Below are 111,290 nucleotides of genomic sequence, written 5' to 3'. Positions count from 1 at the left end.
TCCCCGTGCTGCTCCGTGCCGGCGGGATCCTGCCGCTCGCCGCACCCGACGAGGTCGACGCGACCGTCAACCCGGCGGCCCTCGAGGTGCTCGTCGCGCCCGGGGCCTCCGGGTCGTTCACGCTCGTGGAGGACCGCGAGGGGCCCGAGGACCCGGACGGCGGCGTCTGCCGGACGACGCTGACCTGGGACCGGAGCACGGCCTCCTTCCGGATCGACCCGGCGGACGGCGACGTCGACAGCGTGCCCGTCCAGCGACGGTGGCGGATCACGTTCCTCGGCTCGCCCGCGAACGGGCAAGAGGTGCAGGTCCTCGCGGCCGACCGCTTCTCCGTGGACCTGGACGTCGTGACGGACGAGGGTGCGACGCTCACCCTCGCCGGCGCGCCGACCGTCGGAGTCGACGCCCGGGACGCCGCCCGGCAGCTGCTGGAGAGCGCCCAGGCGGGGAACGCCGAGAAGCTCACCGCGTGGGAGGTCGTGGACCGGGACGTCCCGCGATCCGACCGACTCGTGGAGCTGGAGACCGTCGGGCTGCCCGGCTCGCTCCGGAGCGCGCTCGTGGAGCTGCTCGGGAGCGTGCACCCGGAGGGGCGCTGACGGTCCGACCGCAACGCGCGACCTCGGCGGCATCTCGCAGCGGTACTCCGTTGCGGGACGCCGCCGACGTTGCGTTCCGCGGTGGGTTCAGCCGCACCGCCTAGCCTGGGCCGATGACGGACGAGCAGGCGGGCACCCCGGTCCTCGCGTTCTTCGACGTGGACAACACCCTGATCCACGGCGCGAGCGCGTTCCACCTGGTGCGCGGGCTCCGTGCCGCCGGACTCATCACGATGCGGGACATCGTCAGCGCCGGGTGGAAGCACGCGCGCTTCAAGGTCCGCGGCGAGAACGACCGGCACCTGGCCTCCGCCCAGACCCGCGGGCTCGAGGTGATCACGGGCATCACCGTCGCCGACATGGCGAAGCTGTCCGACGACGTCTACGTCCGCCACACCGCTGCGACGGTGTGGCCGGAGACCGCCGCACTCGCGCAGGAGCACCTGGCGAAGGGCCACGAGGTGTGGCTCGTGACCGCGACACCGACGTTCCTGGCAGAGGTGATCGCCCGCAGCCTCGGGCTCACCGGTGCGCTCGGCAGCGTCTTCGAGACCAGTGACGGCGCCTACACCGGCCGCCTCGAGGGTGCGTTCCTGCACGGCGAGCACAAGGCCGTCGCTGCCCGTCGGCTGCTCACCGACACCGGGGCCGACCCCGCCGCGTGCTGGGCGTACTCCGACTCCCGCCACGACATCCCGCTGCTGTCGCTCGTCGGGCACCCGGTCGTGGTGAACCCGGACCAGGGGCTCGCCGCGCATGCTCGTGCCTCCGGCTGGCCGTCCATGCGACTGCAGCGGGCGAGCATCCGGGAGGCCCGTCGCCGGGTCCGACGGGACGCCGCGACCGCAGGCGGTACGCCCGGCACCTGAGCCCGTCGAGCGGGTCCGATCGCCGACCGGTAGCGGTCAGTCGACCGACCCGTCGGGGTACGGTGCGCTCTCCCCCACCAGGATCCGGTGCCCGACGGTCACGGCGCGCCCCTCCCCGGGACGCCCGGCGATCCGCTCCTGCAGGCGGTCCAGGGCGGCCTCGGCGAGCGCCACGGTGTCCGGCGCGACCGACGTCAGGCTCGGGACCAGACTGGCGGCGAGGCCGATCGCGTCCCACCCGACGACGGCGATGTCCCGCGGTGCTTCGAGTCCGCGCAGGCGCATCGCCCGGAGCGCACCGACGGCAGCGAGGTCGTCACGGCACAGCAGCCCGTCGATGGACAGGCCGGCGTCGAGCGCCTGCCCGAACGCGTGCTCGGCCCCGCGGGCGTCGCCGACCTCGCGCGCGACGCAGAGCGACGCGTCGAACGGCAGGCCGGCCGCGGTCAGGCCGTCGCGGTACCCCTCCAGGCGGAAGGCGGAGGTGCGGGACTGCTCGCCGACCTCGTGTCCGAGGAACCCGATGCGCCGACGTCCGAGGGCGGCGAGGTGGGCGACGGCCTCGGACGCCGCGAGCACGTTGTCGATCGCCACGAGGTCGCTTCCCGGTGGCCGGACGTCCTCGCCGAGGAACACGACGGCGGTGTCCCCGCGGGCGCTGTCGATCTCGGTCGGCGTGAGGACCTGGGGGTGGATGACGACCCCGTCGACGACGCCGGCTTCGCGTCCGCGGACGGCGGAGAGCTCGCCGCCGGGTGCACCCGCCGTCTCCTCGAGCAGGAGCTGGTAGCCGCGGTCGGCGCAGACGCGCGAGAAGACGTGCGCGAGTTCGGCGAAGTACGGTCGCCGGAGGTCGGGGAACGCGAAGGCGAGCATGTTCGTGCGACCGGTCGCCAGGCTGCGGCCGGAGACGTTCGGCCGGTAGCCGAGGGCGTCGATCGACTGCTGCACCCGGGTCCGCATGGCGTCGCTGACGTGCCGGTAGCCGCGCACCACGTTGGACACGGTCTTCATCGAGACGCCGGCGTGCTCCGCGACGTCCTGCAACGTGACCTGGCCCACGCGCTCACCGTACCGCGGCCGTGCGACGTGCACCCGCCGCGACCCGGGTCGTTGACGGCTGGTTTACAGCGCTGTAAATTGCTCGACCATGAGCACCGTCGCTTCTCCGGCCCCCGTCGTCATCCCCGACGTCCCCCTCGCGAGCCGACAGGACGGCCGCTACCCCCGGCCACAGATGCTGCGGCACCACTGGACCGACCTCAGCGGCACCTGGTCCTTCCGACACGACGATGCCGACACCGGAGCGGACTCGGGATGGACCACGGGCCTCCCGGACCCACTCGAGATCACGGTGCCGTTCCCGCCGGAGTCGACTGCTTCCGGCATCGGCGATCCGGGGTTCCACCCCGTCGTCTGGTACGCCCGGACCATCCGCCGGGCAGAACTGGACGCCGCGGGTCACGGGCCCGAGCGGCCGCGCCTGCTGCTGCACTTCGGCGCCGTCGACCACCGGGCGCAGGTCTGGATCGACGGCCGGTTCGTCGGCGAGCACGAGGGCGGCCACACCCCGTTCTCGTTCGACGTCACCGCCCTGCTGGCCGACCCCGGCGAGGACGCCACTCCGGCCGAGCACCTCCTCGTCGTCCGCGCCGAGGACGACCCCCTCGACGTGACGCAGCCGCGCGGCAAGCAGGACTGGCACGAGGACGCGCACGCCATCTGGTACCGACGCACGACCGGCATCTGGCAGCCGGTCTGGCTGGAGGCCGTGCCCACCACCGCGATCAGCACCCTCCGGTGGACCCCGGCCGGACCCACGGCCGTTGACCTGACCGTCCGGTTCCGTGGGCGCGTCCCCGCCGGCGCCCGCCTCCGCGTCGCCCTGCGGTTCGACGAGCGCGACGAGGACCTCGGCACCACCGACTTCGACGCCACCGCCAGCCGCCCCACCCTCGACGTCACCGTGCCCGTCGCCCGGCAGCGGAACGGCCAGGCCGAGGACGAGCTCACCTGGTCCCCGGAGCACCCGCGCCTCGTCGACGCCGTGCTCACCCTGGTCGACGACGCCGGTCAGGTGCTCGACAGGGTCTCGAGCTACCTCGGGATGCGCAGCGTCGGTGTCGGCGGCGGGCGGTTCCTGCTCAACCGCCAGCCGTACCCGGTGCGGAGCGTCCTCGACCAGGCGTTCTGGCCGGAGTCACACCTGGCCGCCCCGCACCCGCTCGCACACCGGCAGGAGGTCGAGCTCATCAAGGCCCTGGGCTTCAACGCGGCCCGGATGCACCAGAAGATCGAGGACCCCCGGTTCCTGCACTGGGCCGACCGGCTGGGCATCCTGGTCTGGGGTGAGGCACCGGCCGCGTACGAGTTCTCCCCCACCGCCGTGCGGCTGCTGACCGCCGAGTGGACGGCCGCCGTCGAACGGGACGCCTCGCACCCGTCGATCGTCACCTGGGTGCCGTTCAACGAGTCGTGGGGCATCCAGCACGTCGTCTCCGACCCGGCGCAGCAGGCGTACGCCCGGGCACTCGTCGACCTGACCCGGGCCCTCGACCCGTCGCGACCGGTGATCGGCAACGACGGGTGGGAGCAGCAGGACACCGACGTCGTGACGATCCACGACTACGAGGGCGACGGCGACGTCCTGGCCCGCACCTACGCCGACGACGCGGCCCGGACGCGTGCACTGGACGGGCTCGCGCCGTCCGGCCACCCGCAGTTCGTCGGCGGCGCGCTCGACCGCGGACAGCCGGTGATGCTCACCGAGTTCGGCGGGGTCCGGCACCAGTCCGGTGGTCGACGCGAGGAGGGCTGGGGCTACACGACCGCCGTCGACGGGGACGACTGGGTCGGCCGTATCACCGCGCTGCACGACGCCGTCCGGGCCAGCACCTTCCTGGCGGGGTCCTGCTGGACGCAGCTGACCGACACCATGCAGGAGACGAACGGGCTGCTCAACGCGGACCGGTCACCGAAGGTCCCGATCGAGCAGATCCGCCGGGCGGTCACCGGGGAGTGACGGGAGGGCCGCCACGTCACGGCACATCCGCATGTGTCGACTCCCAGGAGCACGAGCGACGATCTCCTGTGCCGTGCACGGCCACGAGGGACCCTCCCTCCGTCGCAGCAGGTCGCGGACCACCCCTGCGCAACGGATCGGACACCCATGGCTCTCTCGAACCTCCCGTACGACGACCGAGCGATCGTGGACGGCATCAAGGGCGTCGCCGTCCACGCCGAGCAGATCAGTCAGGTCGCGGTGAACTTCATCGCGGACGACCTCAGTGACGGCACGACCGCGACGGTCACCGCCACGATGACCTGGGTCATCAGCTCAGCAGACGCCGTCCGACTGCTGGACGCAGCACGGCCGACGGGTCCGCTCCCCCAGACACACGACACGCGCACTCCGGATGGTTTCGCCGTCGGTGATCCCGAGCACGACATGGGTCCGCTGTGGTCGGACGCCGACTAGCGAGCCGGGCCGCACCACCGACCGGACCGAGCACCACCACCTGAGAGAAGAGCCCCATGGGTTACTTGACCTACGACGGTCAGACTGCCGAGATCCAGATGGACGACCGGACCCTCGCGCACCTCCAGATCGTCATCATCAGCAAGTTGCGACGCCAGGAGAGTTTCGCGTTCTCCTGGAAGGAGCCCGTCGCGAAAGGAGACGGTCGCAGCACCATCTGGATCTTCCCGACCGTCAGCCTGCGGTTCAAGTTCGAGGGCAGCAGGCCTCCGGCGGTGAACGAGGCGTGGATCGACGTCCTGAAACGGTCGATCAACAGCAACGGTGGGCTCCAGATCGTACCCGAACCGATCGGTTCAGCCGCTGCTCCCGGAAGTGCCACGGCGACCCGACCGTGACCGCGACGGTCACCTCCGGAGTGTGGTCCGCGGGTACTCCCCGTGGGCGATCCGGTAGGCGGCGGAGAACCGACCGAGGTGCGCGAAGCCCCACCGACGTGCAACGTCCTGCACCGTCGTCGTCGAGGACTCCAGTTGCAGCAGCTCCCGCCGGACCTGGTCGAGCCGCACGTGCTGCAGGTACCGCATCGGTGTCTGGCCGAGGCCGCGTTGGAACGCCTCCTGGATCGCACGCACGCTGAGACCCGCGGCGTCCGCGATGTCGGCGACGGTCATCGGGTCGGCGACGTGCTCGTGGATGTACTCGACGGCTGCGCGGAGGCGGGCTCGCCGGGGCAGGAGCACCTCGGGAGGCAGAGCGAGCACCGTCGGCGGGTACATCCGGAGGAACGCTGCCGCGGTGCCGCGGGTGAGGGTGTGCCAGAGCAGCGTGTCGACGCCGCCGACCTTCAGCTCACGGGAGAGCAGCGCGAGACTGTTGCGCCACCGGGCCACGGCACCCGGGTCGAGCGTGCGGAGATGATCGAGGCCCAGATCGGCGACCTGCCCGGTGTGGAACAGTTCATCGGCGACGGCGTGCACCAGCCGCTTCGACATGTGCGCGACGCGCTGGTCGTACTCCTCGTACTCGAAGACGAACTCCCGTGCAGTCGGGAACAGCATCGGCACGTCCCCGGACATCGGTACCCGGTCCTGGAGCACGTCCGGGACGCCGCGCCCGGCGGTCAGCCACTGGACGATGTACTCGTCGGAAGCCGGGATGGTGCCGCGGATGCGCCCGCTGATCTGAGAGCGACGAAGGGTCACATCGGCGTCACCGATGGCGGAGTACCGGTAGCTGAAGGGCCGTTCCGTCGCCCGCGCAGCCCATCCCCGACCGGAGTACAGGCCACTGAGGTCGAGGACCGCCGCGTCGGGCGCGTCCCCGGCGGCCTCGATGCGGACGGCAACGGGCGTCTCGGTCCTGGTCGAGGAGCGAGTGGAACGATCATCGATGGAGGTCATCCCGGGTCCTCTCGGTCACGTGCCGCTCGGACGCCGAACGCACATCATGGACGATAGGCGAGCAGATGCCCCTCGAACAGGGCTTGACGGTGGCGGCTCGTACGGGTAAGCGAGACCGTCGACCGCGCCGATGGTCAGATGATGCGCTTCATCGAGAAGTCGTACTCGGGAGCGAGCCCTCGGCTGACCCACTCCACGTCGGCCCGGGCGAGCGCGCCCTCGCCCCAGCGGAGGCGTGCAGACGCATCAGCGTACGAGTGCATCCCCCGGTGCCCTTCGGGACGCTGACACCGCCGCGTCGCCGCGCGTGATGAACACTGTTGCCTGACGATGAAGACGTGGCCGTTGCCCCACACATCTCCATCATCGTCACGCCCGATCACCGTCGGAAGCGGTCCGCGCAACCCGGATCAGCCAGCGGAGCACCGGCTGGTGGGACGCCGCGACGGTCGCTACTGTCGTCTCGTGCACCCGATCCACCTGCACCACGACGAACCCGACACGCTGAGCCCTGCCACGGCGGCAGCGTTCGATGCGGACGTCCCCGGCGTGGCCGTCGCGCCGAGCGGCGAGTTCCTGCCCGGTGCCGCGCTGCCGTCGACCGTGGTGCACGAGACGGAACGCGAACGCGACGAGCGCAGCCCGGTCTCGTAGCGCGCACCACGTGCGGGACCCAGCGGAGGGGCGGTCCGCCTGGTTCCACTGACGACCGGGAGCCCCCTCCTCCGCAGGTCAGCCCAGTCCGCTGACCGACAGCACCGCGACCCGCTCGCGCCCACGCGCTCCGGCACTGGCGAACGGTGCGCCGCGGACCAACTGGGTCTGGACGACGTCGACGGTGTTGCACATCAGGTCGCGGAACGGCGGTATCCACTGCTGCTCGCGGTGGTTCCTGGACGTCGCCGGCGCGAGACCGGGATGTGTCTCGTGCCGGGTCATGACGCCTCCCCGGTCTGCGGTGCTCGGTGCGCGCCCATGACGCCTCCCTGGTCTCCGCACCACACCCTGTCGCGGTGCTGCTCGTGACCGAACGGTACGTCGGGATCCGCACGGCGAGCACGCCGGTCCGGCCATCCGCGGATCGCGCACACAGTGGCCGCGCACGGCGGATGGCACCGGCACTGGCACTGGCACGGATCGGACGAGACCCGCTCAGCTGGCCGTCGTCGATCCGTTCCCGGTCGCTTCGTAGTGCCGAGCGCCACCGGTGACCCCCGCGAAGCGGAACGGCGCCGCCGTCACCCGGGGACGCTCGACGTCCTCGCTCGTCGCGGCACCGGCAGCGTGCAACTCGCGGTAGGCCTCGACCGACAGCGGCACCCGGGCCGCCAACAACTCGGTGACCCGTCGGTCCCGGCGGTGGTCGCGGTAGCCGTCGCGCACGACGCCCGTCATGAGCTCGCCGACGCTGCCGGAACCGTAGCTGAACATGCCGATGCGGGCACCGGCCAGGTCGTCGTCCAGGTCGAGCAGGGCACCGAGGGCGATCCAGAGCGACGCCGTGTACGTGTTGCCGGTCTGGCGGTTGTAGGTGAAACCGACGGCGAGCTCGGTCTCCTCGAACGGGACGTCGACGTGCTGGGCGAGCTTCCGGTGCGCCTTGATCGCCATCTTCGTGAACGGCTGGTGGTGGACGAAGCGGTCGATCGCCTCGATGCCGGGGCCACCTCGCGAGGCCAGGTCGTCCCAGGCTCCGATGAAGGCGTCGACGTACGCGGTGACCGACAGCCGGCCGTCGACCAGCGCGGTGGAGCGGTCGTTCGGCCGCCAGAAGTCGTCGACGTCCGCCGTGAACAGGCCGGACTGCGGCTCGAGTTCGATCAGGTCCGGGTCGGCGGCGATGAGCATGGCGACCGCACCGGCACCCTGCGTCGGCTCGGCGGCGGTCTCCACGTCGTAGCGGGCGACGTCGGCGGCGATGACGAGCACGCGCTCGCGCGGGTCGCGTGCGATGATGCCGAGGGCCATCTGCACCGCGGCGGTCCCGCCGTAGCAGGCCTGCTTCAGCTCGACGACGCGGACGTTGCGCGGCAGACCGAGCAGTCCGTGCACGTACACGCCGGCGGCCTTCGACTGGTCGACCCCGGACTCGGTGGCGAACAGCACGGTCCGGATGCCGTCGACCCCGTGGCGGTCCAGCACCTCCTTCGCGGCGGCGGCACCCATCGTGACGATGTCCTCGTCCGGGGCGGGCACGCTGAACGCGTCCTGCCCGATGCCGACGTGGTACTTCGCCGGATCGACACCGTTCACGGCGGCGAGGTCGTCGAGGTCGAGCACGTGGTGCCCCGTCGCGATGGCGAGGTCGTGGATGCCCAGTGCGAGTGGGTGCCGGGCGGTCATGCCGAGGCTCCTTCGGGTCGGTGTCCGCGGCGTTCCATGGCGACGTGGGCCGCCATCAGCTCGCCCGGGTTCGTCTGGGCGGCGAGCAGCGAGAGTTCCCCGCACAGCACGGTGGCGGCGCAGAGTGCGGCCAGACGGCGGGCGTTGGCACCGGGCTCGCGGTCCTCCCGGCAGCCGAGGCGCACCAGGGCGTCCTCCACCACCGGCAGGTCGTTGCCCTTGCCGTTGCCGACGGTGCCGACGATCAGGTGCGGCAGCGAGCACGAGAAGTACAGGTCGTCGCCGCGGGCCTGGGCGAGCGTGATGCCCTGGGAGCCCTCGACGATGTTCGCGGCGTCCTGTCCGGTGGCCAGGTAGAAGCCGAGCAGCATGTTGGCGTAGTGCGCGTTCGCCGAGCGCAGCGCCCCGGCGATGGTGGAGCCGACCAGGTTCTTCGCGGTGTTCAGCTCGACGATCCGCTCCGTGGACGAGCGCAGGCGCTTCTCCACGATCTCGCCCGGGATCACGATCTCGGCGATGGTGTTCCGGCCACGACCGCGGATGCCGTTCACCGCGGTCGCCTTCTTGTCGGAGCAGAAGTTGCCGGAGATCGACACGTACCGCAGCTCCGGCTCCCACGCCAGGATCGCGGGCAGCAGCGTGTCCGCGGCCTGCGTCACCATGTTGTGCCCGGACGCGTCGCCGGTGGTGAACGCGAAGCGCAGGAACAGCAGGTCCCCGACGATCTCCGGGTGCACCTCGATGAGCTTCGCGAACCGGCTCTGCCCGACGACGATGGCCTCGAGTTCGGCCTGGCGCGCCAGGATCCGGCCGGCGGAGATGTGCGCGGCGGCGGCGCTGGCGGCACGGACGACGACCGACCGGGTCATCCGCTCGTCGACGACCGTCGAGACGATGCCGCCCTCGATCATGCGGGAGATCCGGGCGCCACGGCCGACGGACGGCCAGAGCGGCGATTCGTACGTGGCGAGGGGCACCTCGTGCTCACCCTCGACGGCGTTGCCGCTGACGCGGATCGGTCCGACCCACTTCGTGGGGATCGGGGTCTGCAGGTCGGTCATCGCGTGGTCCCTTCCTCGGGTTGCACCGCGACGCTGAGGTGCCTGATGTCGTGCGCCTCCCAGGCGCGGAAGATGTCGGCCGTGTCACTGTCCGCGGGGACGAGTGCGATGCCGCAGTCGCCGCCGCCGGCGCCGGAGGGCTTCGCCGCACCACCGGCGGCCTCGACGACGTCGCAGAGGGTCGCCAGCCGCGGGGTCTCGATCTGCGACCCGACGGACGTCCCGAGGTCCTGCAGCAGCCCGCGCGCGCGTCGGAGCGCGCCGAGCGCGCGATCCGCGTCGCCGGTCCGGAGGCCCGTGGTCAGGTCGTCCACGCAGGCCTGGCTGGCATCGAGGAACGCCGCGTAGTCGCCGTCACGGTGTCGGCGGACGACGCCGACGAGCTTCGTGGTGGACGCCGGCGAACCGGTCCAGCCGACCAATAGGCGCAGGTCGGTCGGGGCGGGCAGGTGCTCGACGTCGAAGCCGGCCCAGGCCTCGTCGTCGTCGAGGATCGACGAGACCGAGCGCTCGTCGAGCAGGCCGGCCAGGACCTCGCGGTCCGGCGCGCTGTAGCGGAGCCAGCCGCCGAACGTGCTCGCGGCGAGGTCGCCGCCGGAGGCACGCGGTGCGACACGGATCGTCGCGAGCAGCGCCACCATGAAGCGTCGGCGCTGCGAGAGTCCGAGGCCGTAGAAGCGGTCGAGGGCCCCGACGGTCGCCACGGTCACCGCGGCGGAGGACCCGAGACCGAACTTCCGGCCGCTGGCGTCGTCGAGCTGGCTCTCGATGCGCAGGTCGTGGAACCGCGGCGCGATCCCGAGCTCCGCACGGAGCTTCTCGACCAGGTCGATCGTCGCCATCACGTAGTCGTAGGGGTGGTGCTCGCGGTCGAGCGCCAGGCCGTCCTCGGCCCGGGTCCAGGTCAGCGGGAGGTTGCCGTACTCCTCGGAGTGCACGCTGCCGGCGCCGTGGCCCTCGCTCACGCGTGCGGTGATCGCCCGGTCGAGGGCGATGAGCACCGACGGCTGTCCGGGCTCGACGACGGCGTACTCGCCCGCCACGAACAGCTTGCCGTGGGCTCGGAACTCGATCACGCGGTGCTCTCCTCTGCCTCGGGGTTCTCCCCCGTGCCTTCGGAGCGGACCAGCCCTGCGGCTGGTCCGGTGCCGGACTCGATGACGGCTCCGAACCCGTCCAGGGCCGCCGCCACGCGGGCACGGTCCTCCGGACGGCAGAGCACGACGACGTTCGGGCCGGCATCCGCGGTGGCGTACGCCTCGAGCCCCTCGCCACGCATCGCGGCGACGGCGTCGAACACCGCGACGCTCCGGCTGTTCAGGTAGCGGATCGGGGGGAACGCGCCCTCGATCGTGGCGTGCATGCGGAGCGCGTTGCTCTCGGTGAGCTGGCCGATCCGGGTGAAGTTCCCGGCGGCACACGCGGCGAGCATGTCGTCCACGGTGACGGTCGTCGAGCTCACCCAGGCCGGGTAGAACGGCGAGGTCGCGATCGTGCGGCGCATGGCCTCCCGTGAGCCGATCTCCTTCGGGCCGTCGTCGATCGTGACGACCACCATGGCCATCGGCGGCGCGGGGACGGTCTCGGCGAACGAGGCCTGGTCGTCGCCGGCGTGCCACACCGACACCCCGCCGGGGATCGACCGGGTGGCCGAACCGGAGCCGCGTCGGGCGAGCCGAGAGAGGTCGCGCGGCGACAGGTCGAGGCCGTACGCGTCGGCGGCGGCGACCGCGAGGGCGGCGAAGCCCGACGCGCTCGAGGCCAGTCCGGCGCCGGTGGGCACGGTGTTCTCCGAGACGACGACGGCGCGGGCGTCGGATCCGGCCAGCTCGCGGACCCGGTCCAGGAAGCGCTCGACCCGCACCAGTGCGCCGTCGTCGACGACGCGGCCGTTCAACGTGAAGGCGTCGTGCTCCCGCTGGTCGGCCAGGGTCACCGAGGTCGTGGTGGGGAAGACGTCGAGGCCCATCGAGACGCTGCCGGTGGCCGGCAGCGCGAGGTCGGCGTCCGCCTTGCCCCAGTACTTCACGAGCGCGATGTTGGGGTGCGCGACGGCGGTGGAGGTCATCAGGCACGGGCTCCGATCGAGGTGGTCCAGGTGGCGGTCGCGCCGGCGCTGCGCAGTGCGGTCGCGATGCGGACGGCGTGCTCGTCGTCGGCGGCGAGCGTCAGGACGCATCCGCCGCGGCCACCGCCGGTGAGCTTCGCGCCCAGGGCGTCCGCCTTCCGTGCGGCGCCGACGAGCCGGTCGAGGTCCGCACTCGACACGTCGAGGGTGGTGAGCAGTTCGTGCGCGGCGTCCATGGTGGCACCCAGGGCCTGGGCGTCGCCGTCGCCGAGTGTCCCCCGCGCGGTCGTGGCGAGCGAGCCGATCCGGTCCAGGACGGCGTCGACCGCGGCGGGGGCGCGGTCGTGGCGACCGCGGACGGCGGCGACGGCTTCGCGGGTGTGGCCCGGCACGCCAGTGTCGGCGACGACGAAGACGAACCGACCGGTGACCTGCACGGGCTCGATGACGCCGTCCGCGAACCAGACCGGCTCCGTGGCCACGACCCCGCGCGCGTCGAGTCCCGACGGGCGGCCGTGGGCGACGCGCTCGCACTCCTGGATGAGCTCGTGGTGGCTGTCCGTGTCGAGCGCGACGCCGAACACGTCCGCGACGGCAGCGGTCACGGCGGCGGCGACGGCCGCGCTCGAGCCCATCCCTCGCGCGGTGGGGACCTGGCTGTCGACGAGCACGTGGAGCGGGGTGCCCTCGGCGTCGGCGTGGCCGTGCCGGGCCAGGTGTCGGAGCGTCGCGGTGACCGCGGTGACGGTCGGGAGCACGGCGGCGGGCGCGAGTCCGAGCGGCCCGGTGTGCACCGTCGACTCGAGCGTGTGCTCATCAGCGGCCGGCAGCGGGCTCGCGGTGGCGGTCACCCGGACGTCGGTCACCGGCAGGACGAGGGCGGGTGCGCCGTAGACCACGGCGTGTTCGCCGATCAGGATCGTCTTGCCGTGGGACGCCGAGGAGCCGACTCGCGGGATCGCTGGGGTCGTCGTCGGTGCGGAGGCTGGGTCGTTGCTGGTCATCGTCGGTCCGGCCAGCCTAACCGGCCCCGGCGACGCCCGCCCTGCCTGGACATCCACCCCACTCGGTTGTGCGCAACCCGATGGCGTGCAACAGTGGTGGACATGTCGGTGACCGACGAGATGGTGTGCTTCTCCCTCTACGCAGCGACCCGGGCGACGACCCAGGCGTACCGCACGCTGCTCGAGCCGTGGGGCCTCACCTACCCGCAGTACCTGGTCCTCGTGACCCTGTGGGTCGAGGGTGACCAGACGGTCTCGAGCCTGGGCGACCACCTGCAGCTCGACTCCGGCACGCTCTCCCCGCTCCTCAAGCGGATGGAGCAGGCCGACCTGGTCCATCGTGAACGCCGCAGCACCGACGAGCGAGTCGTGACCGTCACGCCCGGGGAGCGCGGGCTCGCCCTGCGCACCGAACTCGCCCACGTGCCGGCGCGCATCGCCGCCGGCACCGGCCTCGCCGACGAGCAGTCGGCCACCGAACTCATCGCGACCCTGCACCGCCTCACCGAGACGATGCACCGAGCGGCGGCAGCGCCCGCCCCGGTCGCGGACTGACCAGACAGACCCACGAAGGAAGGAACCCCACATGGACGTCCTCTACACCGCAGAAGCCCTCTCCACCGGAGAAGGCCGCAACGGCAAGGTCCAGATCAGCAACAGCACGCTCGAGCTGGACATGGCCGTCCCCGAGGAGATGGGCGGCTCCGGCGCCGGCGCCAACCCCGAGCAGCTCTTCGCCGCCGGGTACGCCGCGTGCTTCCACTCCGCGCTGCAGGGCGTGGCCCGTGCGCAGAAGGTCAAGGTCACGGACTCCTCCGTCGGCGGTCGCGTCCAGATCGGCCCGAACGGCCAGGGCGGCTTCCAGCTCGCCGTCATGCTCGAGGTCGTCATCCCGGGCATGGACCACGACCAGGCCCAGGCCCTTGCGGACGCCGCACACCAGGTGTGCCCGTACTCGAACGCGACGCGCGGCAACATCGACGTCACGATCACCGTCTCGGAGGACTGAACCGATGGCAGACCAGAACACGATGCGCGCCGTCGTCCACCCGGAGTTCGGCGAGCCCGCCGACGTCCTGACCGTCGAGCAGCGTCCCGTCCCCACCCCGGGCGTCGGCCAGGTCCTGGTCCGGACCGTGCTCTCCCCGATCCACAACCACGACCTGTGGACGATCCGCGGCACCTACGGCTTCAAGCCCGACCTGCCCGCCCAGTCCGGCACCGAGGCGCTCGGCGTCGTCGAGTCCCTGGGCGAGGGCGTCACGAACCTGACCGTCGGCCAGCGGGTCGCCGGTGGCACGTTCGGTGTCTGGGCGGAGTACTACGTCGCCGACGCGGCCGGGCTCATCCCGGTGCCGGACGCGATGCCCGACGAGTCCGCCGCCCAGCTCGTCTCGATGCCGTTCAGCGCGATCAGCCTGCTGCACTCGCTCGACCTGCACGAGGGTGACTGGCTCATCCAGAACGCGGCGAACGGTGCCGTCGGCCGCATGGTCGCGCAGCTCGGTGCCGCGCGCGGCATCAACGTCATCGGCCTGGTGCGTCGCGCCGCCGGTGTCGACGAGCTCCGCGAGCAGGGCATCGAGCGCATCGTCGCCACCGACGCGGACGACTGGCGCGACCAGGTGACCGCCATCACCGGCGGTGCCCCGGTCCTCGCCGGCGTCGAGTCGGTCGGCGGGACGGCCGCGGGCGACATCGCCTCGGTCCTCGGCGACGAGGCCACCCTCGTCGTCTTCGGCGCGATGGCCTCCCCCACGCTCGAGATCCCGTCCGGCAAGGTCATCTTCGGCCAGCTCACCGTGAAGGGCTTCTGGGGCAGCGTCGTCAGCCGCACGATGCCGTCCGACACGAAGCAGCAGCTGTTCGGCGAACTCATCACGCGCGTGCTCGACGGGTCGCTGACGCTGCCCGTGTCCGAGACCTTCGCGTTCGAGGACGCTCGCGACGCCGCCCGCGCGAGCGACACCGCGGGCCGGGTCGGCAAGGTGCTCCTGCGCCCGTAGGACGCGACCCCACGACGGACGGGAGGCCCGGTACCAGCTGGTACCGGGCCTCCCGTCCGTCGTGGGGTCGCGACGTCAGTGCGTGCGGCGACCGACCTTGTCGACGGTGAAGATGTTGCCGGTCGTGACGCCTTCTTCGACCTCTTCGAGGGTGCGACCGCGGCTCTCCGGCACGAACTTCCAGATGAACAGCAGCGCCAGCAGACCGACGATGCCGAAGCCGAAGAACGTGCCGGTGATACCGGTCGCGGCGACGATCGACGGGAAGTACAGCCCGAGGAAGGCGTTCGCGATCCACAGGCAGAACACCGAGATGCCCATGCCGAGCGCGCGGATCTGCGTCGGGAAGATCTCGGACAGCACGACCCAGACGGCGATGTTGAGGAACGTCTGCATCGATCCGACGAACGCGACGACGAGGAACAGGATCACCCAGGGGCGGGCGGGGTTGCCGTCGGGCAGGGCGACGGAGGCGATGCCGATGAGGAAGTGGCAGAGCGTCGTCAACGAGAACCCGATGATCAGCGTCGTGCGGCGGTTGATCCGCTCCATGTTCATGATCGCGATGACGCCACCGATCACGGCGATGACCCCGGGTGCGATGTTGGCGATGAGGGCCGCGGAGGCCTGGAAGCCCGACTCGATGAGGACGGTCTGGCCGTAGTACATGATCGAGTTGATGCCGGTGAGCTGCTGCGCGACGCCGAGGCCGGCACCGATGAGCACGATCCGGATCAGCCACTTGTTGCCGAGCAGGGTGTGCCAGCCGCTCTGGCGCTGGACCTGCGCCTCGATCTCGTTGCTCCGCTTGATGTCCTGGATCTCGGCCTCGGCCCGCTCGTCGGAGCGGATCTGCCGCAGGACGTCGAGCGCCTCGTCGTTGCGGCCCTTCGACGCCAGCCAGCGCGGCGACTCCGGGACCCGGAGCATGCCGACGAACAGGGCGATGGCGGGCAGGGCGCACACGGCGAGCATGATCCGCCAGACACCGTTGCCTTCTCCCCAGAGGCTGCCGATGAGCGCGTTCACCAGGAAGGCGGCGAGCTGCCCGATCACGATCATGAGTTCGTTCCGCCCGGACAGCGACCCACGGATCTCGTACGGGGCCAGTTCGGCGAGGAACACCGGGACGACCGTCGACGCCCCGCCGACCGCCAGGCCGAGGAGCACGCGGCCGACCACGATCACGCCGAACGTCGGGGCGAAGACGCACGCGAGCGTCCCGACGAAGAACGTCACCGCGAGCACCAGGATCGTCTTCCGGCGACCCCAGCCGTCGGCGATGCGTCCGCCGAGCATGGCACCGATGGCCGCACCGAACAGCAGGGAGCTGGTCACGACGCCCTCGGTGAAGTTCGTCAGACCGAGCTCCTGCTTCATCGGGAGCAGAGCGCCGTTGATCACGCCGGTGTCGTAGCCGAAGAGCAGCCCGCCGAAGGTGGCGACCAGCGCCAGCAGCCCGAGGCGGCGGCGGTGCGGGCCGGTGCCGACCGGGGGCAAGGTCACAGTCGGTGCTGCCGGTTTGATGTCGACCATGTCGGTGACTCCTTCGTCCGTGATCGCGCGTCGTCGCGTGGAAGTGATCGTGACCCAGAAACTTTGTCCTGTCAACCGGACAACCGGTTGTTTCACGACTTGGACCGGTCCATGAAAGCCCTGGTCAGTGTCGGAGCGGTCCATCACGCGTTCGGAGAGCGTCTCCGCTCGCGAGGTGGACCATGTCTGATCTTCCCACCCCGCTGGTGACGTCGCCGCCGGTAGGCTCTCCGGGTCAGAAGACGACGATCCATCACGCACGACACGGATCACAGGGGACGAGCGCAGGGGGACCATGCACCACGGGAACGGACTCCAGGGGAACAGCCGCAGACTGACGGCAGCACTCGTGCTCGCCGTCGTGGTCACGACCGCCGCGGCCAGCTGCTCGCTGCTCCGCGGGTCGGACGAGTTCCCCGCGCCGCAGCGGAGTTCCGCCAGCGCCGCTCCGCGCACACCCCAGGCCGACCCGAGCGCGAGCGCCGAGGCCCGCCGCATCTCCGAGTCCGCCTCTCCGCGAACACCGACGGCCGTCCCGACCGAGGCCGCAGCGCCGGACCCCACCGTCTCGCCGATCCCGGTCGGCAGCGTCCTCAGCGAGGCCGACGTCGTCTCACCGAAGGGGAGCGTCCGGTTCCACTACCGCGTCGTCGTCGGCGCGGACGGCACCCCCACCGCGCAGTGGACCGGTTTCGCCTCGACCCTGCCGGTCCCCGTCGCGACCACGTTCCTCGAGACGCCGCCGTCGGTCGGCGACGGGATCACCTGGCACGGCGTCGGCGACACCACCCTCGGCGGCGGCCCCGGCGCAGCGGCAGCACCCGCCTCGACGGCGCTCGACCCCGGCCGCGCAGACCCGTCCTGGCTCGGCACGATCGTCGTCTACTCGGCGGCGGCCTCGGCCAGCCCGGACCTCCCCGTCGAGATCGGGCCCGGCAAGGTGCTCGCCGTGCAGCCCGTCCGGTGGTCGGTACCGGCGCGCACCACGAACGTGCACCCGGTCGACGGCGGAGCCCGGCCGAACGCCACCGGCAAGTCGAGCAGCGAGGGCTCGCCCGACGGCGCCCCGACCGCCTACCGGATCGCGTCGGAGGACCTCATCGGCGCCGTGGCGAGCCGTTTCGGACTCTCGGTGAAGGACCTGGTCTGGCTGAACCCGGACGTCACGGTCTACGGCGACCAGCAGTACCTCTACGAGGACACCGTGCTCAACCTGGACCCGTTCCGACGCTGAGGCCGAGCGGACGTCAGCGTCCGGTCGTGTCGTCTCGCCCGGCCGACCCGTCGTGCCCCGCCGACCCGTCGTGCCCGACCGACCCGTCGTGCCCCGCCGACCCGTCGTGCCCCGCCGACCCGTCGTGCCCGACCGGTCCGTCGTGCCCGACCGGTCCGTGGTGCCCGACCGGTCCGGCGTCGAGGACGTCGCCGAGGGCCGACATGCCGGCGCCGTGGTCCGTGTAGCGGCGGACCGTCCGTCGCGCCGCAGCGCGTGCCGCACCGGTCAGCCGCTCGTTGCGTCGCGCGGCGTCGGCGACCCGGCCGGCGTGCCCCGCGGTGGAGAGCAGCACGTTCGCGAAGGCCCGGGCGTCCCCCTGCTCCGGGATGCCGGTCACCGTCCACGCACTCCGGACCTGTGCGTCCGGCGTGACCCCGCGACGGGTGCCCATCCGACGCCAGTCCGAGAGTGCGCCCTCGGTGCGGTCGGCGGCGCGGCCGGACTCCGCGGCGCGCTCGGCGTCCGCGGACCGACGACGCTCGGGTGCCGGCGCAGCCGAGGCCGCCTCGGCGCGGTCACGCGCGGCGGTGTCGTCCCCGCCCACGGCGGCGATGCGGGCGGCGTGGGCCGCTGCTGCGGCCGCGAGGATCTCGGAACGGTCCATGCGACGACGGTACCCCGGACGACCGACGTGGTGCGGGCCTCCCGGCCGTGGGACACCCGGACAGGAGACGCCGCCACGAGACGCCGCCACGACGTCGAGACGCCGCCGTTCCCAGCGGCGTCTCGACGACACGGCGGCGTCTCGACAGCCCGGCGGCGTCTCGGCGACCCCGGACCTCGCGGTCAGACCCCGAGGTGCGCCGCCAGCACGTCCCGCACCGACGTGTAGTCGTGGGGGCCGTAGCGGTCGTTGCGCACGTGCCGCAGCTCGGCTTCGCCGCTGAACATGCTCACGAAGTACTGCATCCCCTGCCATGCAGGGAACGTCTCGTCCTCGGTCGAGGACAGTCGCCGTCCGGTGCGGGCCATCGCGGACAGGAGGCCCGTGGTCCCGGCCCACTGCAGCCGGAACGTCCGTCCGGTGAGCCGGGACAGCGTGTCCGCCAGTTCCCTGGAGGTCACCCGGTCCCCCGCCACCTCGACGACCCGCGGGGCGTCATCGTCGAGCGCCGCCCGCGCGGTGACCCACGCGACGTCGTCCTTCGTCGTGAAGTCGAGCACCTGGTCCGGCGAGGACCAGAACAGCACGCGCTGCCGGTCGAACAGCACCAGCGGCGCCTGCCCCGTGAGCATGTCGGCGAAGGCACCGTTGAGCACCGACGTCGCACGGATCGACGCGGCGTCGACGTCAGCGGCGAACTCACGGCGGAGCTCGAAGTTGCGGTTGGTCCCCGGGGTGACCGAGCGGTAGTCGGCCGCGTAGTCGGACGGCACGAACCGCTGCACACCGGCGTCGACCGCGGCTGCGAGCAGGGCGCGCTGGGCGTCGACGATGACCGAGCGGGTGCCGCTGACGGCCGAGACCACGACCTCGACGCCCTCGAGCGCCCGGAGCAGTGCGGCCCGGTCGGTGTAGTCGGCGACGACGACCTCGACCCGGTCCTGGTCGGCGAACTGCTCGGCCGCGCGGTTCGATCCCCCGCGCGTCAGGACCCGCACGTGCGTGTCGAGGAGCAGGAGTTCGCGGACGATGCGCGAACCGAGGTCACCGGTCGCGCCGGCGACGAGCACAGAGGTGGTCATGCCGTCAACGCTACGGGTGACGATCGCCGACCGCTCAGGTCCTGCCCACCCGGACGCTCGGCGGGCAGCGCGGTCACCACCCGGTGTCGAGCGTGTGCTGCACCAGGAGTGCGGCCAGCACCTGGACCGCCAGACCCACTCGACGCCAGCGGGCAGGCAGCAGCGCGGTACCGACGAGGACCCAGGGTGCGAAGGGCAACCAGATGCGCTCGACCTCGGCCTTGCTCATCCCGGACGCGTCGGCGAGGAACACCATCGCGATCCCGGCGAGCGACAGCAGGACGGGCACGACGACCGGTCTCGGCAGGCGGGACCATGCCCTGATCCCGCCCGCGGCTCCGCGCACCGTCCGGGCGGTCACCGCGACGGTCTGCGCCACGGCCGCACCGGCCAGGGGCCCGGCGCTGAATCCGAACGCGCCCAGGTTGCCCCAGGCCCAGTACGTGATCGGCCGGTTGTGCGCCACGCCGGCGTAGTAGCGCACACGGAGGACCGGGTACGCCTGCCACCACGCGAAGCCCCAGAGGGCGAAGCCCCCGACGACGGCGACCGCACCCCCGACCGCCCAGACGAACGGTCGCCAGTTGCGGGCGGCGAGCAGCACCGCGACGGCGAGGACCCCGAGCAACGGCAGGCCGTAGGACATCATCACGGCGTACCCGAACAGCAGTCCGGCGCCGATCCCCCACCCCGCGGTCGCGGTCCGGGTCCTGCTCGACGCCGCCACGGCCAGCAGGCACGCGGCCCATGCCCCGACGGCGGCGAACACCGCGTCCGCGGACACCGCCGACCACACCGCCGCGGGCCCGAGCACCAGGAAGGGCGCTGCCCGGCGAGCCGCGGATCCGGCACCGAGCAGGCGGAGGGTGAGCAGCACGGCGACCGGCGTCGTCGCCGCGACGAGCAGCGTGACCCACCCGGCAGCGAGACCCGTGGTGACGCCGATCCGGACGAGGACCACGTAGAACAGGAGTGCGCCCGGCGGGTGTCCGGCGATGTGCACCGGCCACTTGCCCGGGCCGCCGACGATCCGCGGGATGTAACCGTCGAGCGTCTCGGCGAACGGCCGACCGGCGACGTCGCGAGCGGTGTCCATGTACTCGTAGCCGGTGTCCAGGATGCGCCCGACGCCGTCGGTGCCGTCCACCAGCGCCAGGGCGGCGAACCACGCCACGGTGACGGCGTACCCGAGGAGCAGCAGCCGCGGCCAGCGCAGCCGTGCTGTCAGTCGGGGCGCGGCGACGACCGCGAGCAGCGCCAGCAGTACGGCCGGGACCGTCCCGGGACCGATGCGCGGCTCCCACGAGGCGTGCAGTGGCGGGAAGTACCGGACGTGCACGTCCCACCCGGTCAGACCGGGGACGAGCACCGCGGCGGTCATCACGACGAGCGCGACGGCCAGGCCGATGGTCGCGGGCAGGCTCCGGAGGTCGCGCACCCCGGGAACGGTACCCGTGTCACGCCACCGGCGCGCGTGTGCACCGTCCCGGACGGGCCGGCACCACGGCGCGCCGCGCCCCGCCGCGGTCAGTGTGCGGCGGCGGCCAGCGCGCGCAGTCCCTCGTCGATCGACACCGACGGCGACCACCGGAGGTCCGCCCGGGTGCGGCGCTGGTCGAACCAGTGCGCCGTCGAGAGCTGTTCGGCGAGGAACCGCGTCATCGGCGGCTCGTCGGTGCCGGGGCGGACGCGCCACACGGCCTCCACGGTGGACCCGGCGAACCGGGCGAGCGCGGCGGGCACGTGTCGGCGGGGTGCGGAGACGCCGGAGGCCGTGCAGATGCCGGCGAGGAGCTCGCCGACCGGGCGGGGTTCCCCGTTCGTCACGACGTACGCCTGGCCGTGCACGTCCTCAGCGCGGTGCAGCGCGGCGACCATCGCGGTCGCGGCGTTGTCGACGTAGCAGGTGTCGATCAGGGCGGCGCCGGAGTCCAGGACCGGCAGGCGTCCGCTGCGGGCCCGGTCGACGATCCGGCCGACGAGCTGCTCGTCACCCGGCCCCCACACCAGGTGCGGGCGGACGGCGACGACCGCGAAGCCGGGGGCGTCGGCACCCAGTGCCAGGCGCTCGGCGGCGGCCTTCGTCCGGGCGTAGTCGCCACGGGCGGTCTCGGGGACGGCGGGGGTGGCGTCGTCACCGGCGATGGACGTCCCGGTGTGCGCGACGGAGGGCGACGAGACGAACACGAAGCGTGTGGCTCCGGCCTCGCGTGCTGCGGCGAGCAGGACGCGCGTCCCGTCGACGTTGATCCGCTCGAAGTCGGCGGGGTCCCCGGCGAGCGACACCTTGGCGGCGAGGTGCACGACCGCCTCGACACCCACGACCGCGGAACGGACCGCGGCCGCATCGGTCATCGTGCCGAGCGAGTCGGTGACACCCTCGACACGGGAGGGCCGGCGCTGGAACGTCCGGACCTCGTGCCCGGCGTCCCGCACGGCAGTGGCGACCGCACGACCCAGGAAGCCGCTCGCGCCGGTGACCAGGACCCTCACGGGCGGGTCATCCGTCCCCCGGAGAGCACCGACGACGCCCAGCGGGACAGTCGGGCCCGGTCGACCTTGGAGTTGTGTCGGATGTCCGTCGGCAGCACCGGGACGACGAGGACCGCCGCGACCGGCACCCCGGCCGCGGCGCGGACGCGCTCGGCGAGTGCGGGCTCCGCGAGGCCGGGACGACGAGCGGCGGGGACGGTCTCGACGACGGCGACGACCTGCTGCGTGCCGGCCGGGCCGATGCCGGCGATGCCGACACGGCCGATGCCGTCCACCCGCTCGATGCGCTGTTCGGGGCCGACCGGCGTGACGACGCCGTCCGCGGTGGTGACGACGTGCTGCATGCGACCCTCGACCCAGAGCTGGCCGGACGCGTCGAGGTGCCCGACGTCGCCCGTCCGGTGGCCGCGCGGGTCGTCGACGCCGAGACGCGAAGCCCGGTCGGCTCGCCAGAGCCGGTCGTAGTGGTCGCGCACGTGCGGGGCGACGACGACGATCTCGCCGGTGACGTCCGGCGTCTCAGTGAGTGCTCCGGTCGCGCGGCCGTCGGCGTCGAGCGAGGCGATCCGCACTCGCACCGACGCAGCCGGTCGGCCGACGCAGATGCCGACTGCCGACGTCGCGCCGTCACCGGACGCGGCCGCGCGGACACCGTCCAGGTCGACGTCCGTCATCAGCAGCCCCTCGGTCATGCCGTAGGGGGTGTGCGCACTGGCGTTCGGCATCAGCTCGGTCGCCGCGGTGAGCAGCGCTGCCGACACCGGGGCACCCGCCGACAGGAACAGCCGCACGCGACCGAGTGCCCGCCGGTCGTCGTCGGTGAGGGCCGACGCCGTCGCGACGACGTTCGCCAGGGCCGCCGGGGAGAGGAACACCACGGTGGCGTCCGCTGCGACCACCGCGTCGGCGACCGCTCGTGCGGTCAGCGTCCTGGGCGCGGTGACGTCCATGTCGGGTGCGACCGAACGGGCGCCGAGGGCCGGGCCGAGGAGTGCGAACGGTGCGAAGCCCGCCACCAGGCCGGTGCCGACGCCGACGCCGTACTGACCGGCGAGGGCGTCCCGCACCGCGCCGAGCTGGCCGTGCGTGTAGACGACGCCCTTCGCCGGTCCGGTCGACCCGGAGGTGAAGAGGACCGCTGCCGGAGCGTCGGAGACGGGCGCGGACGGCAGTGCGGCTCCGGCAGCCAGCCGTGCGGCCCCGCGGCGGGCCACGGCGGCCAGGGTGTGCTCGACCCGCAGGGCCCGGCGTGCCGGTGCGGGGAGCGCCAGGGTCGCGATCCGACGCCCGGGCCAGCCGAGAGCGCGCGCGGCTGCGAGTCCGGGCAGGGCGCCGATGATCCAGTCCGGACGGGCGCCGCGGACGGCGCGGGTCAGCCCGCCGAGGCCGAGTCCGGCGTCCGCGACGACGACGACCGCGCCGATCCGGACGCAGGCGTACAGGGCGGCGGTCAGGTCCGCGCCGGGAGTGACCAGGAGCGACACCCGGTCGCCGGGTCGGACGCCGAGGTCGACGAGCCCGGCGGCGACCTCGTCGATGCGCCGGGCGAGCAGCCGCCAGCTGATCGTCCGGGTGCCGCCGGGTGCGGCCATCTCCACCAGGGCGGGCTCGTCGCTGTCGTGGAGTCCGGTCAGGTGCGTCCAGAGCGGGTGGTGCGCGTGCTCCGCCCGGTCGGCGCTGGCGTCAGCCGTGCTGGCGACGTCGTCGGCCGGGCGGCCCGGTGCGGCCGAGGTGGGCACGACACCGTCCGGCAGGTGGTCACCGAGCCAGTCGAACACCGTCCCGGCGACGTCGGCGTCGTCCGGCAGCAGGTGTCCCGCGCCTTCGAACCGGTGCACGTCGGCCTGCGGCAGCCGTGCGGCGAGGTCGTCGAGGTAGCGCTCGAGGAACACCGGGTCGCGCGGGCCCCAGAGGAGCAGGGCGGGGACGTCCAGCGCCGCGACGCCCGCCGCGATCCGGTCGAGCTCGCGAGCGCTCGGGTGGGTGGCGTCGACGGGGATGTCCGCGACGAAGCCGCCGACGGCGCCCCGCCGTGCGGCACCGCGGTACGGCGCACGGTAGGCGTCGGCGGTCGCTCGGTCGAGCCGCGGGTGCGCGATCGCCAGGGTGGTCTCGATGAACGCTGGCGTGACGACGGTGGCCCGGCCGAGCAGCTCGGGACGGAGCGCCAGGCGGAGCGGCGCCGGGATCGGCGCGTCCTCCGGCTGGTGCACGGCGGTGTTGCAGGTCGTCACCGCGACGACGAGGTCCGGGTGGTCCACGGCCCAGCCGAGGGAGACGACGCCGCCCCAGTCGTGGCCGAGCGTGACGACGGGACCCGCGAGCCCGAGTTCGTCGGTCAGGGCGCCGAGTTCGGCGACCCGGTCCGCCAGGCGGTGGTCGACACCCGTGCGCTCCGAGAAGCCCATGCCGAGCTGGTCGACGGCGACGACGCGCCAGACCGGACCGCCGGCAGCGGCGACCTCGAGGGACCGCGCGACGACCGAGCGCCACAGGTAGGACCAGGTCGGGTTGCCGTGCACGCAGAGCAGCGTGCCGACGGGCTCGACGCCGAGCTCCGCCAGGGACGCGGCCGTGTCGAGGAGGTGCCAGGTCCGCGCCGGGCGGGCCGGGCCTCCCGAGCGGTCAGGAGTCGCGGGGACCGTGACGAGGCGGGACCAGGCCGGGTCGAGTCCGGGCAGGGGCGGCGGGAGCGTCGCCGGAGCCGTGGTCGCGGCGGCGCGCGGCAACCGCGGTGTCACCAGCGCAGTTCCATCATCGCCGTGTTGATGCCGGAGCCGACACCGCCGAGGAACACGCGGTCTCCGGGGCGGATGGAGCCACGGGTGACCTCGTCCGCGAGGGTGATCGGGATCGACGCCGGGCCGACGTTGCCGAAGCGCTCGTAGGTGGTCGGGACCTTGTCACGCTCGACACCGATGGCCTGGACGAAGGCGTTCGTGTGCACGTCCGAGACCTGGTGCAGGACGTAGCGGTCCATGTCGGCCCAGTCGAAGTGGGCACGGGCCTCGTTCCAGGCGGCGACGACGAGCTCCATGCCGCCCTTGAGCAGCATCTTCGCGTCCGTGAACATGCCGTCGACGCTGCCGACGCACAGGTCGTACCACTGGGTCGCCGCGCGGGTGACGCCGCCGACGATCCGGTGGCCGGCCGGGTGCAGGTCCGCCGGGCCGAGCACGGCAGCGGCAGCGCCGGAGCCGAGCGTCAGGCTGGCGAACTCGCTCATGAAGTCCTTGCGGTTCCGGCCGCCCTGGTTCAGGCGGTCGATCGTGTTCAGCTGTACCTGGTCGGCGTCCTCGCCGTCCACGATCAGCGCGTACTTGATCTGACCGGAGTCGATCATGCCGGCGGCGACGCTCATCGCGTTGACGAAGCCGAGGCAGGCGTTCGCGATGTCGAAGTTGATCGCCGACGTCGGCAGGCCGAGGCCGTGGTGCAGCCGCACGGCCACCGAGGGCTCGAGGTGCGGACGGGTCACCGACGTGTTGATGAGCAGGCCGACGTCCTCCGGCTGGATGCCCGCGGCCGCCATCGCCCGACGTCCGGCGTCGATCGCGGCGGTCTGGAAGGACTGGTCCTCGCCCCAGTTGCGGCGCTCCCGCACCCCGGCGACGCGTTCGAGCAGCCCCATCGGCAGGCGGAGCCGGCGGAGCACACCGCGGAGCTTCTCCTCGATGTCCGCGGACGTGGTCACGCGCTCGGCGACGGTGGTCTCCACGGCGAGGATCGCGGCGTTCTGGAAACGGACGGTCGCGTTGCCGGGTCGCTCCGTCTCGGCGCTCGGAGTGTCCTGCTGAGGCCGCTCGGTCATGATCGTCACTTGCACATACTTCCGTATCGATGCTGGGTCTCCGTTGCGACTGCGCCGGACGGACCCCGGGAACGTCGTCGCCGTTGCCGATCCGGCAATCGTACTGGCCGTCCCCGAGCACCGGTGCGAAGCTGCCGGGATGACCGCACGACCCGCTCCCGGCGCGGATGCCGAGGCCTTCTGGACCGCCCGTTACGGTGACGCCCCGATCTGGTCCGGGGCGCCGAACGCCTCGCTCGTCGACACGGTGGCCCCGCTCTCCCCCACTCGCTCGGATCATCCGCTCCGCGCGCTCGACCTCGGCAGCGGTGAGGGTGGCGACGCACTGTGGCTGGCGGCGCAGGGGTGGCACGTCACCGCCGTCGACATCGCCACCAACGCCCTCGCCCGCGGCCGGACCGAGGCCGAGCGCGTCGGACTGGGCGACCGGGTGACCTGGGTGCAGGCCGATCTGGCCGCCTGGGACACCGACGACCGGTTCGACCTCGTCGCGGCGTCGTTCCTGCACTCGTCGGTGTCGTTCCCGCGGAGCGCGGTGCTGCGACGGGCGACGCGGCTCGTGGCGCCGGGCGGCCATCTGGTCGTCGTCGGGCACGCGGGCTCGCCGTCGTGGGCGTCGCACGGGGAGCACGCGCACGCCGAGCCCCTGGTCGGGCCGGCGGAACAGGTCGAGCAGCTCGCGCTGGACGACCGGTGGACAATCGAGGTCGCCGAGCTCCGCACGCGGCACGTCGCCGCGCCGGACGGCAGTCCGGCGACGCTCGAGGACTCGGTGGTGCTGGTGCGGCGGCACTGACACCCCGGCTCCACACCGCGCGAGAGGCCCCGTCGCCGGAGCGACGGGGCCTCTCGTGTCAGGTGCGTCGGATCAGCCGCGCAGCTCGAGGTACTTGGCGATGAGCGCCTTCGTCGAGGAGTCCTGCGCGTCCAGGGCGTCCTGGTCACCGTCGACCGCCGGGGCGACCTGCAGCGCCAGCTGCTTGCCGAGCTCGACACCCCACTGGTCGAACGAGTCGATGCCCCAGATGGTGCCCTCTGTGAACACGATGTGCTCGTAGAGGGCGATCAGCTGGCCGAGGACGCTCGGGGTGAGCTCCGGCGCCAGGATGGACGTCGACGGCTTGTTGCCGGTGAAGGTGCGGGCCGCGACGATCATCTCGTCGGTGGTGCCCTCGGCGCGGACTTCGTCAGCGGTCTTGCCGAACGCCAGCGCCTTGGACTGCGCGAAGAAGTTCGCCAGGAACAAGGAGTGGACGTCCTGGCCGGGCTGTACGGCCTTGCCGTCGCCGGACAGGTCCTGCAGGGCGTGCGCGGGCTTGGCGACCGTGATGAAGTCGGCCGGGATCAGCCGGGTGCCCTGGTGGATGAGCTGGTAGAACGCGTGCTGGCCGTTCGTGCCGGGCTCGCCCCAGAAGACCTCTCCGGTGTCGGTGACGACGTCCGAGCCGTCCCAGCGGACGCGCTTGCCGTTCGACTCCATCGTGAGCTGCTGCAGGTAGGCCGGGAAGCGGTGCAGGTACTGCGTGTACGGCAGCACCGCGTGGCTCTGGGCGCCGAGGAAGTTCGTGTACCAGACGTTGAGCAGGCCCATCAGGACCGGGACGTTCTGCGCGAGCGGGGTGGTGCGCATGTGCTCGTCGATGGCGTGGAAACCGGCGAGGAACTGCTCCCAGTTCTCCTTGCCGATCGCGATGACGACGCTGGTGCCGATGGCGGAGTCGACCGAGTAGCGGCCGCCGACCCAGTCCCAGAAGCCGAAGGCGTTCTCCGGGTCGATGCCGAACGCGGCGACCTTGTCGAGCGCGGTGGACACGGCGACGAAGTGCTTCGCGACGGCGTCCTTCTTCTCGTCGTCGCCGGCGTCGGACAGGCCGAGTTCCGACCAGAGCCACTGGCGCGCGAGACGGGCGTTCGTCAGGGTCTCGAGGGTGCCGAAGGTCTTCGACGCGACGATGAAGAGCGTGGTCTCGGGGTCGAGGCCAGCGGTCTTCTCGTGGATGTCGGCGGGGTCGATGTTCGAGACGAAGCGCACCTCGAGCCCCTGCTGCACGTACGGCTTGAGGGCTTCGTAGACCATGACGGGGCCGAGGTCGGACCCACCGATGCCGATGTTGACGACGGTCTCGATGCGCTTGCCGGTGACGCCCGTCCAGGCGCCGGAACGGACCTGCTCGGCGAAGCCGTAGACCTTGTCGAGCGTGGCGTGCACGTCGGCGTCGACGTCCTGTCCGTCGACCGTGAGGGGTGCGGCGGGGACCAGGCCCTCGGTCGCCTTCGGCCGGCGGAGCGCGGTGTGCAGGACGGCGCGGTCCTCGGTGACGTTGATGCGCTCACCGGAGATCATCGCCTGGTAGCGCTCGGCGACGCCGGTGTCCTCGGCGACCTGCAGCAGTGCCTGCAGGACCTCTTCGGTCACCAGGCCCTTCGACAGGTCGACCGTCAGGTCCGCGGCCTGGAAGGTGTACTTCTCGGCACGACCGGGGTCGGCGTCGAACCACCCCCGGAGGTCCGGGGAGAAGCCGGCGGCGATGCCGTCGAGCTGCTTCCATCCTGCGGTCGATGTGGGGTCGACGGGTGCGGAATCGGTCACTTCGGTCCTCCTGGACGCCAGAGCTGGACGGCCCGCAGACCTGGCGCAGCATCGCGTCGCGGGCCGCGTCCGAGCGTAGTGCCGTTCCGCCGACCCCGCGCACAGGACCGCGTCGTCCGTGGGCACAGGACCGCGTCGGCCGTGGGCGCAGGAGCGCGCCAACCGTGGGCGCTGGACCGCGTCACCGCTGGAGGACGCGGATCCGCTGGACACGACTTCGTCAGGATCGCCGCTCCCTCGACATTGCTGTAGTGAAGGAGGCACCGTGGACACCGAGACCGACACCGACGCAGACGTCGCCCTCACCCGACGACTGGCGGGTGGGGACCGCGCCGCGCTGGCGGACGCGTTCGACCGGTTCGCACCGACGCTCACCCGGTACGCGTGGGCGCTGGCCGGCAGCAGGCAGGACGTCGAGGAGCTCGTCCAGGACACGTTCCTGACGCTCTGGCAGAAGGCCGACACCCTGCAGCTGTCGACCCGTGCGCTCCTCCCCTGGCTGCTGGTGGTGTGCCGGAACCACGCGCGGAACCAGGCGCGGGCGATCGCCGGACGAGCGGCCGACGAGCTGCCGGCCGAGCTCGCCGTGCCGGAGGCCGACCAGGAGGCCCGTGAGCGCCTCCGGTGGGTCCGTGACGAGATCGACGCGCTCACGCCGCTCGACCGGCGGATCTGCGAGCTGTGCCTGATCGAGGGCCACTCGTACACCGAGGCGGCCGCGATGCTCGAGCTGAGCGTCGGTGCCGTGACCCAGCGGGTGTCCCGCTCCCGAGCACGACTGAAGAAGGCGGTGACGCACGATGAACACTGAGCCCCCCACCGGAGACGACCTGCAGCGGATGCTCGTCTCGATGAAGCAGACCGTCCTCGAGCACGCCGAGGAGCGGCACCCGGAGCCGCGGCGGCATCGCAGCCGCATCGTCATCGCCACCGTCGCCCTCCTCGCCCTCGGCACGGCCGGTGGCGCCGTCGCCCTCGCCGTCGTCCCGCAGGTCCAGCAGGCCGCCCCGGCGCCGAGCCCGACCGCCGAGCCCTCGGTGCCCGCGAGCACTCCGGCGTCGGCGCCGGTCGTCGACACCCCTGCTCCGAGGCCGTCCGCATCGAGCGCCGCGGCACCGTCTCGGTACCCGGACGACTGCCGGGCGCTCTACTCGGACGCGGACCGGCAGCGGTTCTTCGGCGCGACGCCACTCGCCCAGACACCCGCGCACCCGGACGGGACGACCGTTCCGGAACCCGCGTCGACCACGTACTCCGGCGGCACCTGGACGGCCGCCACGTGGCTCGACTGTCACTGGGCGCAGCCACGCACGGACGTCGGCAGCGTCCACGTCACCATCGGCAGTGCCTCCGCCACCGCTCTCGCTGAGCGCGAAGACGGGCTCCGCGCCGCGGGCGCAGACTGCGCGCCGGGTGACGGTGGCACGGTCTGCCGGCTGCCGGATGCGGCGGACCCGGACTTCGTCGGTGCCGAGACCTCGTGGTGGGACAGCGACGGTCGGTGGATCACGATCGACCAGGTCAACTTCCCGACCTCGGGCCTGCTGCCGGCCACCATCGCCGGGCTCTCGTCCGACCGGGTCGGGCCGGGCTCCTGGGTCGTGAGCGGCGCGGGGGTCGGGCCGATCACCATCGGCAGCTCGTACCAGGACGTGGTGGACGAGGTCGAACCCGTCCTGCCGCAGACGAACGGCGACTGCCCGAACCCGAACGTGGGGTTCTTCGACTCCGGTGACCTGCACGTCATCGTCGTGCAGGCGGGCGGGAAGGTCGTCGGTGTCGACGCGAGCGGCCTGACCACCGCGGCCGGGATGGGCCGGGGGAACAGCATCGACCAGCTCCGGGCCGCGTACCCGGACCTCACCCGGACCCCGGGGTACGGCGACGACTCGTCCCCCGCGTTCGCCTACTGGAGCGTCCGTGACGGCGACCGGTCGGTGACATTCGAGATGGACGAAGGCGGGGAACTCGTGACCGGGGTGTGGGTCGGCGACGACCCGCGGCCGCCGTACGAGTACTGCGGTTGAGGCCCCGCGGCGACCTTCCCGGGCAATCGGTACGACGACAGTCGTACTGTGGACAGGCCCACGAACCGAACAACCGGGAAGGACCCGCGTGACCCACGCACTCTTCGACCCCATCACCCTCCGCGGACTCGAGATCCGGAACCGCGTCTGGATCCCGCCGATGTGCCAGTACATGGTCGAGGCGCAGGACGGCGTCCCCACCCCCTGGCACCTCGTGCACCTCGGCGGCCTGGCCCGCGGCGGTGCCGGCGCGGTGGTCGTCGAGGCCACCGGCGTCGTCCCCGAGGGCCGGATCAGCCCGCAGGACCTGGGCCTCTGGAACGACGAGCAGCGCGACGCGTTCCGCCCGATCACCGACTTCATCCACAGCCAGGGCGCCGTCGCCGGCATCCAGCTCGCGCACGCCGGCCGCAAGGCCTCCACCAGCCGCGAGTGGGGTCCCACCGCGGGTGGCGGCAACGTCGCGCCGGAGCAGGGCGGCTGGCAGCCGGTCGGCCCGTCGCCGATCGCGTTCCCGGGGCTGCACGTCCCCACCGAGCTGACCGTCGAGGGCATCGCGGAGGTGGTCCGGGCCTTCGCGGCCGCCGCCCGTCGCGCGGTCGACGCCGGCTTCGACCTGCTCGAGCTGCACGGCGCCCACGGGTACCTGCTGCACGAGTTCCTGTCGCCCCTGTCGAACGAGCGCACCGACCAGTACGGCGGCTCGCTCGAGAACCGCGCCCGTGCGCTGCTCGAGACCGTCGACGCCGTCCGGGCCGAGGTCGGCGAGGACGTCCCCCTCGTCGTCCGCCTGTCCGCGACCGACTGGGTCGAGGGCGGCTGGGACCTCGCCGAGTCCGAGCAGCTGTCCGCCTGGCTCGGCGAGCACGGCGTGGACCTGGTCTCGGTGTCGACCGGCGGCAACGTCCAGAACGCCCCGATCCCGGTCGGTCCCGGCTACCAGCTGCCGTTCGCGACCGCGATCCGGCAGGCCACGGGCGTGCCGGTCGCGGCCGTCGGGATGATCGACGACCCGTTCCAGGCCGAGCAGATCGTCGCCCTCGGGCAGGCTGACGTGGTCCTCGTCGGTCGTGGTGCCCTGCGCGACCCGAACTTCCCGATCCGTGCCGCGCAGGCGCTCCGGGTGGACCTGCCGTACAAGCCCGCACCGTACGAGCGCGCCTACCGCTGATCCCACTGCGCGGGTGACGGACGGGAGGCCCGCACCACCGCCTCCCGTCCGTCACCCTCCACAGACGGCCGTTCCCGGACCGCCGTCCACAGGTCGGGATCGCTTCGGCGGCCCGGCCGACGTGAGCCGCTACCGTGGTCTTCATGACGGGCACGGGGGTGACCGCCGGGCACGGCCCGGCGCGGGGCGAGGAGTGGTCGCGACTGCCGGTGGGGCGGCGCGAACACCGACAGGACGTGGTCCTGGCGCTCGTGCTCGCCGCCGCCCTGACCGTGTCGATGACCCTCTACGGCGCGATCGGCCTCTACGACGACCCGGCTCCCTGGTGGGTGTCGGCGCTCATGGTCGTCGCGAACGCCGGACCACTCGCGGTCCGGCGGCGCTTCCCGATGTCGGTCGCCGTGGTCGCCGCGCTGGCGTTCGCCGCGACCCAGCTCCTGCGGGTGCCCGAAGGGCTGTTCGTCAACTTCACGCTCTTCATCGCCCTGTACACGGTCGGCGCCTGGTGCTCGGACCGGGTCCGCGCCGAGGCGGTGCGGTGGGTCCTCATCCTCGGCATGTTCGCGTGGGTGTTCCTGGCGATCGTGTTCCGGTGGTCGGTGCCGAGCGCGCTGCCGGGCGACGGCGACTCGGTGATCCCGCCGTTCGTGGCGAACTCGCTGCTGTCGATCATCATCAACCTGGTGTACTTCGGCGCCGCCTGGTACTCCGGCAACCGGGCGTGGACGGCCGCGGTCGCCAAGCACGACCTCGACGAGCGCACGGTCGAACTGGCCGCCGAGCGGGAGCGGTCCGCGGCGCAGGCGGTCGCCCTCGAACGGGTCCGCATCGCCCGCGAGCTCCATGACGTCGTCGCCCACCACGTGTCCCTGATGGGCGTGCAGGCCGGCGCCGCCCGACGGGTGATCGACCGCGACCCGGTGCAGGCCGCGGCGTCCCTCGGGGTCGTCGAGGACAGCGCCCGGACCGCGGTGGAGGAACTGCGGCGGATGCTCGGCACCCTCCGGCAGACCGATGCGGACGGTCACACGCTGCCCGCCGACGCGCCGAGCACCGAGGGACTCGCGCGGCTGCCGGAACTGGCCGCGGCCGCGACGACCGCCGGACACGACACCGGCTTCAGCGTCGTCGGTGACGTCCGACCCGTTCCGCCGACCGTCGCGGCGGTCGCCTACCGGATCGCGCAGGAGGCCGTGACGAACGTCCTCAAGCACGCGGGGCACGACGCCCGCGCCGACCTGCGGCTGCGGTACCTGCCGGACGGCCTCGAGCTCGAAGTGACGGACACCGGGGCCGGGGCTCGGGCCTCCCGGTCGACCGCGGGCAGCGGACTCGGCCACGTCGGCATGCGCGAGCGCGTCGCCGCGGTCGGCGGACGGATCGAGATCGGGCCCCGTGCCCGCGGCGGCTACCTGGTGCGGGCATGGCTGCCGACGGCGTGATCCGGGTGGTCCTGGCCGACGACCAGGACCTGGTGCGGGCCGGTTTCCGGGTGATCCTGGAATCGGAACCGGGTGTGCAGGTCGTGGCCGAAGCCGCCGACGGCGCCGCAGCCGTGGCCGCCGTCGCCGCCCACCGGCCGGACGTCGTCTGCCTCGACGTGCAGATGCCCGGCGTCGACGGGCTCGAGGCCGCTCGGCGCATCACCGCCACCGACGACCCGCCGGCGGTGCTCGTGCTGACGACGTTCGACACCGACGAGTACCTGTTCGACGCCCTCGCCGCCGGGGCCAGCGGGTTCCTGCTGAAGAACGCCTCCCCCGAGAAGCTCATCGAGGCGGTGCGCACGGTCGCCGCCGGGGACGCCCTGCTCTCCCCGGACGTGACCCGACGGGTGATCAGCCGTGCGACGAGCGCGAGCGCGCCGGTGGTGGCGCCGGTGACCGCGCCCGCGACCGACGGCGTGCACGCGGGACCCGGTGCTGATCCGGTGGCCGGCCTGACCGAGCGCGAGACCGAGGTGCTCCGGCTGCTCGGGCGCGGACTGAGCAACGCCGAGATCGCCCGACTGCTCTTCGTCGGGGACGCGACCGTGAAGACCCACGTGTCGAACGTGCTGCAGAAGCTCGGCGTGCGGGACCGGATCCAGGCCGTGGTGTGGGCGTACGAGAACGGCGTGGTCCGCTCCGGCGACTGAGCCCTCCCCCGCAAGACGCAACGTCGGCGGCACGGCGCAAGGGTGTTCCGTTGCGCGGAACCGCCCACGTTGCGTCTCGCGGAAGGGACCGTCTCCCCCGCATGGCGGAGGAGCCCGGGCGACGATCCCCGTCTCGTGCCGGAGGCGCCGACCCCACCCGCCCTCGTACCGTCGGAGGCGCAGCGACGGTCGCTGCGGAAGGGACCCGCCATGCTCAGCATCGAGGGAGTGACCAAGCACTTCGGCGAGCGCCGCGTGCTCGACGACGTCGGCTTCACGGTCGGTCGGGGCCGGTTGACCGGGTTCGTCGGAGGCAACGGCGCCGGCAAGACCACCACCATGCGCATCATGCTCGGCGTGCTGGACGCCGACAGCGGCACGGTCGCCATCGACGGCGTCCCGATCGGCCCGGCCGACCGGCGTCGGTTCGGGTACATGCCCGAGGAACGCGGCCTGTACCCGAAGATGCCGGTGGCCGAGCAGGTCACGTACCTGGCGCGGCTGCACGGTGTCGACCGCCGGACCGCGACGGCGCGGACCACGGAGCTGCTCGAGCGGCTCGAACTCGGCGTACACGCCGGCGACCCGGTGGAGAAGCTCTCGCTCGGCAACCAGCAGCGCGTGCAGGTCGCTGCCGCCTTGGCCCACCGGCCCGAGGTCCTGGTGCTCGACGAGCCGTTCTCGGGCCTCGACCCGATGGCCGTCGACACGGTCCTCGGCGTCCTCCGTGAGACCGCGGCGGACGGCGTGCCGGTGCTGTTCTCCAGCCACCAGCTCGACGTGGTCGAGCGGCTCTGCGACGACGTCGTCGTGATCGCGGGCGGTCGCATCCGGGCGGCCGGGCCGCAGGACGAACTCCGACGGAAGGCGGGACCGGCGGCGTGGGAGCTCCTGGTGGCGGACGACGTCGCCTGGCTCCGCGACGAACCGGGCGTCACCATCCGGGAGTTCGACGGCGGCTACGCCCTGTTCGAAGCGGACGAGTCCGTCGCCCAGGCCGTCCTGCAGCGCGCGGTCGGCCGGGGCGCGGTGGCGTCGTTCGGTCCGCGGGTCCCCCGTCTCAGCGAGGTCTTCACGGAGGTCGTCCGATGAGCGTCGTCCAGCGCAGCACCGTCGACGCGGTCCGGCTCGTCACCGTGCGGGAGATCCAGGCCCGGCTCCGCAGCAAGGCGTTCGTCGTCTCCGCGGCGATCCTGCTCGTGATGGTCGTGGCCGGCATCGTCATCGCGGGCATCGTCGGCAAGTCAGCGGCGAACGCGACGACCCCGGTCGCCGTGGTCAGCGGTGTGAGCCTGCCGAGCTCCGACGGGCTCGACGTCACGCGGACCACTGACCGCGCATCCGCCGAGCAGCTCGTGCGCGGCGGCGAGGTGGACGCCGCGATCGTCCCCGACGGCGGACAGCTCGGCTTCCGGGTCGTCGGACTCGACAGCGCGCCGACCGACGTCGTGCAGGCGCTCAGCGTCTCCCCCGAGGTCGACCTGCTCGACCCCGGTGCGCTGCCGCCCGGGCTGGTGTCCCTGGTGGGGATCGCGTTCGGCGTGGTCTTCTTCGCCTCGGCCGTGACGTTCGGACAGTCGATCGCGCAGAGCGTGGTGGAGGAGAAGTCCACCCGGGTCGTCGAGATCCTGATGGCGGCGATCCCCGCACGGGCACTGCTCGCGGGGAAGGTGATCGGCAACAGCGCGATGGCCCTCGGACAGATCGTGGCGATCGCGATCGCCGCCGCCGTCGCACTCGCGGTGACCGGCCAGGACAACCTCTTCACGCTGCTCGGCCCGAGCGCGCTGTGGTTCGTCGGGTTCTTCGCGGTCGGGTTCGTCCTCATCGCGGCGCTGTTCGCGGCGTCGGCGGCCCTGGTGTCCCGTCAGGAGGACGTCGGCAGCGTGACCACCCCGGTGATGATGCTGCTGATGATCCCGTACTTCCTCATCGTGTTCGCCGCGGACGACCCGACGATCCTCGGCATCATGTCGTACGTGCCGTTCAGCGCCCCGATCGGCATGCCGGTCCGGATCTTCCTGGGGACGGCCGAGTGGTGGGAGCCCGTGCTCTCGCTGGTCGTCGTCGCAGCGTCCGCCCTCGTCGTGGTGCTCCTCGGTGCCCGGGTCTACGAGAACGCGCTGCTCCGCACCGGTGGCCGGGTGAAGCTGGCCGAGGCCATCCGCGGCTGACCCTGGTCACCGATGCTCCGGAGGACGCGCTCGGTCGGTCCCCCGTGGCGGTTCCCGGACACCGGACTGCCATGGGGGACGGCTGTCGTGGGATGCTTCGCGTGATGCCGATCGACGACGCGAAGCCGGTGCGTCTCGACGTGACGGGGACGGACCTCGGGGAGGCCGCGACCTTCATCGCGGACCTCTACGGCGCGGAACTCCGCGTCGAGCCCGTCGCGACCCCGTTCTCGTTCCGGTACGCGGCACTCGGCGACAGCACGATGTCGCTGCACATCGCCCAGTTCGCCGGACACGTCGACGGGGAACTGCCGCCGTCGGACGCCGTCATCGTCCAGTGGCTGCAGTCCGGGTCCTCCCGGCTCGACACCGGGGGCAGCGTCCTCGACATGGAACCGGGCGTCCCGGTGCCGCTGCTGCCCGAGCGCACGTTCTCGTTCAGCATGGAGGACTACGAGCAGCGGCTCGTGCACCTGTCCCGTGAGGTCGTCGAACGCGTCGCGGCCGAGCAGGGTGCGGACCTGACCGCCGGCCTGCGCTTCGACCACACGACACCACCGTCCGACCAGTCCGTCCGGACCTGGCACAACACGGTGTCGCTCATCTCGCACACCCTGCGTGACGGCACGCCAGGCCGTCTGCTGCACGCCGAGATGGCACGGCTGGCCGCGGCGTCCCTGCTCGAGATGTACCCGCAGCAGCGCCCGGCACGCCGGAGCCCCGAAGGCACGGCACTGTCGGTGCACGTCCGCGCAGCCGTCGAGTACGTCAACGACCACGCCCGGATGCCGATCACGACGAGCTCGCTGGCACGACACCTTGACGTGAGCCTGCGTGCACTGCAGGAGGCGTTCCAGCGGGACCTGCAAACCACGCCGAACGCCTACATCCGGCAGGTGCGCCTGGACCGGGTGCGACAGGAGCTGCTCGCCTCCGAGCCGACCGCCGTCACCGTCCGCGAAGTGGCCGCGGGGTGGGGCTTCGCGCACCTCGGTCGCTTCGCGCAGCAGTACGTGGCCGAGGTGGGCGAGACCCCGATGGCCACCCTCGAGCGCTCGGCGCGGGGTCCGGTAGCGGACTGACCCGGCCAACTCGTGGCGGCACCGGTCGACGGGAGGAGGCCGTGCCTCCCGACCGTCGGTCCGGCAGGGCTCAGATGAAGTCGGTGTGCGCGTTCGGCGCGTAGGCCGTCATCAACGTCGCCGCGGCGAGCCGGGCGGAGCGCGCCGGACGGGTCGTGCGGTGGATCGCAGCCTCGACCTTGGCGCCCTCGACGAGCAGCGACAACGCGTCGGCGACGTGCAGGGGCAGTCCTGCCCGACCGGCGAGCGCGTGCAGGTGGGCCTCGATGCCGCGCAGGTGCTCGTGAGCCAGGGCGGCGACGCGCGACTCGGAGCGCCCGAGCTCGCCGTAGCCGTTGATGAAGGCACATCCGGTCCATGACTCGTCCTCGAAGCAGGACTCGAGGTGTGCGAAGACCGTCAGGATCTCGTCCCGGGCGTCGGCAGCCCCGACGGCGGCGGCGGCGAGACCGTCGTTCCACCGCTCGTGGCGGTGCTCGAGCACGGCGACGACGACGTCGATCCGTTCCGGGAAGAGCGCACGGACCGTGGCTTGGTCTGCCCCGGCGAGCGTCGCGATGGCGGCGTGGTCGAGACCGACGGCCCCCTCGGCGGTGAAGACCCGGTCAGCGGCGTCGACGACGCGAGCACGGTCCCAGCGGTGCGGTGCCTGCTCGACGTCGACGCCCACGTCAGATGGTCGTCGTCGAGGTGCGGAGGGCGGTGCCGTGAGCAGATCGCTCGGCGCACAGCGCCTCGAGCCGGCCCAGTCGTGCCCAGACGACCCGGTGGTCGGCCGTCAGCCCGGTGGCGTCGGCCGTCACACGGGCGTTCCCCTGCTGGAGGGCGTTCACGCGACGGCCTGGAAGAACTCGGCGTACGTGGGGTCGGTGCTGACGCCGATGCCGAGTCGGCTGATCACGATCCGGTCGATCTCGACGGGCGAGGACATGCCTCGTCGGTGCCACTCCAGGGGGTCGGAGCGGAGTTCCTGCATCATGGTGGAGTCACGCACGGGGGGCCTCCTGTTCGCGCAGCAGCGCGGTCATGTCGATGGGTTCGGTCAGCGCGACGGTGTCGTACGGCGCTGTTGCGGCGGTGATCACGAGGCGACCACCAGGGCGATCACGGCGAGCGTGAACGCGGTGACGGCGGCGAGGCCGGCGACGAGCGCGCTGGCGGTCAGGATCCGGCGGCGGGTCGCCTCGCGGACCTCGGAGAAGGTCTCGGTGCGCCTCGGGCGGCGAACGGCCGGGCCTCCGGCGAGAGGTGTCGGGATGGCGGTGATGGTGGCGGGCATGAGCTTCGCCTCCTCTGCAGGGACCTCGGACGGTCCCGTGTCGACCAGGGCGACCGCTGCGTACAGGCCACCGCAGATCGCGGGGGATGTCGGGGCACTCGGGATGATGTTCGTCCTGGTGTCTGCGACGCTACGACAGCCGTCCGGCGGGACACGAACGCGTTCGTGGATCCGCGACTCGCGACGGGGCGCACCGCGCTTCCCGAGCGGGGGTCACGCGCGTTCCGCGCATCGCGTTGCGGGCCGGGCTCGGCCGAGTCGGACCGGGCGGCGGGCCGGATCGGTCAGCGAGCCGGGCCGGTCAGCGCAGTGCCCGCCGGTAGCGCCAGCGGACGACGACCTGCGCGACCCGGAGCAGCGGGAACACGAGCGCCCAGTGGCGAGTCGTGGACGGCCGGGTCAGGGAGCGCAGCGTCAACCACACGGCGTCGCCCTCACGGGTGACGACGAAGGCCTCCTCGCCGTCGACCGGGTGGCCGGGCAGCGTCCGGTAGGCGAACCCGACACGGTCGGCGGTGCGCACGACCTCGACGACCTCGACGGGCTCCCGCACGACGACCAGCCCGATCGGGAAGCGCACGTCCAGCCGCTGACCCGGTCGCGCCTCCGTGTCGTCGGGCACCGAGAAGCCGCTGCGCGTCTTCACGCCCCAGCGGAGCACCGACCGGGAGGCCCGCTCCCACACCGCCTCGCCCGTGCCGACCGCAGACCGCCGCTCGTACCGCCGGTACGTCGGGGCCGTGGGGCCCCAGACGGCGGACGCGACCGCCGTCCGTGCCGCGCCCGCCGCGCTGCCCCGTCCGACCGCGGCCGTCCCCTCGTCGCTGCCCATGCCGGCCATCCTGCCCGAAGGACGTGCGCGGGAGCGGTGGACGACCCTCCCGGCCCATCGCCGACCACCCCGTCGTCAGGCCCCGCGCGTACCGTCCAGACCATGAGCAACGTCATCATCCTCGGCGGCCACGGTCGCGTCGCCCTCCTCACCGCGCAGCTCCTGACGGCCCGCGGCGACACCGTCTCGTCGGTCATCCGCAAGGCCGAGCAGCAGGACGACGTCCGCGGCACCGGTGCGGAGCCCGTCGTCGCGGACATCGAGCAGCTCGACATCGCCGGGCTCACCGACCTGGTCCGCGGACACGACGCGATCGTCTGGGCAGCAGGGGCGGGTGGGGGTTCCGCCGAGCGCACCTGGGCCGTCGACCGGGACGCCGCGATCCGCTCCATGCACGCCGCGCTCCAGGCGGACGTCCAGCGATTCGTCCTGGTCTCCTGGTCGGACGCGGGCCTCGGCCACGGCGTCCCCGAGGACGACGACTTCTTCGCCTACGCCGAGGCGAAGACCATCGCCGACGCGGTCCTCCGCGACTCGGCCCTCGACTGGACGATCGTCGCCCCGAGCACCCTGACCGACGACGAGCCGACCGGGTCCGTCGAGACCGCCGACCCGTCCTCCAGCATCGCCCGCGGGGACGTCGCCGCACTGGTCGCCGCAGCCCTGCACGACGACGCGTCGGTCGGCAAGACCTTCCGCGTCAACACCGGTGACGTCGCGATCGAGCAGTTCGTCCGCGACTGAGCGGTCGCCGCTCGCTGCGCCGTCGTCCCGCGCTGCGAGACGCCCGCATGTCCACGAGACGCCGCCGGATCCGGTGGCGTCTCGTGCTGTCGGCAGCGTCTCGTGCTGTCGGCAGCGCTCAGGGGAGCAGCGCGGCGGCCACCGCGCGGGCCGTCGCGGTGTCGCCGGCGCCGCCCCGGAGGCGCATCGCCAGTGCCCCGGACACCACGAGGAGCAGTCGGTCGGCGAGGACGTCGGCCTCCTCCGGCCCGACCAACGGCACCGCAGCCTGCCGGAGGCGCGACCGCAGCGTGGCGGTCTCGTGGTGCAGGACGACCGTGATCTCGTCGGGCGGATCCGCGTACTCCGACGCCGTGCCGAGGAAGGCGCACCACCGCGACCCGGTCGGCGTCGACCGGAAGTCGTCGAGCGCGTCGAAGACCGCCAGCAGCCGGCCCCGGTCGTCGGGCGCATCTGCGACGGCGTCGTCCCACACCCGCAGCCACTCGTCGTGCCGCCGTTCGAGCGCTGCGGCGACCAGGGCTTCCTTGCTGGCGTACCCGCGGTAGAGCGTGGCGGCGGAGACCCCGGCGCGTTCGAGGACGGCGTCGATCGGGGTCGCGGCGATGCCCCGCGTGAAGAACAGCTCCTCCGCGGCGTCGAGGAGCTTCCGCTCCGTTCCTGGACGCATCGTCATGCCAGCACCCTAGGCTCTCAAAAGTGAAACGTACGTTTTCGTTCTTGGGTTCGCCCGGCGCGCTCGTCGGCAGCGGTACCGCGCTCATCGCGGCCACCTACGGGTTGGTCCGCCTGGCGTACGGACTGTTCCTGCCCGACGTCCAGCACGCGATCGGGCTCGGCGACGGCCCGGCGGGCTGGATCGCGTCGGGCTCCTCGGTCGTGTACTGCGTCGGCGCGCTCGCCGGGTTCCTGGTCGCACCGACGCACCCCCGGACCGCCGTCGTCCTGGCGGTGCTCACGGCCGGCCTCGGTGTCGCCGGGATGGCCGCGAGCACCGGCCCACTGGGGTTCGGCGTCGCCGCGGTCGTCAGCTCGGCGGGGGCAGGGCTGGCCTCCCCCGCACTCGTCCGACTCGTGCAGCGGAACCTGACGGCTGACCGGGCGAACGGGGCGCAGGCCGTGGTCAACTCCGGCACGGGGCCGGGTCTCGTCATCGCGGGCCTCCTGGCCCTCGTGCTGCTGCCGGACTGGCGGACGGCCTGGGCCGTGGCGGCCCTCGTCACGGTGCTCGCCGGTGCGGCCGTCCTGCTCGCCGACCGAGCGGGCGCAGCAGCACCGGCACCAGCACCAGCACCAGCACCGGATCCCCCGACCGACACCGGAGCCACCACCGTTCCACCCCGCCCCTGGTTCGCCGCACACCGCCGCCCCGTGCTGGTGGCACTGCTGCTCGGCACCGGATCGGCCGCGGTGTGGACGTACGGTCGGACCCTGCTCGTCGACGCCGGCGCACCGACGGCCCTGTCAGTGGTGGCGTGGATCGCCCTCGGGGCCGGAGGTGCGGCGGTGGCCCTGACGTCCCGGTGGCTCGGGCGACTGCCGGCGCGGACCGCGTGGACACGCACCGCGGCCGTGGTGGCGATCGCGACCCTCGGCCTCGGCGTGGTCGCGCAGCTGCACGGCGCCGCCCTGACCGCGGTGGCGCTGGGCTGCTGCGCACTGTTCGGGTGGGGCTACACCGCCGCGACCGGCGCTCTCATCTCGTGGACGGCCGAACTCGACCGCGACCGCGCGGCCGCCGGCACCTCCGTGCTCTTCGTGGTCCTGGTCTTCGGGCAGGCACTGGGGGCGGCCGCAGCGGGCAGCGCGGTCACCGCGGCGGGGACGGGCCCGGTGCTCGTCGCCGCCGCGGTGGTCGTCGCGCTCGGGGTGGTGCCGGCGCTCAGAAGTCCTCGCCGATGTCCGGCACGTCGGTCATCTCCTCGTTCCACGCAGGCCGCGCGGGCTGCAGGCGCAGAGTCTCCGACTCGAGGTACTCGATGACCTCCGGGTCGAACGGCTCGTCGGCGCTGTCCGGCACCGGCGTCGAGAAGATCTCGCTGGCCGGCCCGATGAGCAGGTGCGCGTAGACCGTCCCGCCGCCCTCGGTGATGATCGGGATCTGGACGACGTCGGACTTGTTCGCCACGGCCAGGGCACGGCAGTACCGGAGGAGGGCCTTGCAGGTGCGGTCCCCGGTCAGGAAGGAGCTGTTCACGTAGTGGATGCGGCGCATGTCGGCCAGGGTGTCGGACGGTCCCTGAGCCCACGCCTAGGCTTTGCCGGAGCCGGACAGTCGGCGCGGAAGGACACCACCATGGGCAAGCTCGTCTACGACTCGACGTTCACCGCGGAGTTCGACGACCGCCTGCTGACGCACCTGCAGATCGTGATCGGGATGAAGCTCCGCCGCGGCGAGTCCTTCATGTTCTCGTGGAAGGACGACGTGGAGCTCGGTGACGGCCGCACCGCGATCTGGCTCGACCGCTCGATGCCCCTCGTCTTCCGCTACTCGGGCAGTCGCATCCCCGCCGTGAACCGCGCCTGGGTCGAAGCGCTCGGCCTGACCGCCGGGTCGTCCGCGGGCCTCCGCATCGTCCCGGAACCGACTGATTCCGGGGACACCCTGTGAAGCGCACGGTCCTGACCTACGGCGGGACGCAGTACACGATCGCCAACGAGGACACGGAGACGGTGCAGGCGCGCATCGACGCGGGTCTGCGGGACCAGCCGTTCATGTGGCTGCAGGTCAACTACGGGGACGGCCGGGTGACGCCCGCCGTGCTCCTCATCTCCCCGGCGACCCCGGTGGCGATCATCACCGAGCGGGACGTCGACGAGCAGGACGAGGACGGCTCCGTCGCCCGCTACCTGCTGCCCGAGCAGACCCGGCCGGCGTCGATCGAGATCGGGCCCACCGAGCACTAGCGACGTCGGGAGCGGTCGACCGCTCTGCCGTCCGACGCCACTTCAGCCCCGACCGCCGCCGAGCAGTGCGCGCAGGGCGTCCTCCAACGGCACGGCGACCGATTCGACCTCGGCGGACGCCAGGGGTTCCACGCGGGTCGAGGTCCGCATCATGGTCATGCCGAGCACGACGGACAGGGCGATCTCGGCGCGGACGAGCAGGTCGTCGTCGATCTCGTCCGGGCTCCCGGCTCGCACGGCGCCGGCGAGGCGTTCCGCGTAGCCGCGCAGGGTCTCACGACGGATGCGGTCCACGACCTCGTCTCCGGAGCTCCGGAGCAGGAGCAGCAGCTGCATCGAGTCCTCGTCCGTGGGCGACCGGATGATGTGCCGGATGAGGCCGCCGAGCGCCCGCTCCAGGTCCGAGCCCGAAGGCGCAGCGTCCCGGTCCGGCGCTGCTCGATCGAGACAGGCGCGGAACAACCCCTCCTTCGATCCGAAGTACCGGTTGATGAGCGCGACGTTCACCCCGGCGTCGGCGGCGATGTCCCGCACGGTCGTGGCCCGGTAGCCGTCGAAGGCGAACCGGCGCCGGGCAGCCTGCACGAGGGCCAGGCGAGTGGCGGCGGCGTCCTTGCTCATGGCCCGAGCGTAGCGCCCGCGTCGGTGCGACCGATCGTGATGTAAGCGCATGTTGACATCGGTGTGAGAACGCGTACCCTCGTCAAGTCAGCAGTTGTTGACATCGACAGCGTCGTCGGCCCCCTGCCCAGAACACCCCGATCCGACGGAGCACGATGTCCACCGCCACCGCGAGCCCCCGCACGGGCTCGACCCCGACCACCGAACACGGCCGGCGCCCGAACAGCACCGCGATCATCGTCTACCTGTCCCTGGGTGGCCTGTCGTTCGCGGTCCTGCAGTCCCTCGTCGCACCCGCGCTCTCGACGATCGGCACGGACCTCGGCGCCTCGACCAGCGCCGCCAGCTGGGTCCTCACCGCCTACCTGCTCTCCGCGTCGGTGCTCACCCCGATCCTCGGTCGCCTGGGCGACATGGTCGGCAAGCGCAAGGTGCTCATCGTGGTCCTCACGATCCTCCTGGTCGGTGCCGTCCTCGCCGCGCTCGCCCCGAACCTCGGCGTGCTCATCGTCGCCCGAGCCCTGCAGGGCGCGGCGGGCGCGGTGATGCCGCTGTCCATCGGCATCGTCCGCGACGAGCTGCCGAAGGAGAAGGTCAGCGTCACCATCGGCCTGCTCTCCGCGATCTTCGGCATCGGTGCCGGCGTCGGCATCGTGGCCGCCGGGCCGATCGTCGAGCACCTGTCGTGGCACTGGCTGTTCTGGCTGCCCGCCGTCCTCGTCGTGATCGCCCTGCTCGGTGCCGTGTTCGGCATGCCCGAGTCCCCGGTGCGGAAGCCCGGCCGTCTCGACGTCGCCGGCACCGCCGTCCTCGCCGTCTCGCTCGTCGCGATCCTGCTCGCCGTCAGCGAGGGCCAGACGTGGGGCTGGGGCGACGTCAAGACCGTCGGCCTGCTGATCGTCGGTGCCGTCGCCCTCGTCGCGTTCGTGTTCGTCGAGCTGCGCGTCGCCGAACCCCTCATCGACGTGCGGCTCTTCGCCGTCCGCGGGGTCTGGACCGCCCACGTCGTCGCGCTCGTCTTCGGCTTCGCGATGTTCGGCACGTTCGTCCTCGTCCCGACGCTGCTGCAGCTCCCCAGCGCCCTCGGCTACGGCTTCGGCAAGGACGTCACGCAGGCGGGTCTCTTCCTGCTCCCGACCGTCGTGATGATGGTCATCGCCGGGCCGATCGCCGGGATCCTCGTCCGCAGGGTCGGGCCCAAGCCGCCGATGCTCATCGGCGGGATCGCCATCGTCGCCGCGTTCGTGATCCCCGCGATCTCGCACGCCGCCCTCGCCGAGGTGGTCATCTCGGGCGTCTTCACCGGCATCGGCATCGGCCTGGCACTGGCCGCCTGCTCGAACGCGATCATCGAGAGCGTGCCGGCGAACCAGACCGGCGAGGCGATCAGCGCGAACACCGTCGTCCGGACGATCGGTTCCAGCGTCGGCACGGCCGTGATCGCGGCACTCATCACCTCACACAGCACCCCGCAGGGTCTGCCCACCGACGACGCGTTCACGATCGGGTTCTGGGCGTGCACGGGGGTGGCCGTCCTCGCGGTGGTCGCGGCCCTCGCTGCCCCGTCGATGCGCGCCCGCCGGGCCGCAGCGGTCGCCGCGGGCGTCGACGACTTCGACGAGGTCACGCACTGACCCGCTGAACGGGCCCGGTCGGCGAGACGCCGCCGGTCGTGCGAGACGCCGCCGGAATCGGCGGCGTCTCAGCGACTCGGCGGCGTCTCGGGCTGACGACCGAAGAGCGACGCGAGCGTCGCGACGATCGCCATCCGGAGCCGGACGCCGGCGGGCGGGGCCGGCGGCAGGGTCCGGATCGGTGCGGTGAAGGCGAGGTCGTGCAGGTTGTTGCGCTTCGACCCGTCCCAGTTCGCGAAGAGGTACGGCGTGCCGAGCGCCATCAGGCTGCGGACCGGTGCCGGGCGCACGCCGGAGGCGGCGACCGCGTAGCCGGAGTGGCCGGCGGTGATCGCCTGGATGACGGTGTCCGCGTCGGTGACCCCGTTGGCGGTCACCACGGTGGTGATGCCCGTGCGGTCGCGGGCGACGAATTCGATGATGTGTTCAGTCACGAGGAGCTCAGGGTGGCGAGTGTCTGTCTCGGCGCGGGTGAGACGCGCGAGGCTTGGCCGGAACCGACGTTGCTTCCGTCCTCGAGGATACGTCGCACCCGTCGGGACGGTGCACGGACGATCCCGATTGCGTACGGTTGCCCGTGTCCCGGGCCCGCACCCGCGCCCGCGCCCGCGACCACCGGCGCCGTGCACCGGTCAGGCGACCCAGACGACGATGCCGTTGTAGCCGTTCAGCAGCGCTGCGACCCCCGCGCGCAGGGCGCGGCCGGCACGCTCGTCGGTGAACGTGGACGGGTCGTGGTGACTCGAGGTGCCGAGCCCTTCACCGCGGAAACCGGCGCCGGTCCAGTCCGCCGCCGTCACGTTCGCCGTGGGTTCGGCGATCTCGGCACCGAGCACGAGGAACTGCTGGTGCAGCGCGGACGGTGAGATCGCGGCGATCGGGTCGACCAGCTCGTCGCCGACGCTGATCACCAGGTCGGTGCGCTTGCCGATCGCCGCGGCGACGGACGGCAGCCGGTCCTCGGCGGTGTCCGCGACGACCGGGACGACCGTGACGTCCTCGGACCGGGCCCACGAGCGGACGGCGTCGACGAGGGTCTCGGTCTGTGCATCCGGCTTCCCCGGGGACAGCAGGACCACCCGGTACCCGGTCGGTGGCGCCACGTCGTCCCACGAGTGCGGTGCGGGGCTGACGGTGGCCTCCGGCGCGGGCGGCGAGTCCGGGTCGACGAACCCCGGGCCGAGCGCGCCCGTCCCGCGGACCGGGGTGGGGGCGTCGGTCGGCACCGCCGTGGTGGCGGCTCCGGTCCGGAGGCCCGTGGCCTGCTCGGCGTCGGCGGTGCGGCCCGTCTGCTCCGCCCCGGTCGAGCAGCCGGTGACGAGGACCGAGCCGGCCGCCACCAGGGCAGCGGCGGCGAGGACGGTGGTGGCGCGACGAGTCAGACGGATCACGAGACGCCATGCAAGCACAACCGGAGGCCGCGACGGACCGGTGGGAGCCGCTGTCCAGAGCCCGTCCAGCCGTTCGTAACCCGTTGTTCGCCTGCGCGTCGATCTCGGCCGCGATGGTCAGGCCGGTGATGCACCGAACCACCCGTCCCGCTCGCAGCGGGCTCCACCTCCTCCCCGCGGTCTTCCGCCCCCGGCCCGTCCTCCCCCGGATCGTCGCGCGGCTGGTCGCCGTCCTCGTGCTCCTCGGCGCCGTCGTCGTGAGCCTGTTGACGGGAGTGTCCGCGGCGAGCGCCCACGGCTTCAGCTCCGTCGTCTACGCGGACGTCAGCGGGAAGGGGGCCGACACCGTGCGGGCCCGACTGGGGCTGGAGTACGACCTCATGCTCGTGTCCGTGGCGACGAGCGAGCACGACGACGAGCTGTACCGACAGGGCCAGGCCGCGTGGGACGACGGCGACGACCCCGGCATGGTCAGGGCGGCGGAGGCGCACCACGACGCGATCAGCGAGTACCTGTTCGACCGGTTCTCGATGACCTCCGGTGGGGAGGCGTGCACCGGCACGCTCCAGGACACCATGGAGGTCGACGTGCAGGACGAGGTCCCCTACGCCGAGGTCGTCGCGGACTTCGCCTGCCCGACACCGGGACGCACCGACCCGGGGCACGTGGTGGAGTCGACGCTCTTCCCGGACAGCGAGACGTTCGTGCGGGACACGAAGACGATCGTCACGTACGACGTCGACGGCAAGCAGGGCACAGCCACCCTCGACGCGTCCCAACCGAGGTTCTCGACCGAGCAGTCGGCGGGGCAGCGGTTCTGGGAGTTCTTCACCCTCGGGGCGGAGCACCTGCTGACCGGGATCGACCACATCCTGTTCCTCATCGCGCTGATCGCCGGCTCCCGACGGCTGCGCGAGGTCGTCTACACGGCGTCGGCGTTCACGATCGCGCACTCGATCACGTTCATCCTGGCGGCGCTCGGCGTCGTCAGTCCGCCGTCGATCGTGGTCGAGCCGCTCATCGCCCTCTCGATCGCCGCAGTGGCCGGCTGGTACCTCTGGCGGTTGGCGACCCGACGGTCGCAGGCTGACGCGCTCGTCCTGTCCGACCAGGGACGGTTCGCGCTGGACCGCTCCGGGTGGTCCCGACTGGCCGTGGTGTTCGCGTTCGGGCTCATCCACGGGCTCGGGTTCGCCGGAGCGCTGGGCATCCACGAGGCGTTCTCGTGGCAGCTGCTCGTGTCGCTGCTCGTCTTCAACGTCGGCATCGAGGCGGTCCAACTGGCGATCATCGTGATCGTGTTCCCGCCGCTGTCCCTGCTCCGCCGGAAGTCCCACCGGGTCTCACTCTGGGTCACCGGCGCCGTGACGGCCGGGGTGTTCGTGATGGGGATGATCTGGTTCGTCCAACGGCTGGTCGAGGGCTGACGACGCCTGGGCTCTCCTACCACCTGCGGGCCGGAACCCGTATGGACACACAGCGTTCACCCACGATCTACGAAGGCGATGCAGAGTCTGTCTGCTGCACCATCCCTGTCACTGAGAACGGAAACACATGAGTCTCCTGTCCGGCGCCCCCTCCCGGCGCAGAACCACCACCCTCCGCTTCGGCGGGGCCGTCATCGGCGCCGCCCTCATCGCGGGCGCCTGCCTCGTCGGCACCGGCTCCGCGAGCGCGGCCACCGCCACCCCGACGACGAACATCTCGTCCGGTGGCCCGATCCACATCCTGCTCGGCGTCGGCGCGACCGAGAGCCAGCGCATCGCCTCGTGGTACTTCCCCGCGAACGTGAACCAGTCGGTCGAGATCCAGAAGACCGACACGATGACCGGCGGTGTCTTCACCGACGCGAAGAAGACGATCGCCGCGCAGAAGTCCGCGAACACCGCGGCCGACACCAGCACCACCGACAGCAGCACGAAGGCGATCCCGGGCATCACCAACGAGGCCGGCTACGTCAACGCGCACGCGGTCATCGACGGCCTCGAGCCGAACACGACGTACACCTACCACGTGGGTGCCGCGGACGGTTCGGCCTGGTCGACGTCCTACACCTTCACGACGAAGAGCTTCAGCGGCGACTTCGACTTCCTGTTCTTCGGTGACCCGCAGATCGGGTCGTCGGGCTTCGTCGACGACGACGGTGCCGGCTGGGCCGACACCCTGAAGTACGCCACCACGAAGGAGAAGGACGCCGAGCTCCTGGTCTCCGGTGGCGACCAGGTCGAGAACGCCAACAACGAGTACCAGTGGGGTGCGTTCGCCGACAGCAGCGACGTCCTCAAGCGCTACCCGTGGGCCTCGACCATCGGCAACCACGACGTCGGTGGCAAGTCGTACGAGCAGCACAACCAGCTGCCGAACTCGCTCAAGGTCCCGGACTTCTACCCGGGTGGCAACACCACCACGAACTCGGGTGGCGACTACTGGTACATGTACAAGGGCGTCCTGTTCATCGACATCAACTCGAACGCCTACGCGGGCGGCTCGGACGCAGCGCACGTCAACTACGTGCGCGACGTGATCACCCGTCACGGCGACGACGCGAAGTGGACCGCGCTGGTCTACCACCACTCGATCTACTCGCCGGCCGACCACGCGAACGACAAGGACAACCAGCAGCGCCGGTTCGACTTCACGCGCGCGTTCTCGGACATGGGTGTCGACCTCGTCCTGCAGGGTCACGACCACTCGTACTCGCGCAGCTACGCGATCAAGAACGGCAAGAAGGCCAACCCCGCCGAGCAGCCGGGCGCTGACGAGGTCTTCGCCGGCCCCGGTGGCGTCATCTACCTGACCGCCAACTCCGCGTCGGGCTCGAAGTACTACGACCTGACCACCCCGGACCCGACGCAGGGCGGCTACGGAGCCGACCCGCTCGACCCGACCGGTCAGCGCCACTTCGCCAACTCGGTGGAGAACCAGGAGCACGTCCGCACCTACGTCAAGGTCGGCGTCACGGACGACAACCTCGCCGTCACGACCGTCCGTGCCAGCGACTGCACCACGCTGAACTCGGCCGTCCAGCACGGCAAGGTCGACAGCTGCGGCGTCACCCTCAAGCCGACGGCCTCGGCCGACCCGGCAGCGATCGGCTCGACCGTGGACCAGTTCACGCTCGACGCCGCCCTGCCGGCGACGACCACCACGCTGAAGGCCTCGGCCACGAAGCAGTCCTACGGCACGGCCAAGCCGGTCACCCTCACCGCCACGATCGGCGGCGGCCTCGGTGACAAGAGCGGCACGGTCACCTTCACGGAGGCGGGCAAGACGCTCGGCACCGCACCGGTGACGAAGAACACGGCGACGTTCACGCTGCCGAAGACCACCTCGGTCGGCAAGCACAGCATCACCGCGTCCTTCACGAGCACCTCTGCCTACTCGGGCGAGGACACGGCGGCCACCACGGCGGTCGTGGTCACGGTCGCGAAGGCCACCTCGGCGTCGTCCATGACCTACGCCAAGGGCAAGGCCGTCGTCCGGGTCACCTCGCCCGGCAACACGGTGAACGGCGAAGCGAAGATTTACGACGGCAAGAAGCACATCAAGACCGTCAAGGTCTCCGGCGACACAGCCGCGACCCGCTTCGCCCTGAAGCGCGGCACGCACAAGCTGACGGTCGTCTTCAGCGGCACCGGCACGATCGCCGGCAGCACCAGCCCGGTCCTCTCGGTCCGGGTGCGCTGACCTCCGGTCAGGCAGAGTGAGGGCCCCGCGGCTTCGGCTGCGGGGCCCTCACCCGTTGCCGGGCCGTCGGCACAGCGACCGCGTCGGCTCCCCGCCCGCATCCGCTCGGCGTCAGGCGTTCTGCCAGACCCGCAACCAGTCGACGGTCATCTGCTGCGGGAACCGGGTCGACGAGTCCGGGGCACCCGGCCATCCCCCGCCGACCGCGACGTTGAGCACCACGAAGAACGGCTTGTCGAACACCCACCGGTCGCCACCCAGGTCCGCCGGCGTGACGGTGCGGTACGTCGCGCCGTCGACCGTCCAGCTGATCGACCCCGGTCGCCAGTCCACCCCGTAGACGTGGAAGTCGTCGGCGAAGGCGCCGGCCGGCAGCGTCGCCGTGCCGCTGATGCCCTCCGCGCCCGAGTACCCCGGGCCGTGCACGGTGCCGTGGACCGCTCCGGGCTCACGACCGATGTTCTCCATCACGTCGATCTCGCCGCACGCCGGCCAACCGACCTGCGGCAGATCAGCGCCGAGCATCCAGAACGCCGGCCAGATCCCCTGCCCGCGCGGGATCCTGATGCGCGCCTCGATCCGACCGTACTGGGCGGTGTACGTGCCCTGCGAGGTGAGCCGCGCCGACGTGTACGACCCGTCGGCCTCGCGCCGCGCGGTGATCACGAGGTTCCCACTGCCGTCGAGAGCCGAGTTCCGCCGCGAGTCCGTGTAGACCTCGAGCTCGCCGTTGCCCCAGCCGCCGCCACCCAGGTCGTACCGCCAGATCCCGGGGTTCGGGGCGCTGCCGGCGGTTCCGTCGAACTCGTCCGCGGCCAGGAGGGTCGGGCTGGTCGCTGCGCTCGCCGCATCCGGACGCAGACCGAACGCTCCGGCCGTTCCGACCGCCGCGGCAGCCCCGAGACCGAGCGTCAGCAGGCGACGACGATCGATCCCGCCGGACCCGTCGTCCGGGTGGTCGGTCTGCTGCTGGTCGTCTCGCTGCACGGTTCCTCCATCGCGTGCGGCGGCTCCGCACGGAGGGACAGGTTCACCCGTCGCCGTCCGCGGCGCCAGCCCCCCGTCCGGGCGCACCGCGTCGAGCGGCCAGGACCGCACCCCGGACGGACGGGAGGCCCGTGGCGGATCCGCCACGGGCCTCCCGTCCGTCAAGCGGTCACCACCGTGACCAGCGACCGTCGGTGCGGATCACGGTCAGGCGTGCCCTGCCGACGCCTCGACGGTCTCCTCGAGCACCTCGGCGGGCGCGTGCGTCGAGCGGGTGCGGACGAAGACGGCGGCGAGGACCGCCACCACGACCGCGACCACCCCGGCCACGACGAAGGCGGTGTGCATGCCACCGAGGAAGGCGTCCCGGGCGACGGCCGACGCCGCGGCGCTCAGCCCGTCCGGCACGATCCCCTGTGCCAGGCCCTGACGAGCGGCGGTACCGATTCCGAGGCCCGTCGTGCCGGAGAGCACCCCGGCGCTGACGACCGCGGACAGGACGGACGTGCCGAGTGCGCCGCCGAGCTGCAGTGCGGTCGCCTGGAACCCGCCCGCGACACCGGCGAGTTGGACCGGGGCCCCACCGACCACCGCCTCCGCGCCGGCGGTCATCGTGAAGCCCGCACCCAGGGCGAAGACCACGAACGGGATCGCCATGCCGATGTACGGCGAGTCCCGGGTGGTGCCGGTGAGCAGGAACAGGGCGACGCCGACCATGAGCAGGCCGATGGTCAGGGTGCGGCGGATGCCGAGCTTGGCGACCAGGGCGGCCCCGATCGGCGACGCGATGATCGAGACGCCGCTCAGCGGGAGCTGCATGAGCCCCGCCTGCAGACCGGTCACCCCGCGCAGGTTGAGCATGTAGAGGGAGAGGAAGAACGTCACGCCGAGCATCGCGAAGAAGTTCGCCCCGACGGCCAGACCACCGATCGACAGGGACGACGACCGGAAGAGCGACATCGGCAGCAGCGGGTCGGTGACGCGCAGTTCGACGACGACGAACACCACCAGGAGCGCGACGCCGGCGAGCAGCACGCCGAGGGTGAGCGGGCTCGTCCAGCCCCACGACTCGGACTGGACGACGGCGAGCACGATGCCGAAGAGGCCCAGGGCGAGCAGCACCACGCCGGGCACGTCGAAGCGTCCGCGGTGCGGGGCGGTGGACTCGCGCAGGACGAGGCCGCCGAAGACCAGGCCGACGACGGCGATCGGGGCGTTCACGAAGAACACCGACTCCCAGCCGAGCGAGGCCACGAGGACCCCGGCGACGATCGGCCCGGCGGCGATGGCGACCGAGGACGCGCCACCCCAGACCCCGACGGCGACGCCGAACCTCTCCTTCGGGAAGGTCGCACGGAGCAGCGCCAGGGTCTGCGGCATGAGCAGTGCGGCGCTGAGGCCCTGGACGGCGCGGAACACGATGACGCCGGTGGCGGTGCCGACGAGGCCGATCGCGACCGAGGACAGCGCGAACGCGACGACCCCGATGAGGTACATCCGACGACGGCCGAAGCGGTCCCCGAGCTTGCCACCGAGGATCAGGAACACGGCCAGTGCCAGCAGGTAGGCGTTGGTGATCCACTGCAGCTGGGTGAAAGTGGTGCCGAGGTCGGCGGCGATCGCGGGGTTCGCGATCGAGACGACGGTGGCGTCGAGGCCGACCATGAACAGGCCGAAGCACACGGCGACGAGGGTGGCGATCGGGTTGCCGCGCAGGCTGCGGCGGGTTCCGGGCATGGCTGTGCCCATGGGAGCTCCTTCGGACGACACGGATCGTGCTCCGACGGCTGGGCCGTGCGGCGAGGGGCACGAGGGGTGCGAACCGAAGGACGCGGGGGTGGCACCGACTGCGAGCGGTACACGAGCCGTCCGTCGACCTCACGCGACGGGCAGCCCCCTTGGTTCTGAAACCATAACGATACCAGAGGTGTGGTCGAGGTGAGCATCCGCTCCGGGCGTGCCGGCGTTGACCTCGGCCCACACCGCATCGAGGGACAGGCCGAGCACCCCGGCGAGCGCCGCCACCGTGGAGAACGCGGGGGTGGCGATGCGGCCGGTCTCGATCTTCCGCAGCGTCTCGGGCGACAGCCCGGCGGCGAGCGCGACGTCGAGCATCGACCGGTCGCCCCGTGCCGAGCGCAGCGTCCGGCCGAGGCGGAGGCCGCGTTCGAGGTCGAGCGGTGTGAGCGGGAGACGAACCATGGTCTGATAATAATACCGGTACAACTATCCCGACGGAAGAAGCGCCCGCATGATCGAGATCCTCACCCCGGCCGAGCTGCCCCGGGCGCGCGCCGCCGGCACGCTCGTCGCCGACATCCTGCACACGCTCCGCGGCCGGGCGACGGTCGGCACCAACCTGCTCGACCTCGACCGGTGGGCGGCGGAGATGATCCGCGCGGCCGGGGCGACCTCCTGCTACGTCGACTACGCGCCCTCGTTCGGGCGCGGTCCGTTCGGCCACCACATCTGCACGGCCGTCAACGACGCCGTCCTGCACGGCCTGCCGCACGACCGGGTCCTGGCCGACGGGGACCTGCTCACCCTCGACCTGGCCGTCGTGCATCACGGCTACGCGGCGGACTCCGCGATCAGCTTCATCGTCGGCCAGAGTCGGCCGGCCGAGAGCGTCGCGCTCATCGAGACGACGGAACGCGCCCTGGCCGCCGGCATCGCGGCGGCCAGGCCAGGAGCGCGACTCGGTGACCTGTCGCACGCGATCGGGTCCGTGCTGACCGAGGCCGGGTACCCGGTCAACCTGGAGTTCGGCGGCCACGGCATCGGCTCCACGATGCACCAGGACCCGCACGTGGCGAACGACGGACGACCGGGCCGTGGGTACGCGCTCCGCCCGGGGCTGCTCCTGGCACTCGAGCCCTGGATCATGGTCGACACCGACGAGCTCGTCACCGACCCGGACGGCTGGACGCTCCGCAGTGCGACGGGCAGCCGGACCGCCCACAGTGAACACACCATCGCGATCACCGACGACGGGGCCGAGGTGCTGACGCTGCCGTCGCGCCCGTAGCCCCGACGCGTCGAGGACGGTGACACGGTCGGCGGTGCGCGCTAGGTTGTTGAACAATCCCGACAGGAGGTCCGCATGCCCACGATCGACCTGAACAGCGACCTCGGCGAGGGCTTCGGAGCCTGGGCCGCGGGCGACGACCGCGCGGTGCTCGACCTCGTCTCCAGCGCGAACATCGCGTGCGGTGCCCACGCCGGCGACCCGACGATCATGCTCGACACCTGCCGGGCAGCAGCGGAGCGCGGTGTCGCGATCGGGGCGCACGTGGCCTACCGGGACCTCGCCGGCTTCGGCCGTCGGCCCGTGCACGTGACCCCGGACGAGCTGTACGCCGACGTCGTCCACCAGATCGGCGCCCTGGCCGCGGCAGCCCACGTCGCCGGCACCCGCGTCACCTACGTCAAGCCGCACGGCGCCCTCTACAACACGGCCTGCGCCGACGCGGTGCAGGCCGAGGCCGTCGTCCGCGCGGTCGCTGACGTCGACCCCTCGCTGGCGGTCCTCGCACTGCCCGGGTCGGAACTGCTCCTCGCCGCGGAACGGCACGGCCTCCGACCGGTGAGCGAGTCGTTCGCGGACCGCGCCTACGAACCGGACGGCTCCCTCGTCGCGCGCAGCCGACCGGGCTCGGTGCTGCACGACCCCGACCAGGTCGCGGCCCGCGTGCTCCGGATGGTGACCGACGGCGTCGCCACCGCGGTCGACGGCACCGACATCAGCGTCGGGGCCGACTCGGTCTGCGTGCACGGCGACTCGCCGGACGCGGTCGCGATGGCCCGGGCGATCCGCACGCTGCTGGCCGAGCAGGGCGTCGACGTCACGGCGTTCGCGGTGCCCTCGGCATGACCCCCGACGTCCGGGCGGCCGGTGCCGCGGCGGTACTGGCGACGTTCGACTCCCTGGCCGAGGTCGTGGCGTTCCGCGCCGGACTGGCGAACACGGCGCTGGCAGACACGGCACCGGCGGACACGGCACTGGCCGACCCGGGACTGGCCGACACGGGGCCCGCCGGCGCCGGGCTCCCCGGCGTCACCGAGGTCGTCTCCGGCGCCCGGACGCTGCTGTTCCGGTTCGACCCCGCCGTGACCGACGCCGGACGGGTCGGCTCCCTGCTGTCCGGAGTCCGGCCCTCCCGTCCCTCCGACGACCGCGAGGAACGCGCGCCCGTCGTCGTCCCGGTCACCTACGACGGCGTGGACCTCGAAGCCGTCAGCACCCTGACCGGCATGACCCGCGACGACCTCGTCGCCTGGCACACCGGGCAGGTGTGGACGAGCGCGTTCTGCGGCTTCGCCCCCGGTTTCAGCTACCTGACGGGTACCGCGCCGTCGCTCGACGTGCCCCGCCGGGACGCCTCGCGCACCGCCGTCCCGAGCGGCGCCGTCGCCCTCGCCGGCGAGTTCAGCGCCGTGTACCCGCGGACCTCGCCCGGCGGCTGGCAGTTGATCGGGCGGACCGAGGTGCCGATGTGGTCGCTGGACCGCACCCCGCCCGCGCTCGCCCCGGCCGGCGTCCGTCTGCGCTTCGTCGACGCCCAGGCACGCTCGTGAGCACCCTGACCGTCGTGCTGGTCGGGTACGGCGTGACGACGCAGGACCTCGGCCGTCCCGGGCTCAGCGACATGGGGCTCGGTGCCGCCGGAGCGGCGGACCGCGGATCGGCCGCACTGGCGAACCGGATGGTCGGCAACCGTCCGGACGCGGCCGTCCTGGAGGCCCTCCTCGGCTCCGTCACGCTCCGCGCCGACTCGTACACGGTCGCCGCCGTCACCGGTGCCCCGTGCCCGGTGTGGGTCGAACGGGCGGACGGCCGGGTGCGCGGCGCGGCCGCGTACGAGGTGCTGCTGCTCGAGCCGGGCGACACCCTGCGGGTCGGGCTGGCCGAGGACCGGCTGCGTGCCTACGTCGCGGTCCGCGGAGGCATCGCCGTCGAGCAGGTGCTCGGGAGTCGGTCGTGGGACTCGCTCGCGCAGCTCGGACCCGCTCCGCTGTCGGTCGGGGACGTCCTGCCGGTCGGGCCCGCGTCGGACGGTGTCGGTGCCGGTGCCGGTGCCGGTGCCCCCATCAGTGTCGGTGCCTGGCCGGTCGTCGACGCGGTGCCGCCGCCGCTCCTGCCGTGGCCCGGGAACCCGGTGGTCCTCGACGTGGTGCCCGGACCCCGCGACGACTGGTTCACCCCGGAGTGGCGGACGACCCTGACCGGCCAGGAGTTCCACGTCAGCCCGGACAGCGACCGGGTCGGGGTCCGCACCACCGCGTCCATTCCGCTGGTCCGAGCGGTCACCCGCGAGCTCCCCAGCGAGGGCGTCGAGACCGGGTCGTTGCAGGTCCCGCCGGCCGGGTTCCCGGTGCTGTTCCTGGCGGACCACCCGGTCACCGGTGGCTACCCGGTCGTGGCCGTCCTGACGCCGGAGTCGGTCGACCGTGCCGCACAGTTGCGCCCGGGCGACACGCTGCGCTTCCGGCTCGCCCGCTGAGCGCACCGGTTGCGCTGCGCCGGAACAACGCCCGGCCCGCCGTGGTTGGTGCCACCGGACACCGTCAGCGGACGGGGTCCGACGACGAAAGGTGCGCACCATGACGATGACCGTCTTCCTCGAGGTCCAGATCCGTGACGACGTCGCCGCAGACACGGTCGAGGCCGCGATCCGCGAGACCCTGGCCCAGACCGCAGAGCGTCAGGGCAACGAGTCGCTCGAGGTCCTGGTCGACGACGAGGACCCCACGCGCATGGTCGTGCTCGAGCGGTGGGCCACCGCCGAGGACCACGACGCTTACGTCGCCTGGCGCGCCACCCCCGAGGGCGCCGCGGAAGCGCTCGGCGCCGTCCTCGCCGCCCCGCCCGTCACGAAGACCTTCGGCCGCACGATCCCCCTGGTCTAGCCTCCCCCGCGAAACGCAACGTCGGCGGCACTGCGCAGCGGAACACCGCTGCGAGGAACCGCCGACGTTGCGTTCCGCGGAAGGTCAGCGGGCCGCGTGCTCGCGCGCCTCCATGGCGTCCCAGGCGAAGCTCGCCAGCCAGTGGGTGGAGTAGTACTCCTCGCCGACGCTCGCGGCGAGACCCGAAGCGAGCAGCCGGTCGGCCGCGCCGTCCAGCAGGTCCGCGAGCGCGGTGTCCTCGGCCCTGGCGGAGCGCAGGGCGTCCGCGATGCGGCGCGCTGAACCGGCCCGGGACAGGTCGAGCCCGAACAGGTGCACCTGCTGCGGGTCGTTCTCGTCGCGGACGGTCGTCGACGTGAGGATCGTGTCCCCGGCGGAGACCTGGGCGAAGAACCTCCGGGCCCAGGGACCGAACTCGGCCGTCGGCAGCACCGCCCGCATCAGGTCCGCCTCGGCCAGCCCGGCGGACAGGAAGTCGTGCCCGCTCCGCTCCCACGCGAAGGGCCATCCCGCGTCGTCGCCGAACCACTCACGGGCGGCGCGCTCGACGGTCGAGGCGAGGTCGTGCCGCCCGAGCGACCGGGCGCCGTCGAGCACGAGCAGCAGCCCGAACGCGGAGTTCGAGTGCACCCCGTGCCGGACCGGGTGCGCGGCGCCGTCGACCCACCGGGTGACGAGGTCCTCGAGCACCTCGACGACCGGAGCGAAGCCGGTGGTGAGCGCGCGGATCGCGGGCACCTCGGAGGCGGACACCTCGGCAGCCAGGCGCATCAACCACGCCCAGCCGTACGGGCGCTCGTAGTGCGGGGTCTCGCGGAGGTACGCGGCCTCGGTGGCGAGGTGCTCCGTCGACAGGTGGGCCTGCAGGACCGAGGTGATCCGGGCCTCCAGGTCGGCCGGCACCCCGTACGCGACCAGGCGGGTCGCGAGCCAGTGCATGTGCACCGACGAGTGCCAGTCGTACGACGTCGCGAAGGCGGGGTGCAGTTCGACCGGCAGTGCGCGGTCGTCCGGACCCGACGTCGTGTGGTGCGCGGCGTACGGGTACTCGCGCGTGACGTTGTCGAGGGCGACGGCGGCGAAGCCCGCAGCCCAGGCCGAACGCCCGAGGTCCGTCGGTTCGGGGTCAGAATGCGACAAGGTACATCACTCCCATGTTGACGACGAGCAGGATCCCGGCGGTCGGGATCTGCGCCTTGATCGGGCCGTACTTGTCCCGCATCTCGAGCAGGGCAGCGGGCACGAGGTTGAAGTTCGCGGCCATCGGGGTCACCAGCGTGCCGCAGAAGCCGGCGAGCATGCCGATCGCGAAGATCGGAGCCGGGTTGCCGTCGAAGCCCTGCACGAGCACCGGCCAGCCGATCGCCGCGGTCATGATCGGGAAGGCGGCGAACGCGTTGCCCATGATGACCGTGAACAGGGCCATGCCGAGGCAGTAGACGATGACCGCGGCGAACAGTGACCCGTCCGGCAGGACCGCCTTGATGATCGTCCCGACGGCCGAACCGACGCCGGCCTGGGTGAAGACGATGCCGAGCGTGGAGAGCATCTGCGGCAGGAGCGCCGCCCAGCCGATCGCCTGCAGCAGCCGGGCACCTTCGCGGACGGGGGTGTCGAGCCGTGGCGGGCGGAGCACGAGCACCGCGACGACGACGGCGAGCACCGATCCGATGCCGAGCCCGGTCAGGGTCGCACTCCCCTCGGCGAGGAGCGGCTCCCCACCGATCCGGACGAGCGGGCCGAGGGTCGCGACGAGCACCGCGACGACGGGGATCACCAGCGCGGGGATGAAGAGCCGGTTGCCGAACCGTTGCGCGAAGCCCGCGCGCTCGTCCGGGCTCGTCGTGGCGAGGACGCTCGTGCTGGAGCTCGGCCGGGTGGTGACCGCGGTCGGTTCGGCCGGCCCGGTCGCCGAGCCGACTCCGGCACCGGGGACGCTCGCGACACGGGTGCGGCTCGTGGTCCCGGTGAACCCGAGTCCGGCGAGCGCCACCATCACCAGGACGGCGATCCCGAGCGCCCATGCGGGGATCGCACCGGACACCACGAAGGTGCCGGCGAAGAAGGAGAGCCCGAGGATGCCCCAGAACGCCGCGTTGCCGAGACGCTTGGCGTGCGTGCGGTCGGTGACGATGAACACGGACACGGCGATGAAGAACGCGCCGATGAGCCAGTAGAGCCATTCGCTGGTGATCATGCTGGGACCCCCTGGGCCTGGTGGAGGTCGGCCGCCATCTTGTCGAGCCTGCGGTCGAGCAGCAGCAGCCGGGTGCCGTGCACGAGCAGTGCGGCGATGCCGGTGGGGATCGCCCACAGCGCCAGGTCGATCGGCTCGAGGGCGAGCCCGTAGGTGGTGTCGACGAAGGTCGTGATGAGCAGGATCGACCCGACCGCGACGAAGACGTCCTCGCCGAAGAACACCCCGACGGTGTCCGACGAGGCCGAGAAGCCCTTGATCTTCTCGCGCATCCGCTCGTCGATCCGGCCGTACTTCTTGGTCGCGGCTCCCTCGGCCATCGGGTGCACGAGCGGGCGGACGGTCTGCGCCGGGCCACCGATGCTCGTCAGGCCGACGGCGGCGGTGATCTGTCGCACCGCCAGGTACCCGGCGAGGATGCGCCCGGTCGTGAGCTTGTCGAGCTTCGCGATGAGGCGCTTCGCCTGGTCCTGCAGGCCGTAGCGCTCGATGAGGCCGATGACCGGCAGCACGAGCGCGAAGGTCGTCACGCTGCGGCTGGACGCGAAGCCGCTGCCGAACGCGGTGAGGATGCCGACGGGGTCGATCCCGCCGATGGCTGCGGTGACGATGCCCGCCACGGTGACGACGAGCAGCGCGTTGACGCGCAACGCGAAGCCGATGATCACGACGGCGACGCCGATGAGGACGAACATGCGGGACAGTCTGGCCCGCATTGTTCAACAATCTCAAGACCCTGCCGTGATCTGTAACACGGCGGTCACACGGGCCGCGCTGTCGGGCTCTGCGAGGATCGGCGCATGACCCGAACCGTCAGCGGCGCAGAGTCCACCGCGGCACGCCTGCGGTCCTCGATCGCGGACGGCGCCTTCATGCCGGGCACCCGGCTGTCCGAGGAGCGCTTGAGCGACCAGCTGGGCGTCTCGCGGAACACCCTGCGCGAGGCCTTCCGGCTGCTCGCCCGGGACCGACTCGTCGAGCACGTCTTCAACCGCGGTGTCTTCGTGCGGCGGCTCTCGGCGGCGGACGTCACCGACCTCTACGCCGCTCGTCGGGTGCTCGAAGAAGCCGGCCTCCGCGCCTGCACGCCAGTTTCACCCGCCCTCGCCGCTGCTGCAGCCGCCGTCGCGGAGGCCCGGACGGCCGCAGCAGCGCACGACTGGCGAGCGGTGGGCAGCGCGGACATCCGCTTCCACGCCGAACTCGTCCGAGCCGTCCCGAGCACGCGGCTGCACGGCCTGATGGACTCCCTGCTCGCCGAGATGCGACTCGCGTTCCTCACGACGGACGACCCGGGGGCGTTCCACGGCGGGTTCGTCGAGCGCAACGACGCCATCGTCGCAGCGCTCCGCTCCGGGGACCGGGACGGCGCCTCGGCACTGCTCGCCGACTACCTCGACGACGCGGAGCGGGTCCTGCGGGCGGCGGCCACCGCGTCCTGACGGACGACGGCCGGGAGGCGCGGCGAGGGCCCGCCCCGTCCCTCCCGCACTCCTGCGTCGAGCAGCGCAGGCTCACTCCGCCGTCGGCGGCTCCGTCTGGTCGTCGCCCTCGGTGAGGTCCGCCCGGGTGTCCGCGTGGATGACGGTGTCGTGCCCGAACGTCCGGGCGGCGGCGCGGAGCCGGGCGACGAACTCGTCGTTCTCGAGCTCGAGTTCGTCCTCTTCGGCGTCCTCCACCACGACTTCGCTCGTCGGGCCGATGAGGATCTTCGTGGTCGTCATCGTGCCGTCGTCGGCGACTGCGGGCACTGCCACGGTGTCGGCCCGGTCCCCGCCGGAGAGCGCTGCCGCGTACTCGATGACGGCGTCCGCGACGTCGTCGCTCGTGAGGATCGCGGTGTTGTCGTATCGGATGGTCTTCATCGGTGCTGTTCCCCTTCCACCCTTCATCCTGGCCCTCGCCTCCGACGAAGGGCTCAGTTGCTCCGAGAACCGCGAATCGTTCCGGTGCCGGCCGTCGCACCGCCGGACGGGAGGCACGTGTGGACTCGTCCCCCGCCTCCCGTCCGCCTGCTGAGGACCCCCACAGGCCCGGAGGGGCGGTCCTGCCCGAGGCCGGGCGCGGCCCTATCCTTCGACCGTGCCCACTGATGCGCGTCACTGGTTCCTCACCCGCGACGAACGCGGCAACACCGCGACCGAGGTGCACGCCGGCACCGATGACGGCCCCGCGTGGTCCGACGGCAACCTCGTCCGCCCCCTGGTGCACGGGGCACCGTACTTCGCGCGGATCGAGGCGGAGCTGTCGGCGCTGCAGCCCGGCGACCGTGTCTGGTTCACCGACTGGCGCGGCGACGCCGACGAGCGCCTGCTGCCGGACGGCCCGACCATCGGCGACCTGCTCGCCGACCGCGCCCGCGCCGGCGTGGAGGTCCGCGGGCTCATCTGGCGCTCCCACGGCGAGCGGATCTCGGCGTCGCTCAGCGCGAAGGCGAACGAGCTGCTCGGGCGGAAGATCAACGACGCGGGCGGTGAGGTCCTCCTCGACCAGCGCGTCCGGTTCTTCGGCTCGCACCACCAGAAGTCCTTCGTCATCCAGCACCGCGACGACCCGTCGCGCGACGTCGCCTACGTCGGCGGCATCGACCTGTGCCACAGCCGCCGGGACGACGCCGGGCACGAGGGCGACCCGCAGGCGATCTCGATGGACTCCCGGTACGGCGACCGCCCCGCGTGGCACGACGCGTCGATGGAGCTCCGCGGCCCGGTCGTCGCCGACGTGCTCGCCGTGTTCGCTGAGCGCTGGGACGACCCGCACCCGCTGGACCGCAGCCTGCCGTACCGGATGCTGCTGCAGCGCCTGGTCCGGATGCCGCGCCGCCCGGAGCCGCTGCCGGAGCGGACTCCACCGCCACCGACCGCCGGGCAGCACGCCGTGCAGCTCCTCCGGACCTACGGGGTGAAGCGGCCGCCGTTCCCCTTCGCGCCGGAGGGCGAACGGAGCATCGCCCGTGCGTACGGCAAGGCGTTCCGCACCGCGAGGTCCCTGATCTGCATCGAGGACCAGTACCTGTGGTCCCGCGAGGTGGCGACCGGCATCGCCGAGGCCCTCGAACGGAACCCGGAGCTCCGGGTCATCATCCTGGTGCCTCGGTACCCGAACTCGGACGGGGTGTTCAGCGGCCCGCCGAGCCGTCTCGGGCAGATCGACGCGATGACGACCCTCCGGCGGACGGCCCCGGACCGCGTCGGGGTGTTCGACCTGGAGCACGAGTCCGGCCGGCCGATCTACATCCACGCGAAGGTGTGCATCGTCGACGACCAGTGGTTCACCATCGGGTCGGACAACTTCAACCGTCGCTCCTGGACGTCGGACAGCGAGCTGACCTGCGCGGTCGTCGACACTGCCGACGGCTCACTCGCCCGCGACCTGCGACACGAGCTGTGGGCCGAGCACCTCGCGACGACGCCGGACGACCCGCGGCTCGACGGCACGGGTGCCGAGCTCCTGGCCCTCTGGCGCTCGCATGCCCAGGCGCTCGACCACTGGCACGAGGACGGCCAGCCCGGCGCCCGTCCGCCGGGGCGGGTCCGCCAGCACGAGCCGGAACCGGTGTCGGCACTGCAGCGGCTGTGGGCGGCGCCGGCGGCGAAGCTCGTGGTCGACCCCGACGGGCGGCCGCGCGCGTCGCGGGGCACGACACGGTTCTGACGGACGACGCGGCAGACGGACAGGGCGACCGTCAGACCGACGCCTCGGTTCCCCGCACCTTGCCGACGACGACGTCGACGATGCCGGCGAGCAGCAACCCGGCCGCGTGTCGGAACCGACAGACTCAGCCGCTGTCCCGCGTTCTGGGGGGCGGTGAAGTGGATGGTGCCCGTGTCCGCACTTCGGGGGACCAGTAGATTCAGGGCATCCCGCGGCTCCCCGGACCGAACGGAACCCCGTGCGCTCGATCGTCACCGGCACCATCGCCGCCGCCACCGGCATCACGCTGCTGCTCGGCGGCGGCGGCAGCTTCGCCCTCTGGAACGCCGACGCGAGCACCCGCTCGTCGACCGTGCACGCGGGGGACCTCGCCCTGACGGCGAACCCGGACGGCGTCTGGACGGACATCACGAACGGTCACTCGGACCCGGTCGACATCTCCGCGGTGCGGATGGTTCCGGGGAACGCGTACCAGTTCCACCAGACGTTCGACGTCACGGCCACCGGTGACGACCTGTCGGCCGACCTGAGCTGGACGCCGCTGGACATCACCGGGGACGCCGAACTCCGGCAGGCCGTCACCAGTTCACTCGCCGTCACCTCCGACAGCGCGGCGCTCACCCCGGCCGGGCGGACCTCGTGGCTCGTGCGGCCCTCGGCGGGCGTCTCGGTCCTCGACGTCACCGCCACGATCGGGTTGTCGTCGGACGTCACCACGGGCGAGGACCAGACGATCGACCTCAGCGGCCTGACGTTCACCCTGACGCAGAAGCCGATCGAGGACTGACCCCGCCCCCTCCCCTGCCTCGGGCTGGCCGGTCGGTGTCGTGGAAGTGCGCTGCACCGACCGCGACGGTCACCACGAGCTCGGTGCGTAGTCCTTCAGGAAGACACCGAACAGGTCCTCGCCCGCCTCGCCGCGCACGATCGGGTCGTACACGCGGGCGGCTCCGTCGACCAGGTCGAGCGGGGCGTGGAAGCCCTCCTCCGCGAGCCGGACCTTCGTCGGGTGCGGGCGTTCGTCGGTGATCCAACCGGTGTCGACGCTCGTCATCAGGATGCCGTCGGTCTCGAACACCTCCTGCGCGCTCGTCCGCGTGAGCATGTTGACGGCGGCCTTCGCCATGTTCGTGTGCGGATGCCCCGGCCCCTTGTAGGCACGACCGAACACCCCCTCCATGGCACTCACGTTGACGATGTACGTGCGCCGCGCAGCGCTCGCCGCCATCGCGGGACGCAGCTTCGAGATGAGGATGAACGGCGCCGTCGTGTTGGCGAGCTGGACCTCGAGCATCTCGAGCGGGTCGACCTCGTCGACGCGCTGCGTCCAGGAGTTCTCGTCGTGCAGGTCCGGCACGAGCCCACCGGCGTCGATCGCGGTGCCCGCAGCGTGTCGCTCGAGCGAACTCGAGCCCGGCGCCATCGCCTGCTCAGTGAGCTCGTCCGCACGGGCTGCGGCGGCGGCGAGGATCGGGTGCGCCGTGACCGAGCGTGCGAGGGCCTGGGGGTGCCGGTCGTTCGTGTGCCCGAAGGTGACCAGCTCCGGCAGTGGGCCGTCCGGGAGCGGTGCGAGTTCGGCGTCGACGAGGGGCTGGTACGCCCCGGTCGACCGGCGCACCGTCTGCGTGGCGTTGTTGATCAGGATGTCGAGCGGGCCGGCCGCGGCGACGTCCTCGGCGAGCCCGATGACCTGAGCGGGATCACGCAGGTCGATGCCGACGACCTTCAGGCGCGACATCCACTCGGCGGAGTCGGGCAGGCTCGCGAACCGGCGCACCGCGTCGCGGGGGAACCGCGTGGTGATGGTGGTGTGCGCCCCGTCGCGCAGCAGCCGGAGCGCGATGTACATGCCGATCTTCGCGCGTCCGCCGGTGAGCAGCGCCCGCTTGCCGGTCAGGTCGGTCCGGGCATCGCGCTTGGCGTGGCTCATCGCAGCGCAGCGGGGGCACAGCTGGTGGTAGAACGCGTCGACCAGCGTGTAGTGCTGCTTGCAGATGTAGCAGGGGCGGGACTTCAGCAGGGTGCCGGCGGTGGACGACCCGGACGAGGTGCTGATCGGGATGCCGCGGGTCTCGTCGTCGATGCGGTCGGACGCCCCGGTCGCGGTGGCGGCGATGACGCGACGATCCGCGTCGGCGACGACAGCCCGCTTCTCGAGACGGTGGGCGCGCTTCACGGCCTTGAACATCTTCGCCGTCGCCTGACGCACGCGGACGAAGTCAGCGTGCGTCTCGTCGATGTCGGTCAGCTGCTCGAGGACCCGGAGCGTGACGCTCAGGTCTGCCGGGTCGATGCCGCTGGGTTCGAGACGCTCGGAGATCACACGGGATTCTACGGCGGACCGGGCACCGCTCCCGTCGTCACACCGGGCTGAGCGGCTGGAGGTCGCCCTCGGGCAGCTCGACCCGCACCCCATCGCCCGGCCGGACGACTCCCCCGGTCACGACGACGCCCATCACTCCGCCCTTGCGCGAGACGGACCCGTCCTCGGTGCGGCCGAGCACCTGGCGGAGCAGCCCCGGCTCGAAGCCGTTGATCTGCTGGCACGGGTTCCGGAGGCCCGTGACCCGCACGCACGCGTCGTCGCCCAGGTGGAGCAGCGCTCCGGTTGGCAGCCCGAGCAGGTCGACCCCGCGGGTGGTGACGTTCTCGCCGAGTTGGCCGGGCTCGACGACGTACCCCGACGCGTCGAGCTCGTCGAACAGCTCGGCGTGGATCAGGTGCACCTGGCGCAGGTTCGGTTGCGAGGGGTCCCGAGCGACGCGGGACCGGTGCTGCACCGTCGTCCCGGCGTGTGCATCGCCCTCGATGCCCCACCCCTCGACGAGCGTCACCTCGTCGACGACGGGCTTGCTGAACCGGTGGTCGTGGTCCCGGCTGACGGCCACGACCTCTGATCGGCCTGTTCCCTCGTTCCCCATGCCCCGAGTCTCGCGCACCGCGCCCGCCGTGGGCAACGGGCACCCCTCCCGACTCATGCCTAGGCTGACGGAGTGGTCATGCCCAGTACGTCGTCCGCCCGCTTCCACCGGCTCGCATCGTGACCGCGCGGGCTCAGCTCGCGGCGGCCGTCACCCCCGGCGCCGCACCACTGGTCAGCAGCATGCCGGCAGCACCGGACCCACGGCAGGCTGCGGTGCTCATGCTGTTCGGCCCGCTCGACCGCGTCCCGAGCGAGCGACCGGCACGAGCGGCCGAGGTCTCACGGGACCTGGACGTCCTCCTCCTCTCCCGTGCCAGCACCCTGCGCTCCCACGCCGGCGAGGTGGCCTTCCCCGGCGGACGCGTCGACCCCGGTGACGCCGATGTGGTGGCTGCCGCACTCCGGGAGGCGCGTGAGGAGACCGGCCTGGACGTCACGGGCGTCGACGTGCTCGGGTCTGCTGCGCCCGTGCCGCTGGCGCACTCCCGGCACCTGGTCACGCCGGTGCTCGGCTGGTGGCGCACGCCGTCCCCGATCCGCGTCGTGGACGAGGCCGAATCCGCCGCTGTCTTCCGCACCCCGGTGGCCGACCTGCTCGACCCGGAGAACCGCGGCACCACCGTGTTCCGCCGGGCGGGTCGCACCTGGCGCGGGCCGGCGTTCACCGTCCTCGCCGACTCCGGGTCGTACGTCGTGTGGGGCTTCACCGCGACACTGCTGGACGGCCTGTTCGACCGGGTCGGGTGGACCGAGCCCTGGGACCACGAGCGGATCGTGGCGATCCCCGGGCAGTGAGCGGTCCTCCTGCTGGCGGTGCACCACGGCCGTCGACGTGACGGACGGGAGGCGCCGTGCCAGCCGGCACCGCGCCTCCCGTCCGGTGGTGGAGCCGGTCTGGTCAGCGACGCCACTTGTCGAGGATGCCGGCCTTCGAACGCTGCTGCTCGCCCTGCTGCGCGCCCATCACCAGCAGCACACCGGTCAGGACCGGCGTCGCCCACTGCAGGATCTTCTGCTGCCCCTGCGCCGCCTTGAGCGCGTCCGACGCGTTCGCGTTCGGCTCGGTCGTGCCCGCGGCGCCCTCCCGGGCGTGCTCCGCCATCTTCTTGCCGACCGCAGCCGACCAGAACGTCGTGACCAGGGCGGCCCCGGTCAGCACCAGCTTCAGACCCGTGTTCGTCCGGGCGCCCTGCTGGACACCGAGACGGTCGCGGTTCGCGATGATCAGGCCGATCCCACCCACGCCGTGGACCGCGAGCGCCGCGAGCTGCACCGGCGCCCACTTCGCCCACCCGACGGACGACAGGGTGAGGCGCTCGACAGGGTCCTTCGCCCCGGCGGAGGCACCGTTGAGGCCGATCGCGCCCATGAGCTGACCTCCGAACCAGGCCGCGAGGCCGAGGTCGTGCATGCTGCGGATGACGGTGTTGTTCTCGGACATGAGGTGACTCCCTGGGTCGGTGACGTGGTGCGCGGGACGCTACGCGGACGCAGGATCGGGACGGCCCAGTAGCCGCGCGATCTGTGCACGGACGGGCGGGAAGCACCCCCCAATGGCTGCTTCCCGCCCGCCGTCGTGCTCAGAGGTCGCAGACGGATGTCGGCGGGTTCCGGTCGGCGCTCACCCACACCGAGTCCACATGGATCCCGTCGTTGCCGAGTTGGAACGAGACCAGGCCGTCCGGCAGCTGGACATCCCACCGAGACCACGCACCAGTCGGTGTCGACACGTGCTCCTGGAGCGACGGGTACGCCGTGCGGAGGGCATCGACACTCGACCCCACGCCGACACCAGCCGCGGTCGTCGGTCCGGAGGTCTCGGTCCGTGCCGGGTCCCCCTCGGCACCGATCAGGACTCCGCTGACGCCGTCGGCCTCGTCGGTGATCCGCAACGTCGGACTGCCGTCGCGTGCCCAGGTCCCCGGCGCAGTGCAGGTGCTCGGTGTCGCCGGCACCAACCCGTACGCACGCTCGAGGTCGTCGCTCTCCGCTTCTGTGTCGCCACCGAGGGCGACCGGTCCGACCTCGCTGCCCGAGATCGTCCACGTCGACGGATCGTCGAGCGCGAACGGACCCTTCGTCGGCGTGGGGGTCGGTGTCGGCACGGGGTCCGGCGTCTCCTGGACCGGTGCCGAGGCCGGGGTGCTGGGCATCGCCGGTTCGGAAGGGCTCGGGGCAGGAGCCGGTGCCGATGCGGTGAAGGGCTGCGGGATCATCCCGAGGGCCACACCGCCGCTCGTGGCACCGAGGCCGAGCAGGGCGATGACGCCGATGGCGATGCCGGCACGGCGGCCTCGTCGGCGCGGTGCGGGGCGACGGTCCTCGGCACGGTCGAGGACGGTCTGCTTCATCGAGACGAGCATCCGCTGCAGGTCGTCTCCGGTGGGGGGCTCAGTGTTCATCGTGCATCACCGCCTTCTTCAGTCGTGCGCGCGAGCGGGAGACCCGCTGGGTGACGGCCCCGACGCTGAGGCCGAGGATCTGCGCAGCCTCCGCGTACGAGTGCCCCTCGAGCAGGCAGAGTTCGCAGATGCGCTGGTCCGTCGGGGCCAGGGTCGCGATCTCGTCGCGGACCCAGCGCAGGCGTTCGCGGGCCTCGTCGGCGTCGGGCGGCGTCGGCAGGTCCTCGGGGAGCTCGTCAGCGGCCCCCTTCGCGAGGCGCCGGGACTGGTTGCGTGCGTGGTTCCGGCACACGACCAACAACCACGGCAGCAGTGCGCTCGTGGCGAGGTCGAGTTCGCCGCCCTTCTGCCAGAGCGTCAGGAACGTGTCCTGCACGAGCTCCTCGACGTCCTGCCTGCTGCCGGCCAGTGCCCACGCGTACCGGGTCAGTGTCGGCGCGAACCGGTCGAACGCGTCGGCCAACGCCGTCCGTTCCCCGCTCGCGAGCCGACGAGTCAGTGCTGCGTCGGCTTCGGTGTCCTCTTCCACGGATGCCCCCTCTCACTACAGAAGTGTCGGGCGCGGGGCGATCCTGACGAGGACTCCACGAATCGGTGTGTCGAGGTCGCCGGCTCCCCCGGCGCCGGCGGTGGCTTCGGGCAGGACGGCGTCCTCAGCGGAGCAGTCATGCGCTCGGTCACCTCGCTGTCGGATGAGGCGGTGCGTCTCGACACCGGGCGGTCGGTGTGACGGACGGGAGGCACGGTGCCAGCTGGCACCGTGCCTCCCGCCCGTCGCTTGTCGCTCGTCGCTCGTCGCGGACCGTTCCTGGACTGCGGCCGGGGTCCGCCGGGCAGGATCGGCACCGGCGCGGCAGCAGCTGCGCAACGTTCACCACCCGACAGGAGCCGCATCATGACCGACGGAACGCCCGCCTCAGGGACACCAACCGACAGCAGCGACGTGGTCCTCGTCGTCGGAGCCGGTGGTGTCGTCGGGCGCAGCGTCGTCGAGCACTTCGCCCGCCGTGGTGTCCGCACCCGCGGGGCCAGTCGTCGCGCTCCGCAGGGGCCCGTGTCCGGGTGGGACCACCTGCCGGTCGACCTGTCCGACACCGAGGCGGCGGTCGACGGACTGCGCCCGGCTGCCGACACGACGCGTCTCGCGTTCGCCGCGTACGTGGAGCACGCGGACCTCGCCGAGCAGATCGCCCCGAACGTCGCCCTCCTCGAGAACACGCTCGACGCCCTCGACCGTCTCGGCGCTCCGCTCCGGCACGTCACCCTCTACCAGGGGATGAAGTACTACGGGGCACACCTCGGGCGCTTCAGGACGCCGGCGAAGGAGGACGACCCGCGCCTGATGGTGCCGAACTTCTACTACGACCAGGAGGACCTGCTCCGCGAGCGCGCCGCCTCCCGAGGCTTCGCGATGACCGTGCTCCGGCCCGAGGCCGTGATCGGGTACGCGCAGGGCACGCCCATGAACCTGCTCATGGCGATCGGGACGTACGTGAGCATGACGAAGGAGCTCGGGCTGCCGCTGCGGTTCCCCGGCGCCCGCACCACGTACGACGGGATCTTCTACCAGATGACGGACGCCGAGCTCCTCGCCCGTGCCACCGACTGGGCCGGCACTGCGCCGGCTGCAGCCGGGCAGGCGTTCAACGTCACGAACGGCGACGTCGTCCGCTGGAGCCACCTGTTCGAGCGCCTCGCCGACCACCACGGCCTGGACCTCGCCGAACCCCAGTCGATGGAACTCGCGCAGGTGATGCCCTCCCGGGAGGACCTGTGGCAGCGGATGGTCGAACGGCACGGGCTGGTCGCCACCCCGTACGCGGACCTCGTCGACTGGCGGTTCGCGGACATGATCCTGAACTCGACGTGGGACAACGTCTCGTCCCTGATCAAGATCCGGCAGGCGGGGTTCGCGGAGTGCCACGACTCGGCGGACCGGCTCGTGGAACTCCTCGACGACCTCGGTCGGCGGCGGATCCTGCCCGTTCCCGCGAGGTAGTGCCCCGCCTACCCGATCAGCGTCGGCCACCGTCGCCTCCCGGAAACGGCAGCCTTCCGGGCGCCGCGGATCGGCCACGCGACCGTGGTGGTCCTCGGCAACGTGTGGGACGAACCCGCAGCGGCGGTGACCCCCATGCCGACGGACCAGGTCGTCTTCGGCTTCCCCGGCGCCGGCGGCGGCTTCGGGCAGGACGGCGTCCTCCGCGGAGCAGTCATGCGCTCGGTCACCCTCGCCGCGTCGACGTCGCCGTCCGATCGCCGCGGACTGGAGGCCCGTGCCGCGTTCCGCCAGGCCGGTTTCGCCGTCCGCGACGAACGGGACATGCGCGGAAGGCTCCTCCTGCAATCCCGGCTGCGTCGCGGAACATCGCCGTGGTCGTCGAGGCGCTCGGAGCCGTGGCAGCGGGGAGCAGATCCACTGCCGACCTGCCCGGGGACGCTTCTCCGCTCAGGGCCTTCGTCGCCGTATGGGCGGAACGGTCCGGGCTCGCCGACGTCGATGTCGAGGTGCTCGCCCTCGCGCTGCTGACGTGGACACGGTTGCACGGCATCATCAGCCCGGAGATCGGCGGGCACCTTCTGCTCCTGCGCCCGTCGCTACTCCAAACTGTCGCGGCTGATCCGGTCGAAGTCACCGGCTACGCAGGCCGATTCGCCCTGGATGCTGTGACCACGTGGATCGGCCAAGAAATCGATGGATGCCAGCGGTCCGCCGGCACCTCGAACTCCGAGGACCGGTTCGGCGCCGCCGCTCTGGTAACGCTCAGTGGCGACGCCCTCCTGCTTCAAGAACCGCTCGACCGCTTCGACGTCGGCAGCGGGATCAGGCCCCGCGTCGCGCGCGGTGACGACGAGGTAGGCGACACCGCCGCGACCGAGGCTGCGGGTGCACCTACCGAGTCCTGGTCCGCTGTCGATCGCCCAACCGTCGCCGACCGTCTCGGCGGAGTGGTTGACGAATTTCGAGGAGTCAGAGTCCGCCTTCTGACCCTCGGAAGTCACTTCGCCGGTGTTCGGCTGGCCCGCGTCACCGCCACGACGCGTGGTCCGGCAGGAACCCGGTGACGGCCAGGACGACGAAAAGCGTCCCGAGGACCACCAGGAAGATCCCGATGAACCGGACGAAGCCTGGTGTCAGCGGCCGTCCGTTTGCGAGCCGGCCACCACGCAGCTTCTGCGCCCACTGGTTGAAGATCGCGATGGTGAGACCCCACAGCACGGCGACAGCCCCGCCGATCCCGAAGATGAGTTGTGGGTTCATCAGCCTCTCCATGATGCAAGTTGGTCGCAGGCGTCCCGGACGGACACCGCCCCCGATCATGCCGCAGGCGCGCGGCCGCGGCGTTACGACGCGACGGACTGGAGGCGTGACCCGCGTGACGGACGCGGGTCGCGCCTCCAGGCTGGTCACCGCACGAGCGGTCACCGCACCTGTCGCCGTCTGCCGGCCGTCTACCCGAGCGGCTCGACGCCGTAGCCGATGACCACCGCTCGCAGCTCGTCGAGGTACGCCTGCGCCTGCACGGTGAGGGGCACCGAGGCGTGCGCGATCCACCCGATCTCGATGCGTTCGTCGACGTCGAGCGGGATGGCGACGATCTCCGGATCGAGGTCGTCGCTGATGAGGCCCGTCGAGATCGTGTACCCGCCCAGGCCGATCATGAGGTTGAAGATCGTCGCCCGGTCCGAGACGCGGATCTCCCGCTTGCTCGACATCGTCGACAGGATCTCCTCCGCCAGGTAGAAGGAGTTGTTCGCGCCCTGGTCGAACGTCAGCCGTGGCAGGTCGGCGAGGTCGGCGAGGGTCGCGCGCTCCCGTGACGCGAGCGGATTCCGCCGGGCGACGAAGATGTGTGGTTGGGCGACGAAGAGCGGGGTGAACACGACGCCGGCGTCACGCATCAGCTTGCCGAGGACCTGGCGGTTGAAGTCGTTGCGGTAGAGGATGCCCACCTCGCTGCGCAGCGTGCGGACGTCCTCGATGATGTCCCACGTGCGCGTCTCACGGAGCGAGAACTCGTACTCGTCCGCCGCCGCCGCCTCGACCATCCGGACGAAGGCCTCCACGGCGAACGAGTAGTGCTGCGCCGACACCCCGAGCAGCCGACGCGACGGTTGCCCGCCGACGTAGCGCTGTTCGAGGAGGGAGACCTGCTCGACGACCTGTCGGGCGTACCCGAGGAACTCGACCCCGTCGACGGTGAGCACGACCCCCCGGGCCGAGCGGGTGAAGAGCGGGCGTCCGATCCGCGTCTCGAGGTCCTTCATCGCCGCGGACAGCGTCGGCTGCGCGACGTAGAGCAAGTCGGCTGCCGCGCTGATCGAGCCCTCCGTCGCGACCTCGATGAAGTACCGGAGCTGCTGCAGGGTGATGTCGTTCGAGACCCGGGCCATAGGCACAAGCTATACCGACGCATAGCGCCTCGGTATTACCTGATGACCCGCGCCTCCCGTCATGATCGTGGGACACCTTCCCCAGAGCCCTCGGGCACTCGACGTACGGACTGCCGACCATGGCGAACGACCTCACCTTCAGCATCAGCAGGACCCGGTTCGACGAGGACTACTCCCCCGCGGACAGCTCCCGGCTCACCACGAACTTCGCGAACCTGGCACGCGGCGAGCACCGCCAGCAGAACCTCCGCACCGCCCTCGGCATGATCGACCGACGCTGCAACGACCTCTTGTCGTCGAACAATCCGAACGGCGACCGGTACCGCGTCGAGCTCGACATCGTCTCGGTCACGGCGCACTTCGTCGACCAGGGTTCATCCGGCGAGTTCCCGTTGCTCGAGATGCTCGACGTCGCGATCGTCGACCAGCACACCGGTGAGCGCCACCAGGGGATCCTGGGCAACAACTTCTCCTCGTACCTCCGCGACTACGACTTCGCCGTGCTGCTGCCGTCGCTCGACAAGAGCGCTGGCATCCCTTCGGACTTCGGCGAGCTGCACGGGCAGCTCTTCCAGCGCTTCCTGGAGTCCGCTGCGTTCCAGGACCAGTTCACCGCCGAGCCCGTGGTCTGCATCAGCGTCTCCACGAGCCAGACCTACCGGCAGACGGAGTACGTCCACCCGGTCCTCGGCGCCGAGTACGAGCACGAGCACTCCTCGCTCACGGACGACTACTTCGGTCGGATGGGCATGCAGGTTCGGTACTTCATGCCCGCTGGCGGGAAGGCGCCGCTCGCGTTCTACACGCGCGGCGACCTGGTCAACGACTACTCGGACCTGCAGCTCATCGGCACGATCAGCACCATGGAGACGTTCCAGAAGATCTACCGACCGGAGATCTACAACGCGAACACGGCCGCGCCGAGCACCTACCGCCCGAGCCTCGCGCACACGGACTACTCGGTGCCCTCCGTCTCGTACGACCGCGAGGAACGGAGCCGCCTCGCGATCACCCAGGGCCGGTACACCGAGGAGCACCTCGTCACGCCGCACCGAGCACTCCTCGAGCGGTGGGCCACCCGCGCCGCCGTCCCTTCCCTCTGATCAACACCCCACCCGACAGGAACCACCTGCACATGAGCACCCTCCTGCCCACCGCGATCGTCGGCAGCCTGCCGAAACCCTCCTGGCTCGCCGAGCCCGAACGACTCTGGTCCCCCTGGCTGCTCGAGGGGGCAGCGCTGACCGAGGGTAAGCAGGACGCACTCCGAGCCGCTGTCCACGAGCAGGAGCGCCACGGCATCGACATCGTGAGCGACGGCGAGCAGACCCGCCAGCACTTCGTCACGACGTTCATCGAGCACCTGGACGGCGTCGACCTCGAGCGCAAGGAGACCGTCCGCATCCGTGACCGGTACGACGCGGCCGTCCCCACCGTCGTCGGTGCCGTGAGCCGCCGGGCGCCCGTGTTCGTGGACGACGCTCGCTTCCTGCGCGCCCAGACCGACCGGCCGATCAAGTGGGCGCTCCCCGGCCCGATGACCATGATCGACACGCTCTCCGACCAGCACTACAAGAGCCGCGAGAAGCTGGCGTGGGAGTTCGCCACGATCCTCAACCAGGAGGCGCGCGAGCTCCAGGACGCCGGCGTCGACATCATCCAGTTCGACGAGCCCGCCTTCACCGTCTTCCACGACGAGGTGCAGGACTGGGGCGTGGCCGCACTCGAACGCGCAGCGGAGGGCCTCCGCGCCGAGACCGCCGTGCACATCTGTTACGGCTACGGCATCGAGGCGAACAACAAGTGGAAGGAGACGCTCGGAGCGGAGTGGCGCCAGTACGAGCAGTCGTTCCCGCTCCTGCAGCAGTCGTCGATCGACATCATCTCGCTGGAATCGATCCACTCGAAGGTGCCGCTCGAGCTCGTCGAGCTGATCCGTGGGAAGAAGATCATGCTCGGGGCGATCGACGTCGCGACCGAGACCGTCGAGACCCCGGAGGAGGTCGCGGAGGTGCTCCGCCGAGCGCTCGAGTTCGTCGACGCGGACAAGCTCATCCCGAGCTCCAACTGCGGCATGGCGCCGCTGGCGCGGGGTGCCGCGCTCTCGAAGCTCGGCGCGCTGTCCGCGGGAGCCGCCATCGTGAAGGCTGAGCTCGTCGGCACGGCGGTCCCGTCGGCACGCTGACCACTGCGAGACACCACGGCGGCTCTCTTCCGGAAGGAGGAGAGCCGCCCTGTTCGTTTTGGTGGTCAGGTGCTCGGCTCTCGATCCGGCCTGGAGGCGCGGCTGCGGTCCGCCCGACACGTCACGTTGGTACTGGCGTCAGCCGTCGCCTTGCCCGCGGTCCCGGTCGCTGTCGCTGTCCCGGTCCCGGTCCCGGTCCCGGTCCCGGTCGCTGTCGCTGTCGCTGTCAGAGAGAACACTCGATCGACGCGAGCAGACGACGATCGTTGCGAACACCGCTGCGAAGATCCAGGTTCCGACGCCGAGCGGGCCCGCGAGGGCGAGGTCAGGCGGGTACTTCGCAGACGAGAACAGCAGCACCAGACCGCCCGCTGCGTTGAACGCGCCGTGCCCGAGTACGGCGGGCCAGATGGAACCACTCCAGATCCGGAGCCAGCCGAGGAACGTTCCGACGGCGGTGGCTCCGACGATCATCAGGACGACCCCCACCAGGTCTGGACGATCGAAGTTGTAGCCCAGCAAGATGATCGGGCTATGCCAGACGCCCCACACGATGCCGGTGATCAGCACAGTGGCCCAGTCACCAAGAGGTCGTAAGGCAGGGAGCAGAAAGCCGCGCCACCCGACTTCCTCACCGAACGCAAGCACCCCGTTCGGTATCGCGGCGATCGGGATCGACACGACCTGCATGAGAACGAGTACTCCGATCGGCAGAAGGTCCCTCGCTTCCTCGGGAAGTATCGCGGCAAATCCGCTGAACGTCACGAGGTCGAGGCTGACGAAATGCAGGAGCGCGGCGACTGCGATGCCGGCGATGACGACGAGTGGAAGCACGACGATGCCACCCAGTGAGAAGCGCAGGAGCTTTCCGACCGGTCGGAGCGGGACGATTCCGAGCTGCCGGACAGCCTGCCGCACCGGAACGCGTTGCTGCAGCAGCACAACGATCGCTGCTGCAGCGCAGGGTGTGAACATCATGATCGGCAGGACCCACAGCGCGTGCGCCGACGCCAAGCCCACCGGATCGATCCACAGCGGCAGGCTGGCGAGCCATCCAAAGCCCCAGGCCAGGACCGTGAAGATCAGGATCGGCTTCCAGCGGACCTCCGCTACCACTGGCTCAGGGACGACAGGGCCATCAACGCGAAGCATCAGGTGCCTCCCGGACTGCTCGTTGCGCAACGGCGACGCTCCACAACCCCCCGGCAAGCAGCACAGCTGCGCAGAGGATCACCGCGGACACGTCGTTCGGCCGCCCCGTGGCCGCTGCGGTCATCCCGAGAACGATCACGCCACCGGCAGCAACGCTGGTCGGGAGCACGGCAGCCTGGTGCCCTCGGCGCCAGGCTGCCGCATCTTGCATCGTCGCTCGCGTACGAACACCGACGAATGAGTTCCGGCCGATGACGCCCCGTGCGGGCAACACGACGAAGACCACGGTCACCACCGCCGCAACCATTTCGACGAAGATCACCTTCTACCCCTTTTCCTGAACGACCGAGCGCGCGCCTGGCCGTTGAGCGGTGATGCTGAACGCCGCAGCGTTCTGCGACGTGCGACAGGTGAGGACCGCTCCGCCCTGGCGATCCCCAAGGACCTCGAGTCCCGGACGAGCGTAATTTCCAGGATCGCCCTGCATCACGCACTGATCTTCCACCGGACATATCTTGCATGTCAAGGGCGGCCAGAGCATGCTGCTCTCCATGAAGAGGTGGATCCGCATCCCCGCCGTCGTCGTCGGCGCTGCAGCCACGGCGTACGGGTGCTTGTACCTGAGCCCGCTCCTGACTGGCTGGATGGGGGCAGCCACACTCTGGATGGCGACGACGCGCTGGAGCTCCGGCGAGCCGATCGACCTTCCGGCCGGCACGGAGGTCGATCCCACAGATGTCCGGAAGTACCGCGAGGACCATCCCGGACTCTCGATCGAGCGAGCAGTCGCTGCCGTCGCCGGAGCGTTAGCGGCTCGGCCGAGCGGACACGATGAGACGCGTCGTTCAACACCGAACGCCCCGCCGACCGAAGCCAGCAGGGCGTCACAGTAACCCCGGGCACGCCGGCGCCTCACTGCTGCTCTGTGGCATCGACACGAGGCCCGATGAGGAAAACGCAACATGGGGGGCGGCCACATCATGAGTCCGCGGATGCCGGGTAGTGCTCGTACTCGCAAGGTTGTGCCGCACGGTGATATGTAGCACTCTGGTTGCAGCCGCCGTGTCTTCGGCGGCAACGAGGGGAAGAAGACATGAAGAAGTCCATCTCGCTCCTCGCAGCGGTGGTGACCACCGCAACCGCGGCGGCACTCCTGATCGCGGAGCCTGCGCAGGCCCAGAGCGCAACGCAGGTCGAGGTCCCGTCGAACGTCGTGATCGATGAGAGCTTCGATCCCACTGGGGAGGTCGTCGTCGCCGGTGACGGACGCTCCGCTCGGTCGGGAGATTGTAAGGACAGAGCATTCGCGGTCGTCGCGACGATGACGCAGTCCTTGAACGGCTGCAGCGTCATCGGCTCGAAGGCATCAACCCAGGTGCAGTACAAGTGGTACAAGCATCAGGGCAACTCGAGCCCCTGCATCTGGGGGAAGTCGTTCAATGCGAAGCACGCTCCGACCTGGACGGCCTTGGACTGTGGCACTGGTCGCTCGAAGTCCGTCCCGTGGGGGAACGTGGCTGCCACCAAGAAGATGAAGGGCCTCACCGGCATCGGTTGGGCCGGAGTGCAGTGGCAGTGATGCCAGAGCGATCGCGGCGACGCAGCATCGAGGCCATCGCCTCGATCTGCGTCGCCGCAGCTGTCCTGTCCGGGTGCTCGTCGGGCTCCGACGATCAACATCCGCATGCCCAGCCCCTGGTGCACGCTCCTCCACGCTCGGCAGTAGCGACTCTCGACGCAGCGGCGATGGAGACCCTGGCGGCCGATATCCGCGCGACGGTACCTTGCACGCGGGCAGATACCCTGCTGGACGATCTCGCGTTCTGGGACAGCATGCGTGGCTTCGACTGCTTCGACCACGACGAGCCGACGTTCATCCGCGTCTACGCGCACGCGGCGTCGGTGCCACAGACCCTCGCGGAATGGGACGGCACGTTCGGAACCGGGCGTGCAGTCGCTCGGGGTGTGAACTGGTACGTCGTCGGTACTCCCGCAACCGTCTCGGCCGTGCGGCCTCCGGATGGAGCACCGCGAACAGCGAACGATCTCGGGTCACCCGTTCCACTGACGCCCGAGCAGGACTACCTGACGACCTGCGTGCTGTACGTCTCGAGCGAGAGCCAGCGGTATGTGCAGCATCCGAAGCAGCGAAGCGTATCCGCCGATCAGTACGGCGCACTCTTCCCCGGCGTCTCGGCCGCCACGCACGCGGCAGTCGACGATCTCGGGCGGGCCCGCGTGTTGGAGATCATGGACGAGGACCGATGGATCGCGGCGTTGTCGCCGATCGGGCCGCGTCTCAAGGAGCAGTGCGCTGCTGCGTACCGGGCGGTCGGAGACTCCGTCCGCCCGCTCGACGGAGACGAAGGATGACCACGTCGCGAATCTCTCGCTCGGCCGGCAGAGGACCCACCTCGGTGTTGATCCTCGGTACCGCTGGCGCGGCCCTTCTCTCGATCGACAACCTGCTCGGTTTCGTCGGAACCCACGCAATCGACACAGCCTTCGTTCCGATGATCGCTGCGGTCTCCGTGTTGGCGGGTTCGGTGGCGGCTGTTGGCGGCGTGCTGGCTCGTGACATCACGCGTGTTTTCGTTGCCGTTGCCGTTGTCGGTTTCGTGGCCACGCGTTCCCCCGCCACCGGTATCCATCTCTGGTTCCCCATCGCGGTCGCGCTGCAGGCCCTTGTCCCACTGGCTTTCGCTGCGGCAGGAGCGCTCGTCCTGCACCGTCATCGAGAACTCGTGATCGTGCGAGTTGTCGCGGCGCTCCTCGTGGGTTTCGCCCTGGCCTGGACTGCGACCGCGTTCATCCCGGTTGCGCTCGCGGCGTTCCTCATCGTGCAGGCCGGCACGCTGCTCGTCGTGGTCATTCTGAGCTTGCGACCGGTCTTCCGCCTGAGTTGGAGTCTCGCGCGCGAGCTCTGGTCAAGCGCCGACGTCCGATGAGGGGTCGGGCAACACGGTCCACCAGCAAACCCTTGCGGCAAACGGTGGTACTGACATCGGTACGGCAATCTGCCCGACCCCTGGCGGCGGCGGAGCGGCATGCTCAGCCATCGTTGTCGTCCTCAGCGTCGCGCCATCCTCCATCGTCAAGGGCGGATCGAGCGTCGACTGCCGCTGGTTGGCACACATCTGATTCGACGCAGGGAAGGGCAATGCTCATGCGTGCATGGCTGCTCTACACACTGGTCGTCATCACAGCGCTCACAGCACTTCTCGCAATCGCTGACAGCTTCCCGAAGCCATCGTCCGTCCTCTTCTTCGTCGGCACTCCGGTCGTCGTGATCGGGGCCGGCCTGGGCGCCAAGTTCGTCAGGGAGGCACGTACGCGCCGACGCACTCAGCAGCACTGACGTGGCACCTCGCCGTCTCAAACCTAGGCACGCCTTCGTGTCGAATGGGCGAGGGAGTCACGATAATCCACGTGCGGAAGTCATCTCGGCAATTCGCGAAGCGGTTCCCGATGTGAGGATTGCTTGCACCCAGGTGTCGCAACTTTGCCTGGTTAGCGAGCTAGCGCGCCCTGAGATGCGGACTCACAACCTCTTCTCAGCGGGCGCTCAACGAAATGCTTGTTGCGCCGGCTCGATGCATATCCCCGTCTATCCTGATTCCGGGTCACTATTCGATATGGCGTACCATGATGCGTTTGTCGATCGGCTCGGAGACGACGCTCTTTGTAGGTAGAACACTGCGATACGAGGCGCCGGTCGAATCACAACGAGGAACGCCCCGCTGGCCAAAGCCAGCGGGGCGTCCCCACGAGTCGGACCAGGCTCAGAAGTCCCAGTCCTCGTCCTCAGTGCTCTCCGCCTTGCCGATGACGTACGACGACCCAGACCCCGAGAAGAAGTCGTGGTTCTCGTCCGCGTTTGGCGACAGCGCCGACAGGATCGCCGGGTTCACGTCCGTGGTCTCCTTGGGGAACATCGGCTCGTAGCCCAGGTTCATCAGCGCCTTGTTGGCGTTGTAGTGCAGGAACTTCTTGACGTCCTCGGTCAGCCCGACCTGGTCGTAGAGGTCCTGCGTGTACTGGATCTCGTTCTCGTACAGCTCGAACAGCAGGCTGAACGCGTAGTCCTTGATCTCTTGCTTGCGCTCCTCGGAAGCGCCCTCGAGGCCCTTCTGGAACTTGTACCCGATGTAGTACCCATGGACGGCTTCGTCGCGGATGATCAGGCGGATCAGGTCGGCCGTGTTGGTGAGCTTGGCGCGCGAGGACCAGTACATCGGCAGGTAGAAGCCGGAGTAGAACAGGAACGACTCGAGCAGCGTCGAGGCGACCTTGCGCTTCAGGGGGTCGTCACCGGTGTAGTAGTCGAGGACGATCTGTGCCTTCTTCTGCAGGTTCACGTTCTCGGTGGACCAGCGGAAGGCGTCGTCGATCTCGGGCGTCGATGCCAGGGTCGAGAAGATCGACGAGTAGCTCTTGGCGTGCACCGACTCCATGAACGCGATGTTCGTGTAGACGGACTCCTCGTGCGGGGTGATCGCGTCGGGGATCAGGCTGATCGCGCCGACGGTGCCCTGGATGGTGTCGAGGAGCGTCAGACCGGTGAACACGCGCATGGTGAGCTGCTGTTCCTCCGGCGTGAGGGTGTTCCACGACTGCACGTCGTTCGACAGCGGCACCTTCTCGGGCAGCCAGAAGTTGTTGACGAGGCGGTTCCAGACCTCGACGTCCTTCTCGTCCTGGATTCGGTTCCAGTTGATCGCGCTGACCGAACGGATCAGCGGGACGGCTTTGCCGGTGGCGTGGACCGGGTCGGTGAGAGTCATTGCGTTCTTCCGGAGGTGGTGGTGCAGAACAAGTACGGAACCGGAGGCGCGGGGCGGGGCCGCCCCGCGCCTCCAGTCAGGAGATCGCGGAAGCGATCAGAGCATGCAGCTGACGCAGCCCTCGACCTCGGTGCCCTCGAGTGCGAGCTGGCGCAGACGGATGTAGTAGATCGTCTTGATGCCCTTGCGCCATGCGTAGATCTGCGCCTTGTTGATGTCACGCGTGGTGGCGGTGTCCTTGAAGAACAGCGTCAGGGACAGGCCCTGGTCCACGTGCTGCGTCGCCGCGGCGTACGTGTCGATGATCTTCTCGGGGCCGATCTCGTACGCGTCCTGGTAGTAGTCCAGGTTGTCGTTCGTCATGAACGGCGCCGGGTAGTAGACGCGGCCGAGCTTGCCTTCCTTGCGGATCTCGATCTTCGACGCGATCGGGTGGATCGACGACGTCGAGTGATTGATGTACGAGATCGAACCGGTCGGCGGCACGGCCTGCAGGTTCTGGTTGTAGATGCCGTACTGCTGGATGGACGCCTTCAGCGCCTTCCAGTCGTCCTGCGTCGGGATGGTGATGTTCGCGTTGTCGAACAGCGACGCGACGCGCGGGGTCGCCGGCGTCCAGACCTGGTCGGTGTACTTGTCGAAGAACTCACCCGACGCGTACTTCGAGTCGCGGAAGCCGTCGAAGGTCTCCCCCGTCTCGATCGCGATGTTGTTCGAGGCGCGCAGGGCGTGGAACAGCACCGTGTAGAAGTAGATGTTCGTGAAGTCGATGCCCTCTTCGGAGCCGTAGTAGACGCGCTCACGAGCCAGGTAGCCGTGCAGGTTCATCTGGCCCAGGCCGATGGCGTGCGACTTGTCGTTGCCGTCCTCGACACTGCGCACCGAGGTGATGTGCGACATCTGCGAGACCGAGGTCAGACCGCGGATGGCGGTCTCGATGGTCTTGCCGAAGTCCGGCGAGTCCATCGTCAGCGCGATGTTCAGCGAGCCGAGGTTGCAGGAGATGTCCTTGCCGATCTCCTTGTAGGACAGGTCCTCGTTGAAGGTGGTCGGGGTGTTGACCTGCAGGATCTCCGAGCACAGGTTCGACATGTTGATCCGACCCTTGATCGGGTTGGCCTTGTTCACCGTGTCCTCGAACACGATGTACGGGTAGCCCGACTCGAACTGGATCTCCGCGATGGTCTGGAAGAACTCGCGCGCCTTGATCTTCGTCTTCTTGATGCGCGAGTCGTCGACCATCGCGCGGTAGTTCTCGGAGATCGGGACGTCACCGAACGGGACGCCGTAGACCTTCTCGACGTCGTACGGCGAGAACAGGTACATGTCCTCGTTGTTCTTCGCGAGCTCGAACGTGATGTCCGGCACGACGACGCCGAGGGACAGCGTCTTGATGCGGATCTTCTCGTCGGCGTTCTCGCGCTTGGTGTCGAGGAACTTCATGATGTCCGGGTGGTGGGCGCTGAGGTAGACCGCGCCGGCACCCTGACGCGCACCGAGCTGGTTCGCGTACGAGAAGGAGTCTTCCAGCAGCTTCATCACGGGGATGATGCCCGAGGACTGGTTCTCGATCTGCTTGATCGGGGCACCGGCCTCGCGGATGTTGGAGAGCAGCAGGGCCACGCCGCCGCCGCGCTTCGAGAGTTGCAGCGAGGAGTTGATCCCGCGCGAGATCGACTCCATGTTGTCCTCGATGCGGAGGAGGAAGCAGGAGACGAGTTCGCCGCGCTGGGCCTTCGCGGTGTTGAGGAACGTCGGGGTGGCGGGCTGGAAGCGGCCGGCGATGATCTCCTCGACGAGGTCGATCGCGAGCTGCTCGTTGCCCTGCGCCAGGCCGAGCGCGGTCATCACGACGCGGTCCTCGAAGCGCTCGAGGTAGCGCTTGCCGTCGAACGTCTTGAGCGTGTAGCTCGTGTAGTACTTGAACGCACCGAGGAACGTCTGGAACCGGAACTTCTTCGAGTACGCCAGGTCGTTGAGCCGCTGGATGAAGTCCATCGAGTACAGGTCGATCGTCGCCTGCTCGTAGTACTCGTTCTCGACCAGGTAGTCCAGCCGCTCCTTCAGGTTGTGGAAGAAGACGGTGTTCTGGTTGACGTGCTGCAGGAAGAACTGCTTGGCCGCCTCACGATCCTTGTCGAACTGGATGTTCCCGTCCGCGTCGTAGAGGTTGAGCATCGCGTTGAGGGAGTGGTAGTCCATCCCCGTCTGCGGAGACGTCAGATCGACGTCTGCAACTGCTGCGTCCAAAATGCTTCCAATCCTGAGTTGACCGCCACCACGTCGTCGGGGGTCCCGAAGACTTCGAAGCGGTAGAGAACGGGGACTCCGCACTTGCGCGCGACGATGTCCCCGGCGAGACCGAACGCCTCGCCGAAGTTGGTGTTCCCGCCGACGATGACGCCCCGGATCAGTGCCCGGTTGTGTTCGTCGTTGAGGAACTTGATGACCTGCTTGGGGACCGCTCCGTGTCCGTTGCCGCCACCGTAGGTGGGGAGGACCAGGACGTACGGGCCGTCCGCCCGCAGGGGCGGCTCACTCGCGTGCAGCGGGATCCGGTCGGCGTCCTGGCCGAGCTTCTCCACGAACCGGGCGGTGTTGCCCGAGACACTCGAGAAGTAGACGAGGCGGCTCATGGTGCGCTCCCTGACGAAGGTGCGGACTGCGGACCGGAGGGTGTGGTGGGGGGGGGTGGGACGAGCCTCCTGGCCGTCCACCCGCCACCGGGCGTCGCGGGCCGAGTGGCCCGCGAGGCGTCAGGCCAGTTCGGCGCTGAGGGTGGCGATCTTGTCGGGGCGGAAGCCCGACCAGTGGTCGTCGTCGGTCACGACGACGGGGGCCTGCATGTAGCCGAGGCTCTTGACGTGCTCGAGTGCGGCTTCGTCCGTGGAGACGTCGTGCACCTCGTACTGGATGCCCTTGTTGTCGAGGGCGCGGTACGTCGCAGTGCACTGGACGCAGGACGGCTTGGTGTACACGGTGACGGCCATGATCTCCCCTGGTTCTGGGCCCGGTTGGAGGCCCGTCGTTCTGGTGCTGTGTTGTCGATGACGCTACTACATGTAGTGCCCGATGGGCGGGTGGACCACTAGAGGAAGTGTTACACCCCTGTAGTTTCCACAACGTCATCCACAGTCTGTGGATTCCCGTGAGGCCCGGTTTTCCGCCACTCTGCCACCGCCCACCGACACTTCCCACACCCTGTTGGGGGGCCTTCTCCACGGGTGTGGAAACCTCCCGCTCGGCGTGTCTGAGAGCGCTGCGCGGACACCGCCCCGAGCGCCGTCCCCCGCACGGGTGGCACGGTTCTCCACAGCCGCCGCAACGCGGTCCGTCCAGTCCGTACACTCGTCTCGTGAGCGCGTACGGGTCCCTGCTGAAGACGCCCGGGGTCGGCAGAGTCATCGCCGCGCAACTCACCGCGCGGTTCCCGTTCGGCATGCTGTCGCTGGCGTACCTGCTGCACGTCGAGCACATCTTCGACTCGTACGGCGCAGCAGGACTCGTCCTGGCGACCACGAGCATCGGCCAGGCCCTCGCCGGTCCGCTCACCAGCCGCTGGATGGGCCGCTGGGGCATGCGCCCCGTCCTCATCCTGACGAGCGTCGTGGCGCTGGTGACGATGGGCGTCATCGCCTTCTTCGTGATGCCGCTCTGGGCCTACGTCGTGATCGGCTTCGTCGGCGGTCTGGCGGTCCCGCCGGTGCAGCCCGCCGTCCGCACCATCTACCCGAAGATGGTCACGTCCTCGCAGCTCACCCCGCTCTTCTCCCTCGACGCCAGCGCCCAGGAGCTCATCTGGGTCGCCGGCCCGGTCATCACCACGTTCGTCGCGACGCAGATCGGCACGGTCCAGGCGATCGTCGTCGCGATGGTGTTCCTGCTCATCGGTGGCGCCTGGTTCATCGCCTCGCCCGAGCTCGGCCGGGTCCGCATCCCCCGCTCGAAGCGCGCGTTCGGGGTCGTCATGAAGCGGCCGTCGGTCGTGGTCGCCACCGTCACGGGCCTGCTGCTCATCGGCGCGTGTGCCGCGGTGGAGGCCAGCGTCACCAGCGTCTTCGGCGAGGGCAGCCCGAACGCCGGCATCGTCCTCGCCGTGTTCGCGGTCGGGTCGCTCGTCGGCGGTCTCGCGCTGGGGCACCTCCCGATCTCGCCGAACGCCCTCTGGTTGCGCATGACGATCGTCTTCGTCGGACTCGTGCTCGCGGTCGGCAACCCGACCTTCTGGTGGCTCTGCATCTCGCTGGTCATCGCCGGTGCCGGCATCGCCCCGGCGCTGACGGTGATGTTCGGCTCGGTCTCCGCAACCGTCAAGTTCTCCGACACGGCCGAGGCCTACGGCTGGATGGGCACCGGCCAGCTCATCGGTGCCGCTGGCGGCTCCGCGGTCGCGGGCTTCCTGATCGACAGCAACGGCCCGAGCGGCGGGCTGATGGTCGGAGCCGTGATGGCGGCGGCCGGTGTCGTCTTCCCCCTGGTCGTGCGCCGGTGGTTGCCCGACCTGCGTGGTCGTGACGCCAGCCCGCTGCCCGACACCGAGCCGGTCCACCTCCCCACCTGATCCGTCGGTCCGGGAGTTCTCCACAGGACGTCCTGGAGGCGCGGCTCGCCCCCCGTCACGGCGGGCAGGATGGGTGCATGGTCACCTCCACCCCCCTCCGCGACGGCCGGAGCATCCGCACCATCGGCTTCGGCGTCTACAAGGTCGACGACTCCGAAGCGGCGACGGCCGTCGGTCTCGCACTGGACGCCGGGTACCGGCACGTCGACACGGCCGAGATGTACGGCAACGAGCGTGGCGTCGGGCAGGCGATCCGGGCCTCCCGGCTGGAGCGCGATGACGTGTTCGTGACCACGAAGGTGTGGAACGAGCACCAGGGGCGTGACGGCACGCTGCGGGCGTTCGACGCCAGTCTCGAGCGGTTGGGGCTCGACGCGGTCGACCTGTACCTGATCCACTGGCCGGCGGCCGCGAACGACCGCTACGTCGAGACCTGGCGCACCCTCGTCGAACTCCGCGAGTCCGGGCGGGCGCGCAGTGTCGGCGTCTCGAACTTCCAGGTGCCGCACCTCGAGCGGATCATCGACGAGACCGGCGAGGTCCCCGCCGTCAACCAGGTCGAACGGCACCCGTGGTTGCCGCAGCGCGAACTGATGGCGTTCCACGAGCAGCACGGCATCGTCACGGCCGCGTGGTCCCCGCTCGGCCGCGGGCGACTGATCGAGGACCCGGTCCTGGTCGGCATCGCCGCCGCGCACGACGTCAGCGTCGCCCAGGTGCTGGTCCGGTGGAACGTGCAGCAGGGGGTCGTCGTCCTGCCGAAGTCCGTGACGCCGTCGCGGATCCGCTCGAACCTCGACGTCGACGGCTTCGTCCTGACGGACGACGAACTCTCCGCGATCGCCGGCCTCGAGTCCGGTCAGCGCACGGGCTCGCACCCCGACGCCGTCGCCTGAGCGGGCCGGCAACCGCGCCCGCCTGCCGCGTCCGCCGCGGAACACCGGTGTTCGTCAGTCGCGCCGCGGAATCCCGCGGCGTCACCGGCGAACACCGGTGTTCCGCGTGGGCCTCGAGCCGCTCAGCCCTGGCGGTCCTCCTCAGACTGCCACGGCAGGTGCAGATCGCCCGGCTCCGGTTCGACGTCGCCGGCGTCGTCCGCGCCGCCGGTCCCCGGGGCTGCGACGATGCGCGAGGGGTCGATGCCGTCCTCGCGCAGGTCGTCGTCGTCACGCTGCTTCGTCTGTGACGCGTCCATCTCCCGCTCGCTCGAGGGGCTGTACGACGTGTCGGCGGCGCGCTGTTCACGCCCGCTCACCCCGTCGACGTCGTCGCTGTGCGCTGCCGAGGTCAGGGCGTCGGAGCGGTCCCGGTCGTCAGAGTGCTCGGGGCCTGCGATGTCGTTGCTCATGCTGTTTCCTCCCGTTTCCCCGAACGCTAGGCGGCGGACGGCGTCGAGCTCCCAGGCCGTCCATCCGATCGGGGCACAACCGGCTCCCGCACGCACCAGTACGGTCGAAGCGTGATGGATCCTCGCGCCCTGGCCACCGACGAGCTCCGACCCGGGGAGCGCCTGCTGTGGGTCGGGCAGAGCGATCCCGCGCGGCTGTTCACCGGACGCGACGGCTTCCTCGTGCCTTTCAGCATCCTGTGGGGCGGCTTCGCGATCTTCTGGGAGGTCGGCGTCCTCACCACCGGAGCACCGTGGTTCTTCGCCCTCTTCGGTAGCGTCTTCGTCCTCATCGGGCTGCACCTGATCGTCGGCCGGTTCTTCGTGAAGCGCCACCGGAAGCGCACGGAGGCTTTCGCCGTGACCGACCGGCGAGCGTTCATCACGAACGGGCGCAGCAGCCGTGAGACCGATGTCAGCCGGACGGACCGGGACATCAACTGGACCCGCGGTCGAACCCATTGCTCAGTCGAGTGGGGTGGCAGCTCCGGGCGAGGAGTGTTCGGCGGCGGCGGGTTCGGCGCCCCCAACCTCCAGCACCTCTACGCCAACACGGGCCTCGACGGGTTCTTCGGTCCTCGTCCGATGGCGTTCTACGACGTCTCGGACGGCAAGGCCCTGGTCCAGGCACTCGATGACGCAGCCCGACGCTGACGGCTCCTGCCCCACCGGGTCGGCGAGCCCCGAGCAACGGGCCCTCGTCGACGGACAACTCCGCCCGGGTGAGCATCTCCTCTGGGTCGGCCACAGTGACCTGCAGCGGATCTTCGTCGACGCTGACCGGTACCTGATCCCCTTCAGCGCTTTCTTCCTCGTCATCGTGACGAGCTTCCTCGTGGCGGCCGCCCGCTCGCACGCGAACCCGGCGGTCCTCGTCCTGCTGTCCGCCCTCGTCCTGGTCGGCCTGCACATGGGCGCCGGCCGGTTCCTCGTCAAGCGCCACCGCAAGCGCACCGACGTCTACGCCGTGACGACGGAGCGGGCACTCGTCACGAACGGCCGGCGGACCCGCGAGACCGACGCCCACCGCCCCGACTGGTACGTGGACCGGACGGCGGAGCACGTCACCGTGCAGTGGGACGACGTCAGCGACCTCGACACGCTCTTCTGGGGTGGCAGCGCTGCTGCCCAGCAGTACGCGAACACGGGCCTCGACGGCCTGCCCGGGGCGCGGGAGAACTTCGCCATGTACGACGTCACGGACGGCGACGGACTCGTCGCGGCGCTCCGCCACACCTCCGGTCGCTGACCCGGCCGGGAGGCACGGCTCACCCCGCAGGTCCGTTACGCTCGTCGGGCACTCGCCACCACCAGGAGGTCCCACCGTGACGATCGTCGCCGCCGCTGACGGCTCAGCCCTCGGCAACCCCGGCCCTGCCGGCTGGGCCTGGTACGTGGACGACGACCGCTGGGCTGCCGGAGGCTGGCCCCGCGGCACCAACAACCAGGGCGAGCTGACCGCCGTCCTGCAACTCCTCAAGGCCACGAAGGACACCGGCGAACCGCTGCACATCCTCTGCGACAGTCAGTACGCGATCAAGGCCTGCACCGAGTGGCTCGCCGGCTGGAAGCGCAAGGGCTGGCGGAAGGCCGACGGCAAGCCGGTGCTCAACGTGGAGATCATCCAGGAGCTCGACGCCGAGCTGCAGGGCCGCAAGGTGACGTTCGAGTGGGTCCGTGGGCACATGGGCCACGAGATGAACGAGGCAGCCGACGTCCGTGCCCGCGGTGCGGCGACGGCGTACCAGAACCGCACCGAGGTCCCGACCGGACCGGGCTGGCCGGGCGTCGACGTCTCGGAGCCGGCACCGATCCCCGAGGTCGCTCCCCCCGCGACGCTCTTCTAGACCGCAGGACCGACAGCCACACGACAGACAGCGGAGGGCGGGACCGTTCGGTCCCGCCCTCGCTGTCGGTCGTACTGGATTCAGTAGGTGCCGTCGCGGCGGTCCTGCCGGGTGATCTGCTCGCCGGAGGCCGGGTCGACCCCGGACCGCGTGGTGGTGGTCGTCCGACGTCCGCCGAAGCCGACCGCCAGGCTGATGATGAGCAGGATGACGCCGGCGGCCATCAGGATGTAGCCGATGAGGCGCAGGTCGATGCCGGCGATCTGGTAGTCGACCGCGAACGCGACGATGGCGCCGATCACGATCAAGGCGATGCTGGAGCCGATTCGCATGGGGTTCCTTCCGTGGGCTGCGGCTGACCGTACCCGGTGGGCAGCCCGCGTGTTCTGGCTCAGTCGACGTCGACCTCGGCCCACCCGTCGAAGCGTCCGATCTCGGTGACGCGGACCACGGCCTCGCCGGCGTCGTCGGAGGCGTCGAGGTCGATGGTCGCCGAGAAGCCGAAGTCCTTGTCGCCCGCCGGGTCGGCGAAGATCTGCCGCGCACGCCAGGAGCGCCCCTGTTCGGAGAGCACGAGGTACTGCATGGACCGGGCTTCCGCGTCGATGCCGATCGTGTCGTGCTCGTCGTAGTACTCCTCGAGCACGTTGTCCCACGCGTGCTGGTCGAACCCGGCGGTGGCGTCGAGTTCGCCGAGTCCTTCGATGTCGTCCCGGGCGGCCAGCAGCACCCGCTGGAAGAGGGCGTTGCGCACGAGGACCCGGAAGGCCCGGACGTTGCCGGTCAGGCGGGCGGGCTGCGGCGGCGCGATCTCCTCGTGCTCCGCTTCGGCGAGCGCGATGTCCCCGTTCATCAGCGCTTCCCACTCGTCGACGAGCGAGGAGTCGACCTGGCGGACGAGCTCGCCGAGCCACTCGATGATGTCGTCGAGCTCCTGGGTGCGGTGTTCGTCCGCGATGGTCTGCCGCATGGTGCGGTAGGCGTCGGACAGGTACCGCAGCACCAGGCCCTCGGAGCGGGTGAGCTGGTAGAAGCGGACGTAGTCCCCGAAGGTCATCGCCCGCTCGTACATGTCCCGGACGACGGACTTCGGGGAGAGCGAGAAGTCGAGCACCCAGGGCTGTTCGTCGGCGTAGCTCTCGTACGCGGCGGTCAGCAGTTCGTCGAGCGGTTTCGGCCAGGTGACCTCTTCGAGGAGCTCCATCCGCTCGTCGTACTCGATTCCCTCCTGTTTCATCCGGGCGACCGCCTCGCCGCGTTCCTTGAACTGCTGCTGCGACAGGATCGCGCGCGGGTCGTCGAGGGTCGCTTCGACGATGGACACCATGTCGAGGGCGAAGGTCGGCGACTCCGGGTCGAGCAGTTCGAACGCGGCGAGCGCGAAGGGTGACAGTGGCTGGTTGAGCGCGAAGTTCGCCTGCAGGTCGACGGTCAGTCGGTAGGTGCCGTCGACCTTCTCGATGACACGGGCGTTGATCAGCGTCCGCGCGATCGTGAGCGCCCGACGGGCCATCGCGAGCTGACGGGCACGCGGTTCGTGGTTGTCGTAGACGAGGGAGCGGACGTCCTCGAACGCGTCCCCGCCGCGGGCGACGACGGACAGCACCATGGCGTGCGTGATCCGCATCCGGGACACCATCGGCTCGGGCTCGGCGGCGATCAGGCGTTCGAACGACGCCTGACCCCAGGACACGAAGCCCTCGGGTGCCTTCTTCCGCTTGATCTTGTTCTTCTTCTTCGGGTCGTCACCGGCCTTGGCGACCGCGCGGGCGTTCTCGATGTCGTGCTCGGGTGCCTCTGCGACGACGTCGCCCTCGGTGTCGTACCCGGCACGTCCGGCACGACCGGCGATCTGGTGGAACTCGCGGGCGGAGAGCTGGCGCATCTTGGTGCCGTCGAACTTCGTCAGACCGGTGAACAGGACGGCGCGGATCGGCACGTTGATGCCGACGCCGAGGGTGTCGGTGCCGCAGATGACGGGCAGCAGGCCACGCTGGGCGAGCTGTTCGACCAGGCGCCGGTACTTCGGCAGCATGCCGGCGTGGTGCACGCCGATGCCCGCCCGGATCAGGCGTGACAGGGTCTGCCCGAACCCGGCGCTGAAGCGGAAGCCGGCGATGGCCTCGGCGATCTGGTCTCGGCGTTCCCGTGACGCGACCTTCGCCGACATGAGTGCCTGCGCCCGCTCGAGTGCCGCGGCCTGGGCGAAGTGCACGATGTAGACGGGTGCCTTGCCCTCGTCGAGCAGCCGTTCGACGGTCTCCTGCACGGGGGTCATCACGTACTCGTACTCGAGCGGCACGGGGCGCGAGACACCGGTGACCCGTGCGGTCGACCGACCGGTACGCCGGGAGAGGTCGTCCGCGATCGTGGTGACGTCGCCGAGGGTGGCGGACATCAGCAGGAACTGCGCCTTCTCGAGCACGAGCAGCGGCACCTGCCACGCCCACCCCCGGTCGGCGTCGCCGTAGAAGTGGAACTCGTCCATGACCACGACGTCGACGTCTGCGTCGGGACCCTGGCGGAGCGCGAGGTTCGCGAGGATCTCGGCGGTGCAGCAGACGATCGGGGCGTCGGCGTTGACGGCGGAGTCGCCCGTGACCATGCCGACGTTCTGGGCGCCGAACAGGTCGACGAGCTGGAAGAACTTCTCGGACACGAGGGCCTTGATCGGCGCGGTGTAGTAGCTGCGCTTGCCCTCCGCGAGCGCGGCGAAGTGCGCACCGGCGGCGACGAGGGACTTGCCGGTGCCGGTCGGGGTGCTCAGGACGACGTTGGCACCGGAGACGAGTTCGATGAGGGCTTCGTCCTGCGCCGGGTAGAGCGGACGTCCGCCGGAGGCCGCCCACTCGGCGAAGGCGAGGTAGACGGCGTCCGGATCGACGACACCGCCCTCGGCCGCCGGCAGTGCGGCGACGAGCGGAGGGGCGGTGGTGACGTCGGTCATGTGCCCATCCTCCCAGCCCCACGCCTGACACGGCCCGCACCTCCCGCATATCCATGCGCTCGCATAGACTCGCCGTGTGCGTGAACTCGGATTCCTCTCCTTCGTCCCGAACCACGGCGGTGCTCCCGGTGCCGCGAGCGCCCTGGAGGACGGACTGCAGCTCTTCCAGACCGCCGAAGCCCTGGGCTACGGCACCGGCTGGGTCCGCGGCCGGCACTTCGAGCCCTTCCTCACCAGCCCGATGACGTTCTTCGCCGCCGCAGCCCAGCGGACCAGCACGATCGGCTTCGGCACCGCAGTGCTCGGCATGCGCTACGAGGACCCGGTGCGCCTGGCCGAGGACGCCAGCACCGTCGACCTGCTCAGCGGTGGCCGGGTGCAGCTCGGCATCAGCACGGGCATCGCCGGCTACGGCCCGATCCTGGACCCGGTGTTCGGCAGCTCCGAGCGGTCCTTCCGCGACGAAGCCGAGGCACGCGCGGCTCGGCTGCTCGAGGTCCTGCACGGCGACGCCCTCGGCTCGGCCGGCACGGGCTACGAGAGCATCCCCGCCGACGCCGAACTGACCCTGCAACCGCAGAGCCCCGGCCTGCTCGACCGCGTCTGGTGGGGCGGCGGCAGCATGGGCACCGCGGTCCGCACGGCCGAGAAGGGCCTGCTGCTGCACTGCTCGACGCTGAACACCGAGGACACCGGCGCGCCGTTCGCCGAAGCGCAGGCCGACCAGATCGCCGCGTACCGCTCCCGGTTCGCCGAACTGCACCCGCACCGACAGTCGAAGGTCGCCGTCGGCCGGATCATCGTCCCGCTGCTCGATGACCACGACCGCGACGTCCACCGGGAGTTCCTCACCGGGTACGCGTCCGGCATGGACGACGAGGGTCGACCGCTGTCGGGTCCGCCGTTCCGCTTCAGCAGGGTCCTGTCCGGTGAGCCGGCAGCCATCGTCGACGCCCTGCGCGCCGACCCGGCCGTGGCGGCGACCGACGAGCTGGTCGTGACCCTGCCCGCCAACGGTGACAGCGCCTCCCACGAGCGGATCCTGCGCATCGTCGCGGAGGAGATCGCACCGGCGGTCCGCGCCGTCTGACCACCCACGAGCGGCACCGGCACCCTGCGCCCGGCCCCGGCCCCGGCCTTCCGGCACCCGGGGCGCCGTCCGGCCTCAGCGTCCAGCGGGGCCCACGGGCCGGTGAGTTCCGTGGGCTGCACCGCCGGACGACCATCGACGTTCCTGATCCGAACCCGATGGTGCACTCATCGTTCCACCTGTGCACCCTTTTGTCACACGTGACGAAAACCGGTCCGCACGAGCGCCCTGTCCGCGCGGGAACGAGGATGCGCCCCCGCAACGAGTGCGGGGGCGCATCAGGACGCATCAGGACCACCGGGGCGTCATCGGCCGGATCAGGAGGCCGCGACACTCGCTCGGCAGTCCTTGTTCGATGCGTGCGCCGACGGTAACCAGCCGACTGGCGCATCACCGATCGTACCGATGCGAGCGGGCACAGTGCGGAAAGTGGACGGGACCGCAGCCCCCTGGCGCGCTCCAGTCCGAGGGCCACGCACGTCGCCGCCCCACCTCCGGCCCGGCCGGTACCGCCCGTACCTGGCTGCGTCCACCACCGGCAGGGCAGGATGGGCGTGACCCGACCCGGGGTCTCGACGACGAGGTGGAGTGACGCGATGACGCGTGTAGTGGTGACCGGTGGCAGCGGCAAGCTCGGACGGGCGGTCGTCCGTGACCTGGACGAGCACGGGTACGACGTGGTGCTCCTCGACCGGGTGGCCTCCCCGGACAAGCCCGAGCGGGTGCAGTTCGTGCGGACGGACCTCACCGACTACGGGCAGGTGCTCAACACGTTCCTCGGAGTCGACGACCGCTACGACTCCGTGGACGCTGTCGTGCACCTCGCCGCCGTCCCCGCACCGGGCCAGGTGCCGGACGTCGCACTCATCACGAACAACGTGACCGCGTCGATCAACGTGTTCCACGCTGCCCGCGCGGCCCGCATCCGGAACGTCGTGTGGGCCTCCAGTGAGACGCTGCTGGGGATCCCGATGGGCGAGCACCACCCGCCCTACCTGCCCGTCGACGAGGAGTTCGCGGTCCGCCCGCAGTCGTCGTACTCGCTCGGGAAGGCCGTCGAGGAGGAGATGGCCCGCCACTTCACCCGCTGGGACCCGCAGCTGAAGATGATCGGGCTGCGCTTCTCGAACGTGATGGACGAGACCGACTACCCGGCGTTCCCGTGGGACGCCACCCCGGAGGCGAAGACCTTCAACCTGTGGTCCTACATCGACTCGCGCGACGGTGCCCAGGCGGTCCGCAAGGCCGTGGAGAGTGAGCTGACCGGGTTCGAGGCGTTCATCATCGCCAGCCCGGACACCGTGATGGACACCCCGACGCTGGAGCTCGTCGAGCAGTTCCTGCCGGACGTCGAGCGCCGGGCCGAGATCGACGGCGTCAGTTCGCTCCTGTCGTCCGAGAAGGCCCGCGAGCTCCTCGGCTACGCGCCCGAGCACACCTGGCGCCCCTGACCCCTCCGCGGATCTAGGCGGCGAGCAGCAGGCCGTCGAGGACCAGGTCGCGCAGGCGCGGCAGCAGGTCCGCGGTCAACGCCTGGTCGTCGACACCCGTCAACTGGGCGATCGCGCCGATGATCTGGCCGACCGTCAGCTCACCGTCGGCCGCACCGACGAACGCGGCGAGCGCGGTGTCGGCGTCGACCCGTCGGCCGAACCCGCCGCCCTGCACGAGCGTCATCACGGTGGGGTCGTCGTTGCCCGGCCAGTAGTGCCGTTCCTCGGTGACGTCGCCGGCGACGCGGAGGTGCGCGGCGGCGAACTCGTCGTCGTCACGCTCAGCGAGCCAGGAGACGGCGTCCAGGACGCGGGCGATCGTCGCGCCGAGGCCGACGGGGTTGGAGCCGAGCACCTGCGGGAGGCGCTCGAAGCGGCGGAGGTCGGGCGAGCCTCCGGACCGGACGACGACGTAGCCGAAGCCGACCCCGGTGACGTGGCGGTCACGGAAGTCGTCCAGCCACGCGTCGACCAGGTCGTCGAAGACGGGGGTGCCCGGCTTCGTGCCCCCGTCGCGGATCCAGGTCTCGGCGTAGGCGGGCGGGTCCTCGCGCTCCCGTTCGACCACCCACACGTCGAGGTCGGTGTCGGCGAACCAGGAGCGGACGCGCTCCAGTCCGTCGTTCCCCCACCGGTGCTCCCAGTTGCCGAGCAGCTGTGCGGTGCCGCCCGGCTCGAGGTGCTCGGCCAGCCCGCGGAGGACGGTCTCGACGAGGGCGTCGCCGACCATGCCGCCGTCCCGGTACTCGTAGGCGGGGACGCCCTCACGGCGGGGCGTGATGACGAACGGCGGGTTCGAGACGATGCGGTCGAACCGCTCCCCCGCGACCGGTTCGAACAGTGAGCCGAGACGGAAGTCGATGCCGTCGACGCCGTTGAGCTGCGCGTTGAACCGGGCGATGTCGAGCGCCCGTCGCGAGATGTCGGTGGCGACGACCCGGTCGGCGAAGCGTCGGGCGTGCATGGCCTGGATGCCGCACCCGGTGCCGAGGTCGAGCACCCCCCGCACCGGCACGGGCAGCTGCAGGCCGCTCAACGTGGTGGTGGCCCCGCCGACGCCGAGGACGTGCTCCTCGCTGATGGCGTGTCCGAGGGCGAGTTCGCCGAGGTCGGAGACGATCCACCAGCTGCCGGCACCCAGGTCATCGACGAACGCGTACGGGCGGAGGTCGACGGCCGCAGCGACGGCGTCCCCGTCGACGCGCAGGACCCCGGCCGCGGCCAAGGAGTCCACGCCGGCGGTCGGGAACGCGGCCGAGGCATCGGCCCGCGCCACCGGCAGGCCGAGCACGAAGAGCGTGGCGATGGTGGACAGCGGTGTCGTCGGGCGCGCGGCGAGGGCCCGACGGGCGGCGACGCGCACCCCGCGGTGCAGGGCGGCGGCCGCCTCGGTCCCCCAGAGCGCGTCGACCCCCTCGACGGAGTAGCCGGCGGTGGTCAGGTCCGCGGCGAGCGCCGAGGTGACGGCGGGCTCGGCGACGACGTCGGGCAGCGTGTCCGCGGCTGTGCGCTCCCCGCTCATGCCAGGGCCTCGGCGCGGACCAGGCCGGCGGGTACCCGCCAGTCGAGGACCAGGTCGAGCAGGCCCGGGAACCGCTGCTGGACCTCGTCCGTCCGGACGCGGCTGACCCGGGTCAGTCCCTCGAGGTGCTGCTCGAGCAGACCGGCTTCACGGAGCACCCGGAAGTGGTGCGTCAGCGTGGACTTCGGCCGGTCGATGCCGACCCACCCGCAGGAGCGCTCCTCGCCCGCGCCGTCGACCAGGTAGCGGTGCAGGATCGCCAGCCGGATCGGGTCGGACAGGGCGTCCAGGACCGTCGGGAGGTCCATCTCGCCGACCGTGGGCTGCGGCAGCGGGCTGTGCTGCGGGAGCAGTTCGGCTTCGTCGGTGCGCTCGGGCATGCACGGACGGTACCACTCCGTGCCGGCTAGTACGAGTTGCGTCGTACAGGGCGGGTGCGGTACGAATGCAGTCGTACAACGAAAGGGACGGCCATGCAGTCACCACGTTCCGTCGCAGGGTTCTGGATCCTCGCGACGATGCTCCTCGTCTCGGTCGCCTCGTCGGCCGTGCCGTCCCCGATCTACCCGGTCTACGCGGCCGAGTGGCACCTCACCCCGTTGATGCTCACCGCCGTGTTCGCGATCTACGTCGCCGGACTGCTGCTGAGCCTGCTCATCGCCGGACGACTGTCGGACCACACCGGCCGGAAGCCCGTCCTGATCGTCGGCGGCCTCGGCGTCGCCGTCTCGCTGGGACTCTTCGCCGTCGCCGACGGACTCGGCGCGCTCATCGTCGACCGCATCGTGCAGGGCGTCTCCGTGGGGCTGCTCATCGGCGCGCTCGGCGCGGCGCTCATCGACAACTCGCTCGAACGGCACCCCTCGCTCGCCGGCGTCCTCAACGGGGTCATCCCGCCGATCGCCCTCGCCACCGGCGCCCTGTCGAGCGGCGCCCTCGTCGAGTGGGGTCCCGCGCCGGAGCAGCTCGTCTACGTGCTGTTCGGGTCGCTCCTCGTGCTGCTCGTCGTCGCCCTCGCCGTCGTCCCCGAGCAGGTCGTCCGTCGACCCGGGGCCCTGCGGTCGCTCCGTCCCACGGTGTCCGTTCCACGGGCCTCCCGTCGGCTGTTCCGGAGCGTCGCCGGATCGCTCGTGTCCAGCTGGGCGCTCGGCGGACTGTTCCTGTCCCTCGTCCCGTCCGCGCTCCGCGTGGTCTTCGGCATCCACAACCACTTCGCCGCGGGCGCCCTCATCGCCGTCGTCACCGGCGTCGGTGCACTGACGGGACTGGTGATCCAGCGGATGGACACGCGGAAGGCGGTCCTGATCGGCCTCGTCGCCCTCGTGCTGGGACCGGTCGTCACCGTCACGTTCGTGTTCATGCCGTCGCTGCCTGGCCTCGTCGTGGGCAGTGCGATCGCCGGTGTCGGCTTCGGCGCGGGCTTCCAGGCACCGCTCCGGATGCTGCTCGCCACCGCCGCCCCCACCCACCGCGCAGGACTGCTGTCGACGATCTACGTGGTCAGCTACCTGGCCTTCGGCGTTCCGAGCGTCATCGGCGGGTTCCTCGAGCCGTCGCTCGGCCTCGTGCCGGTGCTCGCCGGGTACGGCGCGTTCATCGTCCTGGCAGCGGTCGTCGCCCTCGTGCTCCAGCTGACGTCGAAGGACGCCGCCCGGGTCGAGGAAGCCGCTGCGGAAGCGGTGGAGCGGACGGCGACGGGTTCGGTCCGCACGGTCTGAGACCGCCCGTGCCGGGAGCCGTCCGGTTGTCTAGAGCCCCGGCCGTGCGGTGCGGCCGCGCGGCCGCACCCCGACGTTCCGGTGTGCTTCGGCGTGCGCGGCGTCGACGTCCGCCTTGCCCCGGTCCGCCGCGTCACGCATCCGCTTCGACGGCGCGTGGCGCTTCGCCCAGTCCCAGAACCGGTGCAGCTTCGCACGGAGCCACGTGATGATCCGGTGGAAGAAGTGGAACTCGCTCGCCAGCACGGTCAGGCCGACGAAGACCACGAGCCATCCCGGACCCGGCAGCGGCACCAGGATCAGGCCGATGACGACGATGAGACCACCGACGATCCCGACCAGGACCTTGTAGAAGAGGTGCACGTGCGGGCGGGCGTGGATCCAGGTGCGCATGTCCCGGAACCACTGGAAGCGCTGGCGTCCGCCGTCACCCGGGTCCGTGGACGATGTCGCCGCGGACGCGTCGGGAACGCCACTCCGGGGAGGCTCAGTCGGGTCGCCGTGCATGTCGGAACGCTAGGGCGCGCGCCTGGGAAACCGCGGCGGAACCGGTCGGTGCGCGGTGTGGACGGCGCATCGCGTCACGTGCTCCTGCGAACCCCGCGCCTCCGGTCCGGACGGGAGGCCCGTCACGCGTGCACGACGCACGTCGCCGCCCACGGGACGGCGGCCAGGCGCGCCTCCGGGATCGGTTCCCCGCCCACGGCGCAGCGGCCGTAGGTCCCGGCGTCGAGGCGTCCGAGGGCTGCGTCCACCTGCTCGACGCGCCGGCGGGCGTCGTCCCGCACCGCGCCGAGGGACCCGCGCTCCCAGGCGAGGGTCGAACCCTCCGGGTCGTGTTCGTCGTCCGTGTTCGCGCCGTCCCGGGCGTCACTGACGTCCTGCATGCTCAGCTCGACGTCGACCAGCAGCTTGCTCGCGCGAGCCCGTTCAGCCTGCAGGGCGGTCCGCGGCTCGAAGTCCATGTCGCCGACGGTAGTCCGCGGAATGGACCTCGACCCGGATGCGTTCGCATGCACATGACGAAGATCGGTTTCCTCTCCTTCGGGCACTGGCGTGACGTCCCCGGGTCGAAGGTCCGCAGTGGGCGCGAGTCGCTCGTGCAGGCCATCGACCTCGCGGTGGCGGCCGAGGAGGCGGGCGTCGACGGCGCGTACTTCCGCGTGCACCACTTCGCACCCCAGCAGGCCGCCCCCTTCCCCCTCCTGTCGGCGATCGCGGCCCGTACCAGCCGCATCGAGATCGGCACCGGCGTGATCGACATGCGCTACGAGAACCCGCTGTACATGGCGGAGGAGGCGGCGGCCACCGACCTCATCTCCGGTGGTCGACTGCAGCTCGGCGTGAGCCGGGGGTCACCCGAGACCGCCCTCGCCGGCTACCGCTCGTTCGGCTACGTGCCGGAGGCGGACGACGAGAACGGCGCCGACCTGGCCCGTGACCACACCACGGTCTTCCGCCGCGCGATCGCCGGCGAGCCGATGGCGAACGCGAACCCGCAGATGACCGGTGCGGTCGGGTCGCTCGCGATCACGCCGCGGTCCGACACCCTGTCCGAGCGCATCTGGTGGGGTGCCGGCACCCGGGCCACCGCCGAGTGGACCGCCGCGCAGGGCATGAACCTGATGTCGTCGACCCTGCTGACCGAGGACACCGGCGTGCCCTTCGACCAGCTGCAGGCGGAGCAGATCGAGCGCTTCCGCAGCACCTGGCGCGAGATGGGCTGGGACCACGAACCCCGGGTGAGCGTCAGCCGCAGCATCATCCCGATCATCGACGACGAGTCGCGCCACTACTTCGGCGTCCGCGCACAGGTGGAGGGGCAGGACCAGGTCGGGCACCTGGACGGGGGCCTCGCCCGGTTCGGCCGTTCGTACATCGGCGAACCCGAACAGCTCGTCGCGGAGCTCGCCGCTGACCAGGCCGTCCGGGCTGCCGACACGGTCCTCGTCACGGTGCCGAACCAGCTCGGGGTGGACTTCAACGCCCGGCTGCTCGCCGCCGTCAAGGACGTCTTCGCCGAGGTGGACGCCGCTCCGGCGGCGGTCTGAGGCGGGGCCGGGCATCCCGGTCCCCCCTTCTGCCGACACCCGGTCTGGGGCAGCGGCGTCGGCACGTGCCAGGTAGCGTCGAGAGGCACTGACGACACCCGCACACACCAGGAGTTCCCCGTGACGCTGCCGGCCGCCGGCTGGTTCCCGGACCCGCAGGACACCGCACGACTGCGGTGGTGGGACGGTCACGCCTGGGGCGAGGCGACCCGGGTGCTGCCCCGCGAGGCACCTGACCCGATCGTGTCCGTCCTCACCGCCATGCCCGCCGGACCGGCCTTCTCCGTCGAGGCGTCGGCCCGCGCCGTCGAGGCCCGCTCGTGGGCGTACGGCAGCACCGACCGACGGTTCTGCGTGTTCGCGGTCCTCGCCGTGGTGGCGGCGATCGTGTCCCTCGTGATGAACCCGTGGGGGCTCTGCAGCCTGCTCGGCATCGCCGCGGGCCTGATCGCGCTGGTGCGTCCGGGCGCGACCGGTCCCTGGCGGGTCGTCGGGCAGAGCGTCGGAGCGTCCGCGCTCGTGCTCGCCGTCGCGACCGGTGTCGTCGCCGCGAACGGGCACCTGCACCTGTTCTGAGCCCGGCGCCTGCCTGGCCGTCAGGCGTCGATCAGTCCTCCGACGGCCGCCGACGCTGCTGCTTCGTCGCAGACCGCTGCTGCTTGCCCGCCAGGCGGCGGCGTTGCGAGCCACGCGTCGGGCGGGTCGCGCGCCGTGGCGGGCCGGTCGGGGCGAGCGCGTCCCGCAGGAGTCCACGGAGCGCGTCGAGGGCGGCCTCACGGTTGCGCAACTGCGACCGCCGCTCGGACACCGTCACGGTGATCGTCCCCGCGGCCGTGCGCCGGGCGACCCGCTCGAGGATGCGCGTCCGCTGCTCGTCGCTGAGCACCGGCGACCCGGCGACGTCCCACGTCAGTTGGACGCGACTGTCGGACGTGTTGACGTGCTGGCCACCAGCGCCGGACGACCGCGAGAACCGCCACTGCAGTTCGGACTCGGGGATCGTCAGCCCCGGCCCCACCTCGAGGTCCATGCGCCCAGGGTCCCACGTTCCCAGCAGCGCCGCGATCCCTACCGCCGCGCCCGCGGGTGTGCCGTCTGGTACACGTCGCGCAGCATGTCCGCCGTCACCAGCGTGTAGATCTGCGTGGTCGCGACGCTCGCGTGTCCGAGCAGCTCCTGCACCACCCGGACGTCCGCGCCGCCCTCGAGCAGGTGCGTGGCGAAGGAGTGCCGGAAGGTGTGCGGTGAGACGTGCGCCGTCAGCTCGGCCCGGTCCGCAGCCGCCTGGATGACGAGCCAGGCGCTCTGCCGCGACAGTCGAGCGCCCCGCGCGCCGAGGAACAGCGCGGGCGTCCCGGCCCCCCGGGCGGCGAACACCGGCCGCGCCCGCACCAGGTACGCGTCGACCGCTGCCCGGGCGTAACTGCCGAGCGGCACGATGCGCTGCTTGTTCCCCTTACCGGTGACCCGCACCACGGAGACGTCGGTGTCCTCGTCCGCGACCCCGTCCACGTCGGCGAGCGTGGTCACGTCGTCGACCGAGAGGCCCACCGCCTCCGAGATGCGGGCACCGGTCGCGTACAGCAGTTCGAGGAGCGCCCGATCGCGCAGCTGCACGGGATCGTCGCCGACGACGGACCCGATCAGCCGCTCCATGTCGTGCACCGAGATCGCCTTCGGCAGGCGCATCGGGGCCTTCGGCGGGCGGACCGAGGCTCCGGGGTCGAGTGGCAGCCACCCCTCGCCGGCGGCGAACGCCGAGAACGAGCGCACCGAGCTGAGCATCCGCGCGACCGAGCGGGGCGCCAGCGGCCCCTCCGGTCGCGTGGTCAGGTACTGGACGAACCCGGCGAGGTCCGCTCGCGCCAGGCGTCCGACGTCCTCGAGCACGACTGCCCCGCCGGCACGGTCGGCCCCGGTGGACTCCACCACGGGCTGCGCACCGACCCACGCACCGAACGTCACGAGATCGCGCCGGTACGCCGAGAGGGTGTGCTGCGACAGGCCCCGCTCGATGGCGACGTGCCGCAGGTAGTCCTGCACGGCACGCTCGAACGGCATCACCCGACGAGGCTACTGCGGCGCGGGACGGCCGAGGTCGCTAGCGGCGCTCGGCCGCCTCCACCGCGAGCGTCGCCACGATGAGCGCCGAGTTGTGCAGGCGCCCCTCGAGGATCCCGGCCACGAGTTCGGCACGCGGCACCCAGCGGATCTCGATGTCGGCCTCCTCGGCCTCCCGCTCGAACGCGGACGAGGTCGCCCGCACGCCGGTCGCCCGGAACACCTCGATGAACTCGTTGCTCCCACCCGAGGACGTGTTGTACCGCACCAGGTGCTGCCAGTCGTCGGCCTCGACGTCGGCCTCCTCGGCCAGCTCGCGCTTCGCGGCGGTCAGGTGGTCCTCACCCTCGTGGTCCAGCAGTCCGGCCGGCAGCTCCCAGTCGCGCAGCTGCACCGGGTGCCGGTACTGCTGGATGACCAGCACGCGGCCGTCCTCGTCCTCCGCGAACACCGCGACCGCACCGGTGTGGTCGATGTACTCGCGGACCATGTCCTTGCCGTTGTAGTCGACGGTGTCGCGGGTGATGTCCCAGACCGCGCCCTCGAACACCCGCTCGGAGGCGGTCACGTGGAAGGAGGCGGATTCGTCGGCGATCGGTGCGTCAGTCACCTCGCCATCCTGCCCCACCGTGGTCGACGCGCGTACAGACCGGCGGATGACGGACGGGAGGCTCCCCACCAACTGGTGGGGAGCCTCCCGTCACACGCGTGGTCGCGACCGCGACCTGTCGGATCAGGCGACCGCTTCGGTCTCCGGGTCGAACAGGCGCGTCGACTCGTTGCGCTCGATCGCCGCACCGACGAGACCCGCGAAGAGCGGGTGCGCGCGGTTCGGACGCGACCGGAGCTCCGGGTGCGCCTGGGTGCCGATGTAGAACGGGTGCTCCGCACGGTCCAGCTCGACGTACTCCACCAGGGTGCCGTCGGGTGAGGTGCCGGAGAACACCATGCCGGCGTCCGCGATCTGCTCGCGGTAGTGGTTGTTGACCTCGTAGCGGTGACGGTGACGCTCGGACGCCTCGTCCGCGCCGTACAGCTCGGCGGCCAGAGAGCCCTCGAGGAACTTCGCCGGGTACATGCCGAGGCGCATCGTGCCGCCGAGGTCACCGCCAGCGATGATGTCGACCTGCTCGGCCATCGTCGCGATGACCGGGGTGGAGGTCTCCGGGTCGAACTCGGTGCTCGACGCGTCGAGCAGGCCGGCCTCGTGGCGGGCGTACTCGATGACCATGCACTGCAGACCGAGGCACAGGCCGAGCGTCGGGATGTTCTGCTCACGCGCGAACTTCAACGCACCGAGCTTGCCCTCGATGCCACGGATCCCGAACCCGCCCGGGATGCAGATGCCGTCGACATCGCCGAGGTTCTTCGCGGCGCCCTCGGGAGTCAGACATTCATCCGAGGCGACCCACTTCAGCGTCACCTTGGCGGTGTGGGCGAAGCCACCGGCACGCAGCGCCTCGGTCACCGACAGGTACGCGTCGGGCAGGTCGATGTACTTGCCGACCAGGGCGATCGTGACGGCCTTCTTCGGCTCGTGCACCGCGGTCAGCACACCGTTCCAGCGAGACCAGTCGACGTCGTGCGCCTCGAGGCGGAGGGCCTCGATGATGACCTGGTCGAGACCCTGGTCGTGCAGCATCGTCGGGATGTCGTAGATGGACGGGACGTCGACCGCGTTCACCACGGCGTCCTCGTCCACGTCGCACATCAGTGCGATCTTGCGCTTGTTCGCGTCCGAGACGGGGCGGTCCGAGCGGAGCACGAGGGCGTCCGGCTGGATGCCGATCGAGCGGAGCTGCGCGACCGAGTGCTGCGTCGGCTTCGTCTTCTGCTCACCCGAGGCCGCCATGAACGGCACCAGCGAGACGTGCACGAAGAACACGTTGTTCCGACCGAGCTCGTGCCGCACCTGCCGTGCCGCCTCGATGAAGGGCTGCGACTCGATGTCACCGACCGTGCCACCGACCTCGGTGATGATGACGTCGGGCTGGGGGTCGTTCTCGGACTGCTCGCGCATCCGACGCTTGATCTCGTCGGTGATGTGCGGGATGACCTGGACGGTGTCACCGAGGTACTCCCCGCGACGCTCCTTGGCGATGACCGTCGAGTAGACCTGCCCGGTCGTGACGTTCGCCGACTGCGCCAGGTCGATGTCGAGGAAGCGCTCGTAGTGCCCGATGTCCAGGTCCGTCTCGGCGCCGTCGTCGGTCACGAAGACCTCGCCGTGCTGGAACGGGTTCATCGTGCCCGGGTCCACGTTGAGGTACGGGTCGAGCTTCTGCATGACGACCTTGAGGCCGCGTGCCGTGAGCAGGTTGCCGAGGCTGGCCGCCGTCAGGCCCTTGCCGAGAGACGAGACGACCCCGCCGGTCACGAAGATCTGCTTCGTCACCTTCGGGGTCGCGTTCGAAGAATTGGTTCCGCCGCTGAGAGTGTCCGCCACGGGATTCCATCGTACGTCAGAAGTGCCGGGAGGCGCGACCCGCGTTCGCCGGGCGCGTTGCGTCCGGGGTGTGCTCGCCGGGGCGGGGCGTCCTCGTCGGGGCGGGGCGGGGCGTGCTCGCCGAGGCGGGGCGTGCCTCCCGGCTGTCGTGCCGGAGGGTCATGCGGAGCGGCCGGCGACCTCGAGGAGTTCGCGTGCGTGTTCCATGCCGCTGGCACTGTCGCCGAGTCCGGAGAGCAGCCGTGCCATCTCCTGCAGGCGGTCGTCACCCTCGAGGCGGCGGACACTCGACGAGGTCACCGCGCCGCTGGCGTCCTTGACGACGTTGAGGTGGTTGTTCGCGAACGCCGCCACCTGAGCCAGGTGCGTGACCACGATGACCTGCGTCCGTTCGGCGAGCGCCGCCAGGCGCCGACCGATCTCGATCGCCGCGGCACCACCGACGCCCGCGTCGACCTCGTCGAAGACGAAGGTCGGGACGGTGGTGCTGCCGGCCATCACGACCTCGATCGCGAGCATCACGCGTGAGAGCTCCCCGCCGGACGCACCCTTGCCGATCGGCCGCGGGTCGGTGCCCGAGTGCGGTTGCAGCAGGATCGCGACCTGGTCGCGCCCGTGTCGCCGGAACTCGCCCGCGTCGGTGACCTCGACCACCAGGGTCGCACCGGCCATCGCGAGGCTCTTCAGCTCCGCGGTGACCCGCTTCGCCAGGTCCGTCGCCGCCTTCGTCCGTACCTTCGTGAGCGCAGCGCCGGCCGCCTCGAGCGCTGCCCGGTCGGCCTCGACCGCCTGCTGCAGCTGCACGATGCGGTCATCGTCGCCGTCGAGCTCGAGGAGTCGGTCGGACGCCCGCTGCCCCGCGGCGATGACGTCCTCGACACTCTCGCCGTACTTCCGGATCAACCCGGCGAGCAGTGCCCGGCGTTCGTTGATGAGCTCGAGGTCGTGGCCGGCCTCGGGCTCGAGGGAGCCGATGTAGCTCGACAGCGACGCGGATGCCTCGCTCGCCTGGATCCCCAGCTCGGTGAGCTGCTCGAGCACGGGCTGCAGTGCCGGGTCGACGCCCGCGACGCGCTCGATCGCGCGTCGGGCGGACTCGACGAGACCGATGACGTCCGGACCGTCGAGGGACTCGCTCGACACCGCCTCGTGCGCCAGGCCTGCGGACAGCCGGAGGTCCTCGAGGTTCCCCAACCGCTCGGCACGGTCGGCGAGCTCGGTGTCCTCGCCCGGCTGCGGGTCCGCCGCCTCGATCTCGGCCGAGGCCTCACGGAGGCGCCCGGCCTCGGCGAGCCGCTCGTCGCGGTCGCGAGTCAGCGTCTCGAGGTCACCGGCGTGCTGCTGCCACGCGTCGTACACGGCGACGTACTTCGCCAGGGCCTTCTCGACCGCCGCGCCGCCGAAGCCGTCGAGGGCCGCCCGCTGCGCCACCGCGGAGGTCAGCCGGATCTGGTCGGACTGTCCGTGCACGGTCACGAGCTGGTCCGCCAGTTCGCCGAGCACCGCGACCGGAGCGCTGCGGCCGCCCACGGTCGCGCGGCTGCGGCCCTCGGCGGAGACCGTGCGGGTCAGGATGAGTTCGCCGTCCTCCACGGTCCCACCGGCGTCCTCGACCCGCTCGGCGACGGCCGCGTGGTCGGGGAGTTGCCAGCGTCCTTCGACGACGGCGTTCGGCGCGCCGCGGCGGACCGAGCCGGCGTCGGCACGGGCACCGAGGAGCAGGCCGAGCGCGGTGACGATCATCGTCTTCCCGGCGCCGGTCTCCCCCGTGACGACGGTGAAGCCGGGGCCGAGCTCGAGGGTGGCGTCGCCGATCACGCCGAGGTCGGAGATGCGGATTTCCTCGATCACTGGATGTGCTCCTGCTGCTGGTTCACGTCGTGGTGCCGGTGCTCGTGCTGGTGCCGGTGCTCGTGTTCGTGCCGGTGGTCGTGCTCGTGGGGGTCGGTCGTGCTCGTGGCCCGTGCGGGACCGGCCGGTGCGGCTGGACGGCCGCGTCACACGTCCTCGTCGTCACGCTGCGGCCCGCGCCACCCGGCGACCGGAAGTCGGAACTTCGCCACCAGACGATCGGCGAACGCGGCGTCCTTGATCCGGGCGACACGCACCGGCTCCGGGGACCGCCGCACCTCGACCCGAGCGCCGGGAGGCAGATCGTGCGTCCGCCGCCCGTCGCACCACAGCACACCCACACCGCTCGTCCGGCGCAGCACCTCGACCGCGAGGACCCGATCCGGTCCGACCACGATCGGACGGGAGAACAGGGCGTGTGCGCTCAGCGGCACCATCAGGATCGCGTCGACGTCGGGCCACACCACGGGGCCGCCGCCGGAGAAGGAGTACGCGGTCGAACCGGTCGGGGTCGAGAACACCACACCGTCGCACCCGAAGGAGGACAGCGGCCGACCGTCGACCTCGGTGACGACCTCGAGCATGCGCTCACGGGACGCCTTCTCGACCGTCGCTTCGTTGAGCGCCCAGCTGGAGTAGACGATCTCGTTGCCGACGACGACGTCGACCTGCAGGGCCACGCGCTCCTCGACCTTGTACTCGCCGGTCAGGGCGCGCTCGACCGTCTCGGCCAGGCCGTCGCGCTCGCTCTCGGCGAGGAAGCCGACGTGGCCGAGGTTGACGCCGACGATCGGGGCCTTGGTGCCCCGCGCCAGTTCGGCGGCGCGGAGGATCGTCCCGTCGCCGCCGAGGACGATGACGATCTCGATCTCGTCAGGACGGACGTCGACGCCCAGGATGTCGACCTGACCGACCGACGCTTCGGCCCGACGGATGTCGGCGTACTCGTCGAAGGGCATCACCGGGGTCACGCCGGCATCGTGCAGGATGTCGCACACCTCGACCGCGGCGTCGATCGAGTCGCGCCGTCCGGTGTGCGAGACCAGCAGGATGTGTCGTTCGTCGCTCATGGAGCTCCCTCCGCCAGTTCCGTCGCCCGGAGGATCCATTCTGTCGGGTTCTCCCCGGCACCTCGCTGGAGACGCGCGAGGTACTCGTGGTTGCCGTGGGTACCGACGATCGGCGACGGTGCCAACCCCGCCGTTCCGAGGCCCAGGTCCCACGCAGTCCAGAGGACGTTCATGAGCGCGTCCTGGCGCAACGACGCATCCCGGACGATCCCTTCACGGATGCCGGTCCGACCGACCTCGAACTGCGGCTTCACCAGGAGGACGAACTCGTCGGCCTGGACCGCCTCGACCAGTGCGGGCAACACCATGCGGAGGCTGATGAACGACAGGTCCCCCACCACCAGGCTGGTGCGCTCCGCAGCGGGGTCGAGGGCCAGGTAGTCGGCGCTCGTGAGGTTCCGGGCGTTGACCCCCTCGACCACGACGACCCGGTCGTCCAGGGCGATCACCGGCGCCAGCTGACCGTGACCCACGTCCAGGGCGATCACGCGCGCGGCTCCCCGTGCCAGCAGCACCTGTGTGAACCCGCCGGTCGAGGCGCCCACGTCCAACACGGTCCGGCCGTCCGGATCGACGCCGAATGCATCGAGCGCGCCGACGAGCTTCAGCGCGGCGCGGGAGACCCACTCGTCCTCGGCGTCCACCACGATGTCCGCGGAGGCGGTGACCGGGGTCGAGGCCTTCACGACCGGGACCCCGTCGATCGTCACACGACCGGCTTGGATGAGGGCGGCCGCTGCGGTCCGGGAGCGCGCCAGACCCCGCGCCGGGATCGCGGCGTCGAGGCGCATCGTGCCGACCGGCGTCGTCACCGGGTCCACGGCGGCGTCGTGGTCAGACACGAGCATCCCCGCCCTGTTCGAGTCGGGTCCGGAGTTCGTCGTGCAGCGCTGCGAACGCGTCCGCGCGGTCAGCCAGTGGAAGACGCTCCACCTCTACAGCTCGGCGCCCGACGCTCTCGGCTTCCTCGGTCGCCGCTCCGCTGCGAGACCCACCGGGAATCGATCGCGATGGCCCGGGGACAGCCTGAGGGACCGCTGGCACACCGCCCGACGAGGCCGGGAGGGCAGAGCCCGTCGCGTCGTCCGTCCGGGCTGGTTCCACGCCCGACACGCTACTCGCCGCCGTACAGCGCCGGGTCCACGTCGAGGCCGTAGATCGCCAGGCCGGAGTCCCAGATCGCGGTCGCGCCGGCGCGCAACAGGTCCATCTCGTCCGGTCCCACCTGTTCGGCGCGGACGACGTGCCCGCGCATCGAGACGGTCGACTCCCCCACGGTGACCCGACGGGTGCCGTCCGGGTCCTCACTGCGGATGGTCACCGGGTACGGCTCGTGCAGTCCCCGGAGGTCCTTGAGCACGTACGTCGGCCGCGAGCGCTGATCCGCGGCCAGGACCTGCTTGGGCTGGTCGATGCCGGTGAGCACGAGCACGCTCGGGATGCCGGCGTCGTTCGCGCCCTTGATGTCCGTGTCGAGACGGTCACCGATGAACAACGGTCGTCCGCCGCCGAACCGTGCCAGGGCGGCGTCGAAGATCGGTCGCTCGGGCTTCCCCGCCACCACGGGCATGCGACTGACGGCCTGGTGCACGGCCGCGACGAGGGTGCCGTTGCCGGGCGCGATGCCGCGCTCGACCGGGATCGACCAGTCCATGTTGGTCGCGACCCACGGCACGGAGGCATCCGCCAGCGCGAAGGACGCCTCGGCCAGCTGCTGCCACCCGAGGTCCGGCGAGAACCCCTGGATCACCGCTGCGGGGCTGTCGTCCGCACTGTCGGTGACCACGAAGCCCGCCTGCTCGACGATCGTCGTGAGTCCCAGCCCACCGATCACCAACACGGTCGAACCTGCCGGCACCAGCGTGGCGAGCAACCGCGCCCCCGCCTGCGAGGACGTCACGACGTCGTCAGCGGTGACCTGGAGCCCGTACCGCTCGAGGTGCTCGGCGACGTCCACCGGACGGCGCGAGGCGTTGTTGGTGATGTAGCCGACGCGCGCCGACGCCGCCGCCCGGGTGAGGGCCTCCACGGCGTGCGGGATCGCGTTCCGACCCCGGTAGACGACACCGTCGAGGTCCGTCAGGACCACGTCGATGCCGTCGACCGGAGTGCGCGGTGACTCAGCCGGCTGCGGAGCCGTCGATGTCGCGGGGGTTGTCCTCGTCGATCTCTCCGGGCTGGTCGGCGGCGTCGTCGGTGTCGTCGTCGAGGTCGTCGTCCCCGAGGGTGCTGACGTACCCGTTGCCCGGCTCGGCGTCGCCGAGTTCGGCGTCGTCGAGTTCGACGGACTCGTCGTCTCCGGATTCGTCGTCCTCGGATCCGTCGTCCTCGGACCCGTCGAACTCGTCGACTTCGATCGCTTCCTCGACCACATCCACTGTCTCCCAAGCATCGTCTTCAGCGGCTTCCGCGAGGGCTTCGGCCGCGCGGTCGACACGGGCCCACCACTCGTCGGCCTCGTCCTGGCGACCGAGCTCCTCGAGCGTGGCCGCGTAAGCACTGTAGAGCGCCGGCGACCAGCTGTAGGCGGTCGAGGGGTCGAGCTGTGGAATCTCCAGCTCACCCAGCGCGGCTGTGGGGTTCCCGAGGTCCAGCCGAGCGCCGGACATCGCGATCGCGAGTTCGACCTGCACCGGCGTCTCGAGTGCGGCGCGGTCGACGGAGCGCCCGAGCTCGAGTGCACGCTCGGGGCGCCCGAGGCCACGCTCGCAGTCCACCATCATCGGGAGCTGGTCGTTCCGACCCGAGATGCGTCGGTACGTGCGGAGCTCACGGAGGGCCGTGGCGAAGTCACCCAGGCGGTACGCCGTGATCGCCGCGGTCTCCCGGACGACGGCCACCCGGCCGGCACGCCGGGCTGCGCTCAACGCGTGCTGGTTCGCTTCTTCCGGGTCCGAGTCGACGAGCAGCGCCGCGGTGACGAGGTGTCGCGCGACCCAGTCGGCGTTGTCCTTGCTGAGTGTCTTGAGCTCAGCACGAGCGGCGGGGTGGAGGTCACGCGCATCCACTTCCTCCGGGATCTCCGGGTCGTCGTGGCGCGGGCGGATCGATCGGGTGCCGTAGGGGTCGCGGTCTTCCCAGTCGTCACGGGCTGCCTCGCCGAAGCGCGCTCCGGCCGATCGGTTGCCGTCGCCGAAGCGCTTGCGTTCGGCGCCACCATCGCGGGTCGGACGGTCGTCGTTGCCCCGGAACGGCCGGTCGTTGCCGCCACTGCGGAACGGGCGGTCCCCGTCCCGGCGCGGACGGTCGTCGCTCCCACGGAACGGGCGGTCGTTGCCGCCGCTCCGTACGGGACGATCTCCGTCACGACGGGGACGGTCGTCGCTCCCACGGAACGGACGATCACCATCACGACGCGGACGGTCATCGTTCCCACGGAACGGACGATCGTTGCCGCCACTGCGGAACGGGCGGTCTCCGTCACGGCGCGGACGGTCGTCGCTCCCACGGAACGGACGGTCATTGCCACCGCTGCGCACCGGACGATCACCATCACGACGGGGACGGTCATCGTTCCCACGGAAGGGACGATCACCATCACGACGGGGACGGTCGTCGTTCCCACGGAACGGACGATCACCATCACGACGCGGACGGTCATCGTTCCCACGGAACGGACGATCACCATCACGACGGGGACGGTCATCGTTCCCTCGGAACGGACGATCGTTGCCGCCACTGCGGAACGGGCGATCTCCGTCCCGGCGCGGACGGTCATCGCTCCCACGGAACGGACGGTCATTGCCACCGCTGCGCACCGGTCGATCCCCGTCACGACGGGAACGGTCATCGTTCCCACGGAACGGGCGGTCTCCGTCCCGGCGCGGTCGGTCATCGTTCCCACGGAACGGACGATCACCATCACGACGCGGACGGTCATCGCTCCCACGGAACGGACGATCACCATCACGACGAGGGCGGTCGGATGCGGGCCGGTCCGAGCGCCACGAAGGACGATCGTTCCGAGCGCCACCATCGCGGAAGTCACGGCCGGCCGGCCGGCGGTCGGAGCTCTCATCGCGAGGACGATCACCGCGCGGAGCACCACGTTCCGCGCGATCGCCTTCACGACGCTCGAAGTCGCGAGGACCAGACGACCAACGACCGCTGTCGCCTGCACGTCGCGATCGATCCGGACGGTCTCCGTCTCGGCCGTCTCGTCGCTGTTCGTCGTCGTTCGCCACCGTTGCTCCTCGTCGCGTGCCGATGACTCGTGTCTCGGCGATCGTCCGCTGTGTCGTTGTGTAGATGAAGCACCCCGGGCCGTGTGCTCCACCCAGTCCATCATGGACGGGAAGCAGAGTCGACCTCGAGCGCCCCTGATGCAACAGAAAATGGCCATCGGCCCTCACGAGAGCTGTTGCTCTCGATGGAGGGCCGATGGCCACATCATGAAAAGAAGTCCGGCGGCGTCCTACTCTCCCACAAGGTCCCCCTTGCAGTACCATCGGCGCTGAGAGGCTTAGCTTCCGGGTTCGGAATGTGACCGGGCGTTTCCCTCTCGCTATGACCACCGGAACACCATCGACCCGATCAATTCCGGATCAAACAGGTTCCAGCCATCCCCCACCAACGGATTGGTGCCTGCAACCCGCAAAACGGATTGTCGACACCCCACACCGGTGGGGTAGCTGAACTATTCAGTTTGATTCCCGATCGTCTGTCGGGAACCACAAAGTGGACGCGAGCCCCAACCCCCGAAAGGGTCAGGAAAAAAGTGTGTGTCAAGTCTTCGGCTTATTAGTACC

At 71.1% G+C, this 111,290-nt stretch carries 116 protein-coding genes and 1 rRNA gene (1 of these 117 running past the window's edge); 53 read left to right on the top strand and 64 right to left on the bottom strand.

The genetic code is table 11. From position 1 onward, the window contains the following. Positions 1-599: the final stretch of a glycoside hydrolase family 31 protein gene (locus DEJ25_RS04995; RefSeq protein WP_111043971.1), read on the top strand. It extends 1,762 nt beyond the left edge of the window; 599 of the gene's 2,361 nt are visible here — the last part of the coding sequence; the start codon falls outside the window, past its left edge; its stop codon occupies positions 597-599. A gap of 113 nt (positions 600-712) precedes the next feature. Beyond that, positions 713-1,468, top strand: a complete 756-nt coding sequence (locus DEJ25_RS04990) for an HAD family phosphatase (RefSeq protein ID WP_110904874.1) — start codon at positions 713-715, stop codon at positions 1,466-1,468. A 36-nt stretch (positions 1,469-1,504) separates the two neighbouring features. Here the strand turns inward: DEJ25_RS04990 and DEJ25_RS04985 are convergent, their stop codons facing one another. Then, a complete protein-coding gene (locus DEJ25_RS04985; RefSeq protein ID WP_110904903.1) occupies positions 1,505-2,530 on the bottom strand; it encodes a LacI family DNA-binding transcriptional regulator in 1,026 nt (341 codons plus the stop codon). A gap of 88 nt (positions 2,531-2,618) precedes the next feature. On the opposite strand from DEJ25_RS04985, the gene DEJ25_RS04980 reads away from it, so the two are divergent. The 3 genes from DEJ25_RS04980 (at position 2,619) to DEJ25_RS04970 (ending at position 5,344) form a co-directional block, all read left to right on the top strand. Next, positions 2,619-4,490, top strand: coding sequence for a glycoside hydrolase family 2 TIM barrel-domain containing protein (locus tag DEJ25_RS04980; protein ID WP_111043970.1), 1,872 nt, complete (start codon positions 2,619-2,621; stop codon positions 4,488-4,490). Between the two features lie 147 nt (positions 4,491-4,637). Further along, positions 4,638-4,946, top strand: coding sequence for a hypothetical protein (locus DEJ25_RS04975; RefSeq protein WP_110904872.1), 309 nt, complete (start codon positions 4,638-4,640; stop codon positions 4,944-4,946). Positions 4,947-5,002: 56 nt separating this feature from the next. Next, positions 5,003-5,344, top strand: a complete 342-nt coding sequence (locus tag DEJ25_RS04970) for an ATP-dependent DNA ligase (RefSeq protein WP_110904871.1) — start codon at positions 5,003-5,005, stop codon at positions 5,342-5,344. Positions 5,345-5,353: 9 nt separating this feature from the next. Here the strand turns inward: DEJ25_RS04970 and DEJ25_RS04965 are convergent, their stop codons facing one another. Together DEJ25_RS04965 and DEJ25_RS16955 are read right to left on the bottom strand one after the other, a co-directional pair. Further along, a complete protein-coding gene (locus tag DEJ25_RS04965; protein WP_110904870.1) occupies positions 5,354-6,349 on the bottom strand; it encodes an AraC family transcriptional regulator in 996 nt (331 codons plus the stop codon). A 134-nt stretch (positions 6,350-6,483) separates the two neighbouring features. Beyond that, the gene (locus DEJ25_RS16955; RefSeq protein ID WP_258366314.1) at positions 6,484-6,612 is read right to left on the bottom strand and encodes a hypothetical protein; all 129 of its coding nucleotides are present in this window, start codon (positions 6,610-6,612) and stop codon (positions 6,484-6,486) included. 202 nt (positions 6,613-6,814) lie between these two features. Between DEJ25_RS16955 and DEJ25_RS04960 the strand changes: the two genes are divergently transcribed. After that, entirely contained in the window at positions 6,815-7,003 is a 189-nt protein-coding gene (locus tag DEJ25_RS04960; RefSeq protein ID WP_146236823.1) for a hypothetical protein, read from the top strand. Between the two features lie 78 nt (positions 7,004-7,081). On the opposite strand, the gene DEJ25_RS04955 is transcribed toward DEJ25_RS04960, so the two are convergent. From DEJ25_RS04955 to mvk, 6 genes are all read right to left on the bottom strand, one after another. After that, positions 7,082-7,288, bottom strand: coding sequence for a hypothetical protein (locus DEJ25_RS04955; protein WP_110904868.1), 207 nt, complete (start codon positions 7,286-7,288; stop codon positions 7,082-7,084). A gap of 213 nt (positions 7,289-7,501) precedes the next feature. Next, positions 7,502-8,692 carry a hydroxymethylglutaryl-CoA synthase gene (locus DEJ25_RS04950; protein WP_110904867.1) on the bottom strand — a complete coding sequence of 397 codons (1,191 nt, stop codon included), beginning with the start codon at positions 8,690-8,692 and terminating at the stop codon, positions 7,502-7,504. Next, positions 8,689-9,753 carry a hydroxymethylglutaryl-CoA reductase gene (locus DEJ25_RS04945; protein ID WP_110904866.1) on the bottom strand — a complete coding sequence of 355 codons (1,065 nt, stop codon included), beginning with the start codon at positions 9,751-9,753 and terminating at the stop codon, positions 8,689-8,691. The genes DEJ25_RS04950 and DEJ25_RS04945 overlap by 4 nt, the downstream gene beginning before the upstream one ends. Continuing rightward, complete coding sequence (locus tag DEJ25_RS04940) at positions 9,750-10,829, bottom strand: phosphomevalonate kinase (RefSeq protein WP_111043969.1); 1,080 nt, start codon at positions 10,827-10,829, stop codon at positions 9,750-9,752. The genes DEJ25_RS04945 and DEJ25_RS04940 overlap by 4 nt, the downstream gene beginning before the upstream one ends. After that, positions 10,826-11,821, bottom strand: coding sequence for a diphosphomevalonate decarboxylase (mvaD, locus tag DEJ25_RS04935; RefSeq protein WP_258366420.1), 996 nt, complete (start codon positions 11,819-11,821; stop codon positions 10,826-10,828). The genes DEJ25_RS04940 and mvaD overlap by 4 nt, the downstream gene beginning before the upstream one ends. Next, the gene (mvk, locus tag DEJ25_RS04930; RefSeq protein WP_111044094.1) at positions 11,821-12,825 is read right to left on the bottom strand and encodes a mevalonate kinase; all 1,005 of its coding nucleotides are present in this window, start codon (positions 12,823-12,825) and stop codon (positions 11,821-11,823) included. The genes mvaD and mvk overlap by 1 nt, the downstream gene beginning before the upstream one ends. 102 nt (positions 12,826-12,927) lie before the next feature. On the opposite strand from mvk, the gene DEJ25_RS04925 reads away from it, so the two are divergent. From DEJ25_RS04925 to DEJ25_RS04915, 3 genes are read left to right on the top strand one after another with little or no spacing between them, the layout of a single operon-like run. After that, complete coding sequence (locus DEJ25_RS04925) at positions 12,928-13,380, top strand: MarR family winged helix-turn-helix transcriptional regulator (RefSeq protein ID WP_258366419.1); 453 nt, start codon at positions 12,928-12,930, stop codon at positions 13,378-13,380. Positions 13,381-13,411: 31 nt separating this feature from the next. Further along, entirely contained in the window at positions 13,412-13,834 is a 423-nt protein-coding gene (locus DEJ25_RS04920) for an organic hydroperoxide resistance protein (RefSeq protein ID WP_111043968.1), read from the top strand. Positions 13,835-13,856: 22 nt separating this feature from the next. Next, a complete protein-coding gene (locus tag DEJ25_RS04915; RefSeq protein WP_110904901.1) occupies positions 13,857-14,831 on the top strand; it encodes a zinc-binding dehydrogenase in 975 nt (324 codons plus the stop codon). A 75-nt stretch (positions 14,832-14,906) separates the two neighbouring features. On the opposite strand, the gene DEJ25_RS04910 is transcribed toward DEJ25_RS04915, so the two are convergent. After that, a complete protein-coding gene (locus DEJ25_RS04910; protein WP_110904216.1) occupies positions 14,907-16,367 on the bottom strand; it encodes a sugar porter family MFS transporter in 1,461 nt (486 codons plus the stop codon). Between the two features lie 295 nt (positions 16,368-16,662). Between DEJ25_RS04910 and DEJ25_RS04905 the strand changes: the two genes are divergently transcribed. Next, positions 16,663-17,601 (top strand): LysM domain-containing protein, encoded by a 939-nt coding sequence (locus DEJ25_RS04905; RefSeq protein ID WP_111043967.1) that lies wholly within the window; start codon positions 16,663-16,665, stop codon positions 17,599-17,601. A gap of 13 nt (positions 17,602-17,614) precedes the next feature. Here the strand turns inward: DEJ25_RS04905 and DEJ25_RS04900 are convergent, their stop codons facing one another. The 6 genes from DEJ25_RS04900 to DEJ25_RS04875 form a co-directional block, all read right to left on the bottom strand. After that, the gene (locus DEJ25_RS04900) at positions 17,615-18,247 is read right to left on the bottom strand and encodes a collagen-like protein (protein WP_146240618.1); all 633 of its coding nucleotides are present in this window, start codon (positions 18,245-18,247) and stop codon (positions 17,615-17,617) included. Between the two features lie 182 nt (positions 18,248-18,429). After that, positions 18,430-19,329 (bottom strand): NmrA family NAD(P)-binding protein, encoded by a 900-nt coding sequence (locus DEJ25_RS04895; protein WP_111043966.1) that lies wholly within the window; start codon positions 19,327-19,329, stop codon positions 18,430-18,432. A 73-nt stretch (positions 19,330-19,402) separates the two neighbouring features. Further along, positions 19,403-20,767: a hypothetical protein gene (locus DEJ25_RS04890; protein ID WP_220033167.1), complete on the bottom strand. Its 1,365-nt coding sequence runs from the start codon at positions 20,765-20,767 to the stop codon at positions 19,403-19,405. An 89-nt stretch (positions 20,768-20,856) separates the two neighbouring features. After that, positions 20,857-21,822, bottom strand: coding sequence for an NAD(P)-dependent oxidoreductase (locus DEJ25_RS04885; protein WP_111043965.1), 966 nt, complete (start codon positions 21,820-21,822; stop codon positions 20,857-20,859). Further along, positions 21,819-24,563, bottom strand: coding sequence for an alpha/beta fold hydrolase (locus DEJ25_RS04880; RefSeq protein WP_258366418.1), 2,745 nt, complete (start codon positions 24,561-24,563; stop codon positions 21,819-21,821). Before DEJ25_RS04880 ends, DEJ25_RS04885 begins: the two co-directional genes overlap by 4 nt. After that, positions 24,560-25,633, bottom strand: coding sequence for a 3-oxoacyl-ACP synthase III (locus DEJ25_RS04875; protein WP_110904227.1), 1,074 nt, complete (start codon positions 25,631-25,633; stop codon positions 24,560-24,562). Before DEJ25_RS04875 ends, DEJ25_RS04880 begins: the two co-directional genes overlap by 4 nt. 139 nt (positions 25,634-25,772) lie before the next feature. On the opposite strand from DEJ25_RS04875, the gene DEJ25_RS04870 reads away from it, so the two are divergent. Next, the gene (locus DEJ25_RS04870; protein ID WP_110904226.1) at positions 25,773-26,429 is read left to right on the top strand and encodes a cyclopropane-fatty-acyl-phospholipid synthase family protein; all 657 of its coding nucleotides are present in this window, start codon (positions 25,773-25,775) and stop codon (positions 26,427-26,429) included. A gap of 72 nt (positions 26,430-26,501) precedes the next feature. Here the strand turns inward: DEJ25_RS04870 and pgi are convergent, their stop codons facing one another. Further along, entirely contained in the window at positions 26,502-28,223 is a 1,722-nt protein-coding gene (pgi, locus tag DEJ25_RS04865; RefSeq protein ID WP_110904212.1) for a glucose-6-phosphate isomerase, read from the bottom strand. Positions 28,224-28,488: 265 nt separating this feature from the next. Between pgi and DEJ25_RS04860 the strand changes: the two genes are divergently transcribed. The 8 genes from DEJ25_RS04860 to DEJ25_RS04825 all read left to right on the top strand — a co-directional run bounded on the left by DEJ25_RS04860 (position 28,489) and on the right by DEJ25_RS04825 (position 36,814). Further along, complete coding sequence (locus DEJ25_RS04860) at positions 28,489-29,034, top strand: RNA polymerase sigma factor (protein ID WP_111043964.1); 546 nt, start codon at positions 28,489-28,491, stop codon at positions 29,032-29,034. Then, positions 29,024-30,250 carry a hypothetical protein gene (locus DEJ25_RS04855; protein WP_146240617.1) on the top strand — a complete coding sequence of 409 codons (1,227 nt, stop codon included), beginning with the start codon at positions 29,024-29,026 and terminating at the stop codon, positions 30,248-30,250. The genes DEJ25_RS04860 and DEJ25_RS04855 overlap by 11 nt, the downstream gene beginning before the upstream one ends. 88 nt (positions 30,251-30,338) lie before the next feature. Then, positions 30,339-31,421 (top strand): NADH:flavin oxidoreductase/NADH oxidase, encoded by a 1,083-nt coding sequence (locus tag DEJ25_RS04850; protein ID WP_111043962.1) that lies wholly within the window; start codon positions 30,339-30,341, stop codon positions 31,419-31,421. A gap of 143 nt (positions 31,422-31,564) precedes the next feature. Next, positions 31,565-32,863: a sensor histidine kinase gene (locus DEJ25_RS04845; RefSeq protein WP_146240616.1), complete on the top strand. Its 1,299-nt coding sequence runs from the start codon at positions 31,565-31,567 to the stop codon at positions 32,861-32,863. Next, positions 32,845-33,558 carry a response regulator transcription factor gene (locus DEJ25_RS04840; protein WP_111043960.1) on the top strand — a complete coding sequence of 238 codons (714 nt, stop codon included), beginning with the start codon at positions 32,845-32,847 and terminating at the stop codon, positions 33,556-33,558. Before DEJ25_RS04845 ends, DEJ25_RS04840 begins: the two co-directional genes overlap by 19 nt. 210 nt (positions 33,559-33,768) lie before the next feature. Further along, on the top strand, positions 33,769-34,650 hold the full coding sequence (locus DEJ25_RS04835) for an ABC transporter ATP-binding protein (RefSeq protein WP_111044089.1): 882 nt from the start codon (positions 33,769-33,771) through the stop codon (positions 34,648-34,650). Next, entirely contained in the window at positions 34,647-35,732 is a 1,086-nt protein-coding gene (locus DEJ25_RS04830; RefSeq protein WP_111043959.1) for an ABC transporter permease, read from the top strand. Before DEJ25_RS04835 ends, DEJ25_RS04830 begins: the two co-directional genes overlap by 4 nt. Before the next feature lie 104 nt (positions 35,733-35,836). Continuing rightward, entirely contained in the window at positions 35,837-36,814 is a 978-nt protein-coding gene (locus DEJ25_RS04825) for an AraC family transcriptional regulator (protein ID WP_181421613.1), read from the top strand. A gap of 70 nt (positions 36,815-36,884) precedes the next feature. Here the strand turns inward: DEJ25_RS04825 and DEJ25_RS04820 are convergent, their stop codons facing one another. From DEJ25_RS04820 to DEJ25_RS04810, 5 genes are all read right to left on the bottom strand, one after another. Further along, positions 36,885-37,484, bottom strand: a complete 600-nt coding sequence (locus DEJ25_RS04820) for a TetR/AcrR family transcriptional regulator (RefSeq protein WP_110904204.1) — start codon at positions 37,482-37,484, stop codon at positions 36,885-36,887. Position 37,485: 1 nt separating this feature from the next. Then, entirely contained in the window at positions 37,486-37,647 is a 162-nt protein-coding gene (locus tag DEJ25_RS16590; RefSeq protein ID WP_181421612.1) for a hypothetical protein, read from the bottom strand. Then, positions 37,644-37,808, bottom strand: a complete 165-nt coding sequence (locus tag DEJ25_RS16585) for a hypothetical protein (protein WP_181421611.1) — start codon at positions 37,806-37,808, stop codon at positions 37,644-37,646. Before DEJ25_RS16585 ends, DEJ25_RS16590 begins: the two co-directional genes overlap by 4 nt. 87 nt (positions 37,809-37,895) lie before the next feature. Continuing rightward, positions 37,896-38,093: a hypothetical protein gene (locus DEJ25_RS04815; protein WP_111043957.1), complete on the bottom strand. Its 198-nt coding sequence runs from the start codon at positions 38,091-38,093 to the stop codon at positions 37,896-37,898. A gap of 301 nt (positions 38,094-38,394) precedes the next feature. Further along, on the bottom strand, positions 38,395-38,925 hold the full coding sequence (locus DEJ25_RS04810; RefSeq protein ID WP_111043956.1) for a DUF1990 family protein: 531 nt from the start codon (positions 38,923-38,925) through the stop codon (positions 38,395-38,397). A gap of 102 nt (positions 38,926-39,027) precedes the next feature. Between DEJ25_RS04810 and DEJ25_RS04805 the strand changes: the two genes are divergently transcribed. Then, positions 39,028-39,669 carry an NAD(P)H-binding protein gene (locus tag DEJ25_RS04805; protein WP_110904201.1) on the top strand — a complete coding sequence of 214 codons (642 nt, stop codon included), beginning with the start codon at positions 39,028-39,030 and terminating at the stop codon, positions 39,667-39,669. A 118-nt stretch (positions 39,670-39,787) separates the two neighbouring features. Here DEJ25_RS04805 and DEJ25_RS04800 read toward each other — a convergent pair whose 3' ends face one another. Beyond that, complete coding sequence (locus tag DEJ25_RS04800; protein ID WP_110904200.1) at positions 39,788-40,345, bottom strand: TetR/AcrR family transcriptional regulator; 558 nt, start codon at positions 40,343-40,345, stop codon at positions 39,788-39,790. Between the two features lie 23 nt (positions 40,346-40,368). On the opposite strand from DEJ25_RS04800, the gene DEJ25_RS04795 reads away from it, so the two are divergent. After that, positions 40,369-41,652: an MFS transporter gene (locus tag DEJ25_RS04795; protein ID WP_181427347.1), complete on the top strand. Its 1,284-nt coding sequence runs from the start codon at positions 40,369-40,371 to the stop codon at positions 41,650-41,652. Here the strand turns inward: DEJ25_RS04795 and DEJ25_RS04790 are convergent. Then, complete coding sequence (locus tag DEJ25_RS04790; protein ID WP_110904198.1) at positions 41,552-41,884, bottom strand: hypothetical protein; 333 nt, start codon at positions 41,882-41,884, stop codon at positions 41,552-41,554. The genes DEJ25_RS04795 and DEJ25_RS04790 overlap by 101 nt on opposite strands. Before the next feature lie 81 nt (positions 41,885-41,965). On the opposite strand from DEJ25_RS04790, the gene DEJ25_RS04785 reads away from it, so the two are divergent. Together DEJ25_RS04785 and DEJ25_RS04780 are read left to right on the top strand one after the other, a co-directional pair. Then, positions 41,966-42,280 (top strand): ATP-dependent DNA ligase, encoded by a 315-nt coding sequence (locus tag DEJ25_RS04785; RefSeq protein ID WP_110904197.1) that lies wholly within the window; start codon positions 41,966-41,968, stop codon positions 42,278-42,280. Then, complete coding sequence (locus DEJ25_RS04780; RefSeq protein WP_110904196.1) at positions 42,277-42,576, top strand: hypothetical protein; 300 nt, start codon at positions 42,277-42,279, stop codon at positions 42,574-42,576. Before DEJ25_RS04785 ends, DEJ25_RS04780 begins: the two co-directional genes overlap by 4 nt. A 42-nt stretch (positions 42,577-42,618) precedes the next feature. On the opposite strand, the gene DEJ25_RS04775 is transcribed toward DEJ25_RS04780, so the two are convergent. Next, complete coding sequence (locus DEJ25_RS04775; RefSeq protein WP_110904195.1) at positions 42,619-43,197, bottom strand: TetR/AcrR family transcriptional regulator; 579 nt, start codon at positions 43,195-43,197, stop codon at positions 42,619-42,621. 155 nt (positions 43,198-43,352) lie between these two features. Here DEJ25_RS04775 and DEJ25_RS04770 point away from each other — a divergent pair, with 155 nt between their 5' ends. Further along, complete coding sequence (locus tag DEJ25_RS04770) at positions 43,353-44,831, top strand: MFS transporter (protein ID WP_110904194.1); 1,479 nt, start codon at positions 43,353-43,355, stop codon at positions 44,829-44,831. A 68-nt stretch (positions 44,832-44,899) separates the two neighbouring features. On the opposite strand, the gene DEJ25_RS04765 is transcribed toward DEJ25_RS04770, so the two are convergent. Then, positions 44,900-45,265, bottom strand: a complete 366-nt coding sequence (locus DEJ25_RS04765) for a hypothetical protein (RefSeq protein WP_111043954.1) — start codon at positions 45,263-45,265, stop codon at positions 44,900-44,902. Positions 45,266-45,463: 198 nt separating this feature from the next. Beyond that, positions 45,464-46,222, bottom strand: coding sequence for a hypothetical protein (locus DEJ25_RS04760; protein ID WP_110904192.1), 759 nt, complete (start codon positions 46,220-46,222; stop codon positions 45,464-45,466). 128 nt (positions 46,223-46,350) lie between these two features. Between DEJ25_RS04760 and DEJ25_RS04755 the strand changes: the two genes are divergently transcribed. After that, positions 46,351-47,649 (top strand): HupE/UreJ family protein, encoded by a 1,299-nt coding sequence (locus DEJ25_RS04755; RefSeq protein WP_111044088.1) that lies wholly within the window; start codon positions 46,351-46,353, stop codon positions 47,647-47,649. Positions 47,650-47,776: 127 nt separating this feature from the next. Beyond that, on the top strand, positions 47,777-49,909 hold the full coding sequence (locus tag DEJ25_RS04750; protein ID WP_111043953.1) for an Ig-like domain repeat protein: 2,133 nt from the start codon (positions 47,777-47,779) through the stop codon (positions 49,907-49,909). A gap of 111 nt (positions 49,910-50,020) precedes the next feature. On the opposite strand, the gene DEJ25_RS04745 is transcribed toward DEJ25_RS04750, so the two are convergent. The 3 genes from DEJ25_RS04745 to DEJ25_RS04735 all read right to left on the bottom strand — a co-directional run bounded on the left by DEJ25_RS04745 (position 50,021) and on the right by DEJ25_RS04735 (position 53,098). Then, complete coding sequence (locus DEJ25_RS04745; protein ID WP_258366317.1) at positions 50,021-50,896, bottom strand: glycoside hydrolase family 16 protein; 876 nt, start codon at positions 50,894-50,896, stop codon at positions 50,021-50,023. A gap of 207 nt (positions 50,897-51,103) precedes the next feature. Continuing rightward, positions 51,104-52,645 carry an MFS transporter gene (locus tag DEJ25_RS04740; protein ID WP_111043952.1) on the bottom strand — a complete coding sequence of 514 codons (1,542 nt, stop codon included), beginning with the start codon at positions 52,643-52,645 and terminating at the stop codon, positions 51,104-51,106. Positions 52,646-52,774: 129 nt separating this feature from the next. After that, on the bottom strand, positions 52,775-53,098 hold the full coding sequence (locus DEJ25_RS04735; protein WP_111044086.1) for a helix-turn-helix domain-containing protein: 324 nt from the start codon (positions 53,096-53,098) through the stop codon (positions 52,775-52,777). 49 nt (positions 53,099-53,147) lie between these two features. Between DEJ25_RS04735 and map the strand changes: the two genes are divergently transcribed. The 5 genes from map to DEJ25_RS04710 all read left to right on the top strand — a co-directional run bounded on the left by map (position 53,148) and on the right by DEJ25_RS04710 (position 56,806). Then, positions 53,148-53,924, top strand: a complete 777-nt coding sequence (gene map / locus DEJ25_RS04730; RefSeq protein ID WP_110904189.1) for a type I methionyl aminopeptidase — start codon at positions 53,148-53,150, stop codon at positions 53,922-53,924. Positions 53,925-53,999: 75 nt separating this feature from the next. Further along, entirely contained in the window at positions 54,000-54,770 is a 771-nt protein-coding gene (locus DEJ25_RS04725; protein WP_111043951.1) for a LamB/YcsF family protein, read from the top strand. Then, positions 54,767-55,474, top strand: coding sequence for an allophanate hydrolase subunit 1 (locus DEJ25_RS04720; protein ID WP_111043950.1), 708 nt, complete (start codon positions 54,767-54,769; stop codon positions 55,472-55,474). The genes DEJ25_RS04725 and DEJ25_RS04720 overlap by 4 nt, the downstream gene beginning before the upstream one ends. Then, positions 55,471-56,400: a biotin-dependent carboxyltransferase family protein gene (locus tag DEJ25_RS04715; protein ID WP_181427346.1), complete on the top strand. Its 930-nt coding sequence runs from the start codon at positions 55,471-55,473 to the stop codon at positions 56,398-56,400. Before DEJ25_RS04720 ends, DEJ25_RS04715 begins: the two co-directional genes overlap by 4 nt. Before the next feature lie 100 nt (positions 56,401-56,500). Then, positions 56,501-56,806, top strand: a complete 306-nt coding sequence (locus tag DEJ25_RS04710; RefSeq protein WP_110904186.1) for a putative quinol monooxygenase — start codon at positions 56,501-56,503, stop codon at positions 56,804-56,806. Between the two features lie 84 nt (positions 56,807-56,890). Here the strand turns inward: DEJ25_RS04710 and DEJ25_RS04705 are convergent, their stop codons facing one another. From DEJ25_RS04705 to DEJ25_RS04695, 3 genes are read right to left on the bottom strand one after another with little or no spacing between them, the layout of a single operon-like run. Further along, positions 56,891-57,946 carry a DUF2891 family protein gene (locus DEJ25_RS04705; protein WP_111043949.1) on the bottom strand — a complete coding sequence of 352 codons (1,056 nt, stop codon included), beginning with the start codon at positions 57,944-57,946 and terminating at the stop codon, positions 56,891-56,893. Beyond that, the gene (locus DEJ25_RS04700; protein WP_111043948.1) at positions 57,933-59,003 is read right to left on the bottom strand and encodes a DUF979 domain-containing protein; all 1,071 of its coding nucleotides are present in this window, start codon (positions 59,001-59,003) and stop codon (positions 57,933-57,935) included. The genes DEJ25_RS04705 and DEJ25_RS04700 overlap by 14 nt, the downstream gene beginning before the upstream one ends. Beyond that, the gene (locus tag DEJ25_RS04695; RefSeq protein ID WP_111043947.1) at positions 59,000-59,698 is read right to left on the bottom strand and encodes a DUF969 domain-containing protein; all 699 of its coding nucleotides are present in this window, start codon (positions 59,696-59,698) and stop codon (positions 59,000-59,002) included. The genes DEJ25_RS04700 and DEJ25_RS04695 overlap by 4 nt, the downstream gene beginning before the upstream one ends. 105 nt (positions 59,699-59,803) lie before the next feature. Between DEJ25_RS04695 and DEJ25_RS04690 the strand changes: the two genes are divergently transcribed. Beyond that, positions 59,804-60,445, top strand: coding sequence for a GntR family transcriptional regulator (locus DEJ25_RS04690; RefSeq protein WP_111043946.1), 642 nt, complete (start codon positions 59,804-59,806; stop codon positions 60,443-60,445). A gap of 72 nt (positions 60,446-60,517) precedes the next feature. On the opposite strand, the gene DEJ25_RS04685 is transcribed toward DEJ25_RS04690, so the two are convergent. Beyond that, a complete protein-coding gene (locus DEJ25_RS04685) occupies positions 60,518-60,868 on the bottom strand; it encodes a hypothetical protein (protein WP_110904181.1) in 351 nt (116 codons plus the stop codon). Positions 60,869-61,085: 217 nt separating this feature from the next. On the opposite strand from DEJ25_RS04685, the gene DEJ25_RS04680 reads away from it, so the two are divergent. Next, positions 61,086-62,657 carry a phospholipase D-like domain-containing protein gene (locus tag DEJ25_RS04680; RefSeq protein WP_111043945.1) on the top strand — a complete coding sequence of 524 codons (1,572 nt, stop codon included), beginning with the start codon at positions 61,086-61,088 and terminating at the stop codon, positions 62,655-62,657. Between the two features lie 238 nt (positions 62,658-62,895). Beyond that, entirely contained in the window at positions 62,896-63,444 is a 549-nt protein-coding gene (locus tag DEJ25_RS04675) for an alternate-type signal peptide domain-containing protein (RefSeq protein WP_111043944.1), read from the top strand. A gap of 69 nt (positions 63,445-63,513) precedes the next feature. Here the strand turns inward: DEJ25_RS04675 and DEJ25_RS04670 are convergent, their stop codons facing one another. Together DEJ25_RS04670 and DEJ25_RS04665 are read right to left on the bottom strand one after the other, a co-directional pair. Further along, positions 63,514-64,980, bottom strand: a complete 1,467-nt coding sequence (locus DEJ25_RS04670) for an SDR family oxidoreductase (RefSeq protein WP_111043943.1) — start codon at positions 64,978-64,980, stop codon at positions 63,514-63,516. A 37-nt stretch (positions 64,981-65,017) separates the two neighbouring features. Then, on the bottom strand, positions 65,018-65,578 hold the full coding sequence (locus tag DEJ25_RS04665) for an MOSC domain-containing protein (protein WP_110904177.1): 561 nt from the start codon (positions 65,576-65,578) through the stop codon (positions 65,018-65,020). Between the two features lie 116 nt (positions 65,579-65,694). On the opposite strand from DEJ25_RS04665, the gene DEJ25_RS04660 reads away from it, so the two are divergent. Next, positions 65,695-66,375: an NUDIX hydrolase gene (locus DEJ25_RS04660; RefSeq protein ID WP_375334539.1), complete on the top strand. Its 681-nt coding sequence runs from the start codon at positions 65,695-65,697 to the stop codon at positions 66,373-66,375. A gap of 103 nt (positions 66,376-66,478) precedes the next feature. Here the strand turns inward: DEJ25_RS04660 and DEJ25_RS04655 are convergent, their stop codons facing one another. The 3 genes from DEJ25_RS04655 to DEJ25_RS04645 form a co-directional block, all read right to left on the bottom strand. After that, positions 66,479-67,021 (bottom strand): hypothetical protein, encoded by a 543-nt coding sequence (locus DEJ25_RS04655; RefSeq protein ID WP_110904176.1) that lies wholly within the window; start codon positions 67,019-67,021, stop codon positions 66,479-66,481. A 139-nt stretch (positions 67,022-67,160) separates the two neighbouring features. Further along, positions 67,161-67,982: a hypothetical protein gene (locus tag DEJ25_RS16580; protein WP_111122171.1), complete on the bottom strand. Its 822-nt coding sequence runs from the start codon at positions 67,980-67,982 to the stop codon at positions 67,161-67,163. Continuing rightward, positions 67,972-68,511, bottom strand: coding sequence for an RNA polymerase sigma factor (locus tag DEJ25_RS04645; RefSeq protein WP_110904174.1), 540 nt, complete (start codon positions 68,509-68,511; stop codon positions 67,972-67,974). The genes DEJ25_RS16580 and DEJ25_RS04645 overlap by 11 nt, the downstream gene beginning before the upstream one ends. Before the next feature lie 366 nt (positions 68,512-68,877). Between DEJ25_RS04645 and DEJ25_RS04640 the strand changes: the two genes are divergently transcribed. Further along, the gene (locus DEJ25_RS04640; protein WP_111043941.1) at positions 68,878-69,981 is read left to right on the top strand and encodes an SDR family oxidoreductase; all 1,104 of its coding nucleotides are present in this window, start codon (positions 68,878-68,880) and stop codon (positions 69,979-69,981) included. 374 nt (positions 69,982-70,355) lie between these two features. Continuing rightward, entirely contained in the window at positions 70,356-71,048 is a 693-nt protein-coding gene (locus DEJ25_RS04635) for a hypothetical protein (RefSeq protein ID WP_111043940.1), read from the top strand. Here the strand turns inward: DEJ25_RS04635 and DEJ25_RS04630 are convergent. Both DEJ25_RS04630 and DEJ25_RS04625 read right to left on the bottom strand, forming a co-directional pair. Then, positions 71,011-71,244, bottom strand: a complete 234-nt coding sequence (locus DEJ25_RS04630; RefSeq protein ID WP_111043939.1) for a hypothetical protein — start codon at positions 71,242-71,244, stop codon at positions 71,011-71,013. The genes DEJ25_RS04635 and DEJ25_RS04630 overlap by 38 nt on opposite strands. Positions 71,245-71,435: 191 nt before the next feature. After that, complete coding sequence (locus tag DEJ25_RS04625) at positions 71,436-72,377, bottom strand: LysR family transcriptional regulator (RefSeq protein WP_111043938.1); 942 nt, start codon at positions 72,375-72,377, stop codon at positions 71,436-71,438. A gap of 119 nt (positions 72,378-72,496) precedes the next feature. Here DEJ25_RS04625 and DEJ25_RS04620 point away from each other — a divergent pair, with 119 nt between their 5' ends. Both DEJ25_RS04620 and DEJ25_RS04615 read left to right on the top strand, forming a co-directional pair. Beyond that, positions 72,497-73,480 carry a putative oxygenase MesX gene (locus tag DEJ25_RS04620; protein WP_111043937.1) on the top strand — a complete coding sequence of 328 codons (984 nt, stop codon included), beginning with the start codon at positions 72,497-72,499 and terminating at the stop codon, positions 73,478-73,480. Positions 73,481-73,512: 32 nt separating this feature from the next. Next, positions 73,513-74,562 carry a methionine synthase gene (locus tag DEJ25_RS04615; RefSeq protein ID WP_111043936.1) on the top strand — a complete coding sequence of 350 codons (1,050 nt, stop codon included), beginning with the start codon at positions 73,513-73,515 and terminating at the stop codon, positions 74,560-74,562. 138 nt (positions 74,563-74,700) lie between these two features. Here the strand turns inward: DEJ25_RS04615 and DEJ25_RS04610 are convergent, their stop codons facing one another. Both DEJ25_RS04610 and DEJ25_RS04605 read right to left on the bottom strand, forming a co-directional pair. Then, a complete protein-coding gene (locus DEJ25_RS04610) occupies positions 74,701-75,744 on the bottom strand; it encodes a CPBP family intramembrane glutamic endopeptidase (protein WP_146240615.1) in 1,044 nt (347 codons plus the stop codon). After that, positions 75,701-76,036, bottom strand: a complete 336-nt coding sequence (locus DEJ25_RS04605) for an SdpI family protein (RefSeq protein ID WP_111043934.1) — start codon at positions 76,034-76,036, stop codon at positions 75,701-75,703. Before DEJ25_RS04605 ends, DEJ25_RS04610 begins: the two co-directional genes overlap by 44 nt. A 217-nt stretch (positions 76,037-76,253) precedes the next feature. On the opposite strand from DEJ25_RS04605, the gene DEJ25_RS16365 reads away from it, so the two are divergent. From DEJ25_RS16365 to DEJ25_RS04585, 4 genes are all read left to right on the top strand, one after another. After that, entirely contained in the window at positions 76,254-76,607 is a 354-nt protein-coding gene (locus DEJ25_RS16365; RefSeq protein WP_146240614.1) for a hypothetical protein, read from the top strand. Between the two features lie 200 nt (positions 76,608-76,807). Then, positions 76,808-77,293, top strand: coding sequence for a hypothetical protein (locus DEJ25_RS04595; RefSeq protein WP_110904166.1), 486 nt, complete (start codon positions 76,808-76,810; stop codon positions 77,291-77,293). Between the two features lie 167 nt (positions 77,294-77,460). Beyond that, positions 77,461-78,087, top strand: coding sequence for a hypothetical protein (locus DEJ25_RS04590; RefSeq protein ID WP_111043932.1), 627 nt, complete (start codon positions 77,461-77,463; stop codon positions 78,085-78,087). A 44-nt stretch (positions 78,088-78,131) separates the two neighbouring features. Continuing rightward, a complete protein-coding gene (locus tag DEJ25_RS04585) occupies positions 78,132-78,662 on the top strand; it encodes a hypothetical protein (RefSeq protein ID WP_111043931.1) in 531 nt (176 codons plus the stop codon). A gap of 834 nt (positions 78,663-79,496) precedes the next feature. Here DEJ25_RS04585 and nrdF read toward each other — a convergent pair. From nrdF to nrdH, 4 genes are all read right to left on the bottom strand, one after another. Next, the gene (gene nrdF, locus DEJ25_RS04575) at positions 79,497-80,498 is read right to left on the bottom strand and encodes a class 1b ribonucleoside-diphosphate reductase subunit beta (RefSeq protein WP_258366318.1); all 1,002 of its coding nucleotides are present in this window, start codon (positions 80,496-80,498) and stop codon (positions 79,497-79,499) included. A gap of 96 nt (positions 80,499-80,594) precedes the next feature. Continuing rightward, the gene (nrdE, locus tag DEJ25_RS04570) at positions 80,595-82,700 is read right to left on the bottom strand and encodes a class 1b ribonucleoside-diphosphate reductase subunit alpha (protein WP_111043929.1); all 2,106 of its coding nucleotides are present in this window, start codon (positions 82,698-82,700) and stop codon (positions 80,595-80,597) included. Positions 82,701-82,717: 17 nt separating this feature from the next. After that, positions 82,718-83,134, bottom strand: coding sequence for a class Ib ribonucleoside-diphosphate reductase assembly flavoprotein NrdI (gene nrdI / locus DEJ25_RS04565; protein WP_110904159.1), 417 nt, complete (start codon positions 83,132-83,134; stop codon positions 82,718-82,720). A gap of 120 nt (positions 83,135-83,254) precedes the next feature. Next, the gene (nrdH, locus tag DEJ25_RS04560; protein WP_058769310.1) at positions 83,255-83,488 is read right to left on the bottom strand and encodes a glutaredoxin-like protein NrdH; all 234 of its coding nucleotides are present in this window, start codon (positions 83,486-83,488) and stop codon (positions 83,255-83,257) included. Positions 83,489-83,853: 365 nt separating this feature from the next. On the opposite strand from nrdH, the gene DEJ25_RS04555 reads away from it, so the two are divergent. Next, positions 83,854-85,059 carry an MFS transporter gene (locus tag DEJ25_RS04555; RefSeq protein ID WP_110904158.1) on the top strand — a complete coding sequence of 402 codons (1,206 nt, stop codon included), beginning with the start codon at positions 83,854-83,856 and terminating at the stop codon, positions 85,057-85,059. 77 nt (positions 85,060-85,136) lie between these two features. Further along, complete coding sequence (locus DEJ25_RS04550) at positions 85,137-85,955, top strand: aldo/keto reductase (protein WP_111043928.1); 819 nt, start codon at positions 85,137-85,139, stop codon at positions 85,953-85,955. Positions 85,956-86,077: 122 nt separating this feature from the next. Here the strand turns inward: DEJ25_RS04550 and DEJ25_RS04545 are convergent, their stop codons facing one another. Further along, on the bottom strand, positions 86,078-86,407 hold the full coding sequence (locus tag DEJ25_RS04545; protein ID WP_111043927.1) for a hypothetical protein: 330 nt from the start codon (positions 86,405-86,407) through the stop codon (positions 86,078-86,080). Positions 86,408-86,518: 111 nt separating this feature from the next. On the opposite strand from DEJ25_RS04545, the gene DEJ25_RS04540 reads away from it, so the two are divergent. From DEJ25_RS04540 to DEJ25_RS04530, 3 genes are all read left to right on the top strand, one after another. After that, complete coding sequence (locus DEJ25_RS04540; protein WP_146240613.1) at positions 86,519-87,100, top strand: hypothetical protein; 582 nt, start codon at positions 86,519-86,521, stop codon at positions 87,098-87,100. Next, the gene (locus DEJ25_RS04535) at positions 87,081-87,695 is read left to right on the top strand and encodes a hypothetical protein (protein ID WP_111043925.1); all 615 of its coding nucleotides are present in this window, start codon (positions 87,081-87,083) and stop codon (positions 87,693-87,695) included. Before DEJ25_RS04540 ends, DEJ25_RS04535 begins: the two co-directional genes overlap by 20 nt. 76 nt (positions 87,696-87,771) lie before the next feature. Then, positions 87,772-88,293, top strand: coding sequence for a ribonuclease H (locus DEJ25_RS04530; RefSeq protein ID WP_110904154.1), 522 nt, complete (start codon positions 87,772-87,774; stop codon positions 88,291-88,293). A gap of 80 nt (positions 88,294-88,373) precedes the next feature. Here DEJ25_RS04530 and DEJ25_RS04525 read toward each other — a convergent pair whose 3' ends face one another. Continuing rightward, on the bottom strand, positions 88,374-88,625 hold the full coding sequence (locus tag DEJ25_RS04525) for a DUF6458 family protein (protein ID WP_110904153.1): 252 nt from the start codon (positions 88,623-88,625) through the stop codon (positions 88,374-88,376). 59 nt (positions 88,626-88,684) lie between these two features. Then, complete coding sequence (locus DEJ25_RS04520; RefSeq protein ID WP_110904152.1) at positions 88,685-91,240, bottom strand: RNA helicase; 2,556 nt, start codon at positions 91,238-91,240, stop codon at positions 88,685-88,687. A 76-nt stretch (positions 91,241-91,316) separates the two neighbouring features. Between DEJ25_RS04520 and DEJ25_RS04515 the strand changes: the two genes are divergently transcribed. After that, positions 91,317-92,330: an LLM class flavin-dependent oxidoreductase gene (locus DEJ25_RS04515; RefSeq protein WP_110904151.1), complete on the top strand. Its 1,014-nt coding sequence runs from the start codon at positions 91,317-91,319 to the stop codon at positions 92,328-92,330. Between the two features lie 596 nt (positions 92,331-92,926). After that, the gene (locus tag DEJ25_RS04510; protein WP_110904150.1) at positions 92,927-93,781 is read left to right on the top strand and encodes an NAD(P)-dependent oxidoreductase; all 855 of its coding nucleotides are present in this window, start codon (positions 92,927-92,929) and stop codon (positions 93,779-93,781) included. A gap of 13 nt (positions 93,782-93,794) precedes the next feature. Here the strand turns inward: DEJ25_RS04510 and DEJ25_RS04505 are convergent, their stop codons facing one another. Beyond that, a complete protein-coding gene (locus DEJ25_RS04505; RefSeq protein ID WP_111043924.1) occupies positions 93,795-95,345 on the bottom strand; it encodes a class I SAM-dependent methyltransferase in 1,551 nt (516 codons plus the stop codon). Further along, entirely contained in the window at positions 95,342-95,725 is a 384-nt protein-coding gene (locus DEJ25_RS04500) for a helix-turn-helix transcriptional regulator (RefSeq protein WP_110904148.1), read from the bottom strand. Before DEJ25_RS04500 ends, DEJ25_RS04505 begins: the two co-directional genes overlap by 4 nt. Before the next feature lie 93 nt (positions 95,726-95,818). Between DEJ25_RS04500 and DEJ25_RS04495 the strand changes: the two genes are divergently transcribed. After that, the gene (locus tag DEJ25_RS04495; protein WP_111043923.1) at positions 95,819-97,063 is read left to right on the top strand and encodes an MFS transporter; all 1,245 of its coding nucleotides are present in this window, start codon (positions 95,819-95,821) and stop codon (positions 97,061-97,063) included. Between the two features lie 30 nt (positions 97,064-97,093). On the opposite strand, the gene DEJ25_RS04490 is transcribed toward DEJ25_RS04495, so the two are convergent. Then, on the bottom strand, positions 97,094-97,570 hold the full coding sequence (locus DEJ25_RS04490; RefSeq protein WP_258366417.1) for a TIGR02611 family protein: 477 nt from the start codon (positions 97,568-97,570) through the stop codon (positions 97,094-97,096). A gap of 122 nt (positions 97,571-97,692) precedes the next feature. Then, positions 97,693-98,028 carry a TraR/DksA C4-type zinc finger protein gene (locus DEJ25_RS04485; protein WP_110904145.1) on the bottom strand — a complete coding sequence of 112 codons (336 nt, stop codon included), beginning with the start codon at positions 98,026-98,028 and terminating at the stop codon, positions 97,693-97,695. Positions 98,029-98,076: 48 nt separating this feature from the next. On the opposite strand from DEJ25_RS04485, the gene DEJ25_RS04480 reads away from it, so the two are divergent. Then, positions 98,077-99,114, top strand: a complete 1,038-nt coding sequence (locus DEJ25_RS04480; RefSeq protein ID WP_111043922.1) for an LLM class flavin-dependent oxidoreductase — start codon at positions 98,077-98,079, stop codon at positions 99,112-99,114. 120 nt (positions 99,115-99,234) lie between these two features. Next, positions 99,235-99,690 carry a DUF2510 domain-containing protein gene (locus tag DEJ25_RS04475; protein WP_111043921.1) on the top strand — a complete coding sequence of 152 codons (456 nt, stop codon included), beginning with the start codon at positions 99,235-99,237 and terminating at the stop codon, positions 99,688-99,690. Between the two features lie 31 nt (positions 99,691-99,721). Here the strand turns inward: DEJ25_RS04475 and arfB are convergent, their stop codons facing one another. The 10 genes from arfB to rrf form a co-directional block, all read right to left on the bottom strand. After that, a complete protein-coding gene (gene arfB, locus DEJ25_RS04470) occupies positions 99,722-100,144 on the bottom strand; it encodes an alternative ribosome rescue aminoacyl-tRNA hydrolase ArfB (protein ID WP_111043920.1) in 423 nt (140 codons plus the stop codon). Between the two features lie 38 nt (positions 100,145-100,182). Beyond that, a complete protein-coding gene (locus DEJ25_RS04465) occupies positions 100,183-101,175 on the bottom strand; it encodes a site-specific tyrosine recombinase XerD (protein ID WP_111043919.1) in 993 nt (330 codons plus the stop codon). A gap of 40 nt (positions 101,176-101,215) precedes the next feature. Continuing rightward, positions 101,216-101,785, bottom strand: coding sequence for an NUDIX hydrolase (locus DEJ25_RS04460; RefSeq protein ID WP_181421607.1), 570 nt, complete (start codon positions 101,783-101,785; stop codon positions 101,216-101,218). A 123-nt stretch (positions 101,786-101,908) separates the two neighbouring features. Next, positions 101,909-103,621, bottom strand: a complete 1,713-nt coding sequence (locus tag DEJ25_RS04455) for a CTP synthase (protein WP_111043918.1) — start codon at positions 103,619-103,621, stop codon at positions 101,909-101,911. Between the two features lie 159 nt (positions 103,622-103,780). After that, complete coding sequence (gene recN, locus DEJ25_RS04450) at positions 103,781-105,472, bottom strand: DNA repair protein RecN (protein ID WP_111043917.1); 1,692 nt, start codon at positions 105,470-105,472, stop codon at positions 103,781-103,783. Between the two features lie 146 nt (positions 105,473-105,618). Then, entirely contained in the window at positions 105,619-106,542 is a 924-nt protein-coding gene (locus tag DEJ25_RS04445; RefSeq protein ID WP_110904138.1) for an NAD kinase, read from the bottom strand. Then, complete coding sequence (locus DEJ25_RS04440; protein ID WP_111044083.1) at positions 106,539-107,333, bottom strand: TlyA family RNA methyltransferase; 795 nt, start codon at positions 107,331-107,333, stop codon at positions 106,539-106,541. Before DEJ25_RS04440 ends, DEJ25_RS04445 begins: the two co-directional genes overlap by 4 nt. 323 nt (positions 107,334-107,656) lie before the next feature. Further along, on the bottom strand, positions 107,657-108,631 hold the full coding sequence (locus tag DEJ25_RS04435) for an HAD-IIA family hydrolase (protein ID WP_258366320.1): 975 nt from the start codon (positions 108,629-108,631) through the stop codon (positions 107,657-107,659). Positions 108,632-108,662: 31 nt separating this feature from the next. Next, the gene (locus tag DEJ25_RS04430) at positions 108,663-109,550 is read right to left on the bottom strand and encodes a hypothetical protein (RefSeq protein WP_111043916.1); all 888 of its coding nucleotides are present in this window, start codon (positions 109,548-109,550) and stop codon (positions 108,663-108,665) included. Between the two features lie 1,393 nt (positions 109,551-110,943). Next, positions 110,944-111,060 (bottom strand): 5S ribosomal RNA (gene rrf / locus DEJ25_RS04425). Positions 111,061-111,290 lie beyond the last annotated feature (230 nt).

It is taken from the genome of Curtobacterium sp. MCPF17_011, assembly GCF_003234145.1.
GTDB lineage: Bacteria > Actinomycetota > Actinomycetes > Actinomycetales > Microbacteriaceae > Curtobacterium.
The sequence above is the reverse complement of the archived record's forward strand: the minus strand, read 5'-3'. Positions and strand labels throughout refer to the sequence as shown.

Coding starts and splice junctions, on each gene's coding strand:
- DEJ25_RS16365 (WP_146240614.1), top strand. CDS start 76,254: ATGCTGCTCTCCATGAAGAGGTGGATCCGCATCCCCGCCGTCGTCGTC.
- DEJ25_RS04710 (WP_110904186.1), top strand. CDS start 56,501: ATGACGATGACCGTCTTCCTCGAGGTCCAGATCCGTGACGACGTCGCC.
- mvaD (WP_258366420.1), bottom strand. CDS start 11,821: ATGACCTCCACCGCCGTCGCGCACCCCAACATCGCGCTCGTGAAGTAC.
- DEJ25_RS04900 (WP_146240618.1), bottom strand. CDS start 18,247: ATGGACCGTTCCGAGATCCTCGCGGCCGCAGCAGCGGCCCACGCCGCC.
- DEJ25_RS04955 (WP_110904868.1), bottom strand. CDS start 7,288: ATGACCCGGCACGAGACACATCCCGGTCTCGCGCCGGCGACGTCCAGG.
- DEJ25_RS04815 (WP_111043957.1), bottom strand. CDS start 38,093: ATGCCCGCCACCATCACCGCCATCCCGACACCTCTCGCCGGAGGCCCG.
- DEJ25_RS04505 (WP_111043924.1), bottom strand. CDS start 95,345: ATGAGCGGGGAGCGCACAGCCGCGGACACGCTGCCCGACGTCGTCGCC.
- DEJ25_RS04440 (WP_111044083.1), bottom strand. CDS start 107,333: ATGCGCCTCGACGCCGCGATCCCGGCGCGGGGTCTGGCGCGCTCCCGG.
- DEJ25_RS04590 (WP_111043932.1), top strand. CDS start 77,461: ATGGAGACCCTGGCGGCCGATATCCGCGCGACGGTACCTTGCACGCGG.
- mvk (WP_111044094.1), bottom strand. CDS start 12,825: ATGACCAGCAACGACCCAGCCTCCGCACCGACGACGACCCCAGCGATC.
- DEJ25_RS04480 (WP_111043922.1), top strand. CDS start 98,077: ATGCACATGACGAAGATCGGTTTCCTCTCCTTCGGGCACTGGCGTGAC.
- nrdF (WP_258366318.1), bottom strand. CDS start 80,498: ATGACTCTCACCGACCCGGTCCACGCCACCGGCAAAGCCGTCCCGCTG.
- DEJ25_RS04770 (WP_110904194.1), top strand. CDS start 43,353: ATGTCCACCGCCACCGCGAGCCCCCGCACGGGCTCGACCCCGACCACC.
- map (WP_110904189.1), top strand. CDS start 53,148: ATGATCGAGATCCTCACCCCGGCCGAGCTGCCCCGGGCGCGCGCCGCC.
- DEJ25_RS04970 (WP_110904871.1), top strand. CDS start 5,003: ATGGGTTACTTGACCTACGACGGTCAGACTGCCGAGATCCAGATGGAC.
- DEJ25_RS04500 (WP_110904148.1), bottom strand. CDS start 95,725: ATGCCCGAGCGCACCGACGAAGCCGAACTGCTCCCGCAGCACAGCCCG.
- DEJ25_RS04520 (WP_110904152.1), bottom strand. CDS start 91,240: ATGACCGACGTCACCACCGCCCCTCCGCTCGTCGCCGCACTGCCGGCG.
- DEJ25_RS16580 (WP_111122171.1), bottom strand. CDS start 67,982: ATGAACACTGAGCCCCCCACCGGAGACGACCTGCAGCGGATGCTCGTC.
- DEJ25_RS04870 (WP_110904226.1), top strand. CDS start 25,773: ATGACCGCACGACCCGCTCCCGGCGCGGATGCCGAGGCCTTCTGGACC.
- DEJ25_RS04830 (WP_111043959.1), top strand. CDS start 34,647: ATGAGCGTCGTCCAGCGCAGCACCGTCGACGCGGTCCGGCTCGTCACC.
- DEJ25_RS04975 (WP_110904872.1), top strand. CDS start 4,638: ATGGCTCTCTCGAACCTCCCGTACGACGACCGAGCGATCGTGGACGGC.
- DEJ25_RS04750 (WP_111043953.1), top strand. CDS start 47,777: ATGAGTCTCCTGTCCGGCGCCCCCTCCCGGCGCAGAACCACCACCCTC.
- DEJ25_RS04550 (WP_111043928.1), top strand. CDS start 85,137: ATGGTCACCTCCACCCCCCTCCGCGACGGCCGGAGCATCCGCACCATC.
- DEJ25_RS04510 (WP_110904150.1), top strand. CDS start 92,927: ATGACGCGTGTAGTGGTGACCGGTGGCAGCGGCAAGCTCGGACGGGCG.
- DEJ25_RS04950 (WP_110904867.1), bottom strand. CDS start 8,692: ATGACCGCCCGGCACCCACTCGCACTGGGCATCCACGACCTCGCCATC.
- DEJ25_RS04725 (WP_111043951.1), top strand. CDS start 54,000: ATGCCCACGATCGACCTGAACAGCGACCTCGGCGAGGGCTTCGGAGCC.
- nrdH (WP_058769310.1), bottom strand. CDS start 83,488: ATGGCCGTCACCGTGTACACCAAGCCGTCCTGCGTCCAGTGCACTGCG.
- DEJ25_RS04535 (WP_111043925.1), top strand. CDS start 87,081: ATGACGCAGCCCGACGCTGACGGCTCCTGCCCCACCGGGTCGGCGAGC.
- DEJ25_RS04825 (WP_181421613.1), top strand. CDS start 35,837: ATGCCGATCGACGACGCGAAGCCGGTGCGTCTCGACGTGACGGGGACG.
- DEJ25_RS04965 (WP_110904870.1), bottom strand. CDS start 6,349: ATGACCTCCATCGATGATCGTTCCACTCGCTCCTCGACCAGGACCGAG.
- DEJ25_RS04800 (WP_110904200.1), bottom strand. CDS start 40,345: ATGACGATGCGTCCAGGAACGGAGCGGAAGCTCCTCGACGCCGCGGAG.
- DEJ25_RS04640 (WP_111043941.1), top strand. CDS start 68,878: ATGACCGACGGAACGCCCGCCTCAGGGACACCAACCGACAGCAGCGAC.
- nrdE (WP_111043929.1), bottom strand. CDS start 82,700: ATGGACTACCACTCCCTCAACGCGATGCTCAACCTCTACGACGCGGAC.
- DEJ25_RS04775 (WP_110904195.1), bottom strand. CDS start 43,197: ATGAGCAAGGACGCCGCCGCCACTCGCCTGGCCCTCGTGCAGGCTGCC.
- DEJ25_RS04915 (WP_110904901.1), top strand. CDS start 13,857: ATGCGCGCCGTCGTCCACCCGGAGTTCGGCGAGCCCGCCGACGTCCTG.
- DEJ25_RS04490 (WP_258366417.1), bottom strand. CDS start 97,570: ATGCACGGCGACCCGACTGAGCCTCCCCGGAGTGGCGTTCCCGACGCG.
- DEJ25_RS04465 (WP_111043919.1), bottom strand. CDS start 101,175: ATGCCGTTCGAGCGTGCCGTGCAGGACTACCTGCGGCACGTCGCCATC.
- DEJ25_RS04875 (WP_110904227.1), bottom strand. CDS start 25,633: ATGACCGAGCGGCCTCAGCAGGACACTCCGAGCGCCGAGACGGAGCGA.
- DEJ25_RS04810 (WP_111043956.1), bottom strand. CDS start 38,925: ATGGGCAGCGACGAGGGGACGGCCGCGGTCGGACGGGGCAGCGCGGCG.
- DEJ25_RS04525 (WP_110904153.1), bottom strand. CDS start 88,625: ATGCGAATCGGCTCCAGCATCGCCTTGATCGTGATCGGCGCCATCGTC.
- DEJ25_RS04990 (WP_110904874.1), top strand. CDS start 713: ATGACGGACGAGCAGGCGGGCACCCCGGTCCTCGCGTTCTTCGACGTG.
- DEJ25_RS04695 (WP_111043947.1), bottom strand. CDS start 59,698: ATGTTCGTCCTCATCGGCGTCGCCGTCGTGATCATCGGCTTCGCGTTG.
- DEJ25_RS04665 (WP_110904177.1), bottom strand. CDS start 65,578: ATGGGGAACGAGGGAACAGGCCGATCAGAGGTCGTGGCCGTCAGCCGG.
- DEJ25_RS04485 (WP_110904145.1), bottom strand. CDS start 98,028: ATGGACTTCGAGCCGCGGACCGCCCTGCAGGCTGAACGGGCTCGCGCG.
- DEJ25_RS04720 (WP_111043950.1), top strand. CDS start 54,767: ATGACCCCCGACGTCCGGGCGGCCGGTGCCGCGGCGGTACTGGCGACG.
- DEJ25_RS04925 (WP_258366419.1), top strand. CDS start 12,928: ATGTCGGTGACCGACGAGATGGTGTGCTTCTCCCTCTACGCAGCGACC.
- DEJ25_RS04700 (WP_111043948.1), bottom strand. CDS start 59,003: ATGATCACCAGCGAATGGCTCTACTGGCTCATCGGCGCGTTCTTCATC.
- DEJ25_RS04980 (WP_111043970.1), top strand. CDS start 2,619: ATGAGCACCGTCGCTTCTCCGGCCCCCGTCGTCATCCCCGACGTCCCC.
- DEJ25_RS04630 (WP_111043939.1), bottom strand. CDS start 71,244: ATGAACCCACAACTCATCTTCGGGATCGGCGGGGCTGTCGCCGTGCTG.
- DEJ25_RS04755 (WP_111044088.1), top strand. CDS start 46,351: ATGCACCGAACCACCCGTCCCGCTCGCAGCGGGCTCCACCTCCTCCCC.
- DEJ25_RS04625 (WP_111043938.1), bottom strand. CDS start 72,377: ATGGCCCGGGTCTCGAACGACATCACCCTGCAGCAGCTCCGGTACTTC.
- DEJ25_RS04855 (WP_146240617.1), top strand. CDS start 29,024: ATGAACACTGAGCCCCCCACCGGAGACGACCTGCAGCGGATGCTCGTC.
- DEJ25_RS04895 (WP_111043966.1), bottom strand. CDS start 19,329: ATGACCACCTCTGTGCTCGTCGCCGGCGCGACCGGTGACCTCGGTTCG.
- DEJ25_RS04910 (WP_110904216.1), bottom strand. CDS start 16,367: ATGGTCGACATCAAACCGGCAGCACCGACTGTGACCTTGCCCCCGGTC.
- DEJ25_RS04740 (WP_111043952.1), bottom strand. CDS start 52,645: ATGGGCACAGCCATGCCCGGAACCCGCCGCAGCCTGCGCGGCAACCCG.
- DEJ25_RS04835 (WP_111044089.1), top strand. CDS start 33,769: ATGCTCAGCATCGAGGGAGTGACCAAGCACTTCGGCGAGCGCCGCGTG.
- DEJ25_RS04945 (WP_110904866.1), bottom strand. CDS start 9,753: ATGACCGACCTGCAGACCCCGATCCCCACGAAGTGGGTCGGACCGATC.
- DEJ25_RS04805 (WP_110904201.1), top strand. CDS start 39,028: ATGAGCAACGTCATCATCCTCGGCGGCCACGGTCGCGTCGCCCTCCTC.
- DEJ25_RS04495 (WP_111043923.1), top strand. CDS start 95,819: ATGCAGTCACCACGTTCCGTCGCAGGGTTCTGGATCCTCGCGACGATG.
- DEJ25_RS04685 (WP_110904181.1), bottom strand. CDS start 60,868: ATGAAGACCATCCGATACGACAACACCGCGATCCTCACGAGCGACGAC.
- DEJ25_RS04845 (WP_146240616.1), top strand. CDS start 31,565: ATGACGGGCACGGGGGTGACCGCCGGGCACGGCCCGGCGCGGGGCGAG.
- arfB (WP_111043920.1), bottom strand. CDS start 100,144: ATGGACCTCGAGGTGGGGCCGGGGCTGACGATCCCCGAGTCCGAACTG.
- DEJ25_RS04545 (WP_111043927.1), bottom strand. CDS start 86,407: ATGAGCAACGACATCGCAGGCCCCGAGCACTCTGACGACCGGGACCGC.
- DEJ25_RS04840 (WP_111043960.1), top strand. CDS start 32,845: ATGGCTGCCGACGGCGTGATCCGGGTGGTCCTGGCCGACGACCAGGAC.
- DEJ25_RS04920 (WP_111043968.1), top strand. CDS start 13,412: ATGGACGTCCTCTACACCGCAGAAGCCCTCTCCACCGGAGAAGGCCGC.
- DEJ25_RS04615 (WP_111043936.1), top strand. CDS start 73,513: ATGAGCACCCTCCTGCCCACCGCGATCGTCGGCAGCCTGCCGAAACCC.
- DEJ25_RS04690 (WP_111043946.1), top strand. CDS start 59,804: ATGACCCGAACCGTCAGCGGCGCAGAGTCCACCGCGGCACGCCTGCGG.
- DEJ25_RS04445 (WP_110904138.1), bottom strand. CDS start 106,542: ATGAGCGACGAACGACACATCCTGCTGGTCTCGCACACCGGACGGCGC.
- nrdI (WP_110904159.1), bottom strand. CDS start 83,134: ATGAGCCGCCTCGTCTACTTCTCGAGTGTCTCGGGCAACACCGCCCGG.
- DEJ25_RS04785 (WP_110904197.1), top strand. CDS start 41,966: ATGGGCAAGCTCGTCTACGACTCGACGTTCACCGCGGAGTTCGACGAC.
- DEJ25_RS04620 (WP_111043937.1), top strand. CDS start 72,497: ATGGCGAACGACCTCACCTTCAGCATCAGCAGGACCCGGTTCGACGAG.
- DEJ25_RS04595 (WP_110904166.1), top strand. CDS start 76,808: ATGAAGAAGTCCATCTCGCTCCTCGCAGCGGTGGTGACCACCGCAACC.
- DEJ25_RS16955 (WP_258366314.1), bottom strand. CDS start 6,612: ATGCACTCGTACGCTGATGCGTCTGCACGCCTCCGCTGGGGCGAGGGC.
- DEJ25_RS04790 (WP_110904198.1), bottom strand. CDS start 41,884: ATGCGCCGCATCCACTACGTGAACAGCTCCTTCCTGACCGGGGACCGC.
- DEJ25_RS04905 (WP_111043967.1), top strand. CDS start 16,663: ATGCACCACGGGAACGGACTCCAGGGGAACAGCCGCAGACTGACGGCA.
- DEJ25_RS04735 (WP_111044086.1), bottom strand. CDS start 53,098: ATGGTTCGTCTCCCGCTCACACCGCTCGACCTCGAACGCGGCCTCCGC.
- DEJ25_RS04655 (WP_110904176.1), bottom strand. CDS start 67,021: ATGTCCGAGAACAACACCGTCATCCGCAGCATGCACGACCTCGGCCTC.